This window comes from Yersinia sp. Marseille-Q5920, assembly GCF_946902935.1.
In the GTDB taxonomy this organism is placed as follows: domain Bacteria; phylum Pseudomonadota; class Gammaproteobacteria; order Enterobacterales; family Enterobacteriaceae; genus Yersinia; species Yersinia rochesterensis.
In genome coordinates this window covers 1-115343 of record NZ_CAMPQA010000012.1, presented here as the reverse complement: position 1 = coordinate 115343, position 115343 = coordinate 1, and the positions used below count along the sequence as shown (strand labels likewise).

The window sequence follows — 115343 nt, the reverse complement described above, 5'->3', positions numbered from 1 at the left end:
CGGGAACAGGATCAATAGCACGCCGATAATCAGCATGACATGGCAAAAGATATCCAGCCCACGGCGATTCTCAATCATTGGTAACGCACCTTACGCTCAACAAAGCGGAACTGGATAACCGTCAAACCAATCACCAGCAACATCAGCACAACTGACTGAGCCGCTGAACTGGATAAATCCAACCCGGCAAAACCTTCACGGTAAATTTTATAAATCAGGGTGGTAGTCGCCTGTACCGGGCCGCCGCCAGTCGCCGCATCAATGACCGGGAAAGTATCAAAGAAGGCATAAACCAAATTCACCACCAGCAAGAAGAAACTCACCGGCGAAATCAGCGGCAACACCAGATTGAAGAAGCGGCGCACCGGCCCCGCCCCATCAATAGCCGCCGCCTCAACCAATGAGCGCGGGATAGATTGCAGTGCCGCAAGGAAAAATAAGAAGTTATAACTGATTTGTTTCCACACCGAAGCCAGCACCACCAAGAACATCGCCTGCCCACTATTTTGTGCGTGGTTCCAGCTGTAGCCCAGTGTGGCAAGGAAATGGGTTATCAATCCCAGCCCCGGATTGAACAAAAATATCCACAATACTGCGGCCACAGCAGGGGCGACGGCATAAGGTAAAATCATTAAAGTTTGATAGATGCGGCTGCCACGTAAAACGTAATCCACCATCGCCGCCAGAAATAGCGACACCACCAGACCGATACCCGCCACCAGCGAGCTGAAAATGAGCGTGGTATAAAACGAAGCCAAATAGTATTCATCGTGAAACAACGCAATAAAGTTACTCAGCCCGACAAACTGGCTGGAGAGGCCGAATGGGTCCAGCATTTGCACCGAATACCACAGCGCTTCGCCCGCTGGCCACAAAAAGAAAACAGCGGTGATGGCCAGTTGCGGTAATACCAACAGGTAAGGTAACCAACTACAGGAAAAACCGGGACGGGAAGATGACATAGAATTAACCGTTTATCTGACGTGGATTGATTAGCACCAGAGCGCCAATCGAAAACGCCATGTCCTGACTCAATACAGTACAAACTATTTGGCGTTACTGGCGCAGTCAGTTTGGGAGCAGCCAGCGCACAAGCCCCGGAGCGTACACATCGTACGTGAGGAGACCGAGCACTGCCCAACCCCAAACTGACAAGTAAAGTAGTCAAATAACCTTATTTGTTGGTTTGCTCGAAGCGGCGCAACAACACATCACCTCGGGACACAGCGGTATCTAATGCTTGCTGTGGCGTTTTTTTACCCGTCCAAACACCTTCCAGTTCTTCGTCTACCACAGTGCGAATCTGCGGCATATTGCCCAGACGCAAGCCCTTGGTGTATGGCAATGGCGGTTTGTTCAGCATTTGGCGAGTGGCAACATCGGCACCTGGATTCTTATCATAGAAACCCTGCTGCTTCGTCAGCTCATAAGCGGCGGTGGTGATAGGCAAGTAGCCTGTCTTCTGGTGCCATTCGGCGGCAATTTCCGGTTGGGTCAGGAATTGCAGGAATTCAGCCACGCCCTTGTAGGTATCTTTGTCTTTACCCTCCATTACCCACAAGCTGGCCCCACCAATAATGGCGTTTTGTGGTGCGTTTTTCTCATCGGCATCGTAAGGCATCATACCCACGCCGTAGTTAAATTTGGCGTAATGGCGGATATCGGCGAGAGAACCGGAAGAGGCGGTGGTAATGGCACAGTCGCCGTTATAGAACTTGGCGGTCGATTCATCTTTGCGGCCAAAATAGGTAAAATCACCTTTTTTGTTCATATCCGACAGCAATTGGATATGTTTAACCTGCACTGGTTTGTTGAATTCCAATACGGCATCAGTGCCATCAAAACCATTATTACGGCTGGCGATTGGCTGACCATGCCAGGCGCTGAAGTTTTCAATTTGAATCCAACCCTGCCAACCGCTGGCGTAACCACAAGTTGCTCCTGCGGCACGTAATTTAGCGGTGTCTTCGGCCAGTTCTTGCCATGTTTTAGGCGGTTGATCTGGATTCAGACCGGCTTTCTTAAATGCATCTTTGTTGTAATACAGCACGGGTGTAGAGCTGTTAAACGGCTGAGATAATAAGTGCCCGGTTTTGGCATCAGTGTAATAACCCGCAACCGTTGGGACGAAAACGGATTCATCAAACTTAATATCAGCGTCTTTGAATACCTGGAATACCGGTTTGATAGCCTTACTCGCCATCATGGTTGCGGTGCCCACTTCATAGACCTGCAAGATTGCGGGGGCTTTCCCTGAGCGGAAAGCAGCAATACCCGCCGCCAGACTTTGTTCGTAGTTACCTTTATAGACCGGTACAATTTTATAATCGGTATGCGACTGATTAAAGCGATCAGCTAATGAGTTAACTTCAACCCCTAACTCCCCCTCCATTGAATGCCAGAAAGGAATTTCAGTTACCGCCATCGCATTAGCACTGAATGCCAAAGTAAGCGCGATACAAATCGATGTTTTACGAATAGTGTTATTAAACATATCTAGCCCCTGAATAAATCCGTCTGGCTCATCTCAATAAACTGTGGTGAATGAGTGAAATAAATCAGTTTTTGTTCGAAAGCAAACATGACACCGTTTCATGACAGAAATATAACTCTCAGATGACATAAAAATGACAAAAAGTAAGGATAAAAATCCAATTATCGATTAACCTTGCGACTACTCACTAATAAAATTATTTTTTAACTAAAACAACAATAATTTTATTAGGTGTTATCCGATGAAAGAAATAAAAACAAAAATATCGATTAGGTATTTATTTCATCGTTCAACTTATATTTATTTTATTTCCTTAAGTTGGTTGTATCATTATTGATGATCCTCTATCTCACATGTTAATGTTTGTCCGCCTTGTGAGTGACACTATATTAACACGACTATATTAACACCCTCGTTATTGTTCCGTTATATAACTCACAAGAGCAACCAAGGAAATAATTCCCATTCATATCTTGAATGGGGCTTAATACAAAGGACACTAAGGTACCTATGATGAAAAAAACTCTATTAACTATTATTACTGTAGCAGCATTGGCCAGCAGTACTATTGTTTGTGCACAACCATTCAATAAAGATATACCGGTTACAGCAGAAATTAATGGTTCAATCAGTATGACAAAAAGTAATGGTGATGCACTTAATGATATTGCCTTGGACTATAGCATGATGAATGATGGCACGTATGAATATATAGAAGATGTTACGATAGTGAGTAACACTGGGGCTAAAGTCAACGTCAAGCTCAAAAGCCCACTAGTTCTAGAAGGCGATTCTGATGGTGCGGTAAAAACATTTGATGATGTAGCTGTGTACTTAGGGAATTCCAAACTCGATGGGGCAGGGAAAAGTTTCTTTTTAAGTGCTAGTAATGAGATAAACCAGGCATTAGTTATAACAGCTAAAAAACCCGCAGAAGCCCTATCTGGCGAAACGTATACAGGGACGCTTCAACTTACTATCGAAGATGATATTTAATCACACATCAGTTAAATAAATATATGCAGTCAGGAGCTTAACCATCTGACTGCTTTATCCTTTGACTTAAATATATATCATCATGGTCTAATGGAAACCATCAACACATAAAGTATATTCGTCTGAGGAGGTCTGTTTCTATAAAAACGACCAATAATGGAATGGAATCCAATGAAAAAAAACATGAGTATCAATCAGATAGTTTTATTGTCTTTACTACTCCCAATATTTAATTCAATACATGCAAAAAATATAACCATCGAGCATTTAGTCCCTGCTGGGTTTTCAGCTGTTGAAGAGAATGGCACGATGAAGTTATTGGGTATATTTGATGGAAAAATATTGCCAGAAAAAATAGTTTTCTCAGAAGAGAAACAATCTTTAAGTTTCGACCATCAGCAATATCGCGATAACAATGTTGATGAACAGTCAATCATATTATTAGAGCAAATTTTGCTCCACATCCCCTATTTACAATGCCAAAATGGTTGTGACTATATTGTATCTGGATATAACGTCATTCTGGATAAGATAAATCAGGTTATCACCATCACCAATAATGACAGCCGCTACCTGATGCCAACCACTACGTGGGGATTGGTGCATAACCAATCTTTTGACCTGCGCATGACGGCGAAAAACTACCGTGCTATCTCTGCCCGCGGGAATGGCTACCTCGGGCTTCCGCTGCAATCTTATGGTTTTGTGCAATGGTTCTATAACACTGCCCGTTCGAAGAGAAATTACCCGTTCGCAAATCAATCGCAATACCAGCAGATGACTCAAATGGGCATTGACAGTTGGTACCTGCAAAAGAACTTTCAAACCCTTTACTTACGAGCAGGTAAGCAAAATAACCTGGATAACAGCGCGGGCAGTATCCATACCCTAATTAATCCAGCGCTAGAACAGTTTGTGACCATGGGTAGCCAAAGCTATTTAGCCCTCGATAAGCCCTCGGCAGGTAGTCTGGTACTGTACGCAATCTCAGATGGCGATTATGAAATCTATCGTGATAACCAACTTATCCGTCGTATTCCTGCACAAATTGGCCGTAATGAAATTGATTACAGCCAACTCCCTGGCGGCTATTACAATGTTGATATTCGCTTAGTGGATAACACTGGCCGCGTCGTCAGCCAAGAAAGTCAAGCCATCAGCAATTTAGGTACTCAAACCAATGATGGTTGGTTCCTGACCATGGGCCAGGGGACGACACGTAGCAAACACCATTCTCATCATCTGGCGCAATTTGGCCGCAGTATGAAAATACAAAATGTTCAAACCAATATCTCGTTACTTAAAGATAATAGTCGCCACTGGGCGGCAGAAGCGAACATATCGCGTCCATTAGGGTTTTCTGGCTTTAATATCACGCCCACCTTTAGCATGATGTCTGGTGAAAAACACGGTGGGGGCTATCTGCGTTTAGAGGGTGGAAATTCTGCAATAGGATATTTCACTGCGGCCCGTTATCAAACACCCGATGTATCGATATATGCACCAAACTCGGGCAGTACATCAGCCTCTTATAGCCGCCGTTTAGGGCCAACTCAGCTTAGTTATCAATTCAACCAATATAAAAGTCATCATCGGCATCGTATTCAAAGTAGTTGGGACTGGTGGCGGCCACAATTTGGCCTGAACCTGTCTCTTGGTCTGCAAAAAGGTGGGCAATGGCGCACTCGAAACAACTACGGGGTATTTCTTAATACCACATTATCTTTCCGACAGAGCCACGCCAACATCAACAGTGCTTATGCTCAGCAGAAATTGAACACCAGCGCCAGTTACCAAAAAGAGTTTACCGATAGCTATGGTACCAGTTCTTTAGGTATCAATGGTAACACCAGTGGCAAAAACCATGGAATCGGCACTTTTGCTCAACGCAGTGGAAGCCGTGGGGATATTTCCGCCCGAGCAGGTATCGACAACAAGATAGCCAACGGCGGCATCAGCTACAGAGGCATGCTAGCCATCGGCCCACAAGGGGCAGCACTAGGACGTAGTAGCTACAGCGGCTCGGCATTATTGATAGAAACGCCTGAGTTATCAGGTATGCCTTATAACTTCCATGCAGAAGGCATCCCGATAAGTGGTGGAGGAACTTACGCGATACCGATTCCCCGCTATCAAGACCGTTTCTTTGTCCGTACTCATAACGATAACAGTGACCTGGACATGAACATTCAGTTGCCGGTCAATATTATCCGTGCACATCCAGGACAAGTCTTTGCCAGTAAAGCCGATATCACCCTCGACATACTTTATAGTGGTTTTCTTAAAGACAAACAAAATCAACCTATTACCGGGGTTATTGAGGAAGCTGGTGATACCGTTCACCCCAATGGGCTGTTTGCCATTAATTCTGAGGTCATGCTGAAAGATATCACGGTTCAAAATGGCGCTGTTCGTTATCGCTGCAATATGCGTCAGCAACATGAGCATATTTATCGCTGTCACCCCGACCAACATCAAAAGGAATGACCATGAAATATAATAAGTTACTATCGGCCATTGTCTTGCTGCTAGCCCCCATTGCTGCAACTTATGGGCAGTTAATGGCCCTTCCCACACGCACGACGGTCGAGGCTTTGGAGCAAAATCGTACAGTGCAAGTTTATAACAGTGGTGATAAAGCACTTTATTTAGATATCTCGTTACAACGGGTGGATAACCCAGGGGTGACTCCAGAAAAAAAGACACTGATCAGTGATATTCCTCAACCTGAGATAATTTTTAATCCCAGCCGGATTACATTAGGGCCGAAACAAAAGCGGGATATAAAGTTACTGCCATTAAAATCGCCCACTCAGGAAACGCTATATCGCTTGTATATCGATCCGGTAGTCGCGACCAAAGTCTCTGGAGGAAGCGAAGATAAAAGCAAAATCCACACCCCAATGACCATCAGTATTGGCTATGGCGTGCTTATTCATCATGTCCCTCCAATGGCAACGCAGTCTCGCCGCTGGCAGCATGAATGTTTGCCTGACGGGCTGATGCTCAGCTCCACAGGTAATGTCCACAATAAGTTCGCACAACTAAAATCGCGTGATAATGCCACGCTGACGGATAGCCTAAATTTGTACCCAGGTGTGCCTATCACTTTGTCAGTAAAACAGCTTAACGGGCAGGTAGATAATGAAACCTTTACTGTTAGTTGTAGCTAGTTTATTGCCGCTGAGTGTCTTGGCTACCATCGATATTCAGCCGCATGTGTTGGAGATGCAGCAATCCAAGGCAGTGGTCAAGGTGATTAATCGGGGCATAAACACACAGTACATCAGGGTGCAACTGTCTCAGTTAAATAATCCCGGTGAATCCCCCGGGCAGGAGTCATTAACTCCTGTCGGGGAGCAATCTCATCCGATACTGTTTGCTGCCCCCTCCAAATTGACACTCGGCCCAAAGCAGAGCGCGAGAATAATCATTAAAGCATTGCAAGCACCCGATAAAGAGCAAGTTTATCGATTATCCGTCGCACCTGAAAACACCCTGAAAGTCACTGGTGGTGAAGGTGCAGTTGTCGGCGTACAGCTAAGTTATATGGGGTTGGTCAGACATTTGCCGACCTCACTGCGACCACAGTGGGTGCATCACTGTATTGGCGGAAAGTTAGCGTTAGAAAATACAGGGAATACCCGCCTACAGTGGCATCAGTTGAAAACCCCATTGGGAGAAGTAGACGATTTTAATCTCTATCCCGAACAATTCCGGCAACTGCCCTTCAGCAATATACAAGGGATGATTGAGGATAAATTATTCAGCTTGCAGTGCTCTGCTGGATAAAGATTAAGGAGCATTATGAACATGATAAAGATAGCAGCCATATTACTATTGCTGCCCTGGCAAGCAGCTTCAGAAGGTATTCCAATACCTCTAGGGGATATTAACGTCAAATTAGACATTACCGCACAGCCCAGAATCGAAGTAGAAAAACCACAGGGCGGTTGGTATGACAATATTAAACTTAATCCTAGCCTGGAAAATCATAAGATTTATCAATCTGAAGTTCCTGTAACAGTAAAGCTACGGCGGCAAGAGGGGTTCCGAGTTTCAGTTAAAAACCCATTGATACTGGTACGTCAGGCGAATAATTCTGGTGCGCAGGAAGTGGCATTCTCTCCGGCAGAAATACGCTGGGGGCGTGACCACGCAACTTTACAGCCACTATCAGCTATTCCCGAAGTATTCATCATAGATAAGGGAACAACTCATTCGGTTGGCACTGACTATATATTGCAAATTTCGGCATTGGCTCCCAACGAACCAGATACTGCAGGGAAATATTACGGGCAGCTGACATTAATATTTGAAACGAACAGCTAATACTCATCGTTGACTGTCATGGAGAGACACGAAATGAATACTACAAGCAGAAAACTATTGATGGGACTATTATTGTTAATATTACACCCCGTCGCGATGGCTAATCCTTATTTTTATGACTATACACAATACTACTCTAACTGCTCAGCAAAACTATTAGATGATGGCAGTGTGAAAGTTTCTTTTCAAGCACGTCTGATTGATGGCTTGTTTGGTCTGAATGCGGGTGGGCATCGTATAAAGTGGAAGGAGCTAATCAATATTTCTGATGCTAACTTGAAAAATACATCATTACATTCACGTAAAGCCCTACTTTCACTCTATTTTTATAATGCTGATGGCTCACCAAATTTAAATATTAAGCTACAAGACCTACATGATATTTCTCTTAATGGTATTTACCATGATCGGTCGAGCAATAATATTAAAGTAATTAAGTTTAAAAATAATTCAAGTGCCTTTAACGTTACTCACTACCATGTATCATTTACGGTTAATGCAAATGCCCTGAAAAATATCAGGATAGGGGCAACTGTTGGTGGTGTGCTTGTTTCCAATGACCAAAAACATCCTTTACTTTCATCCAGAGGAGTTTCTTTTAGCCCGTCAGGAAACCAATGCGAATCTTTTGACCCTCAAGCGAATATGGCACCATCGACTCTAAAAGTTGATCCTAAATTTCGTTTAGCTACCGCAACATGGCGATTAAAAAGTATCGATTTAGATAATCTACTCGATAAAACTGCCGGTGGCAGTGGTTTACATGCCCCACTGATAAATCCAGCAGCCAATCGTTTTTGTATTAGCTATCGGGCTATAGGAATACAAAATACCCGTTATATGATCAGTGCCAGTAATATAAATGGGCTAGCGCAGAATAACCGACATTTTCAATTAAAAGAAGATAAAGGGAATAACATTATTAACTATCGAGTGATACTTAAAAATGATGAATATGCCAAAACAGATTTTTCATTGCCAGCTGATAAAAAATTCATACAGTTGAAAGCTGATAATAACACGGGTGAAGAGAAAATGTGTTGGTCACCCCAAATACGGCTTTATCGTACTGATACTACTGATAAAGGGAGTTATAGCGATACACTGAACTTTACTATCACGCCTTTAGCATAAACATATAGATAAGGCCCAGAACTGGGCCTTAAAAAATATTAATACAAAAACATTGAGACTTAACCGCCCAGATAAGCAGAACGTACCGCTTCATTCGCCAACAAAGCAGCGCCGGTATCTTCCAGAACAATGCGGCCATTCTCTAGCACATACCCTCGGTCAGCCAATTTCAGCGCTTGATTGGCATTCTGTTCAACCAAGAAGATTGTCATTCCCTCTTCCCGTAGCTGTTGAATAGTATCGAATATTTGTAAAATAATAATCGGAGCCAGCCCAAGAGACGGCTCATCCAACAGCAACAATTTAGGCTGGCTCATCAATGCGCGCCCAATCGCCAACATTTGCTGTTCACCACCAGACATGGTGCCAGACCGCTGCACCCGACGTTCAAACAACCGTGGAAATAAGTCGTAAACTCGCTCAATACGCTGCTGATATTGCTGACGATCAGCAAAAAAACCACCCATAGCGAGGTTCTCTTCAACCGTCATCCGGGAAAACACCCGTCGCCCCTCCGGCACGATGGCAATCGCCTCACGCATAATACGCGCGGTCTGCCAGTTCGTAATATCCTGCTCACCGAAAATGATGCTACCTTCGGTTGCACGAGGTTCGCCACACAATGTGCCCAGGAGTGTGGTTTTACCCGCGCCATTAGCACCAATCAAGGTGACAATTTCGCCTTGCTGGATGTGCAGACTAACCTGATGCAATGCCTGAATTTTGCCGTAATGGGCGGAAACTTTATTAAATGACAACATGTTATGTTTATGCCTCGCCCGTTTTCATTTACCTAAAAATACGTTTACTTAAAAATAAGTTATTCGCCCAGATAGGCCCGGATCACATCCGGATTATTACGGATTTCTGCCGGTAAGCCCTGTGCCAACGGAGTTCCCTGATTCACCACATAAATACGATCAGAAATCCCCATCACCAATTTCATGTCATGCTCAATGAGCAATACCGAAACTTGATGTTGGTCGCGCAGCTCCATAATTAACTGATTCAGTTCATCAGTTTCTTTCGGGTTCAGGCCTGCTGCCGGTTCATCTAGCATCAATAGCTCAGGGCGGGTCACCATACAACGGGCAATTTCCAAACGCCGTTGTTGACCGTAGGCCAGATTCCCTGCCTGCCGGTTAGCCAGTTCCAATAATCCGACCCGCTCTAGCCAAGTTGCGGCACGCTCCAATGCATCGGCCTCTGCGCGCCGAAAACCCGGCGTTTTCAGCAGGCCGGCAAATACACCGCTTTTAAGATGCTGATGCTGTGCCACCAGCAAGTTCTCGACCACCGTCATTTCACGGAACAAACGCACGTGTTGGAAAGTGCGAATCACCCCCATTCGTGCAATAACCTGCCCAGGGAGCCCTTCAATATGGCGATCACGTAATTTAATTGTGCCGCCAGTCGGGCGATAAAAGCCAGTCAGGCAGTTAAAGATCGTAGTTTTACCGGCACCATTCGGGCCAATCAGTGAGACAATTTCTCCTTGATTGAGATTCAGGCCGACATTGTTCACCGCCAATAACCCGCCAAAGCGCATCGACAGCCCTTCAACCGCTAACAAAGGTTGCGTATTCATGCTTGTTCCCCCTGTTTAGCTTTGATATCGGCGACTTTCAGCTTCAATTGCGGCCGTTTCATCGGTAATAGGCCCTGCGGACGCCAGATCATCATCAACACCATCAATGCACCCAACAACAACATACTGTACGCATTGAGATCTCGCATTAACTCACGCGAAACCACCAGCAATACGGCCGCCAGAATAACCGCGAACTGTGACCCCATCCCGCCTAATACCACAATCGCCAATACAAAAGCCGACTCCACAAAAGTGAAGGACTCAGGGCTGACAAAACCTTGTCGCGCAGCAAACAGCGTGCCCGCAAAACCGGCAAAAGCAGCACTGATGGTAAACGCGGTCAGCTTGATTTTTGTCGGGCTTAAACCCAATGAGCGGCAAGCAATTTCATCTTCGCGCAGTGCTTCCCAAGCCCGGCCTAGCGGCATGCGGAGCAACCGATTAATCACAAACAGAGTCAGAACCACCAATAACAACGCCACCAGATACAGGAAAATGATGCGGTCACTTGGGTCATAAGTCAGGCCAAAGAAATTGTGGAAAGTATCCCAGCCGCCGTCTTTCGCGGTGCGACTGAATTCCAAACCAAACAGTGTCGGTTTAGGAATTTGGCTAATCCCATTTGGTCCACCGGTGATTTCAGTATTATTGAGCAGCAAAATACGCACAATCTCACCGAAGCCCAATGTCACAATCGCCAAATAATCCCCACGTAGACGTAAAACAGGGAACCCGAGCAGGAAGCCGGACAGTGCCGCGACAATTCCCGCCAGAGGCAAACTCTCCCAGAAACCCAACCCGTAATAGTGATTCAGCAGAGCATAGGTATAAGCACCAATAGCATAAAAACCCCCGTAGCCCAGAACCAGCAAGCCTGATAGCCCGACCACAACGTTCAAACCCAGCCCCAGCATGACGTAAATTAGTGTCAGGGTGGCGATATCTACCGAGCCTCGGGAGACCAAAAATGGCCAGGCTATTGCAGCAATAATAATCGCAGCCGCCAATAATTTCTGGCGCGGGGTGGTGCCATCAAAGCTGGGTAATACCCATGCTGGGCCAGAGACCTTTTTAATCCCTTGCTGGATGAACGGCCGCACTAATTGGAAGAAAAATACTACGATGCAAGCTGCGCCAATCCACAACCAACGCACCTCTGAAGCCCCTTGCACTATAAGCTTGGTGCCGTCTAACTGCAGCTGCAATCCCATCACAAACGAGGCAAGGACGAGTAAAACAAAACTGGAAATAATGGCGTTAAGGAAGTTGAGTTGTTTCATACCTTTTCAACCTCCGGACGGCCTAAGATCCCGGTAGGCATCACTAATAACACAACAATCAGCAACGCAAATGAAACTGCATCTTTATATTCTGTGCTGAGATATGCAGAAGTTAATGCTTCGGCCACACCCAGAATCAAACCACCGATCATCGCACCCGGAATACTGCCGATCCCACCTAACACTGCGGCGGTAAATGCTTTCATGCCAGCCATAAAGCCGATGTATGGGTTAATGACGCCATAAAACTGCCCCAATAAGACCCCGGCGACGGCGGCCATCAGCGCCCCGATAACAAAAGTCAGTGAGATAACTCGGTCAGTATTAATGCCCAGCAAACTGGCCATTTTTAAATCTTCAGCACAGGCTCGGCATGCGCGCCCCATGCGGGAATAACGGATAAAGAGTGTCAGCGCCAACATGGCCAAGAAGGTGACTATCCAAATGGTCAACTGCATGGTGCTGATGGTTGCGGCAAAGCCATTAGTTTCAGCCAACGTCCACTGACCAGTAACCAAACTCGGTAGAGCCAGATCCCGCGAGCCTTGATTTAGGCTGACGTAGTTTTGCAGGAAGATAGACATCCCGATCGCCGAGATCAACGCGATCAAGCGCTTAGAGCTACGAACCGGTTTATACGCCACCCGTTCAATACTCCAGCCATAAGCACTAGCAATAACAATTGAGACGAGAAAAGCAGAGCCTATCAATAACCAACTGGCATCAATCCCCACCATCATCAATGCGGCAATCACGATAAAGGAGACGTAGCTGCTGATCATATACACTTCGCCGTGGGCAAAGTTGATCATGCCGATAATGCCATACACCATGGTGTAACCAATGGCGATCAGCGCATAAGTGCTGCCCAACGTAACCCCGTTGAACATCTGTTGCAGGAAATAAAGAAACTGCTCTGACATACTCTAACCCTTTGATTCACTTGCCTGGCTGCCCTAGCCAACTGCACCAAATCTACTGTGCGCAGTGAGGAAAAATCCCCCCGAAACTTGGGGGGATACAGTTGGTAAAAGGGGCCGGATTGCTGCAACAGCAACCCTAAAACTTGATGATTCTAATATTATTGTTATTTGACTGCGGTTGATGAACCATCCGCATGCCATTCAAAAATACCGAATTCAAACCCTTTCAAATCGCCTTTATCATCCCAGTTCAGCGGCCCCATCACGGTTTCCACCGGCTTACCAGTTTTCAGATCTTTGACCAAATCAGCAGGTTCTTGGCTACCACTCCGCTCCATCGCGGTAGTCAGCGATTGCAGCGCAGCATAAGTTGTCCAAACGAATGGGCCGGTTGGGTCGAGTTTCTTCGCTTTCAGCGCATCAACAATAGGTTGGTTAACAGAAACCTGATCATAACGTTTTGGTAAAGTTACCAGCATGCCTTCAGAAGCATCACCCGCGATGTTAGACAGTGAGGAGTTACCCACGCCCTCTGGGCCCATAAAGCGTGCTGTCAGGCCAGCTTGCTTAGCCTGACGCAGGATTTGCCCCATCTCTGGGTAGTACCCGCCGAAATAAACAAAATCAACATTCTCTTTCTTCAAACGAGCAACCAAGGTAGAGAAATCTTTATCACCGGCGGTCACCCCCTCAAACAGCACAGGTTCTGTACCTTGCTTTTTCAGGCTCTCACGCACGGAGCGCGCCAAACCTTCGCCATATTGCTGCTTATCATGTACCACAGCGATACGTTTAGGTTTGATGGTTTCAAGGATATATTTAGCTGCTGTTGGGCCTTGGTCAGAATCCAGACCGGTGGTCCGCATGATCATTTTGTAACCACGGGTAGTCAGATCAGCATTGGTTGCAGCAGGGGTGATCATAATCACGCCCTCATCTTCATAAATATCTGAAGCAGGCTGAGTTGAAGAGGAGCACAGGTGGCCAATAACGTAACGAATACCATCGTTAATCACTTTGTTGGCGACAGCTACGGCTTGTTTCGGGTCGCAAGCATCATCATATTCCACACCGACCAGCTTATCGCCATTAATTCCGCCTTTGGCATTGATATCAGCAATCGCCTGACGTGCACCGGTAAATTCCATGTCACCGTATTGGGCAACTGGGCCGGACATCGCGCCAACAATGGCAACTTTGATGTCTTTCGCCAGCACAGAATGGCTCATCGCCATTGCTATACACCCAGCCAGCAACATTTTACCTTTTGTTAATTTCATCCGCGAATTCCCCATCTGTCATTGTGAACGTGCTTGTTGTGTTGGTCTTAACGTTTTATAGCGCCGTAACGTTTTATTCATAAGTAATAATGATTTAGTCTCAAAAGTGATGCTTTTTTCTAATAAGACTTTATTTTTCATGCCATTAAACAGGAGTTTTATGCTGCAAATCAACTAAGACAAGCAGAAACAAGCGGTGTAAACAGCATAAAATTAGGATTAAATTGAATGGGTTTTGCACAAATGCTAGTGAGTTGTGCTGGTTATGTGATCATTTACTCTGTTAAAACTCGGAAAATGCAGTAGCGAAAAAACATTTTCCCCCATGAACGTACAGAAAAACTTACACAACTCTCTGACCTATGATCTAGTACAATAAACCATAGCCCTATAACCCTTACATTTCTGCGGTTTATCGACGATGAAACTGACTATTGAACGTTTAACAAACCTTACTCATCAGGACCTTATCGATTTAGCTAAAATTTGGCCTGAGCAGCAACAAACCTATTGGCTGCAATGGATTAATGACGGCAAGCCGCTCTTCGCTGCGCGATTTAATGAGCGTCTATTAGGTGCAGTGAAAGTGATTGTCGATGGCCAACAGGCCGAGCTTGAGGATTTGTGTGTCAGGGAAGTGACGCGTCGGCGCGGCGTGGGGCTTTATCTCATTGAAGAAACATTGCGTCAGCTAGCGGAAGTGAAACACTGGCAATTGAAGGACGATCAGGTGGCATGCGCAAACCGTAAAGCTGTGGATGGCTTTATGCATGCCTGCGGTTTTAGCCGTGGCACGCAGAACTGGCAGCGGTAGCGGATTAAACAGCCCGCTCATAATTATTTACCATATATGATGGGCGGGTAAAAATTGCAGCAGCCACGCTATCCGGCGAGGATCCACTACCCACTGTTTCATTTTGCCCAGCGAAACTTGCCATATTTTCAGCTAATAACTCCGTTGCAGTGCCGTGATGGAGGGTAATGCAATCAAAACCTCCGCTAAGATCCAATAAACTTTCAGCAAAATTGAAGTCAGCAGGAACATAATAATCATTACCCTCCCCCATTTTTGCCCTACCAATAAATTCCACCTGCAACCCTGGCATGTGATTTTTAAACCAATCAGAGATTGCGTCGTTGAGAGGTTCGATGCTAGACGCATTGGTAATATAGAACATCGAATTATCTTTTTGGCTGGTCCCCATGACACCATTCATATAATTCACATGACGTTTTAAGATATAATGATCTTCCGTATCAACCGCCCCCAACTGTATTTCTCCCACAGAGAAAACACCCGGTGTTTTTATAGGTTGTAGACCAGAGTCTCGTAATTGTTTCTCAATAAGATTGCTAATAGGAAGACGTTGTTGGTGTAGCTGCTGCAACTCAAGCATCGTTTGTTGTAAATCAATTTTATTTTGCTCAGTCAATTTACTATTTGGATCGTCCAGCACCTTTTGTACTAAATTTTTCGCCTCCTGATAATCATGAACCATAACACGCCCATCAGACAATGGACGCATATACATATCAATATGAAACTCCTGTTGACTCACTATAACCAAATCTTCACGAGCCACACCCAGTTCATCAGCAATAATATCTTTAGAGATTTCATTCATTGCGAGAAAACGAATAGCCTGCTGTTCAACTTGCTTATCGCTTAGGGATGAACGAATAAAACCTGCATTCTTAAGCATGATCATCATGCGATTTTTAGCAGAGATATCCGGCTGCCAATGTTGTAATTTTTGTTTGATTAACTTATGACTATATCGTGGTGACCGTTGCATCATCGCACTCAGCTCAGAGTAATCTCTTTTATACATACGCAACAATTTCTCATCATAATTATCAGGTATGTTATCGCCTTTATATGCTACACGATGACGATGATTTGCGGCAGCTATCTGTTCTATCGATAAATTCATCTCATTACCAATATCTGGAATATCAGTTAATGCATCTCGCATATTTGCTAATTCAAGTTTAGCGCGTACAGTCTTGGCTAATAATAAACGGGAAGGATAATCAAGGTGCTCTGGTAATAATCCTGAAGCTTCCAGTAACATTAAATCAATTTGAGGGTCGAATCCCCGCCGAAAGATACTCGATTCTTCACTTGCCAGGCTTAAAGTGAATTCACCGTTATTTTGCATTGCTTCAACTTCGGCCGCCACTCGCTCTGAATCAAGGTAGTTATGCCTTAGCGTAGTCTGTATTACCGCATCACGGCCAACCAATGCATAAATTTTACCATTGGCCCGCCGGCCCGTGAGCATATTCCCCCCGTCAATGACAGATAAAGTTTTAACCATATCCAAGTTGTACTTTTTGACTAACATTTTCGCTGCTGTCCAGCGCTCAAAAGATTGCCCTTGAGAAGGACAATCTTCTAACTCCAAACTATGGTGCCCTTCCTCCTCAGCCCCAGGGATGCTCATGTCCAAGCTGCTGACAAACTCCTCATACGCAGTGCCCTCCCCATCCCCCATAGGGCTACTCGGCTGAAATACCTGTTTGCCGTCAGCCGATAACCACATATTGTCTTCAGTCCAAAAAGTCATATCTGACTCTTTTCGGATATTAAAGTTATAGCGTTGCCCTAATACATCCAGTTCTTTAGATAAACCATAGCCAGATGTTTCCCCAGAGTGATAAAGATGGGTAATAGGGTTTGTCACATCATCCAGCGACAAAGAGAAAACCAAGTTACTGGCTTTGGACATAGGCAGCGGGATCGCTGACGACAAAAGATCAACTGATGAGGATTGGCTGCCAACTAAATTTCGGGTCAGATCATCAATAACATATTTTTTATTATCTAAAAGAAGGTACTCAACTTTATTTTCACCAACATCACTAAAATGATGCTTAACTGTCACAAGGTTATATCGTGAACTTTCTTTCCCATTCACTCTGGTCCAAAATATTAAATCATTCCCTGACCTTTGTAGTCTTAGTTTTTTAGTTTGTATATTAATGAATTGGATATGGCCATAATGACCGCCATTATCGTCAATAATACCGTGGCCATCAGTTACTCCATAATGGCGATACTCCATATTATCAATACCAGAAACTATTGAATCATCCCCTCTAAGCCGTTCAACAGATGTATCTTCACCACCAATAGGCATGGCATTATTTTTATTAGTGCTACGTGCAGCATTTGACATATTATTATCCTGAAAAAAACTCCAATATTAAATTTTCATTTACATCATTTAAGTTATAAATATAGACTGTTAATAATTAAAAATACCATTATACAATGGCACAATAAAATTATTAGTGATTAATTAACTTATAATGTTTTATGTGATTTAATATGGCACATTAAATCAATGGATAATTAACAATATAAAAACAGTACCAGCCTACTTGTTTTATTATTTATCGTATTTAGTACTTTGCCGCATTTGGTTTTTTTTAGAAAATTATTATTACGGAGTTAACGCCATAGATAATCCGACTGACTGTCGGAATCGAGTGTGTGGAAGGTTTTTAAGCCATTATTTAGCTCATATAGTTAAAAATCAGAATCTGCTAAAATGCACAAAGAAAAAGGGCGATATTAATTATTAATATCGCCCTTCATGTTACGTCATATGCCCTTTTGATTACACACCGCAGTATATTGTTAACTGCAATGTCAATTGTGTAAGGGATATATCAGGCTTCAATAGCCATTCGTAATTTTTTCATCGCGTTTTTTTCAAGCTGACGAACCCGTTCAGCAGATACGCCGTACTGATCAGCCAGTTCCTGCAATGTAGACTTGTTGTCATCATCCAGCCAACGAGCGCGAATAATATGCTGGCTCCGCTCGTCCAAGCCTTCCAATGCATAAGATAATTTGTCTGCCGCGTGATTGTCCCAATTATCCTCCTCGATGCCATCTGCAAAGTCTGAGGTTTTATCCTGCAAATACAGGACGGGCGCCATAGATTGGCCATCACGTGCTTCATCATCTGGAGATGGGTCGAAAGTCATATCCTGTGCGGACATGCGTGATTCCATCTCACGAACATCTTTACTGGTCACACCCAGTTCTTTGGCAACCAGCTCGACTTCATCTTGGTTAAACCAACCCAAACGCTGCTTAGTTTTACGCAGATTAAAGAATAACTTACGCTGAGCTTTAGTGGTCGCAACTTTAACAATCCGCCAATTACGCAGAACATATTCATGAATTTCTGCTTTGATCCAGTGTACTGCGAAAGACACCAGACGCACCCCAACTTCAGGGTTAAAACGGCGAACCGCTTTCATCAAGCCAATATTACCTTCCTGAATAAGGTCAGCCTGTGGCAAACCATACCCAGAATAGTTACGGGCAACATGAGCAACAAAGCGCAGGTGAGACAGGATTAGCTGTTTAGCCGCCCCCAGATCGCCCTGGTAATGCAGCCGTTCAGCCAGTTCCCGCTCTTCCTCTGCAGTTAGCATTGGATAGGCATTGGCAGCCCGAATATAGGCTTCCAAACTACCTTGGGGTACTAAGGCTAAAGTTTGCATTTCTTTGGTCATTCGAAACCCTCTCATTGCATGCATGTTTAGTGCAGATTTCTCTCAACGCCAATATTTTAGCACCTGCTTAAGCAGATTCAAGCGTTGGACACCTTATCATTTCACTGTGTTCTTCGACCGGCCATTGCCATAAAAGTTCAGCCTGGATCACAGTTTCAGCTATTGATCTTAGCAGATAACTCGCTGTGCGTATCAGGGAAAACTTAAGGTATGAATGGGTAAACAACGCCCCTTTCCCTGCCTTTATCGAAGTACTGCAGGGAAAGAGTATAACAAACATTTTTTACTGCGGTGTAAATCGGCGTAAATGTTGAACCGTCGCCAGCCAGGCGGCGATCCAGCCAATCATCGCCGAGATCAACACCAACAACAGGCATTCATCCCAGCTTAACCCATGTAGCGCAAAGCTGGTGCCGAACACCGTGGCCACCTGTGTCACAACCGAACCGAGCTTCCATACCAGCGCTTCGGAGAGAATTAGTGATAACACCGCACCGCCGAAACCTAGCATCGCGCCACCGTTCAAGAACGGCCGCAGAATAAACCCATCGGTTGCCCCAATCAGTTTCATAACATTGATAGTATCGCGGCGGCTAAAGATACTCAGACGCACACTGTTACCAATGACCAGGAATACAGCTACCACCATCAACACGCCAATCATGGCCGCAACTTGCCCGACCAAGCCGGTTAATGCCGCCAAACGAGCAAACCAGCTATCATCCATACGAACTTCGGCTACCCCTTCGACCTTACTCACCCGCTCGCGCAGGGTATCGAGCGTCCCGGAACTTTGAAAATCTAGCTTAGGCGTGATAATGGCAACTGCGGGCAGCGGGTTTTCTTCCAGCATATCCAGCGCACCGCCAAAACCAGACCAGTTGCGGAACTCACCCATCGCTTCTTCCCGCGATAGATAGTTAACTTTCTCAACACCGGCTTCCGCTTTCAGTGTGGTCACGACATTTTCAGCCGCGTTATCATCTAACGCTTTATCCAGATAGACCGTCAATTGCGGCGTTGGATACCATTGATCCGCCGCCTGACTGACGTTCTTCCACACGATATAACACACACTTGGCAGGGTCAGTGAGATGGCAATCACCATCACTGTTAACAACGTTGCCAACGGTTGGCGCATCATATCGGCAACAGCATTAACCCACGAATAACGCCACTGTTCGCGCCAACCGCCTTTCAGCGCCTTGGTTTTTGCTTTCTGCGCACTATTATTCGCCATGATGCGCTCCTGACATACGCCCCTGACTTAATGTCAGAATCGGGTAGCGCCGCCGAGCAATCAACGACGTGTCGTGGGTTGCCATTAACACGGTAACGCCCACACGGTTAAACTCTTCAAACAAACGCAAAATGCCTTCAGATAATGCATCATCCAGGTTACCGGTCGGCTCATCTGCCAGTAATACCGCGGGCTTGTTCACTACCGCCCTGGCTATACCAACACGCTGTTGTTCACCACCGGAGAGCTGAATAGGGAAGTTTTTCGCCTTATCCAATAACCCCACTTTATCCAGTGCCGCAGACACTCTGCGGCGAATATCTTCGGTGCTGGCACCTGCAATAATCAATGGCATGGCAACATTGTCATAGACCGTTCTGTCCAACAGCAGGTGGTGATCTTGAAAGATCATCCCGATCTGACGACGCAAGAATGGCACTTCGCGATTTTTCAGGCGGCTGATGTCATGACCACCAAACCAGATATGGCCAGCACTGGGGCGCTCGATACCACAAATCAGTTTCAGCAGAGTACTTTTCCCTGCACCGGAATGACCTGTCAAGAACGCCATTTCCGCTGGACGCAGATGAAAATCTACCCCTTGCAGTGCCTGTCGTCCTCCCAGATAAGCTTTACTGACCTGTTCAAAGCGAATCATCCGTATTAATCCTCTCGGGCAAAAAGAGCCTCAATAAAATCGTCAGCCTTAAATGGCCGTAAATCCTCTATACCTTCCCCAACGCCGATATAACGGATTGGGATACCGAACTGATCTGCGATGGCAAATATTACCCCACCCTTGGCGGTACCATCGAGCTTAGTCAGGGTAATTCCGGTCAAACCCACTGCTTCATTAAACAGTTTCGCCTGACTCACCGCATTTTGTCCGGTACTGGCATCCAACGTCAGCATAACCTCATGGGGGGCATCGCCGTCCAGCTTTTTCATCACGCGGACAATCTTCTTCAGCTCTTCCATCAAGTGGGCTTTATTTTGCAAACGCCCGGCGGTATCAGCCAACAGCACATCAATGCCTCGCGCTTTAGCCGCCTGAATAGCATCGAAAATGACTGATGCTGAATCTGCGCCGGTATGTTGTGCAACTACAGCAATCTTGTTGCGATCACCCCAAACTTGTAGCTGTTCTACCGCCGCTGCGCGGAAAGTGTCACCCGCAGCCAACATGACAGATTTCCCTTCGGCCTGGAATTGGCGCGCCAACTTACCGATGGTAGTAGTTTTACCCACCCCATTGACGCCAACCATTAAAATAACAAATGGATTCTTACCACTGACATCTAATGGTTTGTCTACTTTAGACAGAATTTCAGACATTTCCTCTTTGAGCTTGCCATACAGAGCTTCAGCATCTTTTAGTTGCTTACGGCTAGCATGCTCTGTCAGAGAGGTAATAATTTTGCGGGTTGTTTCGACGCCAACGTCGGCGATCAGGAGTTGTTCTTCCAGTTCTTCAAACAGATCGTCGTCGATTTTCTTACCGCTGAACAACCCCATAAAACCGGAGCCAAGATTCTGCTTGGTTTTGATTAAGCTGCGTTTTAAACGGGCAAAGAAACCTTCTTTGGTTGGCCGTTCTTGTTCTTGAGCAGCTGCTACGATTGTTTCTTCGGTTTCAATGTCTTGTTCGGTTTCAATGCTTTCTTCGGCTACGATTTCGTCTTCAAGGCTAGCAAACACCTCAATGACCTCGACCGGAGGTTCATCAACAATAGCTTGTGGCTCTGGAATATCGATAACAACATGACTTTCCGTCAGCGGCAATTCTGGCGCACTAACAGTACCTTCATCCCATGAGTCAACGTTGGCTTTATCACTGTGACTCTGTGAGAAATGATGCTGTAAATATTGAGGATCTTCAGCAAAATCTATATTTTCTTCAACTAGTTGCGCAGTTGGTTCTACTGCGACCTCTGGCGAAATTTCAGCCGCAGCTTCGCTAATTGCAGCGCTATCCAATTCACCTGGGGCGACCTGCTCGAGCTCTGCCGCCGCGTCAGCGGTATTTTCTGAAGCTATTTCAGCCTGTTTTTCGCTGATAGCCTGCTCTTCGATAACCAGCTCAGCTGCATCTTCTTTCTCAGTAGCCAATGGCTCTGCTGTGTGTTCTTCATTCTGACGGCCTAAGCCCAGCCAGGAAAAAAATCCACGTTTTTTTTCTTTTGCCATTTTTGGACTCTAATTACTTTGGGTTTGCATAAATAAGATAATAGTTCGCAAGTCTATCACTTTCCCCTGAACAGCAACACGCGCACGATGCTGCTTTCTATTGTGAATTCAATCAACAAAGGTTTAACGTTTCCCCCACACTGCACACATAGGTAGAATAGTGACTAACTTTTTTATTCAGTGCTGTAATACTGGCCAACTTTCAAGCAAAGCGATCTATGGCAAAGCGACCGATAGCAAAAGCAAAACAAGCTCCACAGCAGTCCGCAGGACAAATCCGCATCATTGGCGGTAAATGGCGAGGGCGCAAATTACCTGTCCCCGTTAGCCCTGGGCTGCGCCCTACCACTGATCGAGTCAGAGAAACATTGTTCAACTGGCTTGCGCCCATGATTCAAGGCGCCCGATGTTTGGATTGCTTTGCAGGCAGCGGCGCCTTAGGACTGGAGGCACTATCCCGTTATGCAGGTGTTGCTATACTGCTAGAAGCTGACCGACATGTCGCTAAACAGCTGAGCAACAACCTGACATTATTGAGTGCCGCCAATGGACAAGTGGTCAATACCAATTCTTTGCAATGGTTAGCCCAGCCGGGCCAGCCTTTCGATTTGGTATTCCTTGACCCTCCTTTTCGTAAAGGTTTACTGGCTGAAACCATCAATTTATTGGAACAATTCAACTGGCTGACGGCTGATGCCTGGATTTATGTTGAAGCAGAAGCAGAAAGTGCCGCCACTGATGTCCCGGCCAATTGGCAGTTACATCGAGAGAAAATTGCCGGACAGGTTGCTTATCGCCTCTATATTCGTAGCGAAGAAACTCTCAAAAACACGGTATCAGCTGAAGAACAGGAGCAACACCATGTGGATTAATATCGGCCGGTTATTGATGTTAGGAGTATGGTTTTTCTTATTGTTGAATCTGTTCCAGCCGTTTCCTAAGCCTTTGAAATACTTTATTGATGTCGCAATGATCTTCATGGTCTTGATGCATGGTTTGCAACTGATATTACTTAAATCTACGCAGCCGAAAGATCAGCCAATCAGTGGATGGCAACAATTCAAAATTTTTGTGTTCGGGGTTTTCGAATTGTTGGCTTGGCAAAAAAAACAGCCGCTATTGCCTAAAAAATAATACTCACTGTCGCTAGATATATTTTTGTTATGGCGACAGGTTATTTATTGACCGAGTGAATTTGGGGTAAAGCCAATATAGCGCGTCCCCTGTAAACGTAGAGTGCCTTTCGCACCTTGATCTATACGATTATACTCTGCCTGTGGCAGTATCATTTTGATGTCGCTGCCCTTAGTTACCTCTAGGGTACTCAGCAGTGGCCGGAAATAAACTTCATAGCGTTTATCTTCAGCAACAATCTCTTCACGTTGACGCGAACGGCGGTTTGGCGCTAATACTTCACGTTTATCAATAACTTCAACTTGTAAGCTGCGCACCGGTGAGCGGTCATTTTCCGCATCTTGCCGTTTTTTCTGCCAATATTGGCGAGTTGCCAGCACAACAATCAATACCACCACAGCAATAAATAATAACGGAAGTTTATTCATAATAATCTTGCTCGCTAAAGCTCACTTGGCGAGAGGGATTTAAGGTTTATTACCTGGTAGATAAGGGAAGCTCATCACGTTGCTGCCCAACTCAGAGATCCGAGCACTGCCCTTTTCAGTTACCGCATCAATGCGAATGACTGAATGAAGGGGGATATAGCTGCGGTTAACGCCGGAAAATTCTGTCTTCAATTTTTCTGTTGAGGGGTCAACCAGTAAGGTCGATTGACTATCAAAGACAAAATCTGCAATTTCAATAAACCCAAATAAGGTACTTGGGCCGACTTCTCTGACATAAAGCTGATAATTCTTACCATTATTTATAAACTGAATGCGATAAAGCAATTGTTCATTGACCATGTGCTATTGCCTCTATCCCTTGATTTAGCGAACGGAAATCGGCGTTAACATAACATGTGAACCAGACAAGGCCAAGACTTCAGCAGTTTGCCCCCACAGCTAAATCTGATTATGCGCACTGCTACGCATTAAGTGGCACAAATCATGCAAATCACTGTAGTGCTGCTATCACTCTTGGCTTCCATCCCTTACACTTAATTGATGTATTCTCAGAGTCATTGGCGTTGCGGATTATCATTACAACACAGGTACTTTCACTGAAACCTGTATAGAAAAAAGGATAAATAATGAGCTGGCCATTCCTTGCCGTATTCTTTTCTGGTTGGTTGTTTGTCGATGCAACTTACCGAGGCCCACGCTGGCAACGTTGGGTATTCAAACCCGTCACTCTGTTACTGTTGCTGTTACTCGCATGGCAAGCGCCTATTCTAGGCCCTGCGGGCTATCTGATTGTTTTGGGCTTGCTGGCAACTCTGGTTGCGGATGCTCTCTTGCTGCTACCCAGTGAGCGCTTACTTTATGCTCTGGGTGCATTCTTCCTCTCCCATTTACTGTATACCATTAGTTTTGCCAGCCAGATGACATTCACCCTGTTCTGGCCGCTTCCCTTAGTTCTCATCATCGTGGGCGCATTGTTGTTAGCCACGATTTGGACTCGGCTAGATGAAATGCGCTGGCCGGTGGTTGCTTTCGTCGGAATGACATTACTCATGGTGTGGATGGCTGGCGAACAGTATTTTGCTCGTAGCACCGACATGAGTTTCTCATTGCTGACAGGAACCGTGTTATTGCTGCTATCCCATGTCGTCTGGCTCCTAAATCGCTATCGTTTTTCTTTCCGAGCCTCTGACGCCATTGTTGCAGGATGCTATTTTGTTGGGCACTTCCTAATTGTCAGGTCGCTGTATTTGTAATTACCCATTACCGCGCAACATTATTTTGTGAATGTATTTTTCGGCAACATATTGTTTTGCAAAGAACGCCGACCAGCAGGTTCCAAGGATGGAGCCTGAGTACTCAGCACAGAATGCGTGATCTTCAGATATGCCCTCTTATTCTCAGCTCTGTTTAGTAATTATTCTCATTTACCCTCTTGACTCTGGAGTTGACTCTAAGGTGTAGAGTGCAGTTATACCGGCTAAATCCTGTATACCTTTTACATTCTGTCCAGGAGGCACCATGCATTCACATTCCGAACATCAACATTCAACAGATACACAGAGCCAATGCGGCTGTGGTCATAGTCATGCCAAAAAACAAACCGGTTGCAGTAGCCAACAAGCAACCAATTCCAGCAATAACAGCACAAATTCAGTGAGTGAGCATTCACATCAAGAAGGTGGTTGCTGTAGCCAGAGTCATGCCGATGAAGGTGACGAGGAAAGCGACAGACTTACTCTCGTGACGCCTTCTGATAGCCAGCGATTTAGTTGGCAAGTTAACGGAATGGATTGCCCAAGTTGTGCCCGTAAAATTGAAAATGCAGTCAGCAGTCTGAGCGGCGTTGAAAATGTAAAAGTCCTGTTTGCTACAGAAAAACTGGTGGTCGATGCCCGTTTAGATATTCGCTCCCAAGTGCAGCAGGCCGTCATACAGGCTGGATTCAGTCTGGTCGATACTCAGTCGACCATGGCGAGCAAAAACACTGCGCCAGAATCTCGTGTTCGTGAATATTTACCAATCATATTATTAACCACACTGATGCTCATCAGTTGGGGAATCTCATTATTCAGCATTCAGCTGAGTGAATTCGCATTTGCCGCAACCACCATTGTCGGGCTGATCCCCGTTGCGACCAAAGCCTGGAAACTCATCCGTTCCGGCACCCCCTTTGCAATCGAAACCTTGATGAGCGTCGCGGCTATCGGCGCGATGTTTATTGGCGCGACGGCTGAAGCCGCAATGGTATTACTGCTGTTTATGATCGGCGAATTGCTGGAATCTTATGCGGCAAACCGCGCGCGCCGTGGCGTGACCGCGCTAATGGCGCTGGTACCTGAAGAGGCATTGCTGCTCAAGAACGGTGAACGCCAGCAGGTGCCCGTTGCCAGTTTACGCCCCGGCGATATCATTGAAATCTCACCGGGGGGCCGTCTGCCCGCTGATGCGGAATTAATGACTCCATTTGCCAGTTTTGATGAAAGTGCTCTCACCGGCGAGTCTGTTCCTGTTGAACGCGTGCAAGGTGAGAAAGTCGCGGCAGGGAGTTTATCGGTCGATCGCGCTACCGAAATGCGAGTTATCTCTGAACCCGGTAATAATGCCATTGACCGCATTCTACAACTCATTGAATTAGCAGAAGAACGTCGGGCGCCTATTGAGCGTTTCATTGACCGTTTTAGTCGCATTTACACTCCCGCCATTATGCTTCTCTCAGCACTGGTGATGCTGGTTCCGCCTTTAGCTTTTGCCGAGCCTTGGGAAACCTGGATTTACCGCGGCCTGACATTGCTGCTGATTGGCTGCCCATGTGCCCTGGTCATTTCCACTCCGGCGGCCATTACCTCGGCACTGGCTGCGGCAACACGGCGCGGGGCATTAATTAAAGGGGGCGCGGCGCTTGAGCAATTGGGCCGCATTCAAACTGTTGCTTTCGATAAAACCGGTACTCTGACGGAGGGGAAACCGCAAGTCACTGATATTCTGCCAGTATCCGGTGTGAGTGAAACTCGCCTGTTGGCGCTTGCGGCAGCGGTAGAGGCAGGGTCGCACCATCCGCTGGCAATCGCCATCATGCAACGTGCGCAACAAAATACCCCCCTGTTGCCACTCGCCGAGGAACGGCGTGCGTTGGCGGGTATCGGTGTTGAGGGCACGGTTAACGGGATAGTGGTTCGTGTCAGTGCTCCCAGTAAGATATCACCGGAATTATTGAGTGCTGAGTGGCAAGCACTGCTTGATGAACTAGAAAATAGCGGTAAAACGGCGGTCGCCGTGTTGGAAAATGAGAAATTCATTGGTTTAGTGGCACTGCGCGACACTTTACGCACTGATGCTAAACAGGCCATTGATTCACTGAAAAAGTTAGGTATTCAAGGAGTAATGCTAACGGGTGATAACCCTCGCGCGGCGGCGGCTATTGCCAGTGAGCTGGGGATTGATTACCGCGCTGGATTGCTGCCTGCCGATAAAGTGCAGGCAGTTATGGCGCTAAATGCGACACACCCGACGGTGATGGTGGGTGACGGTATTAATGATGCTCCGGCAATGAAAGCAGCCAGTATTGGCATCGCGATGGGCAGTGGCACTGATGTCGCATTGGAGACCGCCGATGCCGCACTGACCCATAACCGACTAACTGGGTTGGCAGAAATCATCCTGTTATCACGAGCGGCCAACGCTAATATTCGCCAGAACATTACTATCGCATTAGGGTTAAAAGGTATTTTTCTGGTGACCACTTTATTGGGCTTAACCGGCTTGTGGCTGGCAGTATTAGCCGATTCCGGCGCAACTGCCTTAGTGACAGCAAACGCGTTGAGGTTATTGCGCAAACGAGATATTTGAAGCAACTATCAGTTTTGAAACAAATGTCAGTTTTGAAACAAATATCAGTTTTTGAACACTGGGGTAAAAGCCCACGTTATTCCGCTTTTGCCCCTTTCTTGACCAAATAGCGATAAGGTGTCTGTTGGGTATCTTGTGCCAGTAACTGGTGATCCATAAAGCGGCAAAAACCGGGGATATCACGGGTCGTGGCCGGATCATCAGCAATAATCAGCAGAGTTTGGCCGTCCTCCATATGCCGGACGGTTTTACGCACCATCATCACCGGCTCTGGGCAGCGTAATCCTAGTGCATCAAGTGTTTTGTCCGGATCGGCAAAAATATCGGTCATTGCAGTTCTCTTGTGTGTCAATAAGCAGATTACTAATAATATAAAGTGTAAGCGAACTTACAAAGCGGGCGAACTTATAAAGCCTAATAGTTTACTCCGCCGGTTGTTGGGTGCAAGGGCGCAATAACTTTCATAGAAAGGCCCGCGATTGCGCTAAAACTAAGCATTGCATTCGTTGCGCAAACGCGTATTATGCGGCGCGTCGCAGAAATTGCGGCACATTATGTTTGGGTTCCCTCACCCCAATAACCAAAAAGGTCACATTTATGTTTTCGTTTACTGCCCAACAGCGGATGACCGCTTTGGTATGGCTGGCGCTATTCCATATAGTCATCATTACCTCCAGTAACTATCTGGTGCAATTACCGATCGCTATCTTCGGTTTTCACACCACTTGGGGAGCTTTTACCTTTCCATTTATCTTCTTAGCCACTGATCTGACTGTACGGATTTTTGGTGCTCCTTTGGCGCGCCGGATTATTTTGTCTGTCATGCTGCCAGCCTTACTTATCTCTTATCTGATTTCCGCCCTGTTTTATCAGGGAAGCTGGCAAGGGTTCCCGGCATTAACCAGTTTTAATCTGGTAGTCGCCCGTATCGCGGTGGCGAGCTTTATGGCATATGTGCTGGGTCAAATTCTTGATGTTCAAGTCTTTAACCGCCTTCGCCAGCGCAGCGCATGGTGGGTTGCCCCCACTGCTGCCATGTTCTTTGGCAATATCAGCGATACCATGGCCTTCTTCTTTATTGCGTTCTACCGCAGTTCCGATCCTTTTATGGCGGCAAATTGGGTGGAAATCGCCTTGGTGGATTATAGCTTCAAGCTACTGATCTGCATGTTGTTTTTCTTGCCTGCCTATGGCGTAATGCTCAATGTGTTACTGAAGTATTTTGCCCGGCAGACTGAACAGCAAACGCTAACTCGGGTCAGCCCCGCTGAACAATAGATTTCTAACCCATGGATTTCTAACCCATAGATTCATGAATAATAGATTCCTTAATAATAGATTGCTTTTAGCGTCTGAATAAGGTGCGATAAGGTCGCATACCCAAAGTGGTTGGCGTTGCTGTTCCCTCTGCCATCTCAAATCAGAGGGGATATTAATCATCGATAAGGGATTACCATGCATAAAATAACCAAGTTTCTTGCTGTTGGCCTGCTGGTCGTGGGATTAAGTGCTTGCGATGGCGGCAGCGATAACAATGTGGGCCAGCCCGTCAGCTTGTTAGATGGCAAAGTGGCGTTTGTTTTGCCGGCAGATTTGTCTGACCAAAGCGGAAAAATGGGCAACCAAACCAATAACATGCACGTTTATGCCAACAAAACTGGCGATAAAGCGGTTATCGTGATTTTAGGTGATAATACCAATGAAGCTTTGGATGTTCTGACTGAGCGTCTGGCTGAACAGCAACGCGCTCGTGATGCCAACCTACAGGTTGTGACGAACAAAGCCATTAAGGTAGACGGGCATCCTTTCCAGCAATTGGACAGCATTATTACTAGTGGTGGGCAAAAAGCCTATTCGTCCGTATTGATGGGTAAAGTCGATAACCGATTGATGACATTACAAATTACCTTACCGGCCGACAATCAGCAGCAAGCACAGACTGAAGCTGAATCCATTATCAGCACCTTAAAGTTGAGCCCATTATCACTGCCATAAATCTGGGATAATCTTCCCAATATAGCGCGGATAAAGCCAAATGAAGGGGAAACGCGCCGTTGGGGTCGTAACGGCGTAAGCCGTCGGAGTGCCCCGAGGTGCGGTCAACCCTTCACTCAGTAAGCGATAAGCCACTTTGTCATCAGCCTAAGAGCGTGGGTAAACCCGCGCTCTGTCTTTGACTATCACGCCAGTGCTCGTGCCAGTAAGGTAATAGGGTGTTCGCATTTCTTGCTGGTCGACATCTCAATCTGCCATTTGCAGGTTTCGCAGTCGGTAATCACTAAATCAACACCACTGTCTTCAATCTGTTGGAATAATGATGCCCCGATCCCTTGGGATGTCGCGTAGTTCTCTGATTTAAAACCATATGTCCCAGCAATCCCGCAACATTGAGAATCTAACACCACCAGCTCAATACCTGGGATGCGTTGAAGTAGCGCCAAGGTATAAGCCGTCCAGCCCATTTTCTCCATATGACAGGGGGTGTGATAAGCAATGCGCAGCGGTTTGTTTTGGGCCGAACTCTTTTCCTCTGAATACAGCGGCTTGAGCGGCAATTCCCGCCCTTTTTCTAATAAACGGTAGAGATAGCGAGTCGCCAGTTCCACTCTGTCGCGCACCGGCGCGGTATCGACATCCAGTAAATGCGGATACTCATCGCGCAGGGTAAAAGTACAGCTTGAGGAGGTGGCGACCACCGGAATATCTCGAGTAATTACCGCGTCAGTGAGGGATTCCAAATTCACCCGCGCCTGTTTTTTCGCCTGTTCAATAAACCCATTCGCAATCAGCGGCACACCACAGCATTTTTCGCGTTTAAGCAATTGAACACCAATGTTCATCGCATTGAATACACTGACTAAATCCTTGCCCAACTGCGGATGGTTATAGTTGACAAAACAGCCGTGGAAGAATGCTACCTGTTCCGTATATTGCTGCTGTTTCTCAGCTTGTTTGCGATACCAGCGGCGGAAAGTGCCAAACGAATATTTTGGCAACTCGCGCCGGTGGTCAATTTTCAGCGCTTTATCCAGTAAAACCCGCACCGGTTTTAACCCCGTGACCGCATTGATGACTGGAGCAAATGGCGTCGAGAGAGTGCCCATGAAATCGGTGTGACTGAGGATAGCATCACGCAGTTTGGGTTTATTGCTGCTGTAACTGGCTTTAGCGCGCTGGATGATGTCACCGATTTTGACATCTGACGGGCAAGCCACTTCACAGCGCTTACAGTTAGTGCAGTATTTCAATGCATCGTCATACAGCGCCGGATCTTTCAAACGCAGGCGCTCACCATCGGGGCCAGCCTGTTTTGGCCCCGGATAAAGCGGGTTAACTTTCGCTACCGGGCAATATGTGGTGCAAACCGTACATTTGATACAACTTTCAAAGCTGTTATCCCGTGCCAAATGTTGATGCTGAGAGAGAGGCTCATCCTGAGCGCTTTTGTGCTGCGGTAACGCTGTCATAATGTCACCCCCATAGCGCTGACAATCTGCTCTGCCACGAACAATGCACTGGTCAATGAAACCCCTGCACCACACCCCTGTTGCAGCGGGTCATAGCCGCCGAGAACAGCGCCAATAACATGCAAGTTATCCAGTGCGACACCGCCACGCAGCGCCCGTAACCGGTTATCGGTGTTCACGCCAAATTGCAAATAAGGTTGCGGCGCAAACATATTGCTGTGGCTCCAATCTGCGCGGTTTGGCAGTGATAAAATATCCAAATCCAGTATGGGTTCATAGATATGCTCAAAAGTCGCCACCAGCCCATTACTGAAGAAACTGCCACTCGCCAGCACCATCTGAGCCGCCCGCAACGGAATATCGCCATGATTGCGGCTATACAGCCCGGTAATTCGGTTTCCGACCAGTTCGGCGCGCAATACCGCATCACCCGGCATAACAATGCCGCCTAATTGCTGAAAACGACGACGCAGCGCTTGATGTAAGCGCATGCCGAGCAATGACGGCGGCAATGTTGGCAACAATTGAATCGGTTTGCCCACCGCCGCGCGCAGCGCCTCTAAGGGTGCTGATTCATCCAGCCCAATGCAGGCTGGCAGTAAAATCATTTCCGCTGTTGATGACAATCGCGCCAGTTCATCGGCCAGCGGTTGCCGGTTTTCGGGCAAATCCAGCACCCGCGCAATATTCACCGCACGAAATTCACTGGGATTATCGCGTAAACGGTCGAGCGCCGGTAAATGCAGATAATCTGCTGTGGCTTCAACGCCCTGCTCCTGCAAAGCACTGGCCACCATCTGTGGCTGAAAATCGAGGAATCCTTCAATGCCAATCACCGCCACTTTTTGCCAGGGTAGCGGGCCTTTTAATGGCGCGACGGGAATATCCGACGAACTCAACCACGTGGGGCGGCAGCTGCCCAGCGGGGTCAGGCGCAAGTGATTTTCAGCCGCGCTGCCGACCAGATTCAGCCCGCAGCGGCTTAACAGGGATTCAGCTTGATACGCGAGCTCGCCCACCGACCCTGTTTGCCCCATTTTGCTATAAGGATGCTCAGGCGTTAGCTCCGCTAAGGTTTCAAGCGCAGAGAGTGGCTGGCTGACCGCCTGCCCATTGGGCAATTTCGCCAACAGATCCAAAGAACCGGAGGAAAAATGCAGTGCATTTTGACCGGCGCTGACAATCGCGCAATATTTGCCTTGCTCGGCGAGGCGGATACCGCAAGCCAGCCCAGCTAACCCGCCGCCGATGATAATCACATCAAATTTCATCGCGTTTCTCCTGCTCATTGGCCGCACTCGGGCTATCATCCAGACCACATAGCCCTTGATAAACCCAATGGGTAAACTCACTTTCCCGCAAAGCGTCGCCCCAAGCTATTGGGCGCACCCCTTTCCAACGCTCATTCAAAAACTGGCCAAGTTGTTCACGGGATTGTTGCGGTGTGGTCACTTTAAAACGGCTGAGTAAGCCCGCCGCCCGGCAAGCGCAAAGCTCTCCCTGGCACGTCCCCATGCCAACGCGAGTGCGGCGGCGTAAATCCAATAGGTTATTAACTGACAAAGATTCAATGGCATAGCGCACTTCACCGGCGGTGACCGCCTCGCATTCACACACTAAACTGTTGTCCAGACGGTTTCCGGCTAATAACTGGGTCGCGCGGTCGCCATGACGATAAACGGCTGAGCCGCGAATACTGGCGGGCAAAGAAATCACTTTGCTGAGCGTTTGTTCTGCTGATTGCTGTGAACCGGGAAGTGGCTCTTGGGCCGTGGTGCAAGCCGCTGTTACACCGAGCTTTTCACAGACTTTATCTGTTGCCCACTCCGCCATCAGCCGGTAAGTCATCAACTTGCCGCCAGTGATGGTGATAAAGCCCTCCAACCCATCACGGCTGGCGTGGTCGAGCAAGACGATGCCACGGCTGACATTACGCCCTGAAGGATCATCATCACTAGCGACCAGCGGCCTGACTCCGGCATAAGCGCGTAAAATGCGCGTTTGCGCCAATTGCGGTGATAATTTTGAGCCTTCGCGAATTAAGGTATCCACCTCTTGTGCCGTTACTACCATATTGTCTATCTGATCATATTCAATATGGGTGGAGGTGGTGCCAATCAGTGAAATAGTATCGCCTGGCACCAAAATGTCGGCATCAGCCGGTTTACGGCAGCGGTTGATCACCATGTTGTTGATCCGATGACCGAGGATCAACAGCGCGCCTTTGGCAGGAAACATGCGGATACGAAGATCAGCATATTCAGCAATGTGCTGACCCCAGATCCCCGCGGCATTGACCACGATTTGCGCATGGATATCATATTGACGCTGATTTTTACTGTCGAAAACGCGCACGCCGCTCACCCGGTCACCCTGACGTAATAATCCGATAACTTGATGATAAGTGAGTACATTGGCCCCGTGCTCACGGGCATCCAACATATTGGCGGCGGTGAGGCGGAAGGGGTCAACAGTGCCATCGGGCACGCGGACGGCAGCAATTAGCGCGGGGTTAGCAGCAGGTTCGAGCCGCAATGCTTGTTTTGGATCAATGGCTTCGGCGTCGATCCCCGCCTCCTGACAGCGCGCAATAAATTGCGCCTGATATTCCAAGGAGTCTTCCGGCAAGGTGATAAACAAACCATCTGTTTGCTCAATACAATGGCGGGCAATGCGTTTGAGAATCCGGTTTTCTTCAATACATTCACGCGCGGATTCGCCGTCAGTCACAGCATAACGCGCACCACTGTGTAATAAGCCATGGTTACGGCCTGTCGCGCCGGTGGCAATGTCATGCCGCTCGAGCAGAGTACAGGCCAAACCCCGCCGAGCACAGTCTCGAGCTATTCCAGCACCCGTCGCGCCACCACCAATGATGATGACATCCGTTTCTGTGTAAGGAGAACTGTTCGTCATGAAAGACCCCATATTATCAGACAGCCGCCTGACGGCTAATTATGAGTCTATTGAGCCACAGTCTTTATGGATATTGTTTGATAAGGAACAAAAACGAACCAAAAACGAAAACAATATGGCGCATAAAAACCATGATTGTGATCAAAGTCACAGGTAATTTGTCATTAGCGGTTTCAAAATGTTAACCAATCGCTCAGAATTGCCGCCGCTTTCATATAACTGTAACAAATGCGCCATCACTCACAGATAAGTTTCGCAATCTTATCTAGTATGACGCTCGTTATGGAACATAAACGACAGTTGCTTTGCCGTTTAATCATCGGCAGCGCTTACCACCGGGTAGATACCAGGCTATACCGGAGTCAAAAATTACAAAAAAACCATCGGAGGCACTCATGTTGAGTATTTTTAAGCCCGCGCCACATGTGGCCAGGCTTCCCGCAGACCAGGTTGATCCCACTTACCGCCGTTTACGCTGGCAAATCTTCATGGGCATCTTCTTCGGTTACGCGGCCTACTATCTGGTGCGTAAAAACTTTACTCTGGCCATGCCGTATTTGATCGAACAAGGTTTCTCTCGTGGGGATCTGGGCTTCGCACTATCCGGTATTTCTATTGCTTATGGCTTCTCAAAATTCATCATGGGTTCGGTGTCTGACCGTTCGAATCCACGCGTATTCCTCTCTGCCGGTTTGATTCTCTCCGCAGCCGTGATGCTGTTTATGGGGTTCGTCCCTTGGGCAACATCCAGTATCGCCGTGATGTTTGTGCTGCTGTTCTTATGCGGCTGGTTCCAGGGAATGGGTTGGCCGCCATGTGGCCGTACCATGGTGCACTGGTGGTCGAAGAAAGAACGCGGCAGTATCGTTTCTGTCTGGAACTGCGCCCATAACGTCGGTGGTGGCTTGCCGCCATTGCTGTTCTTGCTGGGTATGGCATGGTTTAACGACTGGAAAGCTGCGCTCTATATGCCCGCTTTCGGTGCCATATTGGTGGCATTGATTGTCTTCGGCCTAATGCGTGATACGCCTCAATCTGTGGGCTTGCCACCGATTGAAGAGTACAAAAACGACTATCCGGATGACTACAGCAAAGAAGCGGAAGAAGAGCTGACCGCGAAACAAATCTTTATGCAATACATCTTGCCCAACAAATTGTTGTGGTATATCGCGATTGCTAACGTGTTTGTTTATTTGCTGCGTTACGGCATCCTCGACTGGTCACCAACCTACCTGAAAGAAGTCAAACACTTCGCACTGGATAAATCCTCATGGGCTTATTTCCTGTATGAATACGCTGGTATTCCAGGGACGCTGCTGTGTGGTTGGATGTCCGACAAAGTATTTAAAGGTAACCGTGGTGCCACCGGTGTGTTCTTTATGACACTGGTGACTATCGCGACCATTATTTACTGGCTGAACCCGGTCGGTAACCCAGGTATCGATATGGCCTGTATGATCACTATCGGCTTCCTGATTTACGGCCCGGTGATGTTAATTGGCTTGCATGCCCTTGAATTAGCGCCGAAAAAAGCGGCGGGTACTGCCGCAGGCTTTACCGGTTTGTTCGGTTATCTGGGTGGCTCGGTTGCGGCCAGCGCCATTGTTGGTTACACCGTTGACTACTTCGGTTGGGACGGCGGCTTTATGGTGATGATCGGCGGCAGCATTATCGCTGTTCTGTTATTGATCGTCGTCATGTTCAGTGAGAAAAAACATCACGCTGAACTGGCCAGACAGGCCGAGCTGGATAAAAAATAATATCCAAATGATCAAGTAGCTTACAGGCTGTGCCGTTATCTATATGGATGAATAGCGACACAGCCTTTTTCATACCCTGAAATTGATAAAAGGAATAATATCAATGCAAACCCACATCAAATCACTGATAGCGAGCATGATTCTGGCATCCTCAGTCGTCGGCATGGCACAGGCAGCGGAACCCTTAGCCCAAGATAAATCAGCAGATAAAGTTGTCATCGCGCACCGCGGTGCCAGTGGCTACTTGCCGGAGCACTCACTGCCCGCCAAAGCTATGGCCTACGCACAGGGCGCTGATTATCTTGAGCAAGATTTGGTGATGACCAAAGATAATGAGTTAGTAGTTCTCCATGACCATTATCTTGACCGGGTAACAGATGTCGCCGATCGCTTCCCTGACCGCGCCCGTAAAGATGGTCGTTATTACGCTATTGACTTTACGCTACCAGAAATCAAGTCACTGAAATTTACCGAAGGCTTTGATATTGGTAAAGATGGTAAGAAAGTGCAGAGCTATCCGGGCCGCTTCCCAATGGGCAAGTCTGATTTCCGTGTGCACACTTTCCAGGAAGAGATTGAATTTGTTCAGGGGCTGAATCATTCGACCGGTAAAAATATCGGTATCTACCCTGAAATCAAAGCGCCATGGTTCCATAAGCAAGAAGGTAAGGACATTTCTACCAAAGTGTTGGAAGTGTTAAAACAGTACGGTTACACCACCAAAGCCGATAAAGTCTATCTGCAATGCTTTGATGCCAATGAATTAAAACGTATCAAAAATGAGCTGGAACCCAAGATGGGCATGGACCTGAAACTGGTTCAACTGGTGGCTTACACTGACTGGAAAGAAACCTACGAACAGAAACCTAATGGTGAGTGGGTTAATTACAGCTATGACTGGATGTTCAAGCCAGGCGCAATGAAGAAAATCGCGCAATATGCTGACGGCATCGGCCCAGACTACCATATGCTGGTGGTGGAAACCTCGACACCAGATAACATCAAGCTGACGGATATGGTCAAGGAAGCGCATGCCAGCAATATGATGGTGCATCCGTTTACTATCCGCGCGGACAAACTGCCTAAATACGCCACTGATGTAAACCAACTGTTTGATATTATTTACAATCAAGCCGGGGTTGACGGGGTATTTACCGACTTCCCAGATAAGGGTGTGCAATTCCTGCAAAAACAGGGACAACACCAGTAAGTGATTTATCTGGGATAACTTAGCATCTGAGATAACTTAATATAAGAAATGGCGCACTCATCTACAGTGCGCCATTTTTTTTACTGCAATGAATCAGTTACTTATCAGTACCTAAAAACATCTTGCGCAGATAATGGGGTACTGCGTCATCGGCATTTGAGCCGATCACTTCCAGGTTCGGTAACATATCTTTTAGGCGCTGATGAGCATCGCGCATGATGCAGCCCTTGCCCGACATAGACAGCATTTCCAGATCATTCATACCATCGCCAAACGCGATACATTCTTTCAATGAATAACCAATAATTTTAGACACTTGCTCAAGCGCATGGCCCTTGGACACCCCGCCGCCCATCACTTCCAGACAGGTCGGGAAAGAGAAGCTGACATTCACCCGATCGCCCCAACGTGCATTGATGGCTTCTTCCAAAATCAATAATTTATCGTGATCTTCGCAGGTGAAGTAAACCTTACACACCCCGTCAGTCGGCAGCAAAGCTGGCTCGAACACTTGATATTTGAACACCGACTCGCGGAAAAACTCTTCCTGTTCAGGGCTTTCGCGGTTCATATACCATTCATCATTCAAATAGACGTTGGTCAGAATATCTGAATTGTGATGTTCAATATTGTACAAATCACGGGCAATGTCAGCATCGAGGTTATGACTGAAAATCAGCTCCCCTGCGGTGTTATGCACACGCGCGCCGTTGGAGGTTATCATAAAGGCGCTGATATCCAGGTTGTCGCGGATTTGGGCCACATCAATATGGTGGCGGCCAGTCGCAAACACAAAGTGCACATCGCGCTGCGTCAGCAACTTGAGTGTCTCTTTGGTATAAGGCGTCAATATGTGGTCAGGTGACAGCAGGGTGCCATCTAAATCGGAAGCAACAACATGATACATAGCGGTATGTTCTAACCTCTGGTGGTGTCGGGATTTACCGGCCGACGGATTGTTTATGTTGCAGACAATGTTTATGTTGCAAAGAAGAGTTATGTTGCGCAAAAAAACGCAATATGGCGCTTAGCGCCTCGGCACGCAGGGTGTCCCGCTCGAACAGGATCTCATGGCGTGCACCTTGAATGACCTTAGGCTGCCCCCCTTCGCAAGGGTGCCCCGCCAGAATCATTGCCTGAGAAAATGCATTATGGGCCGGGTTATGCACTACCCGATCCTCACTGGCCTGTAGTAACAGAACCGGCGTAGTAATTTTGTCTGCCTGGGCGATAATTTGCTCACCCACCAGCATGCTTTCACGGATCCAATGATAAGTTGGCCCGCCGACACGGATTTCTGGTGTATCCGCATATTGGCGCAAATAGCGGCGATAGCGCTCACGGCTGTGAGTCAACATATTGACCATATAGGGTAATGGCCGCCATTGCCCAGTGCCGATGGCGTAATAATCCCGCAGTTTTTGATGCTTTTCAGCCCAGTCGACAATCCGGTGAGCCAGCCAGCCCGGCATCGGCAAATGGATGCCAAACATGGGCGCACAAAGCGCCACGGCATCAAATGCCTCTGGCTGCTGCGCCAAAAAGCGCGTCAGAATTGCGCCCCCCATAGAATGGGCCAGTGCAAAACGCTGCTGATAATGGCTACCGGTTATTTCGCGCTGCACCAACTGCGCAAAATCTTCAATGTAATCATCAAATTTGATCACATGACCGCGGTTACCATCCTCCAGTATACGCCCTGATCGCCCCTGACCACGATGATCCAACACTATAACATCATAGCCTTGCTGGAATAGATCATAAGCTACTTCGGGGTATTTGACGTAACTTTCAATGCGACCAGGCACCACCACCACCACGCGGGTATGTTGAGGTGAGCAAAAACGAACATAGCGAATGGGGATATTATCGACCCCCATAAACTCGTCTTCATCCCGCTGCTGCCAAAAATCTAACAATGGGCCGTTAACAAAAGCAGCAAACTGCTCTTCACGGGTCAACCAGCTATTATCTAACGGCATAGTGTGTCTCTATAACGACATAGTTTGTCTCTATAGCGGCATAGTTTGTCTCTAACAGCATAGTGCGGCCCGATATAATATAACGTTATAAATCATAGCTGATTGCATCCTTTGGCTGGAGTCATTGGGTACTCTGTGAGCCATAGCACATTGATTAGCAATAGAGTATTGTGGCATAAATTTATGCATTCTGGGAGTTTTGCCAATGACCTTAGACTGGTGGTTAACTTATCTGCTGACCACAATTATTCTCAGTTTGTCCCCCGGATCGGGTGCCATCAATACTATGAGCACCACCATCAGTCATGGTACGCGCGGCGTGATTGCCTCCATCTGCGGATTACAATTGGGGCTGGCTGTGCATATTGTGCTGGTCGGGGTGGGCCTTGGCGCACTGATTTCACAATCTCTGCTGGCATTTGAGCTGTTAAAATGGCTCGGAGCGGCTTACTTAATTTGGCTTGGCATACAACAATGGCGCGCCGCCGGGGCGCTGGACTTGCATGCATTAGCGAACAGCCTGCCACGGCGCAAGCTGTTTAAACGCGCGGTGTTCGTCAACCTGACCAACCCGAAAAGCATTGTTTTTCTGGCCGCGTTGTTTCCACAATTTGTCCTGCCGCATCAACCGCAAGTGGCGCAATATCTGATTCTCGGCAGCACCAGTGTGATAGTCGATATTATCGTGATGATGGGTTACGCGACTCTTGCTACGCGAATCGCAGGTTGGATTAAATCACCGCAGCAAATGAAATTATTGAACAGAATATTTGGTAGCTTATTCATGTTGATAGGCGCATTACTGGCCACCGTACGAAAAGTATAAAGCCGTTATGATGCCCCCAACTGGGTAATTCACCGGTCGGGGAAATCGCTAGCGGGATAATATTAGGTGGATACCAAAACCGGTGAATAACACCCCTGCCAGCCCATCAATCCATTTAGATAACCGTTGATAGCCACGGCGCATCACCGGTAAAGCAAAGACGCAGGCTACAATGCTAAACCATATAAAAGTTTCCGCCACAATCAGTACAAATAAACCCCAGCGTGCGCCAGCAGTCACATTATCACCAACAAACAATGAAAATACGCTGCCGAAATAGATAACCGCTTTGGGGTTCGATAAATTAGTCAGAAAACCACGCACGAAAGTCCGGCCACGCGCAGGAAGTGCAACTTGCACCTCACTTTCTGAAGTATCTTGTTTGGAACGGGCGGATTTCAGCAGTTGCCAACCCATCCAGCACAGATATAACCCACCGCCGACCATAATGATTTCATGTAACCACGCCATTTTCTGCAAAATGAGATTTAGCCCCATCAGGGCGACACCGGCCCAAACCACAATCCCCAGCGAAATACCGACCACACCCATCATGGCTTCGCGCCGTGAGCGGCTGGCCGCGGTTTGTGAGACAAAAAAGAAATCCGGGCCGGGGCTCATCAGAGCCACCAAATGCACTAGCGCGACAGTCAGAAATAGCATTAGCATAATGAGATTCTCATAGCAGGAAAGGCGACCTGTTAGTCGTCGTTGTTATCTACGTGGTCGCGGATCATCGCCATAAACGGCGCGCCAAAGCGCTCCAACTTACGTTGCCCGACGCCACTGACACTCAACAGCTCACTGGCCGTGATCGGCATCTGCTCCGCCATCTCCAACAAGGTGGTGTCGTTAAACACCACATAAGGCGGAATATTGCCTTCGTCGGCGATAGATTTGCGCAATTTACGCAATTTGGCGAATAATTTGCGATCGTAATTGCCGCCGTAGGATTTTTGATTAGCACTGCTGCGCACTTTCAAACTCTGAATACGCGGCACCGCCAATTGTAATGGCAATTCAGCACGTAATACCGGACGCGCGGCCTCGGTCAACTGCAAAGCAGAGAACATCGCGATATTTTGGCTCAGTAACCCAAGGTGAATTAGCTGGCGCAACACACTGACCCAGTGCTCATGGCTTTGCTCGCGACCAATGCCATAGACCGACAGTTTGTCATGACCAAACTCACGAATGCGCTGATTATTTGCCCCGCGCAGCACCTCGACGATATAGCCCAAACCAAACCGTTGCCCGACCCGATACACACAAGACAGCGCTTTTTGCGCATCAGCCAGCCCATCATAGCGCTTTGGCGGATCCAAACAAATATCGCAGTTACCGCATGGCTGCTGCTTGCCCTCACCAAAATAGTTCAGCAACACCAATCGGCGGCAAGTTTGCGCTTCGGCAAAAGCCCCCATCGCATTGAGTTTGTGCCGCTCAATATCCTGTTGTGCGCCGGCCGGTTTTTCTTCCAGACAGCGGCGTAACCACGCCATATCGGCCGGGTCATACAGCAACATCGCCTCAGCGGGCAAACCATCACGCCCGGCACGCCCTGTTTCCTGATAATAAGATTCGATGGTGCGCGGAATATCAAAATGCACCACAAAGCGGACGTTGGGTTTGTTAATCCCCATGCCGAAAGCCACGGTGGCAACCACCACTTGCAAGTCATCGCGCTGGAAAGCTTCCTGTACCTGCGCCCGCCGCTCATTGTCCAGCCCAGCATGGTAAGCCGCCACACTTAAACCACGGCTTTGTAGCCGCGCGGTGGTGTCTTCCACTTTTGCCCGGCTATTGCAGTAAATAATGCCACTTTTGCCGCGCTGGTCTTGAACAAAACGCCACAGTTGATCCAGCGGTTTGAACTTCTCTACCAGCGTGTAGCGAATATTGGGGCGGTCAAAGCTGCTGACCTGAATTAAGGGGTTTTCCAGATTGAGCAGCCGCACGATATCCCCACGCGTGGCTTCATCAGCCGTCGCGGTCAGCGCTATTACCGGTAAATCAGGGAAACGTTGCTTTAACTGACCAAGGGCACGGTATTCCGGGCGGAAATCATGGCCCCATTGAGAGATGCAGTGCGCCTCATCCACCGCCAACAGCGCAGGACGCCACTGATGTAGTTGGTCGAGAAAACTCTCCATCACCAGCCGTTCCGGTGCGATATACAGCAGTTTAATTTGACCACTGCGGCACCCGTCCATCACCGCCAATTGCTGCTCACGAGTTTGTGATGAGTTTAAGCACCCCGCGCCCACACCATAGGCCAGCAGTTGGTCAACCTGGTCTTTCATCAGAGAGATTAAGGGGGAGACCACCAACGTTAGGCCATCCGTCACCAATGCCGGTATCTGATAGCACAAAGATTTACCACCGCCCGTTGGCATCACTACCAGACAGTCTTGCCCTGATAGGGTGGCATTGATAATTTCTTGTTGTCCGGGCCGAAATTGCTGGTAGCCGAAAGTATCTCGCAATACTTGCTGTGCCAGTAACTCCCTATTTATCACTGCGGCGGTTGACACACTATTCCCCAACTATGAGATCTGCACAGGCCGGTGAACCGGCCTGTGTCTGAAACTTTTCTAACGCCGGATGACGTTAAAGGACATCATTCAACATGATACCCACACCCACCCGTGTTTGCCTAAAGTTATAGTCAATCATTGACTCACCATAGCCACTGAACACTTGGGTATAGAAACGAACATGCTTGGTAATCGGGTAGCTCCAGCCCATTTCAGCACCGCCGTAACCCGTATTCCAGTTATAGCGACCATCCAGACTAAACACACTTTCACCCAGAGCATAGCCCACTTTCAGGCGGTAATAACCCATGTATTTATTGATATCCGGGTTGTCATCTTTGGCATCATTTTCGGGCAAACGATACCAAGGTTTCAGGTCAATTTCCAAGTTGCCGCGTTGTGCCATGAAGCGGGTATAAACGCGATCCCAGCTACGTGAGGTTGGATCGGCTTTGCCGTTAGATTGGTGATTATAACCAAACTCTACTTCACGGAATGTCCAGCCCGCCAGCTCATAATCTGTGGCCCATGCCAGGAACACTTGCGGTTCGTAGTTGGTTTCACGGAAAGGTGAAGATTCATCTTTGTTCGATGCTTGCCACCAGGAACGTTGAGTATAAGACGCACCCAGCAACGAGTTATCACCGGCAATACCGCGCCAGATAGGGAAGCCTAAACTCAGTTGGAATTTAACTTCATCCTTATTGGCATTCTGCGCCCAATCATAAGAGCTTATCGCATCTTTATTGATATCGCTGGTATAGGTGTATAACAAATAGTTTGTTTCATACGGATAAAGTAAGAACGGATTGTCGTGATCCTGCAACATCGCCGCGATAATGCTGCCACGCACTGTCGGTGCGTCATGAATTTTCTCAACCGTTGCTTCTTCTGCTTGCGCCAATGTTGGCACCAGTAATAACGCGATTAAAACCTGCCAAAATCTACCCATAATTCCCTCATCGTTTTACGAATTATTTCTATTTGTAATGAAAACAGCTCATTCTACACACAAATGTTATCTGAGATTAGTGTTGTTTATATTTATGATTTAACGACTGGAAAACAACAAAATAGGAGCATAAAATAAACAAACTAATAACATGAGAAATTATCTTTTAAGAGAAAAATAATGCCTGTAACACCTTTAACACTGGAAAGTGCCCGTAGCCTTATTGGTGAAATTTTTGTTTATCACATGCCATTTAACCGCGAATTGGGATTAAAATTAACTCGTTTCGAGCAAGATTACGCCGAAATTACTTTTGATAATAATGACAAGCTGGTCGGTAATATTGCGCAGCGGATATTGCACGGCGGTGTTATTGCCGCAGTGTTAGATGTTGCCGCTGGTCTGGTATGTGTTGGGAATAGTCTGGTTCGCCATGAACCACTGATTCAGGAACAACTGCAAATGAAGCTGGCGAAAATGGGCACCATCGACCTGCGCGTCGACTATTTGCGCCCTGGCCGTGGTGAGCACTTTACTGCCAGCAGCAGCATCTTACGCAGTGGTAACAAGGTGTCTGTTGCCAGAGTTGAATTGCATAATGAAAACCAAATGCATATCGCCAGCGCAACTGCGACCTATTTGGTTGGCTGATGCGACCTATTGCGGTGATGAATAATAACGTGAAGTTAAGTACACTCACCGCATCTCCTTTCTTGTTCTGAGCCACACCATGGATAAACAACGAACCCGTCAGGGCATTTTTTTTGCGCTGGCTGCCTATTTTATTTGGGGTATTGCCCCTGCTTATTTCAAGCTCATCCAACAGGTGCCGGCTGATGAAATTTTGACTCATCGGATTATTTGGTCATTTTTCTTTATGCTGATTTTACTGACTGTCAGCCGCAATTGGCCCCAAGTTCGCCGCGCCATTAAAAACCGTAAACGTTTGTTATTACTGGCTGTTACCGCCGTACTAATCGCCAGTAACTGGCTATTATTCATTTGGGCGGTCAACCACAACCACATGCTGGAAGCCAGTCTGGGTTACTTTATTAACCCGTTGGTCAACGTGTTATTTGGCATGCTATTTCTCGGCGAGCGTTTTCGTCGCATGCAATGGGTTGCGGTGGCACTGGCGTTCGGCGGGGTGCTCATTCAGCTGTGGCAATTTGGTTCACTGCCCGTGATTGGTTTGGGCCTGGCGATTACCTTTGCGTTATATGGCTTAATTCGCAAAAAACTGGGGATTGATGCCCAAACCGGCATGTTGGTTGAAACAATGTGGCTATTGCCGATTGCGGCAGTTTACCTGTTCTTTATTGCCGACAGCCCGACCAGCCACATGGGGGCCAATGCCTGGTCGCTGAATATTCTGTTAGCTGCTGCGGGGGTGATTACCACTATTCCGCTGCTGTTCTTCACCGCCGCCGCCACCCGCTTGCGCCTTTCGACACTGGGCTTCTTCCAATATCTGGGGCCGACGCTGATGTTTATTCTGGCGGTCACTTTCTATGGCGAGACTATCGGCAACGATAAGATGGTCACTTTCGTCTTTATCTGGGCGGCGCTGTTACTGTTCACGTTGGATGCGCTTTACACCCAACGCAAGCTGCGTGCCTAGTTATCAAGCCTACAAAAATGCCGGTTACTCATTGAGCGATGAATTGATAACCAAAGAACTTGACGTTGCAGGTAGGCAGCAAGCGAACTCATCCCGATGAGCTTACACAAGTAAGTGATTCGGGTGCGTGAACGCAGCTAACACCCCTGCAACTTCAAGGGCGAAGGTTAAAGCCAGTTCTTGCGTTTGAAATAGAGATATGGCGCTAACCCGGCAATAATCATCAAACTGATTGCCCCTGGGTAACCAAACGACCAGCGCAATTCCGGCATAAATTCAAAGTTCATCCCGTAGCTGGACGCCACCAAGGTGGGCGGCAGGAACACCACCGACACCACCGAGAAGATCTTGATAATGCGGTTCTGCTCGATGTTGATAAAACCCATCGCCGCTTGCATTAAGAAGTTAACTTTCTGGAACAAAGATTCATTGTGCGGCAACAGAGATTCGATATCGCGCAGTACCTCACGGGCCTGTTCCAACTGGCCACTGGGTAAACGGGCCTTACGCACCAAGAAATTCAGCGCCCGCTGGGTATCCATTAGACACAACCGGACTTTCCAGCCGATATCTTCCTGTTCTGCCAGTGTGGAGAGCGCAGCATCATATTCATCGCCCTGCTGGCCTTCCATGATGACGCGGCTCAAGGCTTCCAAGTCGCTGTAAATATTCTCGATTTCATCTGCCAGCTGCTCAATTTTAGTTTCAAACAAATCTAGCAGCAATTCATAGGCGTTGCCGTCAACCAGTGTTTGGTTGCGCGCGCGCATGCGATACAAGCGGAATGCCGGTAATTCGCGTTCGCGCAGGGTATACAGGCGGCCATCACGAATAGTAAATGCCACAGTTGAGTTACCGGCGTGGTCGTCAGCATCTTCATAATAGAAGAAGGAGTGGATATGCAGGCCATCTTCGTCTTCAAAGAATCGCGCGGAGGCCTCGATGTCGTCCAACTCTGGCCGCGTGGCCAGGCTTTGCCCTAACTCATTCTGGACGCGTTCCCGCTCACCCTCTTCTGGCTCGACTAAATCGACCCAAAGTGAGGAAGTCAGGTCATCTGATTCATCCAGCTCCAAACGGGATAAGCGATTGTTACTTAATTTAAATGCGCTCAGCATGTGCCAAAACTCCCTTGCGGTGATGGATAGGGAAAACGCATTGAAGCACAGAAACAGGTCAGTATTGAAATACCCTTTGTTTCAGACCATAAGGAGATCTGACTCACAGCGGCGGTTTAGCGGGGCCGCTGACAACCACGAAGGCTATCAGCAAATATGAGGATAGCCTTAGAAGTTGCACCCTATGAACAGGTTATTGAGCCAGTATCTACTGGGTGTGTCCAAGGCGAATGTCCTCATCAAGAATAGTGCGCGCATGTTACGCCGAGAAGAAAAAGGCTGTCAACCGGTTAAAAGGTGTTAATTCATGAGCACAATTTTTAGTTCTGAGCGGCAAGATTTATTATCCAACAGCACGCAGCTATATACCTTAAATAATTCGAGTTGCAGAAAGGCGGCAAGTGAGTGACAAATCGGTCGGGAACCGATTTGAACAGCATTTATGCTAGCCCGCAGGGTGAGCCTCAAGGATGAGGCTCATTAATCCCCAAGAACTTACACAAGTAAGTGACTGGGGTGACAAATCTGCGGGGAGCAGATTTGAACGCTGCTTGCAGCGGCCTAGCAGAGGCGAGGCCCATGGACGGGCCGAGTAGTGAAAGCAGCCAACACATATGCAGCTTGAAGTATGACAGGTATAACATCGCTCTGTTTACGCTAGATTACAGTCAGCCACTCTTAAGGATATTTGACCAAAATGAAGCAAATCACCCAACAAACTCTGGTGCAGTTGAGCCAGCAAGCCCAGCAGTCACCGCGTCAGAGAGCCAATCTTAACTTCCACCCACAGCTCGACGACCCCATACAGCGCCTGGCGATTGCGATGGAGCCAGAGACTTATGTTCGCCCTCATCGCCACCCTCACACTTGGGAATTACTGACAGCATTACACGGCAGCTTTATTGTGCTGCTGTTTGATGATGCAGGAAAAGTCACCCACCGTGCGCTATTGGGCCAGGAAACCGCTATTCTGGAGATCCCCGCTAATGTGTGGCACGCCGTGCTCTCACTGGAAGAAGGGGCGGTTATTTTTGAAGTTAAACACGGCCCTTACCAGCCCATTACTGCCGAATACTTCGCCAGTTGGTCACCCGCCGAGGGTGAAGCGAAAGTCAGCAACCTATTGGCGTGGTATGCGACGGCTGATATTGGCGCGCGCTATCAGTAATAATATCAGTAAAAAACCGAAGCCAGCTTCGACTTCGGTTTTGTGTATCCTGCATCTTTATTTAGCTGATAATCCAGCAAAAATCACGAACAGGCTTTCCCTTGGTATTGGCAAAACAATCAACGTTTTATATTTTTAAACTGCTTAGTGGTATCCGTCAGTGCAATTTCTGTTGGTAACCGCTCCATGGAGCTGGCACCGTAGAAACCATCACATTGCGGACAATTATCCAAGATGTATTGAGCATCTTCTGGGGTAGAAATCGGCCCGCCGTGACACAACACAATCACATCTTCGCGCACCGCTTTTGCGGCAGCGGCCCATTCATTAATCAGAGGCACACAGTCAGCCAGCTTCAACGCGGTGTCAGCACCAATATTGCCGCCGGTGGTCAGCCCCATATGAGGAACAATAATATCGGCCCCCGCTTGAGTCATGGCGACAGCATCTTCGGCACTGAAAATATACGGCGTGGTGAGTAAATCTTTCTCGTGAGCCAGACGAATCATGTCCACTTCCAGACCATAGCCCATGCCAGTTTCTTCAAGGTTAGCGCGGAAATTCCCGTCAATTAAACCCACTGTTGGGAAATTCTGCACACCAGAAAAGCCCAATGCTTTCAGTTGATCCAAGAAGTGGTCAAACTGACAGAACGGGTCAGTACCATTGACCCCCGCTAGCACCGGCGTGTTCTTGACCACTGGCAACACTTCTTTTGCCATGTCGACCACAATTTCATTGGCATTGCCGTAGGCCAGCAGACCGGCCAGCGAACCGCGACCGGCCATGCGATAACGGCCCGAGTTATAGATGACGATAAGATCAATACCGCCGGCTTCTTCACATTTGGCCGACAAACCTGTACCCGCACCGCCGCCGATAATCGGCTCACGGCGGGCAATCATTTCCCGGAATTTAGCCAATATGGCCTGGCGTTGAAATTTTGGCATATGCTTCTCCACGAAGTTTACAGTGAGCAGTAATGGCCCTAATGGGATCGGCTCTTTGCTATTTCTTTAAAGTTTTCTACCGCAGCTTGGGCAAACTGTGGGTCATTAATATTGAATGGATAGTGCACCAGACGGCGTTTTTCAGTTTGAATCACGGTTTCTTCCAGCGTGTGGATAAAAGCTTTCAGTGCTTTTTCATCCCAGAAAGGTTGGCCCGGTGCGTCTAGCGCTGAAAATCCGCCCAGTGGAATTAAGAAACGCACCTCGCCTTCGCAGCGGTTAAGCTTCTCGCCAATCCAGCGCGCCATCTCAATGTTTTCTTGCTCGGAGGTACGCATCAATGTGACTTGCGCATTGTGCTCATAGAACAAGCGGTCGGCATATTTCGTCGGAATGGTGGCGGGGTTACCAAAATTAACCATATCTAATGCACCGCAAGAGCCGACGTAAGGAATTTGGCTGTGAGCAATAGCATCAAACCTTTCTGGGCCGCATGCTAATACCCCACCAAATAACAGGTCGCAGACCTCGGTGGTGGTCAAATCCAGCGCCCCTGCCAGTAAGCCGCTTTCGGCCAATTTTTCCATCGCTTTGCTGCCGCTGCCGGTCGCATGGAACACTAAACAATCATATTCTGCCGATAATGCCGCGCTAACCGCTTGAATACAGGGGGTTGTCACACCAAACATGGTCAAACCCAGCGCCGGTTTATCATTGGTCGCGATTTCTTCTTTTTGCGCAAAATAAACCGCACCGGCAATTTGATGGGCCGCATTGCTCAGCACACGGCGGGAAATACGATTAAGCCCGGCAATATCAGTGACCGAATACATCATGGCGATATCACTGGCACCGATGTAGCCGGAAACATCACCAGAAGCCATGGTTGACACCATCAGCTTAGGAATACCGATAGGTAAACTTTGCATCGCAGGGGTTATCAGTGCCGTGCCGCCGGAGCCGCCCAAGCCTAACAGCGCAGCCACGTCATCACGGCTGGCAATAAAACGCTCAAAAGCCACCGCCATCGCACTTATCGCCCGCCCTCTATCACCACAGAAGACGGCCTGACGCCCATCAGGATGATGGCTCGCCACCGTTTCGGCCGTGATATCAGCGCCGCCAGCGTGCTGACCTGCTTTGGTCGATAAATCAACCGTGACCGTCGTCAGGCCGGTTGCTTTAATCAATTCACTGACATAAGTCAGCTCATCGCCTTTGGTATCTGTCGTGGTCGCGATAAAAATATGACGGGGCATCTGAACATCCTTCTATGAATGCGGAATGTCACAAGAAATGAAGCGAGTTGGTTAAGATAGAAGCATATTGAGACTGTAGTATCATTTTCGCAAAGCATATAACTTAAATATGAGACTACAGTCTCAAAAATAATCTGAATATGGAGAGCATTCATGGCGATTTGTGCGAACGGTTTGTTATAGTGAGCAAAAATACGATCTCTAGATCATGGAGTGACCGTGAGTTATCAAGATAAACCAGAACGCGCCCCTCCATCGCTAACCACCATCAGGGCTAGAACCCGGCGGCTACTTATTGACACCGCGATGTCAATGTATGAACAAGGCGCATTTCCATCAATAACTGAAGTCGCCAATGCCGCCCAGCTTTCCCGTGCCACGGCTTACCGCTATTTCCCGACACAAAGTGCCTTGGTTTCTGCCATGGTCGATGAGAGTCTTGGGCCAATATTGGAATGGCAGCCTACTCAACCCGATGCCCACCAGCGTATTGCTGAATTACTGTCTTTTGCTTATCCGCGTATGTTGCAACATGAGGGCGTGCTGCGAGCCGCGCTGCACTTGTCTTTGCAACAATGGGCCGATAGCCGCAGCAATCCAAACAATGAAGAGAAGTTAGTCCGTGGTAACCGTAAGCGGTTGTTAAAGCTGGCGGTTGAGCCATTGGAAGGGAAATTAACACCAGAAGCACTGCAACGGGTGATTCATGCATTTTCGTTAATTTATGGATCAGAGGTGTTTATGGTGCTGAAAGATATTTGGCATTTAGATGATGCTGGGATTCAGGATGTTACCCAGTGGATGGGCAAAGCCATTCTGCTACAAGCAGAAACCGATGCAAAACTGGCGGCTCAGGATGGGAGCGAGAGCCGCTAATACCGCTGCGGCATTGAGTCACAGGGTTTACCCAAACCTATTGATATTGCAGGGTAAACTTAGACAGCTTCTAATCGGGCATAAGCCGCCACCAGCCACTTAATACCTTCGCCGGGGAAAGCCACTTGCAACCGACTATGCTCACCGCTACCTTCCAGGTTGACGATGGTGCCCTCGCCAAACTTAGGATGGCGCACCCGCTGGCCTAGTGAGAAGCCACTGTCATTTTCGTTCATCGGCGTCCCCATGCTGCGGTGGTTGACCGGGCGGGAAACTGTCGCGCGCAGCCGCACTTCTTCAACACACTCCTGCGGCAGTTCGCCGATAAAACGTGATGGCCGATGATTCACTTCTTTACCATACAGACGGCGGCTCTCGGCATAACAGAGTGTCAGTTTTTGCATCGCGCGGGTGACCCCCACATAGGCCAACCGCCGTTCCTCTTCCAGCCGCCCACTTTCATCCAGTGCCATCTGGCTGGGGAACATGCCCTCTTCCATACCCACGATGAATACCTGCGGGAACTCCAGCCCTTTCGCTGAATGGAGAGTCATCAACTGCACGGCATCCTGATAAGCATCCGCCTGGCCCTCTCCCGCTTCCAGCGCCGCATGTGAGAGAAATGCCTGCAATGGCATCAAATCCTGATCTTCATCCTGATAGCTATATTGACGGGTCGCGTTGACCAGTTCTTCAAGGTTTTCAATACGCGCCTGGCCTTTTTCGCCCTTTTCCTGCTCATACATCGACCACAAACCAGAATCGCGCATCACTCGGTCAGTTTGGACATGCAACGGCATATCTGCGGTTTCATGCGCCAGTGAATCCACCAGCTCGACAAAACGCTGCAGCGCAGAAGCCGCACGGCCTGCCAGCACTTTTTCCTGCAACATGGCGCGGGTGGATTGCCACAACGTTAGCTGGCGATCACGGGCAGTCTGGCGCACCACATCTAAGGTGCGGTCTCCAATACCACGGGTTGGTGTATTCACCACCCGCTCAAAGGCCGCGTCATCATTGCGATTGGACATCAGGCGCAGATAAGCCAATGCATCTTTGATTTCTTGACGTTCGAAGAAACGCTGACCGCCATAAATACGGTATGGCGTGGCCGTCTGCAATAAAGCTTCTTCCAAAACACGCGATTGGGCGTTGCTGCGATACAAAATGGCACAATCATTCAGCGCACCGCCATTGTCGCGCCAGGCTCTAATGCGGTTCACCACAAAGCGGGCTTCATCCAGCTCATTAAAGGCGCAATAGAGCGAGATTGGCTCGCCCTCAGCGCCTTCAGTCCACAGATTTTTCCCCATGCGGCCGTCATTATTGGCAATCAGGGCATTCGCTGCCGTCAGAATATTGCTGGTTGAACGGTAATTTTGCTCCAATCGGATAGTTTCAGCGCCGGGAAAATCTTTCAGGAAGCGCTGGATATTCTCCACCTGCGCCCCGCGCCAGCCATAAATTGATTGGTCGTCGTCGCCGACAATCATCACATTGGAGCGATCCCCCGCCAGCAGGCGAATCCAAGCATATTGGATGTTGTTAGTATCTTGGAACTCATCCACCAGAATGTTGGTAAAGCGCTCGCGATAATGATTCAGAATATGCGGCTTATTCAGCCACAGCTCGTGCGCACGCAATAATAGCTCGGCAAAATCCACCAGACCCGCGCGGTCACAAGCTTCTTGATAGGCTTGATAGATACGCAGCCACGTGGCTTCGACCGGGTTGCCGTAGCTCTCAATATGCTGTGGACGTAGCCCTTCATCTTTTTTGCCGTTGATGTACCACATTGCTTGCCGTGGTGGCCATTGTTTTTCATCTAAATTCAATGCTTTAACCAAGCGTTTCAATAAGCGCAGTTGGTCGTCACTGTCGAGGATTTGGAAATCCTGCGGCAGATTGGCATCCATATGGTGAGCACGTAGCAACCGGTGCGCCAGACCGTGGAAAGTCCCAATCCACATCCCGCCCTGACTGGTGCCAATCAAATGCTCAATACGGTGGCGCATTTCAGCCGCCGCTTTATTGGTAAAGGTGACCGCGATAATGGAGTACGGAGAGGCATTTTCTACTGACAACAGCCAGGCAATGCGATGCACCAGCACCCGGGTTTTACCACTGCCCGCACCGGCCAGTACCAACAGGTTGCAGCGTGGCGCGGCCACGGCTTCGCGTTGTTTTTCATTCAGGCTGTCGAGCAGATCAGAAACGTCCATAGGCACCGTTTATCGGGTAAGGGAAAATAGCCAAATCGCCGGTTTTCCGGCGATTTTAACATCATTCCACTGTGAATTTATACAGAGTTATTGCAGAGGATTATAGCAATGCTGTCAGGGAAGCCAACTGTGAAATTTCAATATGTGGCAATAATCGGCTATCACTGGCCGCCATCAGGTTTTGTTGACGATCATTAATCCAGCAAGCTTGCATGCCACAACGTAGCGAACCAGCAACATCCGTGGTCAGGTCGTCACCAACATGCAAGATATGTTTCAGCGGAATATCCAGATGATTCGCCGCCTTATGATACATATCGCGGAAAGGCTTGGCGCGGCCATGGGGGCCGGAGCGCAAAACAAACTGGAAATAATTGTCCAGCCCGCAAGCTTTGGGATCCGCATTGCCATTGGTGATGGCCACCAGCGGGTAATGCTCCGCCAACGCGCTCAGAGTGTCATGAGTGGCTGGCGGCACATAAATGCGGCTACGCCATAGGGCAAAGTTTTCCATCGCCGCATCAGCCCCACACTGCGCTTCTGACTTACTCAAGCCATGGCGAATCAGACCCAGCTCGATAGCATGCCAGCGCCACTGAGTGACATCGTGGTAAATATCCGGGTCTTGCGCCAGTAATTCACTGCGAAAACCATGCAAATCTGCGGCTTGTAACTGCGCCAAATTGGGATGGTATTGCTGTAGAAATGCCACAGATTCTTGTTCTGTACGGGATATCACCGGCCGATTGTCATACAGGGTGTCATCCAAATCGAAAGTAATGGCGGAGATACGCTCAAGTGGACGATAAAAATGCATCAGGATTTGCCTCGTTTGGCCCGTGGATGAGCAGCATCATACACTGTTGCCAGATGTTGAAAGTCGAGATGAGTATAAATTTGTGTGGTGGTCAGATTGGCGTGGCCCAGTAATTCTTGTACTGCGCGCAGGTCGCCGCTGGATTCCAGCATATGGGTGGCGAAAGAATGCCGCAGTTTATGAGGGTGAATATGGCTACTAACCCCTTGTTTTACGCCCCATTCAGCAAAGCGTTTTTGTACATTTCGCGCGGAAATTCGCTTACCGGTATTGGCCAAAAAGATGGCATCATCCTGCGGTTCAAACAATTCACGCAGTTCCAACCAATGCTTTAGCCACTTGACCGCCGTCTTGCCGATGGGGACTTTGCGCTCTTTGCTACCCTTGCCCATTACCCACACTTCGCCGCTCGCCAGATCCACATGTTTGCAGTTCATGCCGACCAGCTCCGATAAACGCAAACCCGCGCCATACATCACTTCCAGCATCGCCCGGTCGCGCACGGCCAGTGGGTCATTTAAGTCGATATCCAACAGTTTATCGACTTCATCGACATCAATATTTTTCGGTAGATGGCGGCCAGAGCGCGGGGTACTGACCCCTTTGGCGGGATTGACTGACATAACACCCTGACTGACCAGCCAGTTGAGGAAACTGCGCAAAGCCGAGAGCCGTAAAGCCAAGCTGGATGAGTGTAAACCGGCGCGTTTACTGCGGGAAACTAAGGAACGCACCTGAGCAGCATCAAGCCGCTGCCAGTGCGCCAGGCCCATTTGCTCGCCTATTGCCATGAGCGCCTGCAACTGGCGTCGATAACTGGTGATAGTCAGCGGGCTGAGTTGGCGCTCAACTTTGAGGTAACGCAAGAAAGCCTCGACCTGCGGGGCAAGCGAAGCACTAAATTCGGTCATACTGGCTCTATCCAGCGCTCCAGCAAGCTCGGCAGTAATGTAGATAACTGATTCAGCATCACCGTGCCCATGCCCTGCTGATAATGTTGTGTATCGCGGCTGCTGAAGATAATTACCCCCAGATCGCCGTCTTTGCCCAACAATGATAACGCCACCGACCCAACTTGCTTAGCTTGAGGCAATAGCAGCAGCAATTCCGGCCCGTTTAAGCCGCCAAGATAATGGCGCTCATTACCCAACCGCTGAATGCGCATCGGCTCAAAAGCATGGCGAGGCAGCCCCAAATGGGTGAAATCAGAGGGCGCGCCAGTTTGCCAGCGGTCAGTGAATAACCTGACATTTGCCCCAGCCAGCCCGAAATCTCTGGCCCAGCGCTGCAAGCGATTGAGCATATCTTGCAAGCTACTGGCGGCGGCAAGATTACCTTGCAGTTGCAGTAACCGGTTGAATAACACTTCATTCAGACCCGCCTGCTCCATCAGTAACGTAATCTCTTCTTCCAACTGACCTATCTGATTACGCTGACGCCCCAGTTGCCATTCCACCAGCGAGACTGAGCCTCTTACCGGGTGAGGAATATGCATCTGTTCAACCAAACGAGCATTGCGGATAAAGAAGTCGGGATTTTGCAATAAATACTGCATCACGGCATCGTCGTCTAACTCGATACCCGCTAGCGCCTGCTCCTCAGAACTTTTCATGTCACACCCGTCATAATGAATATTTATACCCTAAATAATTCGAGTTGCATGAAGGCGGCAACTGAGCGAGTCCCCAGGAGCTTACATAAGTAAGTGACTGGGGTGAACGAAGGCGGCCAACACACATGCAGCTTGAAGTATGACGGGTATACTATAGATGAATGAAGCCGTCATAAACATGTGTCGCCGGCCCGGTCATATACAGCGGGTGACCCGGCCCTTTCCAACTGATATGCAAGCTGCCACCCGGCAATTCGACATGAACCTCTTCACCCAACAATTCTTGCTGAATGCCAACCGCCACTGCCGCACAAGCCCCACTGCCACAGGCTTGAGTCTCACCGGCTCCGCGCTCATACACCCGCAAGCGGATATGTTCACGGCTCACCACCTGCATAAAACCGATATTGGCCCGTTCGGGGAAGCGCTCATGGCTTTCTAATACTGGGCCGAGCAAGGCAACATTGGCCACCGAAACATCGTCAACCTGCATCACACAGTGAGGGTTGCCCATCGAGACGACGCCACATAATACCGTGTGCTCAGCGGCGCGAAAAATGTAGGTTTTCTCCGCTTTAGTCGCCCGGAAAGGGACGGATTGCGGATCAAAATTGGGCTCGCCCATATTGACGCAAACCAGTTCATCCTCAGTCACGCTCAATATCATGCGGCCCGTTTGGGTGCTGACACTGATATCGCGTTTGTTGGTCAGCCCCTTCAGCCGTACAAAACGGGCGAAACAGCGCGCGCCATTGCCACACTGAGAGACTTCGCTGCCATCGGCATTAAAAATGCGGTAGTGAAAATCCAGCTCGGGATCATAGGGCGGCTCAACCACCAACATCTGATCAAAGCCCACGCCAGTGTGCCGGTCTGCTAATCGGCGGATTAACTCCGGCGAAAAGTAAACATTTTGGGTAACTGCATCGACAACCATAAAATCATTGCCAAGACCGTGCATTTTGGAGAACTGCATTTCATACTCCGCTGACTTTTATTTACCGGCTAAATTTTCGGTATTGGCTCAATCTGGCTGCGCTAGGGAGGGTCACTGTGGCCCAGCGATACTCTGGGTCGGTTTCGATTCACCCGGCACACCCTGCTGATTCTTATCGACCTGGCCGCTGTCTTGTTGTGCCGTTTCCACCTTGGGCTTATCTGACGGTGGGAAGTATAACGGGCCTTTCAGGCCGCAACCGGCAAGTGCTAACACCATCAGCGCGGTAAGTGACCAATATAATTTTTTCTTCATTTTTTAACGCCTGTAAATTGTTTTGACGCCGGTAAATGTATTAATGCCTGTGAATCACGCGTCTAAGGTCTCTATAATCGCAGGTGGATCATGAAAAGCAATAGGAATTGAATATGAACGACAGCGAGTTTCATCAGTTAGCCGATCAATTGACACTTTACATTGAAGAGACACTGGACAGTTTTAGCGGCGATAGCGATATTGATTATGAAACCAATGGTGGGGTGATGACCCTAACTTTCGAAAATGGCAGTAAGATTATTATCAACCGCCAAGAGCCATTACATCAGATATGGCTGGCGACTAAAGCAGGCGGTTACCATTTTGATTACCGCGAAGGGCATTGGTATTGCTCTCGTAGCGGCGAAGAATTCTTTACTAAATTGTCTGAAGCCGTGACCGCCCAAGCCGGGGAAAATGTGAGTTTTGGCTAACCGAACTTATTTGAGAGTTCAGTGAATGAAGGGTTAACCGCACCTAGGGCCACTCCGACGGCTCACGCCGTTACGGCCCCAACGGCACGATTCCCCTTCATTTAGCGTGGTCAGTAATCTGCGAAAAGGACACACTTTGGCGTGTCTTTTTACTGTTCAAGTTAATGTAGCTGAAACTGCTGGGCTGGCGCGGAGGTTTCTTTATCAGCAATATGCAGGTGAGACAGCATATTGCTGCGGAAAGGAATCACCTGAGTCCGGCCATCTAACTGCACAATTTGGTAGAATTGCGGCAAGTTGAAGTTGATAAAGCTGGAGCCGTAGGTAAAACGGTCGTGGGAAGATGAATAGAAACGGCTGACATCCCGCACCAACTCCTCTTTACTGCCCTCGCAATGGTGATAAACCTCAACGCGGTTTGACTCATCCAAAATATAAATATTAAAGCCTTTCTCATCTGCGGTGCCTTCGAAGAAGAACTGAATGATCCCTTCGCTAGCAAAACCATCGACTACCGGCGGCAGATGAATTTGATCGGCTTCGACCTGAATCGATAACCCATGCAGCTTATTATTGGAAATCGCCCCGTAGAATTCGACGGCATTTTCCAATTTCTGCACCGAGACACTTAAGCGCTCAAAGAATAGCCCCCAAGTCTGCCCAGAAACCCGCACCGCTTTGAAACGGCCCGGTTCCTGACGAGTGCTGGACAAGCGCAGCTCAATGCATTCAGAAACCAATTGTTGGATACGGGTACGAATTAGGCCGCGTAAGTGTTGGCTATAGCAGAACACATCCACGGATTCTGGCGGTGCTGCATCCTGATGCATTTTGCCTAAAATAGTTTTCAGGGCTTCCAATACCGCCTGCTCACCACTGAAATGCAGGGTTCGCACTTCATTCCATGAGTTGCGGTACAGCAAATCGATGCTCCCGACCAGGCATTGCTGCTGCTCGCCAAAACTGAAAACATCCAGTTTACGGAAATCAAAATGAACCACCTGATTACGGAAAGCCGCAGTAGGGTCATGTTCCAGATTGACGATAATCGCCAAGTGGCGAATCTCACACGGGCTATACAGCGCTTTAGGTGTTGGTGCGGGCAGGCGCAGTGGGAAATGGTGAGAGATATCTGTCACCAACTCTTGCAGTTTCACGGTATCGCACAGATTGGCACTTTTAATATGCAGCCGTGTTTTGCACGTCAACAGGCCGTTAAAATAGGCCCATGACACCAATTTATTCAGATAACGATTATATTCCAGCGGCTGATGGCTGACGATAGCATCCATTGACGGCGCTTGATTATACAGATACCAACCCGGGCGGTTAGCACGGCCCGCAGGGACATGAATAAAGGTCAGATGCTCTTCTGAAAGATCCGGTGAAATTTGCGGGTTAACCAGTGTCACTTTGCCCGGCAAAGCTTCAAATGCCGCATACAATTTACGGGTCAGAACCCCGATATCCTGCGGGCTGGCGCTGACACTCAAGTTATTGCGCCGCGCAAAGCGAATCAAATTGCGATAGCTTTGCATCATGGCGTCCAACAGCTCGTTATGCGCCTCACGCACCCGTTCAATTTTCCAATTCGCGCGGTTATCCAGCACCGCCAGGTTCTCGTCACTCCAGCCCCATTCACTGACTAATTGGCTGAGAATCTCACGCCGCCAGCCAGCGCTAGCGGGCGTGCGAGATAATTTCTCACACACTTTGAGATAGAAACAACGGCGCACCAGATTCAAGCGGGTGGTGTCATTGATTTGGGTCAGATAGCGAGTGACGCGATCGAGCATCATGCAATAAGCATCAAGGCCAAACGCCACAATTTCACCGGCATGCAACCGCTGCTTGATTTCCATCGCCAATAATTGGGAGTTAGGGTATTCCCACGAATAGGCTTCAAGCAGGACAGTTTTCAGCACCGCTTTATAAGGCGAATCAATACTCTTATACAATTGCCATAAACTGGCCCCGAAATACTCTTCCGCTGACAGGGTGCTCAAACCGCCCAAATCCAACCATTCATTCGGCGTCAGTACGCCCTGCGCATACAGCGACAGCACGTAATCATCGTAATTATTTTCTTCTTCAACCGGAACCATATTCCACAGAATACGTTTCCCAGCCAGACGAACCGCACTGCGGTAAAACTCATCCAGCAATAAAATATGTTGAGTGGAGCCGCAATCTTCACCACCCAGACTGCCACTGGCGTTATGGCGGAAACGGTTTTCATCTATCAGGAAGAAGCTGACTTCAACACCCATTGATGCGGCCCATTTTTCCAATAGGCTACATTTCTTTTGCAGGCGGTTGCGTTCTTCGGTATCAAGCCAGGCTTGGTGACACACCCAGATATCGAGATCGGATGTATGACACTGACCAATAGATGACGTGCTTCCCATTGAGTAGAGGCCGGTAATCGGCAGTTCACCGCCCACATTCTGCTGCAAAGGCTGGCCCCATTTGGCTTCAACCTCAGAGAGATAATCCTGTTGCGTTTCATTGGGCGTGAAAAGGCAGATGCCATGGGGAACGTTACCATCAAGGTAACCTGGCATCAGTGGGTGATGGCAATGTAATAGGGTCGGTAGCAGACTGTAGACCTTTTGGAAGGCTGGCCCCATGGCCGCCAAGGCGCGATCGACTCGTAATTGGTTGATCGCATCCAGTCGCTGTTTCAGTGTCTCGATGTAGAGGTACAAGACGTCTCGCCTGGTTATTCCGGTGCTTAGAATTGTTCCGGTGCTTAGAAAGAAACCCGTGTTCCAGATTCGTTTATGACTTTTTTTGACTTTCGCCCAAAATGTACTTTTTGTTGAACTGACCAAAAAACATTTTGTTTGAAGACATTTTGTTTGAATAACAATTAACGAATTATTGCTGGAAACGTGATCAATCTAACACCTTGCCGATTGACCGTAAAGAAAGTAAAGCTATCTCCACAATTATAACGTCTATTTATTGCCAAGGTCATTAGCGACCCCCGCCACTCTTGGGCAAATACACCCGCAGAAACACGCAGCGAACACCACTTTGTCAGTAACAAAGCTATAAACCCCTTATCCAGACAAGTATTTGTTAGAATAGTGGCTTTCCTATGCTCTTATCCGCCCGGTTGATGTGGCTACCGCACTGACAGTTTTCACCGGTCAATGGTAGGATGGGCCGTAAAATATAAAAACGGTAACAAGAAATGTTAGACAAAATTATTCGAATTGCCACCCGACAAAGCCCGCTCGCCTTATGGCAAGCACATTATGTTCAACATTTACTGCAAACCAATCATCCCGGTCTGCAAGTCGAATTAGTGCCAATGGTGACCCGTGGGGACATCATTCTGGACACGCCGCTGGCCAAAGTCGGTGGTAAAGGTTTGTTCGTCAAAGAATTAGAGTTGGCGATGCTGGACGGCCGTGCCGATATTGCCGTTCATTCGATGAAAGATGTGCCGATCGCTTTCCCCGACGGGTTGGGTCTGGTAACGATTTGTGAGCGAGATGACCCTCGTGATGCTTTCGTATCAATGAATTATGCCCATTTGGATGACCTGCCTGCTGGCAGCATCGTGGGCACCTCAAGCTTGCGCCGCCAGTGCCAATTGCGCGAACGCCGCCCGGATCTGATTATCCGTGATCTGCGCGGTAACGTCGGCACTCGTCTTGCCAAGTTAGATAAAGGTGAATATCACGCCATTATTTTGGCGGTTGCAGGCCTGAAGCGCCTCGGGCTGGAAACACGAATTCGCTATGCCATGCCGGCGGAGGAATCCTTACCTGCGGTTGGCCAAGGCGCGGTCGGCATTGAATGCCGTCTGGACGATGATTTTACCCGCAAACTGTTGGCACCACTGAATCATCGCGACACTGAATTGCGCGTATGTGCAGAACGCGCCATGAATACTCGCCTTGAAGGAGGCTGTCAGGTCCCTATTGGCAGTTATGCAGAATTGGATGGCGACACACTGTGGCTCCGCGCACTGGTTGGCGCACCCGATGGCAGCGAGATTATTCGCGGTGAGCGCCGTGGGCCGGCTGAAAATGCAGAGCAAATGGGTGTTGAGCTGGCCGATGAGTTGCTAGCTAGGGGCGCGCGCGAAATTCTGGCTGAAGTTTATCGGGATAATCCACCACTATGACAATTCTGGTAACCCGTCCATCCCCTGCCGGGGAGCAGTTAGTCAGCCGCCTGCGTGCGCTGGGCCGGGTTGCCTATCACGCGCCATTGATTGATTTTTCTCCCGGCGAAGACCTGCCAAAACTGCCCGCATTACTGCAAGATATGCAAGCCGGTGACTTGGTTTTTGCTTTGTCGCAGAATGCGGTGCGCTACGCTAGCCCGCTGTTAAAAAGAAATAACCTGTCATGGCCTGCACAGTTATCTTATTATGCTATTGGTCGTAACACAGCATTAGCATTGCATACCGTCAGCCGTTTGCACGTCACTTTCCCCCCCACGGGAGAGACCAGCGAGATGCTGTTATCATTGCCCGACTTGCAAAATTTGGCGGGCAAGAAAGCGCTGTTATTACGCGGTAATGGCGGGCGCGAGCTGCTCGGTGAAAGCTTGACTGAGCGGGGAGCCACGGTAACTTTTTGCGAATGTTATCAACGCAGCCCGATATTTTATGATGGCAGTGAACAAAGTGCGCACTGGCAACGTGCCGGAGTCGATATTCTGGTGGTGACCAGCGGCGAAATGTTGCAACAGATCTATACTTTGGTTCCTGATTATTATCGTTTGTCCTGGCTGCTCCGCTGCCGATTAGTGGTGGTGAGTGACCGCCTCGCTACCTTAGCGGCCCAAATGGGCTGGAGCCATATCCGGGTAGCGGACAATGCTGATAATGATGCGCTGATCCGCGCACTACAAGATTTTCAATAAACCTGAAACCTGACTATGGGATGCCCAATATGACGGAACAAAATACCCCATCCGCGCCAGTGGAAGAGACAACCACTGCGGCTGAGAGGCACCAACAGCCAGAACCAGAAGTCCGCCAGGAGAAAAAAACCGGGCCAATTCTGGGAGCCATTGCTATTGCACTGGTCATCGCGCTAGGTGCCGGGCTTTATTATCACGGACAGCAGCAGGCTCAGTTACAAGCAGCGGCCAATATCGCGCTACAACAACAGCTAACTGAATTAAAACAGAGTCAGTTGCAGGAAAAACAGCAACTTGAGTCATTATTGCAGCAGCAAAGCAAGGCGCTGGAAGCGGCTGACCGCCAACAAACATCGCTGACGCGTCAGTTGAATGAGTTGCAGGAAAAAGTCGCCACGATTTCAGGAAGCGATGCCAAAACCTGGTTACTAGCACAAGCTGATTTTCTGGTGAAAATGGCTGGGCGCAAACTGTGGAGTGATCAAGACGTCACCACCGCGGCGACCTTACTGAAAAGTGCCGATGCCAGCCTGGCAGATATGAATGACCCGAGCCTTATCGACGTGCGCCGTGCATTAACGGAAGATATCAGCGCCCTGTCGGCGGTTTCTCAAGTCGATTTCGACGGCATCATTCTCAAACTGAATCAATTGTCTAATCAAGTCGATAACCTGCGTCTCGCCGATAATAATATTGATGATTCGCCGATGGATGCCAATAGCGATGAGCTGTCCAGCTCGTTAGCTGAATGGCGTCAGAATCTGACTAAAAGTTGGCATAGCTTTATGTCTGACTTCATTACTATTCGCCGCCGTGATAGTAGCGCTGAGCCACTGTTAGCACCCAATCAGGATGTTTATTTACGTGAAAATATCCGCTCCCGCTTGCTGGTAGCCGCTCAGGCCGTGCCTCGACATCAGGATGAAGTGTATAAACAATCGCTAGAGACGATTTCCACTTGGGTGCGTGCTTATTTTGATGTGAATGACCCGAACACTAAGGCGTTTCTGGATGAATTGGAGAACCTAAGTCAGCAATCAATTTCAATGGATGTACCTGATCAATTGAAAAGCCAGCCGATGCTGGAAAAATTGATGCAAACCCGGGTTCGTAACTTACTGGCACAGACGCCAGTCGCCACTCAGGGGGAATAAGTATGCTGCGAGTCTTACTGTTATTCCTCATTCTGACTGCCGGGATCGTCCTTGGCCCTATGCTGGCAGGTCATCAGGGCTATGTATTAATCCAGACTGACAACTATAACGTCGAAACCAGCGTCACCGGTTTGGTCATTATGTTGGTCTTGGTGTTGGTCGCATTCCTGATAGTGGAATGGATATTGCGCCGTATTTTCCGCACCGGCGCCCGCACCCGAGGCTGGTTCTTGGGCCGCAAACGCACCCGCGCCCGCAAGCAAACCAAGGCGGCACTGATCAAACTGGCTGAAGGTGATTTCAAACAAGTTGAGAAGCTACTGACGCGCAATGCCGATCATGCTGAACAGCCGATGGTAAATTATCTACTGGCGGCGGAAGCGGCCCAGCAACGCGGTGATGAATTCCGTACCAATCAATATCTTGAGCGAGCAGCAGAAGTGGCTGATACCGAGCAATTGCCGGTCGATATCACTCGGGTACGCATTCAGTTGGCGCAAGGGCATGTGCATGCCGCTCGTCATGGCGTTGACCGGCTCTTGGATCAAGCCCCACGTCATCCGGAAGTGCTGCGTTTGGCCGAACTTGCTTATCTGCGTTCGGGTGCTTACAGTTCATTATTGGAAATTTTACCGGCAATGAACAAAGCCCAGGTGCATACCGCTGAGGAAATCGCCGCGCTGGAGCAGCAAGCTTATATTGGCATAATGAATCAATGTATGGCAGAAGAAGGCAGCGATGGCCTGAAACGCTGGTGGAAAGATCAAAGCCGCAAAGTGCGCAATGAGATCCCACTGCAAGTCGCCTTAGCGGAACATCTGATTGAATGTGATGACAGTGATGTCGCCCAGCAAATCATTCTGGATGGTCTGAAGCGCCAGTATGATGAGCGGTTGGTGTTATTGATCCCACGGTTGAAATCTGGCAATCCGGAGCCACTGGAGAAATCATTACGCCAGCACATCAAACAGCACGGAGCCACACCCTTGCTCAATAGCACTTTGGGCCAGTTAATGCTGAAACATGGGGAATGGGAAAAAGCCAGTGAGGCCTTTAAAGCCGCGCTTGCACAGCGCCCAGACGGGTATGATTATGCATGGCTGGCAGATGCCCTGGATAAACTACACCGCCCTGAGGATGCCGCACAGGCACGCCGCGAGGGGCTATTGCTCACTCTGCGGCAGAATGGCGAATCACTTTGATAGCACGCGAGTAGCTCAGTGAGTGAAGGGTTTACCGCACCTAGGAGTACTTCGGTGGCTCACGTACTTGTGTTTGAAACTAAAAGTGACCCCAACGGCACGATTCCCCTTCATTTGGTTTTGTCAGCAGTCTGAGGCTCCTTCGGGGGCCTTTTCTTTACCCCTGATTCGGGTAAGTGCCGCGCAGCTAACAACCCTGCGGCTTCAAGTAGCAAAGAGTACCCAAAGTCATTGGAGTTGCAGGTAGGCAGCCAACAAACGCATCCCGCTGAGCTTACTCAAGTAAGTGATTCGGGTAAGTGCGCGCAGCTAACAACCCTGCGGCTTCAAGTAGCAAAGAGTACCCAAAGTCATTGGAGTTGCAGGTAGGCAGCCAACAAACGCATCCCGCTGAGCTTACTCAAGTAAGTGATTCGGGTAAGTGCGCGCAGCTAACAACCCTGCGGCTTCAAGGACGAAGGGTATGCAAAAAAAAAAACGCTTGCCCAAAAAGGCAAGCGTCTGAAATTTTCAGGTCTACAGACAACAATGTCGGTGCCTCACTCAACGTTATGCCCGGTATGTGATGAAGATATGCAACATCGTTTACATGGACAATAGGCACCCTAAAATCGGCTCTGCGTCATCCCTGGGTTTATGAAGCTATATTGGTTATAAAACCAAGCTATCATAATAAGTGGGATGAGCATCTACAGGGTAGATAATGCACTTAGCGTGCCAAGTCGTAAAACTTGGCGGGTTTTTTACTCACGCTCTCAATAAAAATCCCGTAATTATATGATAATTAATTATTTTATTTTTATACTCACTCATCCTGTAATACACCCATCCCATCATACTGAGATTCATCCTATCAAAGTGATCTGTCGCTACAAAACGACGTTATAAACTGACATTTTTTTTCTTTATATTTATCAGTTAATTATGTGTCTCTGTTTAGAGACAAAGCATCTGGCTTTTGTCGCAAAAAACCAACACTTCACTTCTCACCAGATAACTTCACTTCTTACTCAATAAAGAGAGGTTCTGGCCAGGCTACATGCTGTATTTGATCAAAAAGGGCCGACAGCAGTTTCTTATGCCAGAGGAATGAACACAGCTACGGATAGTAGGATGAGATGATAAGGGAGATGAGTAACAGGGGAAGTAGACTTGAAAAAAATAAGACTGAGACAAAATACAGGCGAAAAAAAACCCCGCATTGCGGGGTTTCTTCTGAAATTGGTCGGCGAGAGAGGATTCGAACCTCCGACCCACTGGTCCCAAACCAGTTGCGCTACCAAGCTGCGCTACTCGCCGATTTCTTACTGCTTACTCTACATGGTCTTTCGACCTATGTCCATGTAAATCTTAATAAAATCTACATGTTTTGTGTGGTGCGAAGGGAGGGACTTGAACCCTCACGTCCGTAAGGACACTAACACCTGAAGCTAGCGCGTCTACCAATTCCGCCACCATCGCATGTTCCACAAAATTTGGGGTGGCTAATGGGGCTCGAACCCACGACAACTGGAATCACAATCCAGGGCTCTACCAACTGAGCTATAGCCACCATAACTTCCTACTACTTACAGCTTACTTCGACTTCGTCGTACGCGGCAATCTTACCACCGCAGCTCTTGCACACAAAATTAATGGTGCGCCCGACAGGATTCGAACCTGAGACCTCTGCCTCCGGAGGGCAGCGCTCTATCCAGCTGAGCTACGGGCGCTTAGCGCCGTTGCGGGTGAGGATACTACGGTTTTAATACTTGGCTGTCTAGTGCTTTTTTAGAAGAAATGGTGTGTTTGCTTACGCTTTGCACACTCTGCCGCAAAAGTCAGCTATTGCTAGCCCTCACTCCGCCCTATTCGCTGGTTTTATAGCCGCTTTGTGTCAGCTACCTTCTGTTTATGCATTCCCAAGCTAAAATAGCAGGCCGTCACCAAGCCAAGGAAAATCACCCCAACCAACAAAGATAACCGAGTATCTGGGTTAATGCCCATTCCCACTAACACACAAATCAGGAAAGCGATGGTGAGATAGTTTACATAGGGGAACATGATGGATTTAAACGGATGTTGCTTCAATGCCTCTTTGTGTACCTGTCGGAAACGCAATTGGCTGACTAAGACCACGAACCACGGCACCATGCCCGGCAACACGCTGGCGCTGTAAACATACACAAACACCTGCTGTGGATTAGGAATGATGTAATTGAGGCTCGACCCCGCCAGCAAACACAAAATCGTGACGGCAATACAGTAAACCGGAACACCGCTGGCAGACAGTTTAGTCAGGACAGCCGGCAACTGGCGGTTCTTCGCCAGCGCATACAACATGCGCCCGCCACTATACATGCCGCTATTACACCCCGACAACGCGGCGGTGAGCACTACGAAATTGATAATACCCGCAGCTGAAACTATCCCTATCTTGGCAAAAGTCAGTACAAACGGGCTTCCCCCCGTCCCAATGCCGTCCCACGGGAAGATAGTGACAATCACGAAAATCGCACCAACATAGAAAATCAGGATGCGCCAAAGGATGTTATTGATAGCTCGCTTTAGTGTGACCTGCGGATTTCTCGCTTCACCCGCCGTAATCCCCACCAGCTCGACCCCCTGATAGGATGCCACTACAATACACAGCGCAAACATGAAGCCTTTCCACCCCCCAGCGAAGAAGCCGCCGTGGGCCGTCAGATTATCAAAACCAATGGCCTGGCCGTGATTACCAAAACCGAAGAAGATGACGCCCAACCCCACCAGAATCATCACAATGATGGTGGTGACTTTGATCATCGCAAACCAGAACTCCAGCTCACCATACAGTCTGACCGCCGCCAGGTTAGCCAGCGCCACTATTGCCACCCCTGCAATAGCGGGTAACCATTGCGGAATTTCTGGGAACCAAAACTGGACATACACACCAATCGCGGTAATTTCAGATATCCCCACTGCTATCCACATAAACCAATAACCCCAAGCGGTTAGATAACCGAAATAGGGGCTGAGATATTTATGTGCATACACGGCAAAAGAGCCTGCAACCGGCTCCAGATAGAGCATTTCGCCCATTGACCGCATAATGAAGAATACAAATAAGCCCGCGAGAATATAAGCCAGTAAGACCGACGGCCCAGCCCATTTTAATGTGCTGGCGGAACCCATAAATAGCCCAACACCAATGGTACCGCCCAACGCTATCAGTTCGATATGTCGGGCTTCCAGCCCACGGTGTAGTCCTTTTTTCTCTTCGTTGTCTACCATACATCCTCTATAACTGACTGGTGTCTTTGCTCCGGATACCCCGGTTGTTTTTGTTATTCAATAGCTTTTGTTATTCAATAAAGAAGTAACGACCAAATGAAACATTTAGCTTAATTATTAATACAGATTGAATAATAGGAAAACGGCGCCTAAAAACGGAGTAATGACCGCAGAACCGTAACCGGCCGGTATCGTTCCGTATCTGCGGCAGATAAGCAAACAAGAAATTGAAACTTTATGAAATAAAAGTATTGGAATTGATTCCATAATGGAATTAAGCACTGGCGGTATTAATCAGGGGAATAAATCAGGAAAGTTTTATAGTATCAGGGCCGTTTAGACCCTGATACTGAAAAGGTTATTACAAGCGGCCGCTGTAATAATAACCGACAAATTTGAGCAATTTGAATTGGCGGCGGATACGGCTGGGTTGAGCCAATAGGCGATATAGCCACTCCAACCCCATGTTTTGCCATATCTTGGGTGCACGCTTAACATGGCCGGTAAAGACGTCGTAAGTGCCGCCAACCCCCATATAGAGAGCATCAGGGTATGCTTTACGGCAATCGCGCATAAATATTTCCTGTTTAGGCGACCCCATGGCAACCGTGACGATTGCCGCGCCACTGGCAGCAATACGGGCGAATAGAGCCTCTCGCTGTTCCGGGGTGAAATAACCGTTCTGACTGCCCACCAGATTCACATTCCATTGCGCACGCAATTTAGCTTCGGTTTCGGCGAGAATCTCGGGCTTACCACCGACTAAAAATACCGGCGTCCCTTGCTGACCCGCGCGTTGCATTATCGCTTCCCACAAATCAGCCCCTGCCACTCGCGACAATTGCGCTTGCGGATATTTACGACGGATAGCGCGCACCATACTGATGCCATCGGCATACAGATATTCAGCTTCACCGATCAGCTCACGCAGGGCAGCATCATCTTCGGCTTTCAGCAGTTTCTCGGCATTCATTGCCACTAGTGTGCCGGTCTTCACTGGGCCACTGCTCAGCAGGTGATCGAGCACCTGAGCCATGTCACGAAAACCCCAAATTTCGAAGCCACGGACACTGTATTTTGGAATATCCATAGCTTTTGGAATATCAAGAGACTTTGAAATATCAGTATTCTGTTCCATTATAACCCTTACAGTTGGCTGCTGGCCTGAGACGTGGATAGCGGCTTAGACTTACCCGCACGACGCTGTACCCGTTGCTTTATCAAACCCGCCGTATCGAACAACCAATACAACAATTTCGCCAATATCAAACAGGCACCAAAAATCACACAGAAAAAGACCACGCGCGAGACAAAGGAATCTAACCCTTCGCGCGCCAACACAATAATGTTAAATACCGCCCCAAAACAGAAACTTTGCAGAATGGCGGCTTTGTAACGATTTTTCTCTGCTTTACCTTGTTCATACAACCAATCGAACCATTTGATGATTAACCCCACCACGATGGCCCCCAGTGGGATAAACAACACCCCGCCCATCACCACCAAAGACCCAATCAGAGTAGGAGAAATCGCCAGTCCGGAGTGGTTATCGAGCACATCCCAAGTAAAGTAATTGGCGGTATTCAAGACTAAATCAGGTCGCGCTGGCCACAAGGAACTCGGAATAAATACATAGAAATCACGGATAATCGGGGCCAATCCCTGAAAATCTATTTTGTCGTAATTTTGCAGTAGCAACCCAAGATTTTCCCACGGCGAGAAAGTGTCGCGCGTCAGGTACAGGAAGGTGTAAAACGCCTCTGCGCCACTCACATCCAGCCCATAACGTTTCAGGGCCAACCAGAACATGCCGACAATGCCAAACACCCCGGCTGCCGCGAGCATCCACAAGGTTATCCAGCCGCGCACAATGCCAATAAACAGGAATAATGAGAACGCGATAATAATATTAGCGCGGGTACCGCCGACAATAACATAGGTCAGGATGCCGAACGCCACGGTACTTGCCAGAAAGAAAAACCAGGCGCGCATATCCTGTTTGAGGAAATAGACCACCAACATCGCCGGGATAAAGAAGTAGAAAAAGCGCTTCAGTGCCACACCAGAGACATCACTGGAGAATATTTTACTGTAAGAATCTAGCTTAAATAGCAGGAAACCATTCTGCATAAAGAAGATACCGACCGTGCCGATCGCCACCAACGCCAGCAGGATCCAGGTCAGATTGGTTTCTACTCGATTCATGGTGAATATCGGCGCACGCAGTTGGCTACGTGGCTTGCGCAGGCGCGTTTTGTAACTCACATAATAAATGCCATAAAATGCCGTGGCTGACAGCATGGCGTACAGTAAATACTCAACCGGCACCACCGCGACGCCAAACTGGAACACTAACATGCAGGTCAGAGGGAAGCCGAAATAGAATGTCAGCAAATAGAGCATTGAAAACAGCACGTTGAAGTTAAAGCGCACCCGCCGAAACTCCTGATACGTCAATATCAAGATAAAGATAACCGCTATCAGATAGACACTGAAAAGACCACCAAATTGCCCCAGCGTCATGGGTGTTCTCCCGCGGCAAGAGCCAGCGCCTGTTGCCAACCCTCGATATAGTTAGGGTTAAAGAAGGCGATAGATTGCTTATCCAAGCCCGCTAACTGGCGCTGCGCCTCGCGAATCAATGGTTCATCCAAAGAATCGCCATAGAAAAACACCGGAATATGTTGCTCAGCTAAATCTTGCCAGAATGGGTTCTTACGGCTCAATACAAAGGGCACGCCAAACTGGGTCAATAAACACAAGGTGCCGATACCTTGTTGGCGATTAAAAATAAAATAGCCTAAATCGCATTCGCGCAGGATATTCAGATAATCATCAAACGGGATTTGTTCCGTCAGGATGCGCAAGTTATCTTGCGCAAACAGCGCCAAGCCCGCTTGCCTAACGCGTTCAATATACAGTTCATTATTCGCCGGATACCCCATGGGCAGAATAACTCTGGCATCAGGGCCAAACTGCTGATGAATAGATTTTAGCGCCTCAATATGGCGGTTGGTGGTGTCACCCGAATTCCCCACCAGAATCGTCATGGGCCCCGCGAGCGGCTTATCAATATTGACGCCCGTTAATGTTGGGTCCATCCGAGTTGGGAAATAGAGCAATGACGCCGGCACCCGCGGATGTCGCTGTTGGTAATATATTAAATCGCCCCGGGTCGCAAAAACGTGCCCTACCCGCCCTTGAGCAATACGGCGCAGCAGGTAAAACAGGCGGAATTTCAAGCTTTTGGCATCTTCATATAAATCCGCGCCCCAAATATGCCAATAAACCTGGTGCGGTTTGATTTTCCCACTCAGCAATGCCAGCCACAAAGTGGCATTAAACTGCCCATGCCAGAAAAAGCGCGTATCGCGAGAAGCTTGCGCACGGGCAATCACCGCCTCGGCCAAGGCTTTCTTATTACTGTGCGTTTCAATATCCAACTGCGGAAATGATGAAAAAGGGGCCGTTTCTTTTGCCGCCACCATAAAGTGCCGCGCCTGCTCAGCGGGCACACGGGTTGTCAGCACATCATTGAAGAAGCGCAATACAGTCAGATTATGGTGCGGGATATCAGATCCCAGTACATGAATCAGGGTTGTCATTTTTTTCTACTGTAAAGAGTGTTTACGGTGATGAATGTCTACGATACATAAGGAATACGCAGCTACAGAGCGCAAAATAGACGATATAAGTGGCCATATAAGCCTGTGCCGCGCCCAAAGAGCCATTCATTGGGATTAACCAATGGGCAAACCCGGTCAACAGTAAGAACTGGCTGACTTCCGTCAGAATGTAAAAACGCAAAGACGCTTTGGCAATCACCAGATAGCCGAACACGTAAGACCCGACCTTCAATACATCACCGACCAACTGCCAAGCGAAAAGATCGCGCATAGCCGTGAACTGATGAGAAAACAACAGCCAAATAGCAAAATCACGTAATAACCAGACCATCAAACTGGCGGTCGCTACTGCCGGTAACACAAATTTCAATGAGCGCAGAATTTCACGGGAAATATCTGCTTTAGCTTTGAGTCTCGAGAGTGTCGGCAGCAAATAAACTGTAAATGATGCTGTGATAAATTGTAGATAAGCATCTGAGATACTGCTGACTCCTTGCCAAATCCCGACGGCATCCCAGCCGTAGCGGTCAGCCAGCAGATTACGCATCATCACATAGGCAACTGGCAAGGTCACCGAAGTAATCAACGCCATAATGGTAAATTTACCCAAATGGCTGGCTAATGCTTTGTCCCAGCTAAGTTTAAGATAGCTGAGCGGAATAGTCTTGCGCCGAATCAACATGCCGGCAGCCGGAATAACTACCAGCGCAGGGACTAATGCCAAGCCCAATAGCGCGCCAGGATAACCGCCTATCCGGAAGCAAATATAATACGCGACCACCCCTATCAGGCTACCGCCGATCACCGCCAGCGCATTACCCATGGCATCGCGATAACCTTTGAGAATCGCTAAAAATAGGTTGGCGTAGGCAATCCCCATTTGGATAAACGCCACCGCTCGCACCACATTCTGGTAATCCGCATGACCAAAGAGCGCCATACTGACGGGCTTAGCCGCCAGCAGGAAAACCAATGCCAGCAGAGTTGAAAACCCCAGCACAATCGCTGATGACGTCCCCACCACCGCTCGCAAACGTTCAGGTTGCTGATGATATTCAGCAACATATTTAGTAATGCCGTTAAAGATACCCGCGCCGGAGAGCACGCCTAATACCGTAATTAACTGGCGGAAGTTACCCGCCTGCCCAACACCACTGGGGCCAAAGGTCACCGCCAGCAGTTTCACCACTAACAGCCCTACGCCGATTTTAATCAGCGTAGAGCCAGCAGTCCAAATCGATGCTTTTGCCAGAGACATATCAGGCGAAGAAACTCAAAACAGTATTAATGACTGTGTTCTGATTCACATCAGTCAGGTTATAGAAGATCGGCAAGCGCACCAGACGCTCACTTTCCTGAGTAGTAAAGCGGTCTTCACCGGCCATACGCCCAAATTCCTCTCCTGCCGGACAAGCATGTAATGGAATGTAGTGGAATACTGCCATGATCTCAGCTTCTTTTAAGTAACTGATGAAGGCCGAGCGCTCTTCAATATCACGCAGTTTGATATAAAACATGTGCGCGTTCTGTTCTAAATTGTCAGGAATCACCGGTAAATCAATGCGGCCAGCATCAGCTAATGGCTTGAAAGCATTATAGTAAGTATGCCACAACGCCAGACGGCGTTCGTTGATTTGATCTGCTGCTTCCAACTGCCCCCATAGATAGGCGGCCTGTAAATCAGACATTAAATAACTGGAACCGATATCCCGCCAGGTATATTTGTCGACCAGCCCACGGAAGAACTGACTACGGTTAGTCCCTTTCTCGCGGATAACCTCAGCGCGGTCAATCAATGATTTGTCATTGATTAGCGTCGCCCCGCCTTCGCCACCCGCCGTGTAGTTTTTGGTTTCATGGAAGCTAAAGCAACCAATATGGCCGATAGTGCCCAGTGCTTTGCCTTTGTATGTCGACATCACGCCCTGAGCAGCATCTTCTACCACAAATAAATTATACTTTTTCGCCAGCGCCATGATGGTATCCATCTCACAGGCCACGCCGGCGTAATGCACTGGCACAATAACCTTGGTTTTGTCAGTGATGGCCGCTTCAATCTTGGTTTCATCAATATTCATGGTGTCTGGACGGATATCCACAAATACCATTTTCGCCCCACGCAAGACAAAGGCGTTGGCCGTCGAAACGAAAGTGAAACTTGGCATAATCACTTCATCGCCGGGTTTGATATCCAGCAGCAATGCGGCCATTTCCAGTGAGGCGGTACAAGAGGGAGTCAGTAACACTTTCGGGCAACCGAAACGCTGCTCCATCCACTGCTGGCAACGACGGGTAAAGCCACCATCACCGCATAATTTACCGCTACTCATTGCTGCCTGCATATAACCGAGTTCGGTGCCGACTACCGGTGGAGCGTTAAATGGAATCATCTCATCCCCTGCATAACCAATACGCGGTGCTCTCAATCGAAGCTCCGCTGCGAATATAAAGACGTAAAGCAGCAATATTACTCATCTGTGTGGCTACCCGTAATCGGTGTAACCCATGATTGTGGCACCACTGCTTTGCCGCCGACATTAATGATGAACCAATACCTTTACCTTGGGCTTCGGGGAACACCGCCAACAGACCAATACGCGCACTGCCATCTTGCAAGTCGCGTAATGTCACAAACCCCGCAGGTTGCCCCGATGTATCCATTACCAGCAAACATTGATGGTCGAAAGTGCCCAACACCGCCTTCTCCGCCCACAAGGCATAAAATCGCCCGCTGTCCTGTGGGTCATACCACGGGGCGCGAAAGCGGCTTAATGCAAAAGCACGGGCAGCAACACTGCGCAATAGCGGGATATCCGCGGTTGTGGCGATCCGCTGTTGATAGGTTCCGGTATCTGCCTGAGATATAGCATTTTCCGTGCCAACCGCATCGTTTTCCTCAACGGGCAGCGACAAATCAACTTCGCCTTCGACTAACTTGAAGTCAAGTTGACCAAGAGAATCAATGAGATCAAGACGGTGGGTAGGAACTTTGGCTTGGATTAGGGTAAAAGCATCCAACTCAGCCGGGTTAAGTTGCGGGGCTGAGTCGGAGAAAATCAGTTTTGCACTCCGGCGCTGGAAAAATTCACTTTCCCAGGCCAGCGGCTCAATATTGGCGTGGACGGGCATGGAGCAAGTCCAACAGATATTTGCCATAACCGGTTTTGGCTAACGCCGTGGCTGCGCGCTTAACGCCATCGTCATCCAACCAGCCATTGCGCCAGGAGATTTCTTCCAGACAGGCAATTTTGAAACCTTGACGTTTTTCAACGGTTTGCACAAAGGTACTGGCTTCAATCAAGCTGTCATGGGTGCCAGTATCAAGCCAGGCAAAACCACGGCCTAATAATTCTACCGTCAGTTCGCCGCGCTCTAAATACATTTGGTTGATGCTGGTTATTTCCAGCTCACCGCGTTCCGATGGCTTAACTTGTTTAGCAAAATCAACCACTTGATTGTCATAGAAATAAAGCCCGGTCACCGCCCAATTGGACTTCGGTTGACTCGGTTTCTCTTCAATCGACAATGCGCGGAAGTTGTCATCAAACTCCACCACGCCAAAACGCTCTGGGTCCATGACTTGATAGCCGAAGACAGTTGCCCCGTGCTCACGCGCCGCGACAGATTTCAATTTCGGGCTAAAGCCCTGACCGAAATAGATATTATCGCCGAGTACCAGACAGCAAGGTTCATGGCCGATAAACTCTTCGCCGATGATAAATGCTTGTGCCAGCCCATCGGGGCTAGGTTGCGCGGCATAACTCAGATTGATACCAAACTCTTCACCATTACCCAGCAAGCGCTGGAATGACGGTAAATCTTCTGGAGTGGAAATAATCAGAATGTCGCGGATCCCCGCCAGCATCAGCACTGACAGCGGATAGTAAATCATCGGCTTATCATAAACAGGAAGCAGTTGCTTAGAGACACCACGGGTGATGGGGTGCAACCTCGTGCCGGAACCGCCAGCCAGAATTATGCCTTTCATTCGATCTCCTGATTTGACCTGAAACAACGTGCTGTTCAAAACTGAAGCAGCACGTTAGATACCTTTGCAGTGACTTTTAGATGTGTTGGTGAAATCAGTCACTCAAGCCCAGACGCTCACCAGCGTAAGAACCGTCCTGAACACGACGCCACCAAGATTCATTATTCAAATACCATAATACGGTTTTGCGAATACCACTTTCGAAAGTCTCCTGCGGCCGCCAGCCCAGTTCCCGCTCAATTTTGCTGGCATCGATGGCATAGCGCATATCATGGCCTGGGCGGTCTTTGACGTAGGTAATCAGGTCACAATAGTGAGCAATTCCTGCCGGTTTTTCTGGAACCAATTCATCCAAAAGTGTGCAGATAGTCTCAACCACTTCAATATTCTTGCGCTCGTTATGACCGCCAATATTGTAAGTTTCGCCCACCACACCCTCGGTCACCACTTGATACAAGGCCCGGGCGTGATCTTCAACATACAGCCAATCACGAACCTGTGCGCCATTGCCATACACTGGCAGCGGTTTACCCGCGAGCGCATTCAGAATGACCAGTGGGATCAATTTCTCAGGGAAATGATATGGGCCATAATTATTGGAACAATTGGTCACCAAAGTCGGTAAACCATAGGTTCGCAACCACGCGCGAACTAAATGGTCGCTAGAGGCTTTAGATGCAGAATAAGGGCTACTTGGCGCATAAGGCGTGGTTTCGGTGAATAAATCATCGGTGCCGTGTAGGTCGCCATACACTTCATCAGTGGAGATATGATGGAAGCGAAACGCCAGTTTTTCCTCTGCACTCAGTTGCTGCCAGTAATGACGCGCCGCTTCCAACATCTGGTAAGTACCCACGACATTGGTCTCGATAAAGGCCGCTGGGCCATCAATAGAGCGGTCAACATGGCTTTCTGCTGCCAAATGCATCACCACATCCGGTCGATACTGTGCAAAAACCCGATCCAGCTCAGCGCGGTCACAGATATCAACCTGTTCAAAAGCGTAGCGCTCGCTGTGAGCAACCACTGCCAGTGACTCCAAATTGCCCGCGTAGGTCAGCTTATCCACCACCACTACGCTATCTGAGGTGCCATCGATAATATGTCTTACCACGGCAGAGCCGATAAAACCGGCCCCACCTGTGACTAGAATACGTCTCAACGCCATACTCCTTTAGTGTCCACAATCCATGATTGCTTCACATCTTCTGGTTTGATGGCTTTGAATTGGCTGTGATCTACCAGCATCACCAGCACATCTGCTTGCTGCAAGGCAGTTGCGGTATCTTTCAGAGTAACGTGTCCCGCCAGTGACTTCGGCAATTGCTCAACATTCGGCTCAACCACCAGCGTTTCACCGGTGTGCCATTGTGCGATCAAATGGGCGATTTCAACCGCCGGACTTTCGCGCAGGTCATCAATATTGGGTTTAAATGCCAAACCGAAGCAGGCAATTTTTACTTCAGATGCACGTTTGTCAGTGGCCGCCAGACAATCAGCAACTGCCGCTTTAACGCGGTCAACCACCCACAGCGGTTTACCGTCATTAACCAGACGCGCAGTATGAATCAGCCGGGCCAATTGTGGATTTTGAGAAACAATAAACCATGGGTCAACAGCAATACAGTGGCCGCCAACACCAGGGCCTGGCTGCAAGATATTCACGCGCGGATGGCGGTTCGCCAGGCGAATCAGCTCCCACACATTGATTCCCTGCTCATCACAAATCAGTGACAGTTCATTGGCGAAAGCAATGTTAACGTCGCGGAAGCTGTTTTCAGTCAGCTTGCACATTTCTGCGGTGCGGGAGTTGGTCACCACACATTCGCCTTCCAGGAAGATTTTGTACAACTCACTGGCGCGGGCAGAACATTTCGGCGTCATACCGCCGATAACACGGTCATTTTGAATCAGTTCAACCATCACCTGGCCCGGCAATACGCGCTCTGGGCAATAAGCGATGTTAATGTCTGCCTCTTCACCCGCGTTCTGTGGGAAGCTCAAATCAGGGCGAGCTTCAGCCAGCCATTGGGCCATTTGCTCTGTGGCTCCCACCGGAGAAGTGGACTCCAAAATGACCAAATCACCTTTTTTCAAAACAGGGGCAATAGATTTAGCGGCGGATTCTACATACACCATATCCGGCTCATGATCGCCTTTAAAAGGTGTTGGCACGGCAATAAGAAACGCATCGGCAGCCAGCGGTTTGGTTACGGCTTGCAAGTAACCGCCTTCGACAGCAATCTTCACCACTTTATCTAAATCCGGCTCCACGATATGGATTGCACCGCGATTAATGGTTTCAACCGCATGGGCGTTGACGTCCACGCCAATCACTTTCTTCTTGCGCGACGCGAAAGCAGCAGCAGTTGGCAGACCAATATACCCAAGACCGATAACAGAAATAGTGTCAAAACTCATAGCGTCACCTGATGATTCTTTAAAGCTTCAAGGATGCGTTGACAGGCATGCCCGTCACCGTAAGGATTATGCGCCCGTGACATTTGATGATAGGCAGTTTCATCAGTCAGCAAGCGGGTCACTGCATCGACAATTTTATTAATATTAGTGCCCACCAACAAAACTGTACCAGAATCGACGGCTTCCGGGCGCTCAGTGGTGTCCCGCATCACTAATACCGGCTTCCCTAATGAAGGCGCTTCTTCCTGAATACCACCGGAATCCGTCAGGATCAGGTAGGCGTGATTCATCAGGTAAACGAATGGCAGGTAATCTTGCGGGTCGATCAGGATGATATTATCAATCCCTTTCAAGATGCGGTTGACCGGCTCACTGACGTTAGGGTTGAGATGCACCGGATAAACCACCTGTACCTCAGGATGTTTAAGCGCAATTTCAGCTAATGCACTACAAATCCGCTCAAAACCGCCACCAAAACTCTCACGACGATGGCCCGTCACCAGAATCATCTTCTTATTGGTATCGATGAATGGATAACGCTCCGCCAAACTATCGCGTAATTCTGGGTTGTTCATCACCCGATCACGGACCCAGAACAGCGCATCAATCACGGTATTGCCGGTCACGAAAATGCGGTTGTCTGGCACCATCTCGCGTAGCAAGTTTTGCCGCGAGTTCTCTGTCGGAGCAAAATGATACATAGCAAGGTGGCCGGTCAGTTGGCGGTTAGCTTCTTCTGGCCACGGTGAATAGAGATCCCCGGTGCGTAAGCCCGCTTCAACATGACCAACAGGAATACGTTGATAGAATGCGGCAAGACTGGTCGATAACGTCGTTGTGGTATCGCCATGCACTAAGATTACATCCGGCTTAAACTCCTCCAGAACGGGCTTTAGCCCTTCCAGAATACGGCAGGTTATTTCCGTTAATCCCTGTCCCGGCTTCATGATATTCAAATCATAGTCCGGCTGAATCTCAAATAAACGCAGCACTTGGTCCAGCATCTCACGATGTTGAGCCGTGACGCAGACTCTTGATTCAAAGGCTTCATCCTGAGCCAAAGCATGCACCAGAGGAGCCATTTTAATGGCTTCAGGCCGGGTGCCAAAAACAGTCAACACTTTCACAGTGAATCTCTTTAAGGTCAGTTAGCCGCAGACAATGCCTGCAAGTTGGGCGCACAATGCGCCCATTACTGGTCAATCTTTTACTGATCAATATGTTACTGATCAAGAATACTTAGCACTTACAGTACGGGTTATGCTTGCGTACTGGTACGGCGAACCAACACCACTCCCGCGCCAACCAATGCGCCAATCGCGCCCCACATAATCAACAGGAATACGCGACGCGGGCTATCACGGGTAACGGGATCTTCTGGTGTTCGTAAGTAACGGTAAGCCTGGAAGGTTTTATCCAGCGTCGGGCCGACATTCAATGTTGCCAACATTGCTCGGTTCTGATCATAATCAATATCAAAACTTGGGCCGGTAGCCTGCAATGTCTCTAGCCGGGCTTCGAGCATTGGTTTACCTAACATAAACATTTTAGAATCGGGTAATTGTTCAGCCGGCGTATCGGTTTGACTGCGATTAATTCCTTGCTGGCTGGCCACTTTTAAAGCTTGCTTAACCGCAGAAATTTCACGATCGTACACCGCTTGAGCAACGGCTTCTTGCCGTTTAACCTGCGCTTTCATTGACTGAGTGCGAGCAGCCCATGCGCCTTCAATCTCATCATTCAAGTGACTGGCAGCACGTTGGCTAGCAAAATCAATATAACTGCGCAGCAGTTTATTGGAATCGGTGGCGGTTTCTGCCGTCAATTTAATGCTGTCATTCAGTATTTTTTTGTCATCACGCGGGGTGAAAACAATATTATTCACCAGCTCATCGAGTAATGCCGCATCCGCCTTAGCATCACCCTCTAACCGCTGTTTGTAATAATCAGTTTGTAGCCAAAAATCACGGCGCGTATCGTAAGCGGCTAACTGAGTAATAAATTCGCTGTACGCTTCGTCAGAAATACCGGGTTGCTCACTGGCAACACCACTATTGCTACGGCTATCAAGGTTGCGCAAAAATTGCTGCTGAGAGTAATAACCGCCCAAATTATTGACAGTTGGCCTGTCTGTAATGGCTGTCGCACTCCACTGCTGTTTTACCAAGTAGGAAACACCCAGCGCTATTGCAGCAAAAAGAATTGCCATACCGATAATCCACACTTTACCGCGCCAAAGAGTACGGCACAGGCTGCGGATATCTAACTCGTTATCCATAACTGGCTCGTTATGGGTAGATCCTGTTTTATCAGTCGACATAGATTCTGGTTTCATCACTGCCTAAAAGCCTCTGGTTAAGATTCATGCTTATTTTGCGATGCACGGCGCATCCGACGCTTGATACGTTTGATAAAACGCGCCACTCGCCATGCCCGTTTTATGCAGTAGCCATACAACAGAAATGCAAGCAAGAATAATGCCAACATGACCCATTCAGGGATAAATGTTAGCCGTTCGCCGATAACGCCCACTCCCGCTAACAATGCCGCAGCTAGAGTGATTAAGACAAATGCCTGTCGTGAAGTAAAACCGGCGCGCATGATTAAGTGATGGATATGTTGGCGGTCGGGGGAGAAAGGACTCATTCCTTTACGCAAACGCCGATACATGATGGCAATCATATCCATCAATGGAATTGCAATAATCCACAATGCGGTGACCGGGTTAATGGGATGGGAATTCCCCTGTGTGCTTTGCAATAGTATCCAAATTGCGGTGAAACCAATCAGCGTACTACCCGCATCGCCCATAAAGACTTTATAACGGCGACCCAGCAACCCAAGGTTAAGCAAAATATAAGGCAAGATGGCGGCGATCATCGCAAAACACCATAGCGCTAATGCCATTTGTCCGCTTTGATACAGTAAAAGACCCATGGCACCGAAAGAGACACAAGACAGCCCTCCCAGTAAACCATCAATGCCATCGACCATATTGAAAGCGTTTATCGCCGCCCATACTGCGAACAGTGTGACAACATAACCGAACGGCCCTAATACCATCTCCCACGGGCCAAATACATGCCCCAAGCTGCGTAAATAAAGCCCTGCGGCTGCCATCATGGCAATACCGACCAATGCTTGTACAAAAGCTCGGATTTTTACACTGATATCGAAGCGATCGTCTAAAGCACCAACGAACACCAATAAACCAGCACACCCCAGATATAAGTGGAAATGTGGGATCTGTTGGTTAGTTATCAGGAAAGTAAAACAAATACCCGCAAACACGGATATTCCGCCCACTAATGGGATCAATCCTTGGTGACGTTTGCGATAGTTAGGTTTATCAACTAATCCAATTTTCTTGGCAACTTTGCGAGCTACAAATAAAAATGCCAGAGAAAACAGAAAAATAACAAATATTTCAGTACTCATAGTGAGTAAATTCACGTTTAACCGCTCTCTGCAAAAAGATACGACAGCTTAGCATGTGGCTTGGCGTATACCACGCCTTCCCTATGCCTTCCCTATGCTTTCAGTTATTTCTGAATATGATGACAGCCTTACTTACTATTCCCAACTCTATTTTTACTATTTTCTCGTTATCCCTTTCATATTTGAAGCCGCAGGGGCACTGCACGTTCTCATCGGGATTGGCTTATTTATTGTCGACCTGCCACTCAAAACTCTTTGGATATATAAGAAGAATAAGTATAGAAAATAGGCATTGGTTTGATTGCATCATTCACTAGGTAGATAACAATCCCGACTATCGTATAGCCCAAATGCAAAAAACGCCACGTCTGAGCGTGGCGTTTTGATTAATTTAGCTAAACTTATGAACGTCTCATGTTATCGAAGAACTGATCGTTGGTTTTCGCTGTTGCCAGTTTACTGATGAGGAATTCCATTGCATCGATCTCACCCATTGGATGAAGAATTCGACGTAAAATCCACATTTTTTGTAGCTCTTCAGTCGTTGTCAGCAACTCTTCTTTACGCGTACCAGAGCGGTTGAAATCAATGGCTGGGAACACGCGTTTCTCTGCAATTTTGCGAGAAAGATGCAATTCCATGTTGCCGGTACCTTTAAATTCTTCATAGATAACTTCATCCATTTTAGAACCGGTATCAACCAACGCGGTGGCAATGATGGTCAGGCTACCGCCCTCTTCAACATTACGTGCAGCACCAAAGAAACGCTTAGGACGATGTAAGGCGTTAGCATCCACACCACCAGTCAGAACTTTACCAGAAGCAGGTACGACGGTGTTGTATGCACGGGCCAAACGAGTAATCGAATCCAGTAAGATGATAACGTCTTTTTTATGCTCAACCAGACGTTTCGCTTTCTCGATAACCATTTCAGCGACTTGGACGTGACGGGATGCAGGCTCATCGAAAGTTGAAGCAATAACTTCACCTTTAACCAGACGTTGCATCTCAGTCACTTCTTCCGGACGCTCGTCAATCAACAAGACCATTAATACGCAATCAGGGTGATTGTAAGCAATGCTGGTAGCAATATTCTGCAACAGCATAGTCTTACCCGCTTTTGGCGGAGCAACAATCAGCCCACGCTGGCCACGACCGATCGGCGAAGCCAAATCAAGTACACGGGCAGTTAAATCTTCTGTCGAACCATTACCACGTTCCATCCGTAGACGAGAATTGGCATGTAATGGGGTTAAGTTTTCGAACAGGATTTTGTTACGGGCATTTTCCGGTTTGTCGTAGTTAACTTCGTTAACTTTCAACAATGCAAAATAACGCTCACCTTCTTTCGGTGGACGAATCTTACCGGCAACGGTATCACCAGTGCGAAGGTTGAAACGGCGAATTTGGCTTGGGGATACATAGATGTCGTCGGGGCCGGCGAGGTAGGAGCTGTCTGCTGAACGGAGGAAACCAAATCCATCCTGCAATATCTCCAATACACCGTCACCGAAGATATCTTCTCCACTTTTCGCGTGCTGCTTAAGGATAGAGAAAATAATATCTTGTTTACGCATCCGGGCCAGGTTTTCCAGCCCCATATTTTCGCCAAGTGTTATCAGATCAGAAACCGGCGTGTTCTTTAATTCGGTAAGATTCATAATGGTGGGTTCTTAAACTCGGGGTATGTCTCGAACTATGGTCGTGAATGGTATGGCAGCGTCATCCGTGCCTGTTTAACGGGACATTCAATCACCGGCCTTGGCCAAACTACGCAAGTAATGACTTACGCAAGCTTGCGCGACTCAACGGTGTAAAGATTGAAGGTGCCTTAGACTGATTTTGTAAAACACTAGACTGTCAAAAAGCGATTGAGTTCATACATATTCTCAACACAAATTATTTCGACATAGAGTAAAACTTTAGATTCAAACTATTTAGTTAGATGCTACAGACTGTTTATTAGATACTAAAGAATAAGCTAGATGCTACAAACCCGGACTCAATACACAGGAATGTTCTATATGCAGTAGGGTAAACTTAACACGCTTCTTTGCGGGCGTCTAGCGGTCAGTGTGAGAAATCACAACTGCCGCTAAACATACCCTACGGCCTTGAAGCTGCAGCGGTGTGCGACTCTGACTTACCCGAATCAGTGACCTGAGTCAGCTTATCGGGATTATGAGCTTCATTAGAGGCTAACGCTCACGCGGTTCAAAATGGTTTATAACCAATCTGTCGCTCGTTTGCTGCCTTACTGCAACGCCAATGACTTTCGGTATTAACGGCTAACGCCGCTTACAGATTAGCATCCAAGAATTCTTTAAGCTGACCCTTAGACAAAGCACCTACCTTGGTTGCCACTACTTCACCGTCACGGAATAACAACAGCGTAGGGATACCACGGATACCGTATTTCGGTGCAGTGGCTTGGTTATCATCAATATTCAATTTAGTGATGGTAAGCCTACCTTCATACTCTTCAGCAATTTCATCCAAAATCGGAGCAATCATCTTGCACGGACCACACCATTCAGCCCAGAAATCAACCAGAACCAGGCCATCGGCTTCCAGCACTTTAGTGCCGAAGCTTTCGTCACTCAGGTGAATAATTTTATCGCTCATGTTCTACTCCAAAGGATTGTGTCTACCTCGTTGGTGTAGCATTAACCAACAGTAGGATGACTTTATTTCACCGGATACGCTTTCGTAAAGCAATAGTTAGCTGATATTCTACCACACTATGAGCAAAACACACTTGACCGAACAGAAGTTTTCCGACTTCGCCCTGCACCCGCTAGTTATTGAAGCCCTTGAAAACAAAGGGTTTCAGTATTGCACGCCGATACAGGCGTTAGCATTGCCACTCACCCTTTCGGGGCGTGATGTAGCGGGTCAGGCGCAAACAGGAACCGGCAAGACGCTGGCATTCTTAGCGTCTACTTTCCATTATTTGCTTTCTCACCCCGCAGAAGAGGGTCGCCAGACTAATCAGCCGCGCGCTTTAATTATGGCACCAACGCGCGAGTTAGCCGTGCAAATTCACTCTGATGCAGAATCACTTTCCCAGATAACCGGGCTGAAATTAGGCTTGGCTTATGGCGGCGATGGCTATGATAAACAGCTTAAGGTGCTGGAAAGTGGTGTTGATATTCTGATCGGTACTACTGGTCGTTTAATCGATTACGCAAAACAAAATTATATTAACCTCGGTGCGATTCAGGTTGTGGTCTTGGATGAAGCTGATCGGATGTACGATTTAGGCTTTATTAAAGATATCCGCTGGCTGTTCCGCCGTATGCCTTCCGTTGATAAGCGCTTAAACATGCTGTTCTCTGCCACACTATCGTACCGGGTACGTGAACTGGCCTTTGAGCAAATGAATAACGCTGAATATGTTGAAGTGGAACCGTTGCAAAAAACCGGCCACCGCATTCAGGAAGAGCTATTCTACCCTTCAAATGAAGAAAAAATGCGTCTGCTTCAGACGTTAATTGAAGAAGAGTGGCCAGATCGCTGCATTATTTTCGCCAATACCAAACATCGTTGCGAAGAAATCTGGGGCCATTTAGCCGCTGATGGTCATCGTGTCGGTTTGTTGACCGGTGATGTGGCACAGAAAAAACGCCTGCGAATTCTGGAAGATTTCACTAAAGGTGATTTGGATATTTTGGTTGCGACTGATGTTGCCGCCCGTGGCCTACACATTCCACTGGTAACCCATGTCTTCAACTATGACTTACCCGATGACTGTGAAGATTATGTTCACCGCATTGGCCGAACTGGCCGTGCTGGCGAAAGTGGTCATTCCATCAGCCTGGCATGTGAAGAGTACGCGTTAAACTTACCCGCTATTGAGACCTACACTGGCCATAGCATTCCGGTAAGTAAATATAATAGCGATGCGCTATTAACTGATTTACCAGCACCAAAACGTCTGGCCCGTACCCGCACCGGGAATGGCCCACGCCGTAATTCTGCTCCACGTCGCAGTGGTGCACCACGGAATAACCGTAAGCGACCGAGCTGATAAATGATGCTAAGTTCCACCTCACTTTATGCTGCCATCGATCTTGGCTCCAACAGTTTTCATATGTTGGTGGTACGTGAGGTGGCTGGCAGTATCCAGACGTTAGCCCGAATCAAGCGGAAAGTCCGTCTGGCGGCGGGTCTGGATAGCCAAAACCACCTATCGCAAGAAGCGATGGAACGTGGCTGGCAATGTTTGAAGCTTTTCTCAGAGCGCTTGCAGGACATTCCTTTGAGTCAGATTCGTGTGGTCGCAACAGCAACCCTGCGTCTGGCCTCAAATGCTGAAGAATTCCTGCAAACGGCGGCTGAAATCCTCGGTTGTCCGATTCAAGTGATCAGTGGTGAAGAAGAAGCGCGTCTGATTTATCAGGGCGTTGCCCATACTACCGGTGGGCCAGAGCAGCGTTTAGTCGTCGATATTGGCGGTGGCAGCACAGAGCTGGTGACCGGCAATGGTGCTCAGGCAAATATTCTGGTCAGTTTATCAATGGGTTGCGTAACCTGGTTGGAGCGCTACTTCAGTGACCGCAATCTGGCAAAAGACAATTTTGATCGTGCAGAATTAGCTGCTCGTGAGATGCTAAAACCTGTCGCGCAGCGCTTTCGTGACCATGGCTGGCAAATCTGTGTCGGTGCCTCTGGCACGGTTCAGGCCCTGCAAGAAATCATGGTCGCTCAAGGTATGGACGAGCTGATCACCTTAGCCAAATTGCAGCAGCTCAAACAAAGAGCAATTCAATGTGGCAAACTGGAAGAACTGGAAATCCCCGGTTTAACACTGGAACGCGCTCTGGTTTTCCCCAGTGGCCTGTCTATCTTAATTGCAATATTCCAAGAGTTGGCGATTGAAAGCATGACGCTAGCGGGCGGCGCACTACGTGAAGGGCTGGTCTATGGCATGCTTCATTTGCCGGTAGAACAAGATGTTCGCAGCCGAACAGTGAGAAATATACAGCGCCGCTATTTACTGGATACTGAACAAGCCAAACGCGTCAGTAAATTGGCCGATAACTTTTTACTTCAGGTGGAAAAAGAGTGGCATCTTGATGGCCGATGTCGCGAGTTATTGCAAAATGCCTGTTTGATGCACGAAATTGGCCTAAGCATCGATTTTAAACGTGCTCCGCAACATGCTGCTTACCTGATACGCAATCTGGATCTCCCTGGTTTTACTCCCGCTCAAAAACTGCTACTTGCGGCTTTGCTGCAAAATCAGAGTAATACGATCGATCTTTTGCTGTTAAATCAACAAAATGCATTGCCAGTAGACATGGCTCAGCATTTGTGTTGTTTATTGCGTCTGGCGATTATATTCTCCAGCCGTCGCCGGGATGACACACTACCGGCGGTTAGGCTACGGGCCAATAGTGAGGGGCTTTATGTACTGTTACCTCAGGGCTGGCTGCAACAGCATCCTTACCGTGCAGAAGCATTAGAACAAGAAAGTCATTGGCAGAGCTATGTTCAGTGGCCGCTATTATTAGAAGAATTGGACTAAATTCTTTGTCACTGAGCAGCGCCGCATCAGCTTTACTGTGGCTTTTTAGCATTCGCAAGTTGCGCACGAATATTGGCCAGGTGACTCTGGCCTTTTTGCATCCGCTCTTCCGGGCTCACGACTTTGCGCTCATTTTCCCATTTCAAATCATCCTGCGGCAATTCCATCAAAAAGCGGCTTGGTTCTGGCCGAATCAGCTCGCCATACTGCCGCCGTTCTTTGCACAAAGTGAAAAACAGTTCGCGCTGAGCACGGGTGATTCCCACATAGGCCAGTCGCCGCTCTTCATCGACATTATCTTCGTCAATACTGCTTTGGTGTGGCAGTAAACCCTCTTCCATGCCGACCAAGAATACATACGGAAATTCCAGCCCTTTTGAAGCATGCAAGGTCATCAATTGCACTTGATCCAGCTCCTCATCACTTTCCCCGCGCTCCATCATATCGCGCAGGGTAAAGCGCGTGACAACCTGAGTCAGGGTCATTGGTTCATTCAATTCTGACCCTTCCAGCATTTCGGTCATCCAACTGAATAATAAATTGACGTTTTTCATCCGCATCTCAGCGGCTTTCGGGCTAGGGGAAGTTTCGAACAGCCAACTCTCATAATCAATGCCGTGGATCAAATCCCGCACTGCCGCCACTGGCTCGTGTTCCACTAACCGAATAATGCCGTCCATCCAATGCGTAAAGCGCTGTAATGATTCCAGCCCCCGACCTTTCAAATGCTCACCTAGCCCTAAATCAAAACTGGCACGAAACAGGCTTTTATTACGCACATTGGCCCATTCACCCAGTTTTTGAACCGTCGCTGAACCTATCTCACGCTTTGGGGTATTCACGATGCGTAAGAATGCGCTGTCATCATCCTGATTGGTCAATACCCGCAAGTAAGCCAGTAAATCTTTGATTTCTGGGCGCGAGAAAAATGAATCGCCGCCGGAGATACGGTAAGGAATGCGGTTTTGCATCAGCAGCTTTTCAAACAACCGTGATTGATGGTTGCCGCGATACAAAATGGCATAGTCGCTGTATTGCGTTTTTTTCACAAAATGGTGGGCAATAAGTTCACCGACCACTCTTTCAGCTTCATGATCTTCATTATTGGCGGTAATGACTGTTAGCTCATCGCCATAGTCCAATTTAGAAAAGAGTTTTTTTTCAAAAACATGCGGGTTATTGGCAATCAAAATATTCGCCGCTTTCAGAATTCGGCCCGAAGAGCGGTAGTTCTGCTCCAGCTTGATCACCTGCAACTGGGGGAAATCTTCATTCAGCAAAACTAAGTTCTGTGGCCGTGCACCGCGCCATGAATAGATGGATTGGTCATCATCACCCACCACGGTAAAGCGCGCCCGACTGCCCACCAGCAATTTAACCATTTGGTACTGGCTGGTATTGGTATCTTGGTATTCATCTACTAGTAGGTAACGCAGCCGATTTTGCCAACGTTCGCGCACTTCCAGATTGTTTTGCAGCAACAGCGTTGGCAGCGAGATAAGGTCGTCAAAATCCAATACATTGCAGGCTTTTAAATGAGCATCATATAAGCCATAACAATGGACGAATAACTTATCGCGCTCGGATCGCGCCAAGGCTGCGGCGGCAGCAGGATCGAGAAGATCATTTTTCCAATTTGAGATCTGGGATATCAGCTGTTGCAGCAACGTTTTATCGTCTTCCAACCATTTTTGGGTCAAATCTTTCAATAAACCCAATTGATCTTGCGCATCAAACAAAGAGAAATTGGATTTCATTCCCAGTGCTTTGTACTCTTTTTTGATGATTTCCAACCCCAAAGTATGGAATGTCGCAATCATCAAACCCCGCGCTTCTTTGCGCCCTAAAGTCTGAGCCACACGCTCTTTCATCTCGCGCGCGGCTTTATTGGTAAATGTTACCGCAGCAATATGCTTTGGCTGATAGCCACATTGGCGGATCAGATGCGCAATCTTATTGGTAATGACTCGGGTTTTGCCCGAACCCGCACCGGCCAACACCAGGCAAGGCCCAGTGACAAATTCGACGGCTTGTTGTTGGCTGGGATTTAATCGCATAGCACTCGGCAACTCTGTAGGTAAACGGGGGAACAGGATTGTAGCAGAAAGCGGCCGATGAAAAAAAACCACCTACTATTTTTTGCTCTATGAAACTCAAGGCCTATGAAACACGTGATGTGTAAAACGCATGATTTGTAAAACGTAGAGCACGGTGGCCCCATCACGACCAAAATACGTTACACTGGCGCGCTTCAAGGCTCCCTTGAAGATAATCTTCGTTCAGATAACCCTACCCAATAAATTGGTGGTGATTGTTACTATGGCAAACAAAGCTTCTGCACTGCACATTCTGGTTGATGATGAAAAGCAGGCAAACGATATTCTGGCACAGTTGAATAACGGTGCAAATTTCCAAGAGTTAGCGAAAAAATTCTCTAACTGCCCGTCAAAACGTAACGGCGGCGATCTGGGTGAGTTCAATAAAGGGGATATGGTTCCGGCATTCGATAAAGCTGTATTCAGCTGCGAACTACTGCAACCCTATGGCCCAGTCAAAACCCAGTTCGGTTATCATATTATTAAAGTTTTATATCGTAATTAAATTAGTCATGCGCCACCTTGCTGGCGGCGCAAATAACACATCGCTAACACTCCTATTTACCTCCAGAACAATGTACATTGAAAAATAATTATTTTCAGAAAGTCACATGGATATTATTAATCCTCCACGCCTCACCAGTTACATCTATACAAAACACACACTTAACTTTACAAAACATATATTAAATCATACGAATAAACTGCATTTAAATGTTAAAAAAAATCATCGTTAATGTAATTTATCAATAAAACAACAAGAAAGATCTCATTAGTGACTTTTTAAATAAGATTTAATTCACTTAAAAACAAAAGGTTACATCTAGTTTAATAAAAAATGTATTTCACTGGGAAAATTCCTACAAACGTTGGTTTGTTTGTCCTATGTGCGATCATCGTCACACTCTATATTATAGTCGTCATCAAGTAAGGGATGCAGAGGGAATAAAACCACTGAGTCACTTTAAATGAAAACCTTGTGGAAAGCTGACGAATATAATCGAATGTCATTCGCCATATAGTCATTAACCACTTCACCTTTATTAAGTTAAGTTCTCACTCGCATTTAGATGCAATGAAAATTTGACCCATTTAAATTATCGCATTGGAGTTTCAAATGAATAAGATTACTTTGGCTATGGCTTTATTCGCAGCATCTACAACTGCTTCAATGGCAGCTAGCAATAATACAATTACTTTCCAAGGTGAAGTTACTTCACAAACTTGTGCTGTTACCGTCAACGGCCTGGACGCAAACCCAACTGTATTATTGCCAACAGTATCAAGCGGCGATTTAGATACTCAGGGTAAAACCGCCGGTAAGACAACCTTTACTCTGGGTGTATCAGGCTGTGCAGAAAGCACTGATGATATTGATATAAAAACAGTTTTTGTTGGCAACCAAGTTACAACTAATGGTAACTTACAAAATACCGGCACAGCATCAAATGTTGAGCTTCAATTACTGAAAGATGCCGTCACAACAACAGCTATTGATCTGAATAGTGGTGTACCACAAGAGGGTATGGTGTTAAAAGCCAACGCAACATCAGCAGAACATGATTTCGCTGTTCAATATTATGCTACCGGTCAAGCTGGCCCTGGTTCTGTGATCGCCTCTGTACAATACGCAGTTTCTTACCTGTAATATCATTATTGTAGTATAAGTTATACTCTCTGTAATTGGAGTTGCGGGTAGCACGTGTAGCTAACCCCCCGCAACTTCGAGTACCCAGGGTATAATACTATTTGGCCGTTCCTTTCAGAGGATATTCCCATCATGTTTAATATAAATAGCTACCGCTATCTGCTTATCCCTTTATTAATTCTTATGGGTATATCTTTTGCTAACGCCAGCGTAGTCATGAGCGGCAGCCGTATTATATATTCGGCAGGTGAAAAAGAGCACAGTGTCCAATTAACCAATAAAGATAATTTTCCTAATGCTGTCCAGGTCTGGTTAGACAGTGGTGATGCTCAATCAACACCAGAAACGGGTAAAGCTCCGTTTATTGTCACCCCGCCGTTCTTTCGTATTGAAGCAAATGCAGGCCAAACATTACGGCTGAAATATACCGGAAGTGGTTTGCCAACGGACAGAGAATCTGTGTTCTATCTTAATTTTTTACAGGTTCCCCCCGTTAATAAAGCAGAAAAGAATAATAAAATGTTAGTGTTGATGCGTAACCGCATTAAAGTGTTTTATCGGCCCGAAAATATTGCTGGCCGTGTTGACCAAGTTGCTAGCACACTGACTTTTACTGTACGCCAACAAGGTAAAAATGTTGTTGTGACAGGCAAAAATCCAACCGGGTTCTATGCCACCATTGCCAGTGGTGAAGTCGTTGGCGGTGGTAAAAAACTCAAAATGAAATCAGAGATGATTGCTCCAATGTCTCAGGCTCAGTGGATTATTCCAACTTCATCTGCCCCTTCAAATGCTATGGTTAATTTCCTGTTAGTGAATGATTTTGGCGGGCAAGATGCCGGTAGTTACAAAATTCAATAGTCATAAAATTCAGTAGTTATAAAATTCAGTAGTAACTTTCCGGCGAAGGAATATTTATGGGGCTTGCACAAGTCGAACCAAAACAAGTCGTTCTAAAAAAGAAGTTTTCTGGCCGCAAGAAATTATTAACGTTGTGCATAACTTTAATTTTACATGTCGATACTGTTTTGGCTCAGGAAGACCCACAAAATCTCGAATTTGATGAATCTCTCTTTTTAGGCACAAAATTTGCGTCGGGCCTGAATCAGTTGAATAAAGAGAATTCTGTTACGCCCGGAAACTACGATGCTGTAGATGTCTTGGTTAATAACAAACTCTTCAAGCGCACGACGATTAAGTTTATTAAGAATGCTGATTCATCGGAGGCTTACCCGTGCCTGGATGATGAGTTCTTAACCGCTGCCGGCGTTGAACTATCCAATAAAAATAACACCACGCCTAAAGAACCTAATGCCGCTGAGGTAGAATCAGAAGCAGAAGCAACACCTTCAGATTCTGTGGCTACAGGGCAATGTCTGCCTTTATCAGAGCGAGTAAAAGGAGCGTCTTTTCATTTTGATCAGGCCAAACTGCGCTTAGAGCTTTCTATCCCACAATCATTATTACAAAAACGGCCTCGGGGTTATATTGAGCGCACTGAATGGGAAGAAGGCGAAAAACTCGCATTCGTTAACTACAGCGCTAACTTTTATCGTAGCGAGACCCAATCCCAGCAAAATAGCACTTCTGATTACGGTTTTGTTGGCTTAAAAAGTGGCCTCAATCTCGGATTGTGGCAATTACGTCAGCAATCAAATGTGCGCTATGCCAGTAATAACAATAACAGTGATACCCAGTGGAATAATATCCGCACTTATGTGCAGCGCCCTATCGAGCAATTAGATAGCCAATTGACACTGGGTGAAACTTTCACCGACAGCACCTTATTCGGCACCATGTCATTTCGTGGCGCAAAAATGGCAACCGACCAACGCATGTGGCCACAATCAATGCGCGGCTTCGCTCCTGAAGTTCGTGGTGTTGCCACCAGTAATGCCCGGGTGATTATTCGCCAGAATGGCCGTGAAATATATGAAACCAACGTCGCTCCCGGCCCATTTGTTATTAACGATTTGTACAGTACCACCAGTCAGGGTGACCTTAATGTTGAAGTGGTAGAAGCTAATGGCAGCCGCTCGACATTTACTGTACCTTTCAGTGCAGTACCGGATTCAATGCGCCCTGGCGTGAGCCGTTATAATGCGGTCATTGGGGAATCACGTGATTTCACTAATATTGATAGCTATTTCACTGATTTTACCTATGAGCGTGGGCTGACGAATCAATTAACAGCCAACAGTGGGCTTCGTTTAGCACAAGATTATGCCGCATTACTTGCGGGGGGGGTATTAGGGACACCAATTGGCGCATTTGGTCTTAATACCACCTATTCCCACGCCAAAGTTGAAGATGATCAAACCCAGAATGGCTGGCGGATGCAGGCAACTTATAGCCAGACATTTAATGAAACTGGCACCACATTCTCATTGGCGGGATATCGCTATTCAACCAAAGGGTATCGTGATTTAAATGATGTATTTGGCGTGCGTTCGGTACAAAAAAATGGCGGGACTTGGGATTCATCGACCTATAAGCAGCGCAGCCAATTTACCACCACAATAAACCAAACTTTAGGTGGATATGGTCAATTAGCAGCCTCAGCTTCAACCAGTGATTATTATAACGATACCCAGAGAGATACCCAGTTACAGCTAAACTATTCAAATAGCTATAACAATATCAGCTACAATGTGGCCATTAGCCGTCAGCGCACAATTTATACTTCCACCCAGTTTGGTTGGGATGTCGATGATACTGATCAGACGGCGACAACAACACGCTACGGTAATACCGAAAATATCGCCTCGTTAACAGTGTCTATTCCACTGAATATTGGCGGGGGGAATCAATATTTATCCCTGTCGGCCAACCGCAATCCGAAAAGTGGTAATAACTATCAGACGTCATTATCAGGTACCGCCGGAGAACGTAAAACTTTTAATTATTCAGTCAATGCCGGTTATGACGACAGTAATACCAGTGGCAGTTCAAATAACTGGGGAGCCAATGTGCAAAAGCAATTCCCTAACGCCACCGTCAATGGCAGTTATTCTCGTGGCAATAATTATACTCAATATGGTGCTGGCGCTCGCGGCGCGGCAGTAATACACAGTAAAGGTATAACACTCGGGCCTTATTTAGGCGATACCTTTGGTCTAATTGAAGCCGATGGTGCTCAAGGTGCGACAGTGCGAAATGCACAAGGGGCGAGAATTGATAATAATGGTTTTGCTCTGGTGCCGTCATTAACGCCTTATAATTACAATACGGTCGGTTTGGATACCAAAGGCATTAATCGCAATACTGAACTGAAAGAGAATCAGGGGCGGGTTGTTCCTTATGCCGGGGCGGCTGTGAAAGTGAAATTCGAAACTTTGACTGGCTATGCGGTATTAATTCAGACCCAAACAGCGGATGGTGAAGGGTTACCTCTGGGCGCTGATGTCTTTAACAGCAAAGATGAACTGGTTGGTATGGTGGGCCAGGGGAATCAGATCTATGTGCGAGTGAAAGATAACAAAGGTTCACTTTATGTTCGCTGGGGTGAAAACAGCACTGAACAATGTGAACTACCTTATAATTTTGCTAGCCAAGATACTGAGCAAGATATTATCCATATAACAGGCAGTTGCCGCCGTTAACCATTATGAGAAAAATAATGTTAAGACCAACAGAGCAGTTAATATCTTGCGAAGTCTCACGGCCAACAATGCCTACTCATTTCCATCGCCCGTATATTGTGGCGGGAACGATGCTGCTGATCGGGCTATTTAGCACTTCTGCATGGTCAGCTTGTACCAAAATCACAGCACAAAGCCAGTTGGCTGCCGGTGATGGCACCGCCAGTGCGTGGGCAGGTTCACTTGATTATAATAACGGGTCACTCGGTTTACCGGGCCTTATTGATCTCAGTACCAATGCAAACTTTCAACCCGATGGCACATTGTTGGCAGCGGCCACCTCCGACTTCACCACTTTCGCCTTGAATACCGGTTATGACCCGGAGCGCGTCCTGTTCCGCTGTGCTGCTGCTGATGTTGATCAGCTCTTCGAGATGTATGCCACTAACGGGGATAATGACTATGGCGGCAAAAATGAAGATGGTCTCATTGCCGGCAATGTTCCCTCCGGTTTTGCCACTGTTGTCGCCAATGTCGTCATCCGCCTTACAAATCTATCCACTGGCGAGTATTACTCTCGCTTATGGAAAGGACGTCGTCTAACCGGGCTGGATACCGACAGTACCGGCCGTATTCTGGTCAAAGCAAAAAATTTCAGTAATTTGTATACCGAACTATTTCGCATTAATTATATCCGTGCAGGTGCTTATAATGTGGCCTCTTATGCTTACGCCTATACTCAACCGAATGCCTATATTGCCTTTAAAGGGCCTGGCATTAGTGGCCCTGTTGAGGGGACTGACTCAGTAACAAACTGGCCTGGTTGGTATGGCACTTGGCCTGCCTCTATCGGGTTGTACAATTATGTCACTTTCCGCCGCACCACCATTTGTGCGGTGACCAATTTTACCCCGACGGTGATATTGCCCCGAATTTCTGTGGCAGAATTGAATAATGGCGCGAGCAGTTCGGCTGAATTTAATGTGGATTTCCAGTGCCAGACCGGCATTACCTCCGGCGTCAATGCCGGTGCGGTGGCTATGGGCTTTCTGGTACCTGCGGCGAATGCCGCCAAAGCCCAAACATTAGGGTTAATAAATGGCAGCGGTGGTATTAGTCACTTGGTTTCGGATAATTATGGCGCAGCCGGAATGGCCAATGGCGTTGGGATCCGTATCTACCGCAACAACACCCCGATTTATCTGCTATCAAAGAATGTGACTCAAACCGGTAATAACGGTGGTTGGTATGGTATCCTCCAAGGCGCGCAAGAAGTAACCGGCACAGTGAGTGGCGGCAACAGCTACACTGAGAATTTTCGGGCTGAGTTAAGTAAAATCAGCGGGCAAACTGTGACGGCAGGAGCGGTGAATGCACATGCGCAAGTGGTTATCCGTGTTCAATAATCTGTGTTTTAAACGCAGAATCAATGGGCTGTTATTATTACTGATAATGGCCTCTAGTGTGCCGGCCATGGCAAGTGTCGTGGCCGAAAGAACACGTATTATCTTCAGTGAGGGCAACACGGAAGAATCACTGCAATTGGTCAATAGTAATAGCTACCCGGTGGCGGTGCAGGTGTGGGTGGATGATGGTGATTTGATGGCAACACCGGAGAAAGCGATTTCGCCAGTGCTAGTGTTACCGCCATTGTTTCGCTTACAACCACAAGCCCAACGCAGCTTACGTTTGATTTTATCGGGTGCCAGTAAATTACCGCTGGATAGAGAGTCTGCATTTTGGCTCAACGTTTACGAAATCCCCCCAAAAGCAACACCTAAAGCCGATGATGAGTCTTCCGTTACACTGGCTTTGCGCATGCAGTATAAAGTGTTTTATCGCCCTAAAAACTTGCCCGCCCCAGCGGATAGTGTCAGCAAAGCATTAACTTTTACTTTAGAACGTAACGGCGATACCGCCTTGGTAAGAGTTGATAACCCGACACCTTATTATGCCTCACTCTCCGCCCTCACATTAGGTAGCGCTGAAAGCTTGCCGGATATGGTAGCCCCCTTCTCTAAATTGAATTTTCCACTCAATCGTTCACCCTTGGTGGGCAGCAAAACCGTTGATTTTGTCTTAGTCGATGAATTAGGTAACAATAAGACTTTTAGCAGCAATCTAAAATAAAGTACGCTGATGGGAATGTCAGTTTGCTGGGTTAGCCAAAAACAGAGTCGATTTACAGCTCTGTAGCCTTGCCATTTATTTAATTTCGGGGAAATACATTAACTAAAGTTATAAAAATAGATCTTCTTGAACATAAGATAGGCCAATAAATAACTCAATTTTACCCCCTCTTGGCCAACTTAAAACCTTCCGGTCAGTACCTAATGGAAGACTTCTATTACGCTGGGGTACCAGCAATCATTTGGTCTCTTATTCGTTTTTCGATCAAGACAATTATGCAGAAGCAGTCATTACCTACCCATATTTTGGCAATGTCCACGGTGATTACGAAGAAGTTAAAATAAGCTGCAATTGCATTAACCGGGAGTTACTCCAATAGCTATTAATTCTGAGAGTTCTAAGGGTTAAAATCTGACCCTATTATTAATAGCAACTTGTTTCTCTGAGGTTAGATACAACTAAAAGGTTGCCCAATAAGCTTTAGCCTCGCCCTGCCCCATTAAACGTTATTACATTTACAAAATATATAAATCATTACACCTGCATTTCCAGTGAAATATCAGATTGTGTTATACACCCTTCAATAAAACTTTCAGCAATTTGTAATTGACGTCTAATTTCCCGTTCATTACATTTCTTCAATCGAGCAATAGAAGCTTTCGATTGCCCATAAACATAATGACGTAGGATAAGCTCTAATTCTTTTTCTCGCGAGGCTCGTTGTAAATTCCCGATTGTTTTATCAATGGCTAATCCGTCATTATCGCAGCAGGATTCAGCCATTTTGTTTCTGGTTTCCACCCCCTTAAATCCGCTAGCGATATGGGGATAATCCAGCTGAGAATGTTCTCTCGCCCATACGCCCCAACGGGTCAAGACAGTTTGAATATCACTCATTAGTTATCTCCTTTTTATATTTTAATATCTTTTTATTTACTTCATTAATATCAATCATAAAAAAAAGACCTCACTAATTAGCAAGGCCTATTTATTTACAAGAAAAATTTTTTATATTAATAAGATTAAAAAGAAATAGATGTTTCTGTAAAATAATTAACCACTACTAACACCTTACAAGAGTTTTTTCGGGCCGAGATAGCATTAATTTAATAATTTTTACATCTCTGCATTCAGATACGAAAGTCAATACACCCTCTTCTGAACTTCGAGCAGTTAACCGCCATATGACGGATTAATTATTAATATAACAATAAACTAAGATGATATATACTGCCAGAACGGCGGTTTATATTATTGCTTAACTATATAATTCACTCTTTAAATCCGGGCTTACCATTCTCGGCTCGCCATTTTTTTACCTCAGCTACAATACCTTCAGGGTTGTCCTCTCGATTATCATTAGGATAATAAATCAAATCAGAGCCATCTGGGTGCTCTGTCAAGGTTTCAAATTGTAAGACGGCCTTAACATGTTCATCCTCAGATGAATATGTATCATAGTAAATATCTTTCACAAAATTTAAGAACTCAAGTTCAGTATAGTCAGAAATATTATTTTTAATGTTCATTATATCTCCTTGTGATTATTTATATATCTTTAGCTGTGGTAGCACTAATGTTATCAACATTATATATTCCTCCACCGTTAGATATATACTTTTTATGATGTAGTAAATATAAACCGTCAGAGCGGCGGCTTATATTATTACTTAACTATATAGCTTACTCCTTAAATCCGGGCTTACCGTTCTCGGCTCGCCATTTTTTTATTTCGGCTAAAATACCCTCAGGGCTATCGTCTGCACCCTCTTCTGGGTAATAAATCAAATCAGAACCATTAGGGTGTTCACTAACGTTTATAAAGTTCTCTAAAAGAGAATCTAGTTCATCCTCTAAGCCTTTATCTAAAATAATCTTTGAGATTAACTCAATGAATTCAGACTCCCTATACTCTTCTAGCTTATATTTTAACTCCATTTCATTCTCCTTTCTTTGAGTGAATCTCTATATGTCTTTTGGGTGTTATTACATGTAAATTATCTATATTATAAACATCTCCTTTATCGCGGATATATTTTACATGGTGTATTTCAAATGAGCGTTTTCCTCCCACAGTATCAATAAATCTAGCTCTAGGGGATCTTCCATGTTTCATTCGAGTCACATTTCTGGGGATAAACTGCCCAGCCAATTCAGGATCATTCCCCACCTCCTGCCAAAATGCTTCCCTAAATCTATCAAAATTACTGAACCGTTTACCACGTAATTTATCGGCAATTTGCGCGGGAATGGGGCTCCTCGAACATGTCGGGGCCAGATGATGCAGTAAAGATCGTGTTAATAATTTGGTAAATTAATTAATAACATAAATATAAACCGTCAGAGCGGCGGCTTATATTATTACTTAACTATATAGCTTACTCCTTAAATCCGGGCTTACCATTCTCGGCTCGCCATTTTTTTATTTCGGCTAAAATACCCTCAGGGCTATCGTCTGCACCCTCTTCTGGATAATAAATCAAATCAGAACCATTAGGGTGTTCAATAATTGTTGTGAAGTGCCTTACCCAAGAACCATGCAAAAACTCACTGTCAGTATTCACCTCACAGATATCTCTAATAAACTCTAAAAACTCAGATTCTGTATAACACTCATACTTTTCTTTGGACTCCATATTATTCCCCCCCATTTTTTGAGTGAATTTCAATGTGGCGTTTCGGCGTGACTACTCGCAAATTATCCACATCGTAAACGGCCCCACCATCTTTAACTCGATTCACATGATGGAGTTCAAATGTATCTCTCCCACCAACCTTTTCTGACGATATAGGATGCGGAGAGAAACCTTTTTTCATCAATGAAATATTGTTTGGATTAAACTGCCCAGCCAATTCAGGATAATTCCCCACCTCCTGCCAAAATGCTTCCCTAAATCTATCAAAATTACTGAACCGTTTACCACGTAATTTATCGGCAATTTGCGCGGGAATGGGCACACCCAAATCTTTGCCAGCCCCCGCCAGCCAAACCCCTGAAACCCGCTGCCCGTGGCCTGTAACAACCCCCGGCTCATCTCGGGGTGTCTTAAAATAAACATACACCGGCTCCAGCCCCGAGTCTGCCGGGAACCAGATGATGTAATCGTGGAAATCTCCCTCTTCCAGCGCCAAAAATACCATATCAGGCTTGGTGGCCAGAAAAGTGATATCCGTTCCTGTATGCTGCGGAAAGTCCGGAGCACCTGCCGGTTGTGGCAATGCCGTGCCGATATCCATGCCGGGCGCCCGCGCCGGTGTGAAGGTAAAAGTACGTGGCGGCTGGTTGTCGGTGGTAAAAGTATAAACGCCGTGCAATGGATCAAATTGCGCGGCGACGACTTTTACCTTCGCGGCAACCTGCACAGCATCGGGTTTGACCGCATAGACACTCGTCCAGTCATCCTTATCCGCCATCAACATTCTGATAGGAAGATCAATTTCACCTTGTTGCGGCAGTGGTGTTGCAGGGGATAATCCCATTCCACTCACCGGGAAGCTGCCCACCAGTGTTGGCTTTTCCCATCCCAGGGGTCGATCTGATCCTTCTCCCTCGTTGCTTGAGTAGAAACCAGCGCCGATGATCACCGCCATCGGGCCTGCCAATGAAGTGGTCGCAATCGTACTTAATCTCGCCAATGCCACCCGGAATGCGGCGCTAAATTCGCGAGCGACCCGAGGGCTTAACACCGTGGCCCCCACTCCTGCGGCGGCCAAACCGGGCGGATGTATCCCCCCGATCGGATAAGCAGGTAAGGAAAAGGTATTATCACGAATAACTGCTTGCTGTCTGGCGAGATCGTCTGCCAGACGGGCATTTTCCACCCGCTGCCGCTCTGCGGCTTCTGCTGCCAGTCGGGCATTTTCCACCCGCTGCCGCTCTGCGGCTTCAGCCGCCAGTCGGGCATTTTCAACCCGCCGCCGCTCTGCGGCTTCAGCCACCAGTCGGGCATTTTCCACCCGCTGCCGCTCTGCGGCTATTGCCGCCAGCCGGGCGTTTTCCACCCGCTGCCGCTCTGCGGCTACTGCCGCCAGTCGGGCATTTTCAACCCGCCGCCGCTCTGCGGCTACTGCCGCCAGACGGGCATTTTCCACCCGCTGCCGCTCTGCGGCTACTGCCGCCAGTCGGGCATTTTCAGCTTCAGCCAACTGTGCCCTGACCTGAGTTAAGTGCTGCTCCGCGTTATTGACTGCATCTATAGCGATATCTAATTGATATTGAAAAGGATCTAAAGCCAACTGAGCTGCATCAATTTTATCCTGATGAACCAGCAGATGTTCGCGCAACAGATTGTATTGCTCAATCTTCAACTCCTGCATAATATACCCGGCATAATCCCCGTACTTTTCAAGGTCTTCTTGGCTCAGACCATCAGGGAAAGGATCAAAAGCTTCACCACCAAGATTTAATAAATTATCCAGGTCCTCGCGGTTTTTGATCTCAATGTCGAACATAAAATGGTACCCATAGTTACCCCACATATAGACATAATCATCAAACTCATAACTAAGCGGATATTCGTCTGGGTCACTTAACAGCTGTCCTTCCCAGGTATCATTAAGCGCCTCCAATGCCGCCCGATAGGGTTCAATGTTGTGCTGCTCTCTGACTAAAGCGTCACCCGCCTGACTTAGCTGGTATTGCGCCGCTTCGACCGGATAACTGGCCGCCCATTTCGCCTGTTTTTGGCGATTTTCTTCTTCCACCCGTTCAATCTGTTCAGGCATCAATACTGTGGTGACTGAGATATAAACTGGATCGGTATTGGCTTCTGCGGGGAAGTAGACAATTGCGTCATGGCTGTTATTTCCCAGTGGAGAAAATACCGGTGTTACAGGGCTATCTCTCACTTCACTGACACCCGTTGGTTGTGCTGTATCGGGGGGTGGGGAACTGTTTTCAACATGGATGTGAATAGGGGGCATACCATTAAGTATCTGAACGGTGAATACTCCCGGCCGGGCAGTGGGTTTGGCCTGTACCACCGGTACCGTCATCGGTTCCTTGCTGGACTTCACCACTGCGATTTTTTGTACGCCATCCTGTACCACATCATGCAAGCGGGCATTAGCCACTACTGCGGGCTGAGTGGGTAACTGTGCAAATGGCACACTCGTGATGCGCTCCGCTGGCAGGGTGACGAGGGTACGCCGGGTCACTGACATATCATCTTTCGCGATTTCAGAGGGTGCCAACAACATGCCAACCACCCCGGCGAACCGCCCGACATAAGGGGCCGCATCCATTACAAACATTCCCAGCCGGGTCAGTGCTAAGTCGAGCGCACCAGCAACTATCTTTGGCTTAAACAGCGTTAAGCCCCATTCACTGGCAACCAGCGATAAGGGAACCGCGACGCCGGGAACAATGGCAACCTGTAGTTCTGGCCGTTGTGACAGGTTCGGTGTATTGCCACGATGACCTGCATGACCACTGCGATTACCACCGCGTCGGTTGCCATGCCCAAATTTGCTGGGATTGTAATTGTGAAGAGGGCCATAGGGAGTCTGTGAAACTCCCCATCCACTACCCCGATTAGGATTTCCGGTGCCAAATCCTGTTGGCCCCCCTTTAACGCCCCCGGTGGGGCCACGAGCACCATGGCCGGTTGTATTACTGTGTCCTTCTCCCATATCTTATTTCCTTATTTAAGTTTCATAATTAACGAGAATATTTACGGCTAAATTTATTTGTCCTATTCACCTCCTTAATATTATTTAGATGTCATTAGTTTTATTATTCATCTGTGTAATACCCATAAATAAAAACACCCCACTAATTAGCGAGGTGCTTTATTTTCTTGATAAGAATAGAGTGATTGATAGCGTTAAATACTGATATTGTCTGCGATGTGCTTAACCACGATTAACACCTTACAAGGTTTTTTTCGGGCCGTGATAGCATTAATTTAATAAATTTTTATGTCGCGAAATACACAGAATTTGAGATAAAAAAAAGCCGCTGCCATTAAATAATGGCAGCGGCCTGTTTTAAGTCGATTTAAACGCCGCTAACAACACGGCGGCGTCAAGAGCAAGGGGCATTAGCCTGCAACAGCAATACGTTTCATATCGGTCATATAGCCACGTAGTTTATGACCAACCGCTTCAATTGGGTGGTTGCGAATAGCTTCATTTACATCACGCAGTTGCGCATTATCTACTGCAGTCCCGGCAACACTTTTGCCCAAATCACCGGCTTGCAGAGAATCCATAAACTTGCCTTTCAGCAACGGAACAGCCGCATTAGCAAATAAATAGTTACCGTATTCTGCGGTATCAGAAATAACCACGTTCATTTCATATAAGCGCTTACGAGCAATGGTGTTCGCAATCAGCGGTAATTCATGCAGAGATTCGTAATAAGCAGATTCTTCGATAATGCCAGAATCAACCATAGTTTCGAATGCCAATTCAACACCGGCTTTCACCATGGCAATCATCAATACGCCGTGGTCGAAATATTCTTGCTCAGAGATTTTGCCTGCAAACTGTGGCGCATTCTCAAAGGCTGTTTTGCCGGTCTCTTCACGCCAGTTCAGTAATTTAACGTCGTCTTCTGCCCAGTCTGCCATCATGCCGCTAGAGAACGCACCGGAAATAATGTCGTCCATATGCTTCTGGAATAATGGAGCCATAATCTCTTTCAATTGCTCAGACAGCGCATAAGCACGCAATTTAGCTGGGTTGGACAAGCGGTCCATCATCAGCGTAATCCCGCCTTGTTTCAGCGCTTCGGTGATAGTTTCCCAGCCGAACTGCATCAGTTTTTCAGCATAAGCTGCATCAGTGCCCTCAGAAACCAGCTTGTCGAAGCACAACAGTGAACCGGCCTGCAACATACCACACAGGATAGTTTGCTCGCCCATCAGGTCAGATTTAACTTCTGCAACAAAAGAGGATTCCAGCACGCCAGCACGATGGCCGCCAGTAGCCGCTGCCCAAGCTTTGGCAATCGCCATGCCTTCGCCTTTAGGGTCATTTTCTGGGTGAACCGCGATCAATGTCGGCACACCAAAACCACGTTTGTATTCTTCACGAACTTCAGTACCTGGGCATTTCGGCGCTACCATCACTACTGTAATGTCTTTACGCACTTGCTCGCCCACTTCAACAATGTTGAAACCGTGGGAGTATCCCAGCGCAGCGCCATCTTTCATCAACGGCTGAACGGCTTGAACTACGGTGGAATGTTGTTTGTCTGGCGTCAAGTTAACCACTAAATCTGCCTGTGGGATCAACTCTTCGTAAGTGCCGACTTTGAAGCCGTTTTCAGTCGCTTTACGCCATGAGGCGCGCTTTTCAGCAATAGCTTCTTTACGCAGGGCATAAGCCACATCCAAACCTGAATCGCGCATGTTCAAACCTTGGTTCAAACCTTGTGCGCCACAGCCGACAATCACCACTTTTTTGCCTTTCAGGTAATTTGCTTCATCGGCGAATTCGTCACGTGCCATAAAGCGACACTTACCTAATTGCGCCAACTGCTGACGCAGGTTCAATGTGTTGAAATAGTTAGCCATGGTATTACTCCGTTCGGGTTCTGTTTTGTGGGTGCAGCTATTTTTTTAGTGACTGCAAACGAATGTGGTGTTTGTGTACTTATACTGTTTTTTTTCACATCCCCTGTCTGTGCCGGGGATTATCTTGGAATCACTATATGACAGGAAACACATTGCTGAAATTGATATATTAACAATGTGATATTGCAGATTCTGCAATACTCTTTATTCCTTATGCAATACAATGGCTCTTCTCCCCCAAGAGGCTGTCTGTGATGGATTTACGCGACCTGAAATTATTTCTTCATTTGGCTGAAAGCCGCCATTTTGGCCGTACCGCCAAAGCAATGCATGTCAGTCCGTCCACCCTCTCGCGCCAGATTCAGCGCTTGGAAGAGACCATCGGTCAGCCGCTGTTTTTACGTGATAATCGCACCGTACAACTGACGGATGCCGGGACTCAGTTGAAAGCTTTTGCGCAACAAACCCTGCTGCAATATCAACAATTGCTCCATGCCTTGGGCCAACACGGGCCATCGCTAAGTGGCGAGCTGCGGTTATTTTGCTCGGTTACCGCCGCTTATAGCCATTTACCGCCGATTTTGGACCGCTTTCGCGCGCGCCATCCACTGGTTGAAATCAAACTCACCACCGGTGATGCGGCCGACGCAGTAGATAAAGTCCAATCGAATGAAGCCGATCTCGGCATTGCGGGCCGTCCTGAAGTGCTGCCCACCAGCGTGGCATTTACTCAGATTGGCGAGATACCGCTGGTGTTAATTGCCCCGGCACTCCCTTGTGCGGTGCGAGAGTTAATCTCTGTCGACCAGCCTGATTGGGCCAATGTTCCCTTTATTCTGCCGGAGCACGGCCCATCGCGAAAACGCATTGATTTGTGGTTCCGCCGCCAGCGCATTACTAACCCCCTGATTTACGCAACAGTTTCCGGTCATGAGGCTATTGTGTCGATGGTGGCCTTGGGTTGTGGCGTCGCGCTGATCCCGTCAGTCGTGGTAGACAATAGCCCAGAACCAGTGCGCAACCGTATTTCTCTGTTGGATGATATTTCGCTGGTAGAACCGTTTGAATTGGGGGTTTGCGTGCCCAAAAAACGGCTCAATGAGCCGTTGATTGAAGCATTTTGGAGATTACTGTAGGTCGTAGGTAGTTCGTAAGTAGATTGTCGTTCGCAGTACGCCAATTAACCCGCTAAAAAGAATTTAAACGCCGGATTATTGGTTTCATCGTGGCAATCATAGCCCAGTGCCGTCAGATGCTGTTCAAATTGTGGCTCAGAATCTGACAACTCAAACCCTGCCAATACCCGACCAAAATCAGTACCGTGACTACGATAATGGAACAAAGAAATATTCCAATGCGTCCCTAAGGTATGCAGGAATTTCAACAATGCGCCTGGGGATTCCGGGAACTCAAAGCTATACAAACGCTCGCGCAATGGCTTGGAAGGACGCCCCCCGACCATATAACGCACGTGCAATTTAGCCATTTCGTCATCGGACAAATCCACTACCTGATAATCTTTCGCCCGTAACTCGGACAAAATCTCTTCCCGCTCGATATGACCACGGGTCAAACGCACCCCGACGAAAATGCAGGCGTTTTCGGCATCAGCATAACGATAGTTAAATTCCGTCACCGACCGGCCACCCAACAGCTCACAGAAACGCAGGAAACTGCCTTTTTGCTCAGGAATAGTCACGGCCAGCAAAGCTTCGCGTTGCTCACCTAGCTCACAGCGTTCTGAGACATAGCGCAGACCGTGGAAATTAACGTTAGCGCCGGAGAGCACATGGGCCAGACGCTCACCTTGAATATTATGCTGCTGCACATATTTTTTTAGGCCCGCCAGCGCCAAAGCGCCTGACGGCTCGGCAATGGCGCGTACATCTTCAAATATGTCTTTGACTGCCGCACAAATGGCGTCGCTATCGACGGTGATCACTTCGTCGAGATATTCCTGGCACAAGCGGAAAGGCTCTTCGCCAATGCGCTTAACCGCCACGCCCTCGGCAAATAACCCAACACGCGCCAAATCCACTGGCTTACCGGCATTCAACGCAGCCCGTAAACAGGCGGAATCTTCCGCTTCAACACCAATGACTTTAATCTGCGGCATCAGTTGTTTAATAAGCACTGCCACACCGGCCACTAGCCCACCGCCGCCAACAGGAACAAAGATCCGGTCAAGATGGGCGTCTTGCTGGAGCAACTCCATCGCCAGTGTCCCCTGCCCGGCAATCACCGCCGGGTGGTCGAATGGCGGGACAAAGGTATAGCCCTGTAATTGGGATAGCTCAATAGCTTTACCTTTGGCTTCGTCGAAATTGGCACCGAACAGCAGCACCTCACCACCAAAACCGCGCACCGCGTCCACTTTGATGTCAGCAGTTGCCACTGGCATCACGATCAATGCTTTGACACCCAGCTTGCTGGCCGAGAGCGCCACGCCCTGCGCATGATTACCGGCAGAAGCCGTTATCACACCACAGGCTTTTTGTTCTGCTGTCAGGCCGGCCAGCATCGCGTAAGCACCGCGCAGTTTAAAGCTGTGTACCGGCTGTCGGTCTTCGCGCTTCACCAAAATGGTATTAGCCAGGCGAGAAGAAATCTTTTCCATCACTTGCAGCGGGGTGACTTGCGCCACCTCATACACCGGCGCGCGCAATATCGCCCGCAGATATTCTGCCCCATCGGGGGCAGCAGATAAGGGTTGTGATACCGCCATGGGTATTAGCCTCCCAACTTACTTTTGTCGCGCACTGCACCTTTGTCGGCACTGGTCGCCAGTAAAGCATAAGCGCGCAGCGCATAAGAAACCTGACGTTCGCGTGCTTTCGGTGTCCATGCAGCATCACCGCGCGCCAATTCTGCTTCGCGGCGCGCAGCCAGCTCAGCATCACTGACATCCAGCTTCATAGCACGGTTTGGAATATCAATATCAATGATGTCGCTATCTTGCACCAAAGCAATCAACCCACCGCTGGCAGCCTCTGGCGAAGCATGACCAATAGATAAACCGGAGGTGCCACCGGAGAAACGGCCATCAGTCAGCAATGCACAGCTTTTGCCTAATCCCATGGATTTCAGATAAGTGGTCGGATACAACATTTCCTGCATCCCCGGCCCACCTTTCGGCCCTTCGTAGCGGATAACAACCACATCACCCGCCACTACTTTTCCGCCCAGAATAGCGGCAACCGCGTCATCCTGACTCTCATAGACTTTGGCCGGGCCGCGGAAAGTTAAGCTGTCTTTATCTACCCCAGCGGTTTTAACAATTGAGCCATTTTCCGACAGATTTCCATACAGCACCGCTAAACCGCCGTCTTGGCTGTAAGCATGCTCGCGGGTGCGGATGCAGCCCTCTTGGCGGTCAGTATCCAGTGATGGGAAGCGGCAATCCTGTGAGAATGCTTTCGTGGTGCGGATGCCAGCCGGGCCTGCGGAGTACATCTGCTTGACCCCTTCGTCTTTGGTCAGCATCACGTCATAGGCTTCCAGCGTTTGTGGCAAGTCCAGACCCAACACGTTTTTCACTTCGCGATTCAGCAAGCCAGCCCGGTCCAACTCACCCAAAATCCCCACCACACCACCGGCACGGTGCACATCTTCCATATGGTATTTCTGGGTGCTCGGTGCCACTTTGCACAAATGCGGAACCTTACGGGACAGACGGTCGATATCGCTGATATCGAAATCAATTTCGCCTTCCTGCGCTGCCGCCAGCAAATGCAGCACGGTATTGGTGGAACCGCCCATGGCAATATCCAGCGTCATGGCGTTTTCAAATGCCGCTTTGTTAGCAATGTTACGCGGCAAGGCGCTCTCATCGTCTTGTTCATAATAACGTTTGGTCAGCGCCACAATGTGCTTGCCGGCATCGAGGAACAGTTGTTTACGGTCAGCATGAGTTGCCAGCAATGAGCCGTTACCCGGCAGCGCCAGACCCAGCGCCTCATTCAGACAGTTCATTGAGTTAGCCGTAAACATCCCGGAACAAGAGCCGCAAGTCGGGCAAGCTGAGCGCTCAATTTGATCACTGACAGCATCGCTGACATTCGGGTTTGCGCCCTGAATCATGGCATCGACCAGATCCAGCTTAATAATTTTGTCGGATAATTTGGTTTTACCGGCTTCCATCGGGCCGCCAGAAACAAAGATAACCGGGATATTCAGCCGCAGAGACGCCATCAGCATCCCTGGGGTAATTTTGTCGCAGTTAGAGATACACACCATGGCATCCGCGCAGTGGGCGTTAACCATGTACTCTACGGAGTCAGCAATCAATTCACGTGAAGGCAGAGAATACAGCATACCGCCATGGCCCATCGCGATCCCATCATCCACTGCAATAGTGTTGAACTCTTTCGCCACACCGCCAGACGCTTCAATTTGCTCCGCTACCAGCTTGCCTAAGTCGCGCAAATGAACGTGGCCCGGTACAAACTGGGTAAATGAGTTAACAACTGCAATAATCGGTTTGCCGAAGTCATCATCGGTCATACCGGTAGCGCGCCACAGTGCGCGGGCGCCGGCCATATTGCGGCCATGGGTGGTGGTATGGGAACGGTACTTAGGCATTGTCTCTTCACTCCAGTTTTTTGTATTGCAAATCAATTTGTTGTTGCAGATATAACCTGTTGCAGGTGGCGAACGAACCACCTGCTGATCCTGTCTGTCAGTTTTTATTTATTATGGATTGATCGGATCCAGCCAACCGTGTTTATCTTCAGTTTCACCAGTGAACAGGCCGAAGAATGCTTGTTGAATTTTTGCCGTGATCGGGCCGCGTTTACCAATACCAACCTGGATGCCATCTACACTGCGCACCGGGGTGATTTCTGCCGCAGTGCCGGACATAAATACTTCATCCGCCAAGTAAAGAGATTCGCGCGACAATACTTGTTCACGCACTTCCAGCCCCATGTCTTTCGCCAGTTTAATAATGGCATCGCGGGTAATACCCGGCAGAGCAGAAGAGGTAAATGGCGGAGTAAACAGAATGCCATCTTTCACTTCAAATAAGTTTTCGCCCGCACCTTCAGACAGGAAGCCGTGAATGTCCAGCGCAATCCCTTCCTGATAACCGTGGCGGCGTGCTTCGCTGCCCACCAGCAAGGAAGACAGGTAGTTACCGCCCGCTTTGGCTGCGGTTGGAATGGTGTTTGGTGCCACACGGTTCCATGAAGAAACCATCGCATCAATACCTTGCTCCAGCGCTTCTGCGCCCAGATAAGCGCCCCATGGGAAAGCAGCAATAATCACGTCAGTCTTATAGCCATCTGGCGGGTTTACCCCCATGCCGACATCACCAATAAACACTAATGGCCGGATATAAGCGCTGGTCAGGTTATTTTTGCGCAACGTTTCGCGGCAAGCTTCCATCAGCTCATCAACAGTCTGGGAAACTGGCATGCGGTAAATTTTGGCTGAGTCATGCAAGCGCTGCATGTGTTCGCGGTGACGAAAAACTACTGGCCCTTTATGGGAATTGTAGCAACGGACACCTTCGAAGACTGACGTGCCGTAGTGTAACGCGTGAGACATCACGTGAACTTTAGCCTCTGCCCACGGAACCATTTCGCCGTTAAACCAGATAAAATCAGCTTTCTTCGTCATTCTTTTCTTTCCTTGTGGCGCATCAGGCGCGTATCTGTAATGTATTAGGTTGTAGGATCTCGACGCAGGCGACATCCATAAGCTTGCTCAGCTGTGAAGACAGTAAATCGACAGGGCGCTGGCTGGCAACGGTCAATTCAATATTAACATTCTCAGCATTAATCATTGGCGACATATTCATAGCACAAACCTGAAAGCCGCGGTGCCGCACAACCCGCAATACACGCTCTAACATTTCAGGGCGGAAGCGGGCTTGGATAGAGATTTGATGTTGGATAGAGAGTTGGTGGTGCATCATGAGATTTTCTCCAGCATGGTTTCATTACCTGCGCCTGGCGGCACTAACGGCCAAACGTTTTCGAGTTCGTCGATGGAAACCTGGAGCAGATAAGGGCCTTCGCTGTTAAACAGCGCATCCAGAGCGGCGTCGACTTGGTCTTTGCGGGTGATTCGTTGGCCAGGAATATTAAAAGCACTGGCCAGAGTGATAAAATCGGGGTTGTCAGAAAGATTGGTTTCGCTGTAACGCCCATCAAAAAACAGTTGCTGCCATTGCCTTACCATACCCAAGCGTTGGTTATCCAACAAAACGATTTTCAGCGGCAACTGTTTTCGTTTTATGGTGCCCAGCTCCTGCACATTCATCATAAACGAGCCGTCACCGGAGACACAGATGACCATATCATCCGGGCGGGCCATTTGTGCGCCAACAGCCGCGGGTACGCCAAAGCCCATCGTGCCCAAGCCGCTGGAAGTGATAAAATTCTCAGGGCGGGTAAAGTTCATATGCTGCGCCGTCCACATCTGGTGCTGGCCCACGTCGGTGGTCACCACGGTCTGTGGAGCTTTGCGCTCAGAAATTTGCTTCAACAATAACGGAGCATAAATTGCCTGGCCAGGGTGATCATAACGCCAGCTATGCTGGTGTTTTAAGCCCATAACCTCATCACGCCACGGCTGAATGTTCAGCGGTTGCTGCAAAGCAGGCAACAACACTTTCAAATCGCCCTGCAACGCGACGTGCGCCTGACGCAATTTACCCAGCTCGGCCGGGTCGATATCCATATGGATAACTTTGGCTTTCGCAGCAAATGTATTCAACTTGCCAGTCACCCGATCATCAAAACGCGCGCCAACCGCTATCAATAAATCACAATCCTGCACGGCGAAATTCGCCGCTTTAGTACCATGCATCCCCAACATCCCCAGATAACAAGGGTGCTCGGTGTCCGGTGCGCCTAATCCTTTCAGCGTGGCCACGGCAGGAATGCCCGTCACCTCGATAAACTCGCGTAAAGCCGGAACCGCCTGCGCCATTCCAACACCGCCGCCAACATACAGCATCGGCTTTTTTGCCGTCGCCAGCATATCTAAAGCTTGTTGTAATTCAGCCGCAGAATCAACGAGATACTCTTCAACTGGCATCAGGTGTGGGGTCAACTCACCCACGGCCAACTGAATATCTTTCGGGATATCAATTAAAACGGGGCCGGGGCGGCCACTGGTCGCGATGGCAAATGCTTCCGCCATGATGCCCGGCAGCGCATCCAATGATTCAACTAAAAAACTGTGTTTGGTACAGGCCAGAGACAGACCTAAAACATCAATTTCCTGAAAAGCATCAGTGCCGATTAATGCAGAACCGACTTGGCCGGTGATAGCAATAACCGGCACAGAATCCAGTAAAGCATCCGCCAAACCGGTGATCAGATTAGTGGCTCCGGGGCCGGAAGTGGCAATACACACCCCAACTTTACCGGTTGCACGCGCATAACCAATAGCAGCAATGGCAGCGCCCTGCTCATGGCGGCAGAGCAGATGCTCGACACCGCCATCATACAAAGCATCGTAGACCGGCATAATCGCCCCGCCCGGATAGCCGAATACTGTACTAACACCCTGCGCACGCAACGCTTGAACCACCCACTGAGCACCATTCATAGTTATTTCCCCGACCGTTCGCGAGGTGAGCAGGATTTTATTCTGTTGTGCATTTTATGTTCCTCGCGTCCTTTAATGTAATGATAAAAAAACCCCCGAACCTTTCGGTGCGGGGGTTTTCTTGTGATTAAGGCTTGATTTTTATGCCTTTTTTCGTCCAAGTGCAGCCCCGCACGGTGGGATAATAATCACCACCACGCTAATTAGGACTAGGTTAATCACTTGGAAAATCGCTTTCATAATTAGGTTGTTCATCTGTCTAGTGTCGAACGAATACCTACAGAGTTATCACAGTTATTAGTTGTCTGACAATATTTATTTAAATTATTATTTTGTGGGCACACAGACAAAACAGGATAAATATATTATTTATCAATCAGTAAAACCCATATCGACAGTTTGGCCTTTTTACTGCGTACCACATCGCAATTTTTGATTTTGATACATTCATTGCAACGAAACTTTTCGCGAGCTTTCGCAAAACACCCCTTTTCCCAGACACTGACAAAAATTCTGAGGCACTCTGTAACAACGCCCGACACTAAGGACGCATGACAGCAAAGGAAAGCACCATGTCACTGGCAACTATTCATACCCGCGCCACATTAGGTATCCAGGCGCCCGCCATCACAGTTGAAGCTCATATTAGCAATGGGTTACCGGGATTCGTTTTAGTTGGATTACCGGAAACCACTGTGAAAGAGGCGCGGGATAGGGTTCGCAGCGCGCTGATTAACAGCGGCTTCATCTTTCCAGCTAAACGAATCACGGTCAGCTTGGCACCGGCAGATTTGCCCAAAGAAGGCGGCCGTTATGACCTGCCGATTGCTTTAGCGATATTAGCAGCGTCAGAGCAGATTCCTGCGGATAAATTAGCGCACTATGAGTTCTTGGGTGAACTCGCCTTATCGGGGGCGCTAAGACGTGTTAGCGGCGCAATTCCAGCCGCACTCGCCAGCAGCCATGTCCATCGACAATTAATTTTGCCGTCAGGGAACAGTCTCGAAATTGGATTGATAGCCCAAGGTAACAGCTGGGTCGCAGAAAACTTGCTCGCAGTATGCGGTTTTTTACAAGAGGAGAATACCCTAGCTCAGGGCCAACGCCTTGAAGATGTTGTCGATTGGGACAACCGCCTCGACCTACAAGATATCATCGGCCAATCACAAGCCAAACGCGTGCTGGAGATAACAGCGGCTGGTGGGCATAACCTGCTATTGCTCGGGCCTCCGGGGACGGGGAAAACCATGCTAGCAAATCGGCTAACTGGGCTACTGCCGCCACTGACGGAGCAAGAAGCACTGGAGGCCGCAGCCATTAATGGCCTGCTACACAGTAATGAACTGCCCGCCCAATGGCGCTGCCGGGCTTTTCGCGCACCGCATCACAGCGCATCAATGGCCGCTCTGATTGGCGGAGGGTCAATTCCCCGTCCCGGCGAAATATCACTGGCACACAATGGGGTACTTTTTCTGGATGAGCTACCGGAGTTTGAACGCAGAGTACTGGATTCACTGCGCGAGCCACTGGAATCAGGCGAAATTACCATTTCCCGTGCAGCGGCTAAAGTTTGTTTTCCGGCTAAAGTACAGCTTATCGCCGCAATGAACCCTAGCCCTAGCGGGCATTATCAAGGTGTTCATAACCGAGCGCCGCCACAACAAATCCTGCGCTATCTGGCAAAATTGTCAGGCCCATTTTTGGACAGATTTGATTTGTCGATAGAAGTCCCGCTACTCCCGACAGGAATGCTCGGAGCACAAAGACATCAAGGAGAGCCAAGCAAAACCATCAGGCAGAGAGTATTACAGGCCAGGCAAAGGCAATTGGATAGAGCGGGGAAGATAAACACGCAACTTAACAGCCAGGAGATAGCTGAATATTGCTATTTAACACCTGAGAACACTGCTTTTCTGGAACAAGTTCTGCTGAAGCTCGGCCTGTCAGTCCGTGCGTGGCACCATATATTGAAAGTGTCACGAACCATTGCCGATCTAGCTCAGGAAGATAATATTCAAAAAAATCATCTTTCAGAGGCGCTAAGCTATCGTTGTATGGACCGATTGCTTTTGCAATTACATAAAAGCTTAATATAAAAAAGGGAATAAAAGCCCCTTTTTAATCAAGATGCTTATGCCCAATGTCATTGAAGTCGCAGGTAGTTAGCAAGCAACCGACAAATTTGCCGGGAGCAGATTTGAACAGCATTTATGCTAGCCCGTAGGGTGAGCCTTAAGAATGAGGCTCATTAATCCCGATGAGCTTACCCAAGTAAGTGATTCGGGGAGGTCGCGTAGCTAACATCCCTGCGGCTTCAAAGACGACGGGAATTAGTCGTCGCTATCAGTATAATCTTCCACTGCGTCCATCTGCGGTTTACCGCCAGACAGCGTATGGAAACGTTTAGGCCGACGGGTCCGGGTCACATATTTAGACCAGACTTTTTCTTCGGCGCTGACTGGCTCACGCTCGCCGCGACAAACAGCAACAAATAACTGTTCTTCTTCTGTTGCAGGCTCGCGTTTACCGAGGTCAAGCTCGTTGAAAGCATAACCGTGGCGCTCTAGTAATTGCGCCTCTTTAATGGTGAAATCGCCGTGACGCGAGAACCCGCGAGGATAATGTTTATTATCAAAAAAACGATTGGTCGTGATGAAGCTATCCGCCATCTGACACGCTCCTAATTCTCTCATGGTCGTGCTGTTTATGGCGCGGAGTATTAGATAGGCTTGACATCGTGTAAAACAAAACATTTAAATCTTAACGATAAAAAAATTGGAGATAGGTGTGGATACCGAATTACTGAAAACCTTTTTGGAGGTCAGTAGAACTCGCCACTTTGGTCGCGCAGCTGAATCTTTGTACTTAACGCAGTCGGCGGTGAGTTTTCGTATCCGTCAATTAGAAAATCAATTAGGTGCAAATTTATTCACTCGCCATCGCAATAATATTCGTCTGACCCCTGCGGGTGAGCGGCTGGTTCCTTACGCCGAAACATTGATGAGTACCTGGCAACTAGCCAAAAAAGAGGTTGTACATTCGCTACAACACACCGAGTTGTCTATTGGTGCAACCGCATCACTTTGGGAGGCCTACCTCACCCCTTGGTTGCAACAGTTATATAAACAGCGAGAAGCATTACGCCTTGAAGCCCGTGTTGCACTACGGCAATCACTGGTGAAGCAGTTGCACGAACGGCAACTGGATTTGTTGATAACAACTGAACCCCCTAAAATGGATGAACTGGCAAGTCAACTTCTAGGACATTTTTCATTGCGTTTGTTCTCATCAGGTCCCCTCCCTCTATCAGAAATAATTGACGATAAAACTGAGCATAAAAATGCAAATGAAGCGCCCTATATCAAACTGGAATGGGGAGCAGATTTCCATCAGCAAGAGAATCGTTTACTCAACAACGAACAGATGCCCGTGCTGACCACGACGTCGGCTCATTTAACTCGGCAACTGTTGGATACTACCGGTGGCTGTGCCTTTTTGCCCGAACATTGGCAAAAAGAATATCCAGAGCTGACCATTAATACTGATATACCGCCTATCGTGCGGCCACTATATGCTGTTTGGTTGCAAAACAGTGACCAACAAACATTAATTCGACAGCTATTAAAAACACCTATGAATAACGCCGCGCAAAGCGACATACAGGATTAAGTGATGGCGACTGAGGCTTAACCTCGTGGTTCACGATAAGAAGCACTCACCGCCCTCTGGATAGCAATAAAACTAAATAGCAAAATTCTGATGACAGATTTTCCACCATGGGCAAAGAGTGTCATCAAAAGTGATATAACGCTGTATTAGATCCTAATCAAAGTGTGTAGCGTAAATCGCCAGCAAATCATAAAGTGGTGATCAATAGAAATGGGCTATTCATGCACAATAAAGCCCATGCCACAGACAATAAATAAAGTTGCCACAACCGATATATTGGGTAGTAAAGTGAGCTTTTGATAAACGCTACTAATCCACATTTCCTGAATCAATAACTAAAGATCTTTTGCCTGCTAACTAAAATATTAATTAGCTTTAGTTCATCTGGTGGAAGTAATAATGGGCAGAGACAACAACTTTCTGTACATAAATTCAACCAAGTAAGCATGAATTGGGAATGTTGTCTTTCTAAGAGTGATGGCTATTTTAATAAAAAACATAACCAATAAGAGTTATTGATGGGGGTAATACGCGCTGTATGTCGGCAAAATAAATGGATATTCCTGATGTAAAAATCGGGACAGCCGCCAGAAAAGAGGGAAAATACATAAAGGAACCACATAATCAGTATAAAAAACGAGCTAAATGATTATTTTTAACATAAAAAAACCCCTCGCTTTCGCGAAGGGCTATTTGTATGGCAGGGGCGGAGAGACTCGAACTCGCGACACCCGGTTTTGGAGACCGGTGCTCTACCAACTGAGCTACGCCCCTAAATCATGCTTAACATTATGCCTGCTAAGATAAGCAGGCATAATTTAAATAAGTGGCGGAACGGACGGGGCTCGAACCCGCGACCCCCTGCGTGACAGGCAGGTATTCTAACCAACTGAACTACCGCTCCACCGATTCTTTTACGTGTATCTTCCCGATACTTACCCTCTACAGGGCCAGCGCTCCGCGCTATGCAAAACCGCCTTTGGCGATTTTGTTAGTCACCAGATGTCATTCTGATAACTCGTGTTTGATGCCTGGCAGTGTCCTACTCTCGCATGGGGAGACCCCACACTACCATCGGCGCTACGGCGTTTCACTTCTGAGTTCGGCATGGAGTCAGGTGGGTCCACCGCGCTATGGCCGCCAGGCAAATTCTGTTTCAATTAACCCGCTATGCAATATCACACAGCCAGCCAATCCAATCTCGGAACTTCGCTGAAAATCTTAATTTCTCTCAAATCAC

General features: G+C 48.0%; 101 protein-coding genes, 6 tRNA genes, 1 rRNA gene and 1 pseudogene (1 of these 109 running past the window's edge). 37 read left to right on the top strand and 72 right to left on the bottom strand.

The genetic code is table 11. From position 1 onward, the window contains the following. The 3 genes from ugpE to ugpB all read right to left on the bottom strand — a co-directional run. Positions 1-78: the 5' end (the start) of a sn-glycerol-3-phosphate ABC transporter permease UgpE gene (gene ugpE / locus OVO64_RS16515; protein WP_145585747.1), read on the bottom strand. The gene continues 768 nt to the left of window position 1, outside the view; only the first 78 of its 846 coding nucleotides appear in the window; it begins with the start codon at positions 76-78; its stop codon lies beyond the left edge, outside the window. Further along, positions 75-962, bottom strand: a complete 888-nt coding sequence (gene ugpA / locus OVO64_RS16510) for a sn-glycerol-3-phosphate ABC transporter permease UgpA (protein WP_038638311.1) — start codon at positions 960-962, stop codon at positions 75-77. The genes ugpE and ugpA overlap by 4 nt, the downstream gene beginning before the upstream one ends. 212 nt (positions 963-1174) lie before the next feature. After that, the gene (gene ugpB / locus OVO64_RS16505) at positions 1175-2494 is read right to left on the bottom strand and encodes a sn-glycerol-3-phosphate ABC transporter substrate-binding protein UgpB (protein ID WP_038638308.1); all 1320 of its coding nucleotides are present in this window, start codon (positions 2492-2494) and stop codon (positions 1175-1177) included. 510 nt (positions 2495-3004) lie between these two features. Between ugpB and OVO64_RS16500 the strand changes: the two genes are divergently transcribed. The 6 genes from OVO64_RS16500 to OVO64_RS16475 all read left to right on the top strand — a co-directional run bounded on the left by OVO64_RS16500 (position 3005) and on the right by OVO64_RS16475 (position 8956). Next, entirely contained in the window at positions 3005-3490 is a 486-nt protein-coding gene (locus OVO64_RS16500; protein ID WP_267248899.1) for a CS1 type fimbrial major subunit, read from the top strand. Positions 3491-3646: 156 nt separating this feature from the next. Continuing rightward, positions 3647-5977 carry a TcfC E-set like domain-containing protein gene (locus tag OVO64_RS16495; RefSeq protein WP_416371395.1) on the top strand — a complete coding sequence of 777 codons (2331 nt, stop codon included), beginning with the start codon at positions 3647-3649 and terminating at the stop codon, positions 5975-5977. A 2-nt stretch (positions 5978-5979) separates the two neighbouring features. After that, complete coding sequence (locus tag OVO64_RS16490; RefSeq protein ID WP_038638305.1) at positions 5980-6663, top strand: pilus assembly protein; 684 nt, start codon at positions 5980-5982, stop codon at positions 6661-6663. Next, on the top strand, positions 6635-7282 hold the full coding sequence (locus OVO64_RS16485; protein WP_050292291.1) for a hypothetical protein: 648 nt from the start codon (positions 6635-6637) through the stop codon (positions 7280-7282). Before OVO64_RS16490 ends, OVO64_RS16485 begins: the two co-directional genes overlap by 29 nt. Positions 7283-7297: 15 nt before the next feature. Next, on the top strand, positions 7298-7822 hold the full coding sequence (locus OVO64_RS16480) for a hypothetical protein (protein WP_038638300.1): 525 nt from the start codon (positions 7298-7300) through the stop codon (positions 7820-7822). Positions 7823-7855: 33 nt separating this feature from the next. After that, positions 7856-8956, top strand: a complete 1101-nt coding sequence (locus OVO64_RS16475) for a hypothetical protein (RefSeq protein ID WP_145509896.1) — start codon at positions 7856-7858, stop codon at positions 8954-8956. Between the two features lie 59 nt (positions 8957-9015). Here OVO64_RS16475 and livF read toward each other — a convergent pair whose 3' ends face one another. The 5 genes from livF to OVO64_RS16450 all read right to left on the bottom strand — a co-directional run bounded on the left by livF (position 9016) and on the right by OVO64_RS16450 (position 14030). Further along, complete coding sequence (gene livF, locus OVO64_RS16470) at positions 9016-9717, bottom strand: high-affinity branched-chain amino acid ABC transporter ATP-binding protein LivF (protein ID WP_004391351.1); 702 nt, start codon at positions 9715-9717, stop codon at positions 9016-9018. A 59-nt stretch (positions 9718-9776) separates the two neighbouring features. Beyond that, positions 9777-10544, bottom strand: a complete 768-nt coding sequence (gene livG, locus OVO64_RS16465) for a high-affinity branched-chain amino acid ABC transporter ATP-binding protein LivG (RefSeq protein WP_032820178.1) — start codon at positions 10542-10544, stop codon at positions 9777-9779. After that, positions 10541-11827, bottom strand: coding sequence for a high-affinity branched-chain amino acid ABC transporter permease LivM (locus OVO64_RS16460; RefSeq protein ID WP_145509895.1), 1287 nt, complete (start codon positions 11825-11827; stop codon positions 10541-10543). Before OVO64_RS16460 ends, livG begins: the two co-directional genes overlap by 4 nt. Continuing rightward, positions 11824-12750 (bottom strand): high-affinity branched-chain amino acid ABC transporter permease LivH, encoded by a 927-nt coding sequence (gene livH / locus OVO64_RS16455; RefSeq protein ID WP_004391347.1) that lies wholly within the window; start codon positions 12748-12750, stop codon positions 11824-11826. Before livH ends, OVO64_RS16460 begins: the two co-directional genes overlap by 4 nt. A gap of 164 nt (positions 12751-12914) precedes the next feature. After that, positions 12915-14030, bottom strand: a complete 1116-nt coding sequence (locus OVO64_RS16450; RefSeq protein WP_267248898.1) for a branched-chain amino acid ABC transporter substrate-binding protein — start codon at positions 14028-14030, stop codon at positions 12915-12917. Positions 14031-14451: 421 nt separating this feature from the next. Here OVO64_RS16450 and panM point away from each other — a divergent pair, with 421 nt between their 5' ends. Then, positions 14452-14844 carry an aspartate 1-decarboxylase autocleavage activator PanM gene (gene panM / locus OVO64_RS16445; protein WP_050292293.1) on the top strand — a complete coding sequence of 131 codons (393 nt, stop codon included), beginning with the start codon at positions 14452-14454 and terminating at the stop codon, positions 14842-14844. A 4-nt stretch (positions 14845-14848) separates the two neighbouring features. Here panM and OVO64_RS16440 read toward each other — a convergent pair whose 3' ends face one another. The 5 genes from OVO64_RS16440 to ftsY form a co-directional block, all read right to left on the bottom strand. Continuing rightward, on the bottom strand, positions 14849-17212 hold the full coding sequence (locus OVO64_RS16440; protein ID WP_230852365.1) for a hypothetical protein: 2364 nt from the start codon (positions 17210-17212) through the stop codon (positions 14849-14851). Positions 17213-17708: 496 nt separating this feature from the next. Then, positions 17709-18566 carry an RNA polymerase sigma factor RpoH gene (rpoH, locus tag OVO64_RS16435; RefSeq protein ID WP_004391342.1) on the bottom strand — a complete coding sequence of 286 codons (858 nt, stop codon included), beginning with the start codon at positions 18564-18566 and terminating at the stop codon, positions 17709-17711. 283 nt (positions 18567-18849) lie between these two features. Continuing rightward, a complete protein-coding gene (ftsX, locus tag OVO64_RS16430; RefSeq protein WP_038638280.1) occupies positions 18850-19806 on the bottom strand; it encodes a permease-like cell division protein FtsX in 957 nt (318 codons plus the stop codon). Next, a complete protein-coding gene (gene ftsE, locus OVO64_RS16425; protein ID WP_004391337.1) occupies positions 19796-20464 on the bottom strand; it encodes a cell division ATP-binding protein FtsE in 669 nt (222 codons plus the stop codon). Before ftsE ends, ftsX begins: the two co-directional genes overlap by 11 nt. A 5-nt stretch (positions 20465-20469) precedes the next feature. After that, positions 20470-21993 (bottom strand): signal recognition particle-docking protein FtsY, encoded by a 1524-nt coding sequence (gene ftsY, locus OVO64_RS16420; RefSeq protein ID WP_050292296.1) that lies wholly within the window; start codon positions 21991-21993, stop codon positions 20470-20472. A gap of 218 nt (positions 21994-22211) precedes the next feature. On the opposite strand from ftsY, the gene rsmD reads away from it, so the two are divergent. Together rsmD and OVO64_RS16410 are read left to right on the top strand one after the other, a co-directional pair. After that, on the top strand, positions 22212-22865 hold the full coding sequence (gene rsmD, locus OVO64_RS16415; protein ID WP_038638274.1) for a 16S rRNA (guanine(966)-N(2))-methyltransferase: 654 nt from the start codon (positions 22212-22214) through the stop codon (positions 22863-22865). After that, on the top strand, positions 22855-23127 hold the full coding sequence (locus tag OVO64_RS16410; protein ID WP_038638271.1) for a DUF1145 family protein: 273 nt from the start codon (positions 22855-22857) through the stop codon (positions 23125-23127). The genes rsmD and OVO64_RS16410 overlap by 11 nt, the downstream gene beginning before the upstream one ends. Before the next feature lie 44 nt (positions 23128-23171). On the opposite strand, the gene OVO64_RS16405 is transcribed toward OVO64_RS16410, so the two are convergent. Next, the gene (locus tag OVO64_RS16405; RefSeq protein ID WP_038638269.1) at positions 23172-23555 is read right to left on the bottom strand and encodes a DUF2500 domain-containing protein; all 384 of its coding nucleotides are present in this window, start codon (positions 23553-23555) and stop codon (positions 23172-23174) included. 39 nt (positions 23556-23594) lie between these two features. Then, positions 23595-23915: a DUF1820 family protein gene (locus OVO64_RS16400; RefSeq protein ID WP_038638266.1), complete on the bottom strand. Its 321-nt coding sequence runs from the start codon at positions 23913-23915 to the stop codon at positions 23595-23597. Between the two features lie 287 nt (positions 23916-24202). Here OVO64_RS16400 and OVO64_RS16395 point away from each other — a divergent pair, with 287 nt between their 5' ends. Beyond that, the gene (locus tag OVO64_RS16395) at positions 24203-24829 is read left to right on the top strand and encodes a lysoplasmalogenase (RefSeq protein WP_038638262.1); all 627 of its coding nucleotides are present in this window, start codon (positions 24203-24205) and stop codon (positions 24827-24829) included. Between the two features lie 265 nt (positions 24830-25094). Beyond that, positions 25095-27422: a zinc/cadmium/mercury/lead-transporting ATPase gene (locus OVO64_RS16390; protein WP_145540254.1), complete on the top strand. Its 2328-nt coding sequence runs from the start codon at positions 25095-25097 to the stop codon at positions 27420-27422. A gap of 76 nt (positions 27423-27498) precedes the next feature. Here the strand turns inward: OVO64_RS16390 and tusA are convergent, their stop codons facing one another. Then, complete coding sequence (gene tusA, locus OVO64_RS16385; protein ID WP_038638256.1) at positions 27499-27753, bottom strand: sulfurtransferase TusA; 255 nt, start codon at positions 27751-27753, stop codon at positions 27499-27501. 266 nt (positions 27754-28019) lie between these two features. On the opposite strand from tusA, the gene OVO64_RS16380 reads away from it, so the two are divergent. Then, positions 28020-28700, top strand: a complete 681-nt coding sequence (locus tag OVO64_RS16380) for a 7-cyano-7-deazaguanine/7-aminomethyl-7-deazaguanine transporter (protein WP_038638253.1) — start codon at positions 28020-28022, stop codon at positions 28698-28700. 177 nt (positions 28701-28877) lie between these two features. Then, positions 28878-29417 carry a DcrB family lipoprotein gene (locus OVO64_RS16375; RefSeq protein WP_038638245.1) on the top strand — a complete coding sequence of 180 codons (540 nt, stop codon included), beginning with the start codon at positions 28878-28880 and terminating at the stop codon, positions 29415-29417. 185 nt (positions 29418-29602) lie between these two features. On the opposite strand, the gene glpC is transcribed toward OVO64_RS16375, so the two are convergent. From glpC to glpA, 3 genes are read right to left on the bottom strand one after another with little or no spacing between them, the layout of a single operon-like run. Beyond that, complete coding sequence (gene glpC / locus OVO64_RS16370; protein ID WP_038638243.1) at positions 29603-30889, bottom strand: anaerobic glycerol-3-phosphate dehydrogenase subunit GlpC; 1287 nt, start codon at positions 30887-30889, stop codon at positions 29603-29605. Then, complete coding sequence (gene glpB, locus OVO64_RS16365) at positions 30886-32160, bottom strand: glycerol-3-phosphate dehydrogenase subunit GlpB (protein WP_038638241.1); 1275 nt, start codon at positions 32158-32160, stop codon at positions 30886-30888. The genes glpC and glpB overlap by 4 nt, the downstream gene beginning before the upstream one ends. Beyond that, positions 32150-33805, bottom strand: a complete 1656-nt coding sequence (gene glpA / locus OVO64_RS16360; protein ID WP_145585739.1) for an anaerobic glycerol-3-phosphate dehydrogenase subunit A — start codon at positions 33803-33805, stop codon at positions 32150-32152. The genes glpB and glpA overlap by 11 nt, the downstream gene beginning before the upstream one ends. On the opposite strand from glpA, the gene OVO64_RS16355 reads away from it, so the two are divergent. The 3 genes from OVO64_RS16355 (at position 33804) to glpQ (ending at position 36775) form a co-directional block, all read left to right on the top strand. Next, a complete protein-coding gene (locus OVO64_RS16355) occupies positions 33804-33962 on the top strand; it encodes a hypothetical protein (protein WP_167335301.1) in 159 nt (52 codons plus the stop codon). The two genes, glpA and OVO64_RS16355, sit on opposite strands and share 2 nt — an antisense overlap. Before the next feature lie 238 nt (positions 33963-34200). Beyond that, positions 34201-35565, top strand: a complete 1365-nt coding sequence (glpT, locus tag OVO64_RS16350; RefSeq protein WP_145510143.1) for a glycerol-3-phosphate transporter — start codon at positions 34201-34203, stop codon at positions 35563-35565. A 103-nt stretch (positions 35566-35668) separates the two neighbouring features. Then, a complete protein-coding gene (gene glpQ / locus OVO64_RS16345) occupies positions 35669-36775 on the top strand; it encodes a glycerophosphodiester phosphodiesterase (protein WP_038638235.1) in 1107 nt (368 codons plus the stop codon). A 97-nt stretch (positions 36776-36872) separates the two neighbouring features. Here glpQ and yigL read toward each other — a convergent pair whose 3' ends face one another. Further along, positions 36873-37682 (bottom strand): sugar/pyridoxal phosphate phosphatase YigL, encoded by an 810-nt coding sequence (yigL, locus tag OVO64_RS16340; RefSeq protein WP_038638227.1) that lies wholly within the window; start codon positions 37680-37682, stop codon positions 36873-36875. A gap of 34 nt (positions 37683-37716) precedes the next feature. Beyond that, positions 37717-38757: a lysophospholipase L2 gene (gene pldB / locus OVO64_RS16335; RefSeq protein WP_120010998.1), complete on the bottom strand. Its 1041-nt coding sequence runs from the start codon at positions 38755-38757 to the stop codon at positions 37717-37719. Positions 38758-38962: 205 nt separating this feature from the next. Between pldB and rhtB the strand changes: the two genes are divergently transcribed. Next, a complete protein-coding gene (gene rhtB / locus OVO64_RS16330) occupies positions 38963-39583 on the top strand; it encodes a homoserine/homoserine lactone efflux protein (protein ID WP_145510141.1) in 621 nt (206 codons plus the stop codon). Between the two features lie 48 nt (positions 39584-39631). Here the strand turns inward: rhtB and rhtC are convergent, their stop codons facing one another. The 3 genes from rhtC to pldA all read right to left on the bottom strand — a co-directional run bounded on the left by rhtC (position 39632) and on the right by pldA (position 43072). Continuing rightward, positions 39632-40252, bottom strand: a complete 621-nt coding sequence (rhtC, locus tag OVO64_RS16325) for a threonine export protein RhtC (RefSeq protein WP_038638221.1) — start codon at positions 40250-40252, stop codon at positions 39632-39634. Between the two features lie 32 nt (positions 40253-40284). Continuing rightward, positions 40285-42117 carry an ATP-dependent DNA helicase RecQ gene (gene recQ / locus OVO64_RS16320; protein WP_267248896.1) on the bottom strand — a complete coding sequence of 611 codons (1833 nt, stop codon included), beginning with the start codon at positions 42115-42117 and terminating at the stop codon, positions 40285-40287. A gap of 76 nt (positions 42118-42193) precedes the next feature. Beyond that, positions 42194-43072, bottom strand: a complete 879-nt coding sequence (gene pldA / locus OVO64_RS16315) for a phospholipase A (RefSeq protein WP_038638216.1) — start codon at positions 43070-43072, stop codon at positions 42194-42196. A 180-nt stretch (positions 43073-43252) separates the two neighbouring features. Between pldA and OVO64_RS16310 the strand changes: the two genes are divergently transcribed. Together OVO64_RS16310 and rarD are read left to right on the top strand one after the other, a co-directional pair. After that, positions 43253-43723, top strand: coding sequence for a thioesterase family protein (locus OVO64_RS16310; protein ID WP_038638214.1), 471 nt, complete (start codon positions 43253-43255; stop codon positions 43721-43723). Between the two features lie 79 nt (positions 43724-43802). Further along, a complete protein-coding gene (gene rarD / locus OVO64_RS16305) occupies positions 43803-44693 on the top strand; it encodes an EamA family transporter RarD (protein ID WP_038638212.1) in 891 nt (296 codons plus the stop codon). 167 nt (positions 44694-44860) lie between these two features. Here the strand turns inward: rarD and corA are convergent, their stop codons facing one another. Then, positions 44861-45811, bottom strand: coding sequence for a magnesium/cobalt transporter CorA (corA, locus tag OVO64_RS16300; RefSeq protein WP_004704595.1), 951 nt, complete (start codon positions 45809-45811; stop codon positions 44861-44863). Positions 45812-46508: 697 nt separating this feature from the next. On the opposite strand from corA, the gene OVO64_RS16295 reads away from it, so the two are divergent. After that, on the top strand, positions 46509-46979 hold the full coding sequence (locus tag OVO64_RS16295; protein WP_038638210.1) for a WbuC family cupin fold metalloprotein: 471 nt from the start codon (positions 46509-46511) through the stop codon (positions 46977-46979). A gap of 119 nt (positions 46980-47098) precedes the next feature. On the opposite strand, the gene OVO64_RS16290 is transcribed toward OVO64_RS16295, so the two are convergent. Both OVO64_RS16290 and OVO64_RS16285 read right to left on the bottom strand, forming a co-directional pair. Then, positions 47099-47929, bottom strand: coding sequence for a phosphoenolpyruvate hydrolase family protein (locus OVO64_RS16290; protein WP_038638208.1), 831 nt, complete (start codon positions 47927-47929; stop codon positions 47099-47101). A 38-nt stretch (positions 47930-47967) separates the two neighbouring features. Then, positions 47968-49188 (bottom strand): Tm-1-like ATP-binding domain-containing protein, encoded by a 1221-nt coding sequence (locus OVO64_RS16285; RefSeq protein ID WP_050292303.1) that lies wholly within the window; start codon positions 49186-49188, stop codon positions 47968-47970. A 219-nt stretch (positions 49189-49407) separates the two neighbouring features. Here OVO64_RS16285 and OVO64_RS16280 point away from each other — a divergent pair, with 219 nt between their 5' ends. Next, positions 49408-50064 (top strand): TetR/AcrR family transcriptional regulator, encoded by a 657-nt coding sequence (locus tag OVO64_RS16280; protein WP_038638201.1) that lies wholly within the window; start codon positions 49408-49410, stop codon positions 50062-50064. A 59-nt stretch (positions 50065-50123) separates the two neighbouring features. Here the strand turns inward: OVO64_RS16280 and uvrD are convergent, their stop codons facing one another. The 6 genes from uvrD to lptM form a co-directional block, all read right to left on the bottom strand. Further along, on the bottom strand, positions 50124-52286 hold the full coding sequence (uvrD, locus tag OVO64_RS16275; protein ID WP_038638198.1) for a DNA helicase II: 2163 nt from the start codon (positions 52284-52286) through the stop codon (positions 50124-50126). A gap of 100 nt (positions 52287-52386) precedes the next feature. Then, positions 52387-53103: a 5-amino-6-(5-phospho-D-ribitylamino)uracil phosphatase YigB gene (gene yigB / locus OVO64_RS16270; protein WP_038638195.1), complete on the bottom strand. Its 717-nt coding sequence runs from the start codon at positions 53101-53103 to the stop codon at positions 52387-52389. Beyond that, entirely contained in the window at positions 53103-54014 is a 912-nt protein-coding gene (gene xerC, locus OVO64_RS16265) for a tyrosine recombinase XerC (protein ID WP_072089229.1), read from the bottom strand. Before xerC ends, yigB begins: the two co-directional genes overlap by 1 nt. After that, entirely contained in the window at positions 54011-54715 is a 705-nt protein-coding gene (locus tag OVO64_RS16260) for a DUF484 domain-containing protein (protein WP_038638192.1), read from the bottom strand. Before OVO64_RS16260 ends, xerC begins: the two co-directional genes overlap by 4 nt. Positions 54716-54866: 151 nt before the next feature. Continuing rightward, the gene (dapF, locus tag OVO64_RS16255; RefSeq protein ID WP_038638189.1) at positions 54867-55691 is read right to left on the bottom strand and encodes a diaminopimelate epimerase; all 825 of its coding nucleotides are present in this window, start codon (positions 55689-55691) and stop codon (positions 54867-54869) included. A 72-nt stretch (positions 55692-55763) separates the two neighbouring features. Further along, on the bottom strand, positions 55764-55967 hold the full coding sequence (lptM, locus tag OVO64_RS16250; RefSeq protein WP_038638186.1) for an LPS translocon maturation chaperone LptM: 204 nt from the start codon (positions 55965-55967) through the stop codon (positions 55764-55766). Between the two features lie 113 nt (positions 55968-56080). Here lptM and cyaY point away from each other — a divergent pair, with 113 nt between their 5' ends. Then, positions 56081-56401 (top strand): iron donor protein CyaY, encoded by a 321-nt coding sequence (cyaY, locus tag OVO64_RS16245; protein ID WP_267248895.1) that lies wholly within the window; start codon positions 56081-56083, stop codon positions 56399-56401. A 161-nt stretch (positions 56402-56562) separates the two neighbouring features. Here the strand turns inward: cyaY and OVO64_RS16240 are convergent, their stop codons facing one another. Beyond that, complete coding sequence (locus tag OVO64_RS16240) at positions 56563-59109, bottom strand: class I adenylate cyclase (RefSeq protein WP_145510136.1); 2547 nt, start codon at positions 59107-59109, stop codon at positions 56563-56565. 491 nt (positions 59110-59600) lie between these two features. Here OVO64_RS16240 and hemC point away from each other — a divergent pair, with 491 nt between their 5' ends. Genes hemC through hemY form a run of 4 tightly spaced genes read left to right on the top strand, consistent with a single transcriptional unit; the run spans position 59601 to position 63644 of the window. Continuing rightward, complete coding sequence (hemC, locus tag OVO64_RS16235) at positions 59601-60542, top strand: hydroxymethylbilane synthase (RefSeq protein ID WP_038638178.1); 942 nt, start codon at positions 59601-59603, stop codon at positions 60540-60542. After that, complete coding sequence (gene hemD / locus OVO64_RS16230; protein ID WP_038638175.1) at positions 60539-61288, top strand: uroporphyrinogen-III synthase; 750 nt, start codon at positions 60539-60541, stop codon at positions 61286-61288. The genes hemC and hemD overlap by 4 nt, the downstream gene beginning before the upstream one ends. Before the next feature lie 29 nt (positions 61289-61317). Further along, positions 61318-62442, top strand: a complete 1125-nt coding sequence (gene hemX / locus OVO64_RS16225; protein ID WP_038638173.1) for a uroporphyrinogen-III C-methyltransferase — start codon at positions 61318-61320, stop codon at positions 62440-62442. Positions 62443-62444: 2 nt separating this feature from the next. Further along, complete coding sequence (gene hemY / locus OVO64_RS16220) at positions 62445-63644, top strand: protoheme IX biogenesis protein HemY (protein WP_038638170.1); 1200 nt, start codon at positions 62445-62447, stop codon at positions 63642-63644. A gap of 1222 nt (positions 63645-64866) precedes the next feature. Here hemY and OVO64_RS16215 read toward each other — a convergent pair. The 19 genes from OVO64_RS16215 to trxA all read right to left on the bottom strand — a co-directional run bounded on the left by OVO64_RS16215 (position 64867) and on the right by trxA (position 82994). Next, a tRNA-Pro gene (locus OVO64_RS16215) sits at positions 64867-64943 on the bottom strand. 75 nt (positions 64944-65018) lie between these two features. Beyond that, positions 65019-65105: transfer RNA gene (locus OVO64_RS16210), tRNA-Leu, on the bottom strand. Positions 65106-65120: 15 nt separating this feature from the next. After that, positions 65121-65196: transfer RNA gene (locus tag OVO64_RS16205), tRNA-His, on the bottom strand. 83 nt (positions 65197-65279) lie between these two features. Beyond that, positions 65280-65356: transfer RNA gene (locus OVO64_RS16200), tRNA-Arg, on the bottom strand. Positions 65357-65504: 148 nt separating this feature from the next. After that, positions 65505-66896 carry a bifunctional threonine/serine APC transporter ThrP gene (gene thrP, locus OVO64_RS16195; protein ID WP_145585728.1) on the bottom strand — a complete coding sequence of 464 codons (1392 nt, stop codon included), beginning with the start codon at positions 66894-66896 and terminating at the stop codon, positions 65505-65507. Between the two features lie 361 nt (positions 66897-67257). Beyond that, positions 67258-68034, bottom strand: coding sequence for a lipopolysaccharide N-acetylmannosaminouronosyltransferase (wecG, locus tag OVO64_RS16190; RefSeq protein ID WP_004393409.1), 777 nt, complete (start codon positions 68032-68034; stop codon positions 67258-67260). 8 nt (positions 68035-68042) lie between these two features. Continuing rightward, entirely contained in the window at positions 68043-69419 is a 1377-nt protein-coding gene (wzyE, locus tag OVO64_RS16185) for an ECA oligosaccharide polymerase (protein ID WP_145510135.1), read from the bottom strand. Further along, positions 69416-70501 carry a TDP-N-acetylfucosamine:lipid II N-acetylfucosaminyltransferase gene (locus OVO64_RS16180; protein WP_004393407.1) on the bottom strand — a complete coding sequence of 362 codons (1086 nt, stop codon included), beginning with the start codon at positions 70499-70501 and terminating at the stop codon, positions 69416-69418. The genes wzyE and OVO64_RS16180 overlap by 4 nt, the downstream gene beginning before the upstream one ends. A 22-nt stretch (positions 70502-70523) precedes the next feature. After that, the gene (gene wzxE, locus OVO64_RS16175; protein ID WP_145585725.1) at positions 70524-71780 is read right to left on the bottom strand and encodes a lipid III flippase WzxE; all 1257 of its coding nucleotides are present in this window, start codon (positions 71778-71780) and stop codon (positions 70524-70526) included. A gap of 1 nt (position 71781) precedes the next feature. Continuing rightward, positions 71782-72912 (bottom strand): dTDP-4-amino-4,6-dideoxygalactose transaminase, encoded by a 1131-nt coding sequence (gene rffA / locus OVO64_RS16170; RefSeq protein ID WP_145510134.1) that lies wholly within the window; start codon positions 72910-72912, stop codon positions 71782-71784. A gap of 1 nt (position 72913) precedes the next feature. Further along, complete coding sequence (gene rffC / locus OVO64_RS16165; protein WP_038638151.1) at positions 72914-73651, bottom strand: dTDP-4-amino-4,6-dideoxy-D-galactose acyltransferase; 738 nt, start codon at positions 73649-73651, stop codon at positions 72914-72916. Next, positions 73629-74510, bottom strand: coding sequence for a glucose-1-phosphate thymidylyltransferase RfbA (rfbA, locus tag OVO64_RS16160; RefSeq protein ID WP_038638148.1), 882 nt, complete (start codon positions 74508-74510; stop codon positions 73629-73631). The genes rffC and rfbA overlap by 23 nt, the downstream gene beginning before the upstream one ends. 94 nt (positions 74511-74604) lie before the next feature. After that, positions 74605-75678: a dTDP-glucose 4,6-dehydratase gene (rffG, locus tag OVO64_RS16155; protein ID WP_172667628.1), complete on the bottom strand. Its 1074-nt coding sequence runs from the start codon at positions 75676-75678 to the stop codon at positions 74605-74607. Next, positions 75669-76931, bottom strand: a complete 1263-nt coding sequence (gene wecC, locus OVO64_RS16150) for a UDP-N-acetyl-D-mannosamine dehydrogenase (protein WP_038638146.1) — start codon at positions 76929-76931, stop codon at positions 75669-75671. Before wecC ends, rffG begins: the two co-directional genes overlap by 10 nt. Beyond that, complete coding sequence (gene wecB, locus OVO64_RS16145) at positions 76928-78058, bottom strand: non-hydrolyzing UDP-N-acetylglucosamine 2-epimerase (protein ID WP_038638142.1); 1131 nt, start codon at positions 78056-78058, stop codon at positions 76928-76930. Before wecB ends, wecC begins: the two co-directional genes overlap by 4 nt. A 131-nt stretch (positions 78059-78189) precedes the next feature. Continuing rightward, the gene (gene wzzE / locus OVO64_RS16140) at positions 78190-79266 is read right to left on the bottom strand and encodes an ECA polysaccharide chain length modulation protein (protein ID WP_172667629.1); all 1077 of its coding nucleotides are present in this window, start codon (positions 79264-79266) and stop codon (positions 78190-78192) included. A gap of 20 nt (positions 79267-79286) precedes the next feature. Continuing rightward, a complete protein-coding gene (wecA, locus tag OVO64_RS16135) occupies positions 79287-80384 on the bottom strand; it encodes a UDP-N-acetylglucosamine--undecaprenyl-phosphate N-acetylglucosaminephosphotransferase (protein WP_072089248.1) in 1098 nt (365 codons plus the stop codon). A gap of 386 nt (positions 80385-80770) precedes the next feature. Beyond that, positions 80771-82030 (bottom strand): transcription termination factor Rho, encoded by a 1260-nt coding sequence (rho, locus tag OVO64_RS16130; RefSeq protein ID WP_004704159.1) that lies wholly within the window; start codon positions 82028-82030, stop codon positions 80771-80773. Between the two features lie 637 nt (positions 82031-82667). Continuing rightward, a complete protein-coding gene (trxA, locus tag OVO64_RS16125) occupies positions 82668-82994 on the bottom strand; it encodes a thioredoxin TrxA (RefSeq protein ID WP_004393133.1) in 327 nt (108 codons plus the stop codon). Between the two features lie 118 nt (positions 82995-83112). Between trxA and rhlB the strand changes: the two genes are divergently transcribed. Continuing rightward, positions 83113-84399, top strand: a complete 1287-nt coding sequence (gene rhlB / locus OVO64_RS16120; RefSeq protein WP_004393131.1) for an ATP-dependent RNA helicase RhlB — start codon at positions 83113-83115, stop codon at positions 84397-84399. Positions 84400-84405: 6 nt separating this feature from the next. Continuing rightward, positions 84406-85899, top strand: coding sequence for an exopolyphosphatase (ppx, locus tag OVO64_RS16115; protein ID WP_038639978.1), 1494 nt, complete (start codon positions 84406-84408; stop codon positions 85897-85899). 32 nt (positions 85900-85931) lie between these two features. Here ppx and rep read toward each other — a convergent pair whose 3' ends face one another. Beyond that, positions 85932-87956 carry a DNA helicase Rep gene (gene rep, locus OVO64_RS16110; protein ID WP_038638132.1) on the bottom strand — a complete coding sequence of 675 codons (2025 nt, stop codon included), beginning with the start codon at positions 87954-87956 and terminating at the stop codon, positions 85932-85934. Positions 87957-88218: 262 nt separating this feature from the next. Here rep and ppiC point away from each other — a divergent pair, with 262 nt between their 5' ends. The 6 genes from ppiC (at position 88219) to OVO64_RS16080 (ending at position 95354) form a co-directional block, all read left to right on the top strand. Beyond that, the gene (gene ppiC / locus OVO64_RS16105) at positions 88219-88500 is read left to right on the top strand and encodes a peptidylprolyl isomerase PpiC (protein WP_004704164.1); all 282 of its coding nucleotides are present in this window, start codon (positions 88219-88221) and stop codon (positions 88498-88500) included. A 612-nt stretch (positions 88501-89112) separates the two neighbouring features. Beyond that, entirely contained in the window at positions 89113-89643 is a 531-nt protein-coding gene (locus tag OVO64_RS16100) for a fimbrial protein (protein WP_038638129.1), read from the top strand. A gap of 132 nt (positions 89644-89775) precedes the next feature. Beyond that, positions 89776-90504, top strand: a complete 729-nt coding sequence (locus tag OVO64_RS16095; RefSeq protein WP_050292413.1) for a molecular chaperone — start codon at positions 89776-89778, stop codon at positions 90502-90504. A 56-nt stretch (positions 90505-90560) separates the two neighbouring features. Continuing rightward, positions 90561-93245 (top strand): fimbria/pilus outer membrane usher protein, encoded by a 2685-nt coding sequence (locus OVO64_RS16090; RefSeq protein ID WP_038638124.1) that lies wholly within the window; start codon positions 90561-90563, stop codon positions 93243-93245. A 68-nt stretch (positions 93246-93313) separates the two neighbouring features. Further along, positions 93314-94630, top strand: a complete 1317-nt coding sequence (gene stbD, locus OVO64_RS16085; RefSeq protein ID WP_186368507.1) for a fimbrial usher protein StbD — start codon at positions 93314-93316, stop codon at positions 94628-94630. Beyond that, positions 94596-95354 (top strand): molecular chaperone, encoded by a 759-nt coding sequence (locus OVO64_RS16080; RefSeq protein ID WP_038638115.1) that lies wholly within the window; start codon positions 94596-94598, stop codon positions 95352-95354. Before stbD ends, OVO64_RS16080 begins: the two co-directional genes overlap by 35 nt. Positions 95355-95888: 534 nt before the next feature. On the opposite strand, the gene OVO64_RS16075 is transcribed toward OVO64_RS16080, so the two are convergent. From OVO64_RS16075 to ilvC, 8 genes and pseudogenes are all read right to left on the bottom strand, one after another. Further along, the gene (locus tag OVO64_RS16075) at positions 95889-96251 is read right to left on the bottom strand and encodes an antiterminator Q family protein (RefSeq protein WP_038638112.1); all 363 of its coding nucleotides are present in this window, start codon (positions 96249-96251) and stop codon (positions 95889-95891) included. A gap of 374 nt (positions 96252-96625) precedes the next feature. Next, positions 96626-96883 (bottom strand): bacteriocin immunity protein, encoded by a 258-nt coding sequence (locus OVO64_RS16070; protein WP_404273932.1) that lies wholly within the window; start codon positions 96881-96883, stop codon positions 96626-96628. Positions 96884-96902: 19 nt separating this feature from the next. Then, on the bottom strand, positions 96903-97016 hold the full coding sequence (locus OVO64_RS20655) for a hypothetical protein (RefSeq protein WP_369122214.1): 114 nt from the start codon (positions 97014-97016) through the stop codon (positions 96903-96905). A 21-nt stretch (positions 97017-97037) separates the two neighbouring features. Next, positions 97038-97292 carry a bacteriocin immunity protein gene (locus OVO64_RS16065; protein ID WP_038638109.1) on the bottom strand — a complete coding sequence of 85 codons (255 nt, stop codon included), beginning with the start codon at positions 97290-97292 and terminating at the stop codon, positions 97038-97040. A 1-nt stretch (position 97293) separates the two neighbouring features. Continuing rightward, positions 97294-97605: pseudogene (locus OVO64_RS20560) on the bottom strand (HNH endonuclease signature motif containing protein); the annotation flags it as partial. A gap of 127 nt (positions 97606-97732) precedes the next feature. Further along, positions 97733-97990, bottom strand: a complete 258-nt coding sequence (locus tag OVO64_RS16060) for a bacteriocin immunity protein (protein WP_145509798.1) — start codon at positions 97988-97990, stop codon at positions 97733-97735. A 1-nt stretch (position 97991) separates the two neighbouring features. Further along, the gene (locus tag OVO64_RS16055; protein ID WP_267248894.1) at positions 97992-100985 is read right to left on the bottom strand and encodes a colicin-like bacteriocin tRNase domain-containing protein; all 2994 of its coding nucleotides are present in this window, start codon (positions 100983-100985) and stop codon (positions 97992-97994) included. Positions 100986-101395: 410 nt separating this feature from the next. Beyond that, positions 101396-102874 (bottom strand): ketol-acid reductoisomerase, encoded by a 1479-nt coding sequence (gene ilvC / locus OVO64_RS16050; protein WP_145585991.1) that lies wholly within the window; start codon positions 102872-102874, stop codon positions 101396-101398. Between the two features lie 254 nt (positions 102875-103128). Between ilvC and ilvY the strand changes: the two genes are divergently transcribed. Next, complete coding sequence (gene ilvY / locus OVO64_RS16045; protein ID WP_038638098.1) at positions 103129-104010, top strand: HTH-type transcriptional activator IlvY; 882 nt, start codon at positions 103129-103131, stop codon at positions 104008-104010. Positions 104011-104054: 44 nt separating this feature from the next. Here ilvY and ilvA read toward each other — a convergent pair whose 3' ends face one another. From ilvA to ilvL, 6 genes are all read right to left on the bottom strand, one after another. Beyond that, positions 104055-105599: a threonine ammonia-lyase, biosynthetic gene (ilvA, locus tag OVO64_RS16040; RefSeq protein ID WP_038638095.1), complete on the bottom strand. Its 1545-nt coding sequence runs from the start codon at positions 105597-105599 to the stop codon at positions 104055-104057. Between the two features lie 5 nt (positions 105600-105604). Then, positions 105605-107455, bottom strand: a complete 1851-nt coding sequence (gene ilvD / locus OVO64_RS16035; RefSeq protein WP_267248893.1) for a dihydroxy-acid dehydratase — start codon at positions 107453-107455, stop codon at positions 105605-105607. Between the two features lie 111 nt (positions 107456-107566). Then, entirely contained in the window at positions 107567-108493 is a 927-nt protein-coding gene (locus OVO64_RS16030; protein ID WP_038638091.1) for a branched-chain amino acid transaminase, read from the bottom strand. A 22-nt stretch (positions 108494-108515) separates the two neighbouring features. Beyond that, entirely contained in the window at positions 108516-108788 is a 273-nt protein-coding gene (gene ilvM, locus OVO64_RS16025; protein WP_038639976.1) for an acetolactate synthase 2 small subunit, read from the bottom strand. After that, positions 108788-110434 (bottom strand): acetolactate synthase 2 catalytic subunit, encoded by a 1647-nt coding sequence (gene ilvG / locus OVO64_RS16020; protein WP_038638088.1) that lies wholly within the window; start codon positions 110432-110434, stop codon positions 108788-108790. Before ilvG ends, ilvM begins: the two co-directional genes overlap by 1 nt. Before the next feature lie 141 nt (positions 110435-110575). Beyond that, positions 110576-110674 (bottom strand): ilv operon leader peptide, encoded by a 99-nt coding sequence (ilvL, locus tag OVO64_RS16015; protein ID WP_071841758.1) that lies wholly within the window; start codon positions 110672-110674, stop codon positions 110576-110578. Between the two features lie 332 nt (positions 110675-111006). Here ilvL and OVO64_RS16010 point away from each other — a divergent pair, with 332 nt between their 5' ends. Beyond that, positions 111007-112530, top strand: a complete 1524-nt coding sequence (locus OVO64_RS16010) for a YifB family Mg chelatase-like AAA ATPase (RefSeq protein WP_038638085.1) — start codon at positions 111007-111009, stop codon at positions 112528-112530. A gap of 234 nt (positions 112531-112764) precedes the next feature. Here OVO64_RS16010 and OVO64_RS16005 read toward each other — a convergent pair whose 3' ends face one another. Next, positions 112765-113103, bottom strand: coding sequence for a DUF413 domain-containing protein (locus OVO64_RS16005; RefSeq protein ID WP_042562488.1), 339 nt, complete (start codon positions 113101-113103; stop codon positions 112765-112767). Between the two features lie 118 nt (positions 113104-113221). Between OVO64_RS16005 and hdfR the strand changes: the two genes are divergently transcribed. Then, positions 113222-114103: an HTH-type transcriptional regulator HdfR gene (gene hdfR / locus OVO64_RS16000; protein ID WP_038638081.1), complete on the top strand. Its 882-nt coding sequence runs from the start codon at positions 113222-113224 to the stop codon at positions 114101-114103. A gap of 698 nt (positions 114104-114801) precedes the next feature. Here hdfR and OVO64_RS15995 read toward each other — a convergent pair. The 3 genes from OVO64_RS15995 to rrf all read right to left on the bottom strand — a co-directional run bounded on the left by OVO64_RS15995 (position 114802) and on the right by rrf (position 115248). Beyond that, positions 114802-114877: transfer RNA gene (locus tag OVO64_RS15995), tRNA-Trp, on the bottom strand. Between the two features lie 53 nt (positions 114878-114930). Beyond that, positions 114931-115007, bottom strand: a tRNA-Asp gene (locus OVO64_RS15990). A 125-nt stretch (positions 115008-115132) separates the two neighbouring features. Beyond that, positions 115133-115248: ribosomal RNA gene (gene rrf / locus OVO64_RS15985) — 5S ribosomal RNA — on the bottom strand. Positions 115249-115343 lie beyond the last annotated feature (95 nt).

Excerpts from the sequence above, each read along its gene's own strand:
- ugpA (WP_038638311.1), bottom strand. The coding sequence starts at position 962 with ATGTCATCTTCCCGTCCCGGTTTTTCCTGTAGTTGGTTACCTTACCTG.
- ugpB (WP_038638308.1), bottom strand. The coding sequence starts at position 2,494 with ATGTTTAATAACACTATTCGTAAAACATCGATTTGTATCGCGCTTACT.
- OVO64_RS16500 (WP_267248899.1), top strand. The coding sequence starts at position 3,005 with ATGATGAAAAAAACTCTATTAACTATTATTACTGTAGCAGCATTGGCC.
- OVO64_RS16495 (WP_416371395.1), top strand. The coding sequence starts at position 3,647 with ATGGAATGGAATCCAATGAAAAAAAACATGAGTATCAATCAGATAGTT.
- OVO64_RS16490 (WP_038638305.1), top strand. The coding sequence starts at position 5,980 with ATGAAATATAATAAGTTACTATCGGCCATTGTCTTGCTGCTAGCCCCC.
- OVO64_RS16485 (WP_050292291.1), top strand. The coding sequence starts at position 6,635 with ATGAAACCTTTACTGTTAGTTGTAGCTAGTTTATTGCCGCTGAGTGTC.
- OVO64_RS16480 (WP_038638300.1), top strand. The coding sequence starts at position 7,298 with ATGAACATGATAAAGATAGCAGCCATATTACTATTGCTGCCCTGGCAA.
- OVO64_RS16475 (WP_145509896.1), top strand. The coding sequence starts at position 7,856 with ATGAATACTACAAGCAGAAAACTATTGATGGGACTATTATTGTTAATA.
- livF (WP_004391351.1), bottom strand. The coding sequence starts at position 9,717 with ATGTTGTCATTTAATAAAGTTTCCGCCCATTACGGCAAAATTCAGGCA.
- livG (WP_032820178.1), bottom strand. The coding sequence starts at position 10,544 with ATGAATACGCAACCTTTGTTAGCGGTTGAAGGGCTGTCGATGCGCTTT.
- OVO64_RS16460 (WP_145509895.1), bottom strand. The coding sequence starts at position 11,827 with ATGAAACAACTCAACTTCCTTAACGCCATTATTTCCAGTTTTGTTTTA.
- livH (WP_004391347.1), bottom strand. The coding sequence starts at position 12,750 with ATGTCAGAGCAGTTTCTTTATTTCCTGCAACAGATGTTCAACGGGGTT.
- OVO64_RS16450 (WP_267248898.1), bottom strand. The coding sequence starts at position 14,030 with ATGAAATTAACAAAAGGTAAAATGTTGCTGGCTGGGTGTATAGCAATG.
- panM (WP_050292293.1), top strand. The coding sequence starts at position 14,452 with ATGAAACTGACTATTGAACGTTTAACAAACCTTACTCATCAGGACCTT.
- OVO64_RS16440 (WP_230852365.1), bottom strand. The coding sequence starts at position 17,212 with ATGTCAAATGCTGCACGTAGCACTAATAAAAATAATGCCATGCCTATT.
- rpoH (WP_004391342.1), bottom strand. The coding sequence starts at position 18,566 with ATGACCAAAGAAATGCAAACTTTAGCCTTAGTACCCCAAGGTAGTTTG.
- ftsX (WP_038638280.1), bottom strand. The coding sequence starts at position 19,806 with ATGGCGAATAATAGTGCGCAGAAAGCAAAAACCAAGGCGCTGAAAGGC.
- ftsE (WP_004391337.1), bottom strand. The coding sequence starts at position 20,464 with ATGATTCGCTTTGAACAGGTCAGTAAAGCTTATCTGGGAGGACGACAG.
- ftsY (WP_050292296.1), bottom strand. The coding sequence starts at position 21,993 with ATGGCAAAAGAAAAAAAACGTGGATTTTTTTCCTGGCTGGGCTTAGGC.
- rsmD (WP_038638274.1), top strand. The coding sequence starts at position 22,212 with ATGGCAAAGCGACCGATAGCAAAAGCAAAACAAGCTCCACAGCAGTCC.
- OVO64_RS16410 (WP_038638271.1), top strand. The coding sequence starts at position 22,855 with ATGTGGATTAATATCGGCCGGTTATTGATGTTAGGAGTATGGTTTTTC.
- OVO64_RS16405 (WP_038638269.1), bottom strand. The coding sequence starts at position 23,555 with ATGAATAAACTTCCGTTATTATTTATTGCTGTGGTGGTATTGATTGTT.
- OVO64_RS16400 (WP_038638266.1), bottom strand. The coding sequence starts at position 23,915 with ATGGTCAATGAACAATTGCTTTATCGCATTCAGTTTATAAATAATGGT.
- OVO64_RS16395 (WP_038638262.1), top strand. The coding sequence starts at position 24,203 with ATGAGCTGGCCATTCCTTGCCGTATTCTTTTCTGGTTGGTTGTTTGTC.
- OVO64_RS16390 (WP_145540254.1), top strand. The coding sequence starts at position 25,095 with ATGCATTCACATTCCGAACATCAACATTCAACAGATACACAGAGCCAA.
- tusA (WP_038638256.1), bottom strand. The coding sequence starts at position 27,753 with ATGACCGATATTTTTGCCGATCCGGACAAAACACTTGATGCACTAGGA.
- OVO64_RS16380 (WP_038638253.1), top strand. The coding sequence starts at position 28,020 with ATGTTTTCGTTTACTGCCCAACAGCGGATGACCGCTTTGGTATGGCTG.
- OVO64_RS16375 (WP_038638245.1), top strand. The coding sequence starts at position 28,878 with ATGCATAAAATAACCAAGTTTCTTGCTGTTGGCCTGCTGGTCGTGGGA.
- glpC (WP_038638243.1), bottom strand. The coding sequence starts at position 30,889 with ATGACAGCGTTACCGCAGCACAAAAGCGCTCAGGATGAGCCTCTCTCT.
- glpB (WP_038638241.1), bottom strand. The coding sequence starts at position 32,160 with ATGAAATTTGATGTGATTATCATCGGCGGCGGGTTAGCTGGGCTGGCT.
- OVO64_RS16355 (WP_167335301.1), top strand. The coding sequence starts at position 33,804 with ATGAAAGACCCCATATTATCAGACAGCCGCCTGACGGCTAATTATGAG.
- glpA (WP_145585739.1), bottom strand. The coding sequence starts at position 33,805 with ATGACGAACAGTTCTCCTTACACAGAAACGGATGTCATCATCATTGGT.
- glpT (WP_145510143.1), top strand. The coding sequence starts at position 34,201 with ATGTTGAGTATTTTTAAGCCCGCGCCACATGTGGCCAGGCTTCCCGCA.
- glpQ (WP_038638235.1), top strand. The coding sequence starts at position 35,669 with ATGCAAACCCACATCAAATCACTGATAGCGAGCATGATTCTGGCATCC.
- yigL (WP_038638227.1), bottom strand. The coding sequence starts at position 37,682 with ATGTATCATGTTGTTGCTTCCGATTTAGATGGCACCCTGCTGTCACCT.
- pldB (WP_120010998.1), bottom strand. The coding sequence starts at position 38,757 with ATGCCGTTAGATAATAGCTGGTTGACCCGTGAAGAGCAGTTTGCTGCT.
- rhtB (WP_145510141.1), top strand. The coding sequence starts at position 38,963 with ATGACCTTAGACTGGTGGTTAACTTATCTGCTGACCACAATTATTCTC.
- rhtC (WP_038638221.1), bottom strand. The coding sequence starts at position 40,252 with ATGCTAATGCTATTTCTGACTGTCGCGCTAGTGCATTTGGTGGCTCTG.
- pldA (WP_038638216.1), bottom strand. The coding sequence starts at position 43,072 with ATGGGTAGATTTTGGCAGGTTTTAATCGCGTTATTACTGGTGCCAACA.
- OVO64_RS16310 (WP_038638214.1), top strand. The coding sequence starts at position 43,253 with ATGCCTGTAACACCTTTAACACTGGAAAGTGCCCGTAGCCTTATTGGT.
- rarD (WP_038638212.1), top strand. The coding sequence starts at position 43,803 with ATGGATAAACAACGAACCCGTCAGGGCATTTTTTTTGCGCTGGCTGCC.
- corA (WP_004704595.1), bottom strand. The coding sequence starts at position 45,811 with ATGCTGAGCGCATTTAAATTAAGTAACAATCGCTTATCCCGTTTGGAG.
- OVO64_RS16295 (WP_038638210.1), top strand. The coding sequence starts at position 46,509 with ATGAAGCAAATCACCCAACAAACTCTGGTGCAGTTGAGCCAGCAAGCC.
- OVO64_RS16290 (WP_038638208.1), bottom strand. The coding sequence starts at position 47,929 with ATGCCAAAATTTCAACGCCAGGCCATATTGGCTAAATTCCGGGAAATG.
- OVO64_RS16285 (WP_050292303.1), bottom strand. The coding sequence starts at position 49,188 with ATGCCCCGTCATATTTTTATCGCGACCACGACAGATACCAAAGGCGAT.
- uvrD (WP_038638198.1), bottom strand. The coding sequence starts at position 52,286 with ATGGACGTTTCTGATCTGCTCGACAGCCTGAATGAAAAACAACGCGAA.
- yigB (WP_038638195.1), bottom strand. The coding sequence starts at position 53,103 with ATGCATTTTTATCGTCCACTTGAGCGTATCTCCGCCATTACTTTCGAT.
- xerC (WP_072089229.1), bottom strand. The coding sequence starts at position 54,014 with ATGACCGAATTTAGTGCTTCGCTTGCCCCGCAGGTCGAGGCTTTCTTG.
- OVO64_RS16260 (WP_038638192.1), bottom strand. The coding sequence starts at position 54,715 with ATGAAAAGTTCTGAGGAGCAGGCGCTAGCGGGTATCGAGTTAGACGAC.
- dapF (WP_038638189.1), bottom strand. The coding sequence starts at position 55,691 with ATGCAGTTCTCCAAAATGCACGGTCTTGGCAATGATTTTATGGTTGTC.
- lptM (WP_038638186.1), bottom strand. The coding sequence starts at position 55,967 with ATGAAGAAAAAATTATATTGGTCACTTACCGCGCTGATGGTGTTAGCA.
- cyaY (WP_267248895.1), top strand. The coding sequence starts at position 56,081 with ATGAACGACAGCGAGTTTCATCAGTTAGCCGATCAATTGACACTTTAC.
- hemC (WP_038638178.1), top strand. The coding sequence starts at position 59,601 with ATGTTAGACAAAATTATTCGAATTGCCACCCGACAAAGCCCGCTCGCC.
- hemD (WP_038638175.1), top strand. The coding sequence starts at position 60,539 with ATGACAATTCTGGTAACCCGTCCATCCCCTGCCGGGGAGCAGTTAGTC.
- hemX (WP_038638173.1), top strand. The coding sequence starts at position 61,318 with ATGACGGAACAAAATACCCCATCCGCGCCAGTGGAAGAGACAACCACT.
- hemY (WP_038638170.1), top strand. The coding sequence starts at position 62,445 with ATGCTGCGAGTCTTACTGTTATTCCTCATTCTGACTGCCGGGATCGTC.
- thrP (WP_145585728.1), bottom strand. The coding sequence starts at position 66,896 with ATGGTAGACAACGAAGAGAAAAAAGGACTACACCGTGGGCTGGAAGCC.
- wecG (WP_004393409.1), bottom strand. The coding sequence starts at position 68,034 with ATGGAACAGAATACTGATATTTCAAAGTCTCTTGATATTCCAAAAGCT.
- wzyE (WP_145510135.1), bottom strand. The coding sequence starts at position 69,419 with ATGACGCTGGGGCAATTTGGTGGTCTTTTCAGTGTCTATCTGATAGCG.
- OVO64_RS16180 (WP_004393407.1), bottom strand. The coding sequence starts at position 70,501 with ATGACAACCCTGATTCATGTACTGGGATCTGATATCCCGCACCATAAT.
- wzxE (WP_145585725.1), bottom strand. The coding sequence starts at position 71,780 with ATGTCTCTGGCAAAAGCATCGATTTGGACTGCTGGCTCTACGCTGATT.
- rffA (WP_145510134.1), bottom strand. The coding sequence starts at position 72,912 with ATGATTCCATTTAACGCTCCACCGGTAGTCGGCACCGAACTCGGTTAT.
- rffC (WP_038638151.1), bottom strand. The coding sequence starts at position 73,651 with ATGCCCGTCCACGCCAATATTGAGCCGCTGGCCTGGGAAAGTGAATTT.
- rfbA (WP_038638148.1), bottom strand. The coding sequence starts at position 74,510 with ATGAAAGGCATAATTCTGGCTGGCGGTTCCGGCACGAGGTTGCACCCC.
- rffG (WP_172667628.1), bottom strand. The coding sequence starts at position 75,678 with ATGGCGTTGAGACGTATTCTAGTCACAGGTGGGGCCGGTTTTATCGGC.
- wecC (WP_038638146.1), bottom strand. The coding sequence starts at position 76,931 with ATGAGTTTTGACACTATTTCTGTTATCGGTCTTGGGTATATTGGTCTG.
- wzzE (WP_172667629.1), bottom strand. The coding sequence starts at position 79,266 with ATGAAACCAGAATCTATGTCGACTGATAAAACAGGATCTACCCATAAC.
- rho (WP_004704159.1), bottom strand. The coding sequence starts at position 82,030 with ATGAATCTTACCGAATTAAAGAACACGCCGGTTTCTGATCTGATAACA.
- trxA (WP_004393133.1), bottom strand. The coding sequence starts at position 82,994 with ATGAGCGATAAAATTATTCACCTGAGTGACGAAAGCTTCGGCACTAAA.
- rhlB (WP_004393131.1), top strand. The coding sequence starts at position 83,113 with ATGAGCAAAACACACTTGACCGAACAGAAGTTTTCCGACTTCGCCCTG.
- ppx (WP_038639978.1), top strand. The coding sequence starts at position 84,406 with ATGCTAAGTTCCACCTCACTTTATGCTGCCATCGATCTTGGCTCCAAC.
- rep (WP_038638132.1), bottom strand. The coding sequence starts at position 87,956 with ATGCGATTAAATCCCAGCCAACAACAAGCCGTCGAATTTGTCACTGGG.
- ppiC (WP_004704164.1), top strand. The coding sequence starts at position 88,219 with ATGGCAAACAAAGCTTCTGCACTGCACATTCTGGTTGATGATGAAAAG.
- OVO64_RS16100 (WP_038638129.1), top strand. The coding sequence starts at position 89,113 with ATGAATAAGATTACTTTGGCTATGGCTTTATTCGCAGCATCTACAACT.
- OVO64_RS16095 (WP_050292413.1), top strand. The coding sequence starts at position 89,776 with ATGTTTAATATAAATAGCTACCGCTATCTGCTTATCCCTTTATTAATT.
- OVO64_RS16090 (WP_038638124.1), top strand. The coding sequence starts at position 90,561 with ATGGGGCTTGCACAAGTCGAACCAAAACAAGTCGTTCTAAAAAAGAAG.
- stbD (WP_186368507.1), top strand. The coding sequence starts at position 93,314 with ATGCCTACTCATTTCCATCGCCCGTATATTGTGGCGGGAACGATGCTG.
- OVO64_RS16080 (WP_038638115.1), top strand. The coding sequence starts at position 94,596 with ATGCACATGCGCAAGTGGTTATCCGTGTTCAATAATCTGTGTTTTAAA.
- OVO64_RS16075 (WP_038638112.1), bottom strand. The coding sequence starts at position 96,251 with ATGAGTGATATTCAAACTGTCTTGACCCGTTGGGGCGTATGGGCGAGA.
- OVO64_RS16070 (WP_404273932.1), bottom strand. The coding sequence starts at position 96,883 with ATGAACATTAAAAATAATATTTCTGACTATACTGAACTTGAGTTCTTA.
- OVO64_RS16065 (WP_038638109.1), bottom strand. The coding sequence starts at position 97,292 with ATGGAGTTAAAATATAAGCTAGAAGAGTATAGGGAGTCTGAATTCATT.
- OVO64_RS16060 (WP_145509798.1), bottom strand. The coding sequence starts at position 97,990 with ATGGAGTCCAAAGAAAAGTATGAGTGTTATACAGAATCTGAGTTTTTA.
- OVO64_RS16055 (WP_267248894.1), bottom strand. The coding sequence starts at position 100,985 with ATGGGAGAAGGACACAGTAATACAACCGGCCATGGTGCTCGTGGCCCC.
- ilvC (WP_145585991.1), bottom strand. The coding sequence starts at position 102,874 with ATGGCTAACTATTTCAACACATTGAACCTGCGTCAGCAGTTGGCGCAA.
- ilvY (WP_038638098.1), top strand. The coding sequence starts at position 103,129 with ATGGATTTACGCGACCTGAAATTATTTCTTCATTTGGCTGAAAGCCGC.
- ilvA (WP_038638095.1), bottom strand. The coding sequence starts at position 105,599 with ATGGCGGTATCACAACCCTTATCTGCTGCCCCCGATGGGGCAGAATAT.
- ilvD (WP_267248893.1), bottom strand. The coding sequence starts at position 107,455 with ATGCCTAAGTACCGTTCCCATACCACCACCCATGGCCGCAATATGGCC.
- OVO64_RS16030 (WP_038638091.1), bottom strand. The coding sequence starts at position 108,493 with ATGACGAAGAAAGCTGATTTTATCTGGTTTAACGGCGAAATGGTTCCG.
- ilvM (WP_038639976.1), bottom strand. The coding sequence starts at position 108,788 with ATGCACCACCAACTCTCTATCCAACATCAAATCTCTATCCAAGCCCGC.
- ilvG (WP_038638088.1), bottom strand. The coding sequence starts at position 110,434 with ATGAATGGTGCTCAGTGGGTGGTTCAAGCGTTGCGTGCGCAGGGTGTT.
- ilvL (WP_071841758.1), bottom strand. The coding sequence starts at position 110,674 with ATGAAAGCGATTTTCCAAGTGATTAACCTAGTCCTAATTAGCGTGGTG.
- OVO64_RS16010 (WP_038638085.1), top strand. The coding sequence starts at position 111,007 with ATGTCACTGGCAACTATTCATACCCGCGCCACATTAGGTATCCAGGCG.
- OVO64_RS16005 (WP_042562488.1), bottom strand. The coding sequence starts at position 113,103 with ATGGCGGATAGCTTCATCACGACCAATCGTTTTTTTGATAATAAACAT.